Genomic DNA, 115343 nt, shown 5'->3' on the forward strand with positions numbered 1-115343 from the left:
ATCACCTAAGAATGAGTATGAAAGTAAACAAAATTGTAGTCTTGCAATTAATGATGTCAATGGTATTGATGTTAGGCACGGCTAGTTGTAGCAAAAAATCGAGTTCCACTCACGCTTCTCGAGCAACAGGTTGGGACGTGGATAGTCAGAATGGAACTTCTGCCAGAAATGCAGGAAAAAAACAACAGGCTGGTCCTGGTTTAGTTTTTGTTGAAGGAGGTACATTTACTATGGGTAAAGTACAGGATGATGTTATGCACGATTGGAATAACACACCAACTCAACAACACGTTCAATCATTCTATATGGATGAAACCGAAGTTACGAACGGTATGTACTTAGAATACCTGGAGTGGTTGAAGAAAGTTTTTCCTCCAACAGAAGAAAATTACAAGAATATTTACGAAGGAGCATCACCAGATACTTTAGTTTGGAGAAATCGTTTAGGATACAATGAAACGATGACTAACAACTACTTAAGACATCCTTCCTATGCAAACTATCCTGTAGTTGGTGTAAACTGGATTCAGGCAGTTGAATTTAGTAAATGGAGAACAGACCGTGTGAATGAAGCTGTTCTTGAAAAAGACGGATACATTAAAAAAGGTGCAAAAACACAAGATGTTAGCGCTGAAAGTTTGTTTAATACAGAAGCTTATCTTGCATCTCCATCTACAACTTATGGTGGTAATGAAGAAATTGTATTAAAGAAAAATCCATCAGGAAGAAGACCTAAAGCTGGAAAAGACGGAGTAGTACCAGAAGAGAAAAATGTATATGCACAACGTTCTTCAGGAGTTATTTTGCCAGAGTACAGACTTCCAACCGAAGCAGAATGGGAATATGCAGCTGCAGCCGATGTTGGACAAAGAGAATATAACATCTACAAAGGACAAAAGAAATACCCTTGGTCTGGAGATTATACACGTTCATCAAAACGTAAAAACAAAGGGGATCAATTGGCTAACTTTAAACAAGGAAACGGTGATTACGGTGGAATTGCAGGTTGGTCTGATGATGGAGCTGATATTACAAACTCTGTAAAAAGTTATGCTCCAAATGATTTCGGATTGTACGATATGGCTGGTAACGTTGCAGAATGGGTTGCCGATGTTTACAGACCTATTATTGACAATGAGGCAAATGATTTTAACTACTATAGAGGAAATCAATATGCTAAAAACAAAATTGGTAAAGACGGTAAAATTGAAATCGTTTCAACAGCGAGTATTAAATATGATACTTTAAGTAATGGTAAAGTTGTAGCAAGAAATCTTCCTGGAGAAATTGCTCAGGTACCGGTTGATGAACAAGAAACATACTTGAGAACAAATTTCAGTACAAGCGACAATATCAATTATAGAGATGGTGACAAACAATCTTCCAGATATTTTGATTTTGGAGATTCTGAGTCAGGACCAAAAACAGATCAGGCAATGTACAATTCTCCTAAACATAATATCACTACTGATAGTTTAGGTAAGATGATTAGAAAATATGACAACTCTAGTAAACGTACAACTTTAATCGACGATAAAGTAAGAGTTTACAAAGGAGGTTCTTGGAGAGACAGAGCATATTGGTTAGATCCGGCTCAAAGAAGATATTTCCCTCAGGATATGGCAACTGATTACATCGGATTCAGATGTGCAATGTCTAGAGTAGGTTCAAAAGCGGAAAAAAGAAAATCGCCTAGAAACTAAGATTTAAAAATTTAATAACAAAAATTCCAAATTCCAAAAGCTGAACATTTCAGTGTGGAATTTGGAATTTTTTGTATTAATTTTTTTCTACTTTTACGATCTATTAAAAATTTTATAAATGAATATTCAAGAAATTCATAACCTGTTTTTACAATGTAAATCGCTTTCAATTGATACAAGAAAAATTGAAAAAGATTCTATTTTTTTTGCTATTAAAGGTGAAAACTTTGATGCAAATACTTTTGCTAAACAAGCACTGGAGTTAGGAGCTTTATTCGTTATTATTGATAATGAATCTTATCTAATTGATGAAAGAACGATTCTGGTTCAAAATAGTTTAGAAACTTTACAGGAGTTGGCAAAATTTCATCGTGCTTATTTAAAATTACCAATTATTGCCCTGACAGGCAGTAATGGTAAAACAACTACGAAAGAGCTTATTAATGTAGTTTTGTCTAAAAAATATAAAACGAAAGCTACGGTTGGAAATCTGAATAATCATATTGGAGTTCCATTAACATTATTAAGTTTTAATACTGAAACTGAAATTGGAATTGTAGAGATGGGGGCGAATCATAAAAAAGAAATTGCATTTTTATGTGAAATTGCCCAGCCAGATTATGGATATATTACCAATTTTGGAAAAGCTCATTTAGAAGGTTTTGGTGGTGTGGAAGGTGTAATTGAAGGTAAAAGCGAAATGTATCAGTATTTAGCCAGGAAGGATAAATTGGCTTTTGTTAATCTTGAAGATCCAATTCAGATTGAAAAAGCTGCAGGTATAAAATCATTTACTTTTGGTATAAACGATAACAAAGCCGATGTGAAAATTAAAAAAATTACTGCAAATCCTTTTGTAGTAATAGCGTATGAAAACTTCAACGTTGAATCACATTTAATTGGCTTGTATAACTCAAATAATATAAATGCGGCAGTTTCAATTGGTCGTTATTTTAAAGTAGATAATGAAGCTGTAAAAGAGGCAATCGAAAATTATATTCCGGAAAATAACAGGTCTCAATTACTGAAAAAAGGATCAAACCAAATTATTTTGGATGCCTATAATGCGAATCCGAGCAGTATGGCTGTTGCTATTACAAATTTTCTTCAGTTGGATAGCCCAAATAAAGTTATGGTTTTAGGAGATATGTTCGAATTAGGAAAAGAAAGTCAGCAAGAACATAAAATCATCGTTGAGTCTTTATTGAATCAAAATAAATCAATTTGTTATTTGATTGGCAAATCATTTTATGATAATAAAGTTTCAGACGAAAATATTCGATTTTTTGAGACTTTTGAAGATTTTTCAAATCATCTCAAAGCTATACATTTTGAAAATAACAGTATTTTAATAAAAGGATCCAGAGGAATGGCGCTCGAACGTACTTTGGAATATATATCATAATAGAAAGCCATTCGTCGCAACGAATGGCTTTTTAATTTTTAGATACTCATTAGAAAACCTATTAGGTTTTCTTTTTTATTTAAACCTAATTTTTTTCTTAGACGGTATCTTGCCAGCTCAACTCCACCAGTCGAAATGTTCATGATTTCGGCAATTTCTTTGGTAGACATATTCATTAACAGATAAGTCGATAAATCAAGTTCCCTAGGTGATATGGTTGGAAATTTTTCCTTTAAACGCTTTAAAAATTCAAAGTGAACGTTCTTGATGTGTTTTTCAAGGTCCTTCCAGCTTTTATCTGTATTTACCTCTTTTACAATGCTTTTATTCAGTTTGCTGACTTGAAATTTTGTTGAATCATCAAGGGCTTCAACGTCAATTTCTTTTAGTTTGTGAATAATGCCATTTAAGATTTTGTTTTTCTTTACAACCTGTAAAGAGTTATTTACTAATTCTTTGTCTTTTGCTAATATTTTAATTTGAAGTTTATCATTTTTTAATTTTTCAATTTCTTTTTCAAGATCATACTGCTCTTGCCTGATTCTTGATTCTTTTTCAAGATACAGTCTTCTTTGTTCGATTGTTTCGTAATATTTATTTTTTCTAATCTTCATTTTTATCCTATTAGAAATAACATAGATTCCAACTATAATTAGAACAAAATAAAGGATCAATGCTAAAAAGTGCCTGTACCAAGGCGGAGAAACGGTGAATAAAAGTGTAGATGTTTCAGATTGAATTCCGTAACTGTTTCTAACTTTTACATTCATTTTGTAATCTCCTTCACGAAGATTTGTGTATTCTTTGATTGCGATAGTGGACCAATTGCTCCATTTATCGTCAAAAGGTTCTAATTGATAAGAGAATTCAACATTTTCCAGATTTTCATAAGTTGGGGATGAGAAAGTAAAACGAACGTGATTGGAAGAATATGGGATACGAACATTTTCAATTTTATTCTGATTGTTTCCTAAAACAATTGTATCGCCCGGAAACGAAAAGCTTCGGATAAAAGCTTTTGGTTTCGTTACAAAATTGTTGAGTAATTCAGAGTCGTAATGAGCTAATCCATCGGTTAATCCTATAAAAATATTTTTAGAATCAATGGTGTTTACTGATAGATAATTACTAACAAGATTGCCGGTTAAATTTGAAAAAGGAGCAACAATATTAGTATAATACTTATTTCGTTTCATTAATACACCTATAGATTCGTCAAAGGCATACCATAAATTCGATTGGGAATCTTCTGATAAGGCGTTTATAATCGGTATATTTTTGAATAATTTAGATAAATTCTTGTCTTCATAAAACAAATCCTGTTCCTGAGAATATTTATAGAAATGATTATTTGTCTGGAAGTATAATTGGTTGTCAATTTTCTGAATACTTCCAATATTTTTGTATTTAGCATCTAATCGATCAATTTTTTTAATGGATGAAAATCTCGTCAAATCATTGCTAAGAGACATTCTATATATTGATTCATCTTTTTTAAGCCATAAAAAGGATTCGTCAAGCTCAAAACTATTTGATGATTTATCAAAGCCAATCACTTGATTTTTGTAGACTAATCCGCCAGCTGTTTTCTGAAAAATGGCAAATCCATCATAATTAGAGCCAATATAAAAACCTGGTCGGTTGGGAATATTTTTAAAACCAAAATAACCTTTGGAATCTATTGTTTGAATTACTCTTCCACCTTTTATAATTAAAGCCCCTCTGTTGTTCGAACAAATCAATTCGTTATCAACCACCTGAACATTCCACGATTGTGCGGTAGTTCCTTCGACAAGCTTAAAAGTATCCTCCTTAAAACTGTTGTTCCATGCGTGATAAAAAACACCCTGATTTGTTGCTACATATAAATTCCCTTCATGAATCACAGAAGCATAAACGGTACTAATGTCATAACTGAAACCAAAGTAGGTAAAAGGAGACCCTTCATTTACAAAAGCAATACCATTGTCAAGGCCCAGCCAAAGGTTGTTTTTATTGTCAATAAAGGAGGTTAAGACAGTATTGTTCTGTAAGCCTTTTTTTCGATTGAGATGTTGGATTATTTTGCCGTCAAAATCACAAATTGCAATTCCGTCTAATACTGAGTTTAGTACAATAAAATTGTTTTTAATTGTTACTCCGCCTAAAGAGTTGTTTTTTTTGACAAAATTATTGGCTTCCGTATTCCAGGGTTTTACTATGTTATTTTCATATAGGAATAGTCCTTTTTCAAGCGTTATAATTAAGGTTTTATTTTTATCAAGCGCATACATTCCCCAAACCTCTGTATTATTGAGGCTAGTTGTATTGGGTAAGGAATATAGTTTTCCGTTTCTATATTCAAGAATACCTTTTTCTATATCCTGGAAATAAAGTTTATTGTTAACTACGAATGAAAATTGAAATCGTTTGGGGGCTTTTAGAATAGTAAGTTTTCCATTTTTGAAGATGTATGCTCTTGCAAAAGACTGAAAAATGGTTTGATTATTTAGGGTATGAATTTTCCAGATAAAGTCAATTATTTTGATTTTATTTTTGTCAATATTTTTTGCCAGTGATGTGTATTTGAGTTTTCCTTTTGCATTTGGTTGAAAATAGCCAAATTCATTATATCCGCCTACGAAAATTTTACCAGAGTCGTCAATTTTTAGACATCTTACAGAAGTTAGATTAGGTAAAGGATATTTTCTCCATGATGAGCCATCAAATTGTAAAAGGCCATTGTTATTAGCAAAATATAGGTTTCCATTCTTATCCTGTCCGATATTCCAATTTTGCGTTCCTCCCTTATATTCGTTTCGTTTGTAATTTCTTACATCAGGCAAACCAATGCTTTTAACTTGCCCAAAAAATGAAGTTGAGAATAATGTAAAAAAAGTAATAATAAAATATGATTTTATCAATTTCATAAATTTTTTAATTTATTTCTATTTATGTTATGTAAGGTGTTTATTTTCAGTGTTTTGATGTGTTTTTGTAGTTACTACAACGAGGTAGTTGGCTGTTTTATTGATAAAAATAAGCATTCTAATACAACTGTAGTGTTTATTTTTGCAATTAACATTTTGATAACATCTTAATTTTTATTTTTAAATTATTTAAAATCAGTAATTTATAAAAAAAATGATGTGTTTTTGTAATGTATAAAATTTTACTTTGATGTGTTTTTGTAATGAATTTTAATTGTTGATAGTAAAAAAATAACATTATTATTGCATCAAATTACTAATTAATTAACCAAAATTTTTAGAAAAATGAAATTAACAAAATTACTTATTTTTTGTATTTCGTCTTTGTTATTCTCGGTTATAGCTGTGGCTCAGGATGTCACGGTAAGCGGGGTTGTAAATGATGAGAGTGGAATGCCAGTTCCAGGTGCAACAATTGTATTAAAAGGAACAACGAAATCAACGGCATCAGATTTTGATGGAAAATTCCAAATTCAAGTACCGTCAAATGGTGTTTTGACAGTTACTTTTATTGGTTACGCTACAGTTTCTGAAGCTGTAAACGGAAGAACAAAAATTACATTTCAATTAAAACCAGAATCACAGTCATTAAATGAAGTGGTGGTTGTTGGATACGGTACACAAAAGAAAGCAGTAGTAACTGGAGCTATTTCCAGCGTAAAAGCTGCCGATCTTGAAAAAGTACCAAACGGACGTGTTGAACAATCTCTACAAGGTCGTGCAGCAGGTGTTTCTGTAGCGTCTACTTCAGGGCAGCCAGGAGCAGCTTCAAAAGTTCGTATTAGAGGTATAACTACTTTTAGAGAAGGTGGAAATGATCCTTTATGGGTTGTTGATGGTATTGCTGTAGATGCCAATGCAATTGGTTTCATTAATCAAAGTGATATCGAATCTATCGAAGTTCTTAAAGATGCTGCTTCTGCTGCAATTTATGGTACTCGTGCAGCAACTGGGGTTATCTTGGTAACTACTAAAAAAGGAAAATCTGGTAAAATTTCTGTAAACTACAACGGTTTTGCTGGTATCTCTGGTCCGGCTAAGAAATTAGATATGCTTAATGCTACACAGTATGGTGCAATTATGAATGAGAAATCATTAGCAGATGGTGGCGGAGTTAAATACGCAAATCCTTCAGCTTTAGGTCAAGGTACCAATTGGCAAGATGCAATTTTTAACGACTCAGCTTTTAGATATACTCACGAATTGAGTATTAGCGGTGGTGGTGATAAATCTACTTTTTATGCTTCTTTTGGAATACAAGATCAGGAAGGTATTGTTGCAACAGAAATTTCAAACTATACAAAGAAAAATTTCCGTTTAAATTCAACTCATAAAATTTCTGATTATTTTACGTTTGGACAAACTTTTGGATATACACACCAAAAAACTAAAGGTATTGGAAATGTAAACAGTGAATTTGGAGGACCTTTGAGTTCTGCTATTAACTTAGATCCACTTACTCCATTGGTTGTTACAGATCCTGCAGTAATTGGTACTGGTTTTTACGCAAATCCAAATATTGTTAGAGATCCAAACGGAAATCCTTACGGAATTTCTACTTTGGTACAACAAGAAATGTCTAATCCATTAGCTTATACGCAAACAAGATTAGGTGGATATAGCTGGTCAGATGACTTTGTTGGTAACGCTTATTTAGAAGCTAACATAACTCCGCATTTAAAATTCAGAACTACAATTGGTGGTAAATTAGCTTATTGGGGAGAGCAAGGTTTTACTCCGGTTTTCTTCCTAAATCCGAATGTTAAGGCGGATAGAAATAATTACAATCAAAAGAATAATAAATCATTTGCATGGACTCTTGAGAACATCTTGACTTATGCAAATAAATTTGGAGATCATAACTTAAACATTTTAGCAGGACAAGGTGCTTATGTTGAAAACATAGGTGGTAAAATTGAAGTTACTATGTTTGGTTTGCCAATCACAAGTTATAAAGATGCTTCTTTTAATTTTGATATTCCTCAAACTGACAGAGTAAACGTTTCAGAGGATTTCGTAGAGCACAAATTAGCTTCATTGTTCTTGCGTGCTAATTATGATTACAAAGAGAAATATCTTTTTACAGGAATCGTTCGTCGTGATGGATCAACTCGTTTTGGAGAAAATAACAAATGGGGAGTTTTCCCTTCATTCTCTTTAGGATGGGTAATTTCGAAAGAAGGATTCTGGAAAGAAAATAACGTAGTAAATACTTTAAAACTACGTGGAGGATACGGAGTTGTTGGTAATGATAATATCGACGATTTTAAATACAGAGCTTTAGTTGTAGGAGGATATAACTATTCTGTTGGAAATACAGGTGCAATTACAACAGGTTACGGAAACTCTACATTACCAAACGCAAATTTAGGATGGGAAGAAACTTCTCAAACGACTGTAGGTCTTGATGCTAAACTTTTTAATGATTTTACTCTTGCGGTAGATTATTACAAAAAGAGAACTACTGGAATTTTAAGAGATGTTGTTATTCCTGGATATGTTGGAGTTGTTAACGCACCTTCTGCGAATATTGCCGATATGGATAACAGTGGTTTTGAAGTTGAATTAGGTTTCAAGAAAAGACTTGGAGAATTTAATTTAGGTATTAATGGAAACGTTGCTTATCTAAAAAATGAAATTACATATGTTGGATCATCTACAAACTACATCGTTGGTGATGCTACTTTCCAATCTATGGGGCCAGTTACAAGAACAGAAGTTGGTCACTCATTTAATGAATTCTACGGATATAAAACAGCAGGTATTTTTCAAAATGAAGCAGAAGTTGCTGCTTATAAAAATGCTTCAGGAGGTTTAATTCAACCAAATGCTAAACCTGGAGATTTCCGTTGGACAGATACAAATGGAGATGGTGCTATTTCAGATGATGATAAACAATATTTAGGTACTAACATTCCAAAATATACTTTCGGTCTTACTTTAAACTTAGACTATAAAAACTTTGATTTTATGGCATTTACTCAAGGATCAGCAGGAAGTAAAATTTTCCAGGGTCTAAGAAGACTTGATATCTTGAATGCTAACTATCAAACTAAAGCGTTAGATCGTTGGGTTGGAGAAGGAACTTCAAACGATTATCCTAGATTGTCAAATAATGATCCGAATAAAAATTTCACTAATATGTCTGATTTTTATCTTGAAAATGGAAACTACTTACGTTTGAAAATTGTTCAGGTTGGATACACAATGCCAACTAATTTATCATCTAAAATTGGTGCAGACAAAGTTCGTTTCTACGTAACAGGAGAAAATCTAATCACTTTTACTAAATACACTGGATTTGATCCAGAAATTGGAGGTCAAGTATTCGGTGTAGATAAAGGAGTTTATCCACAAGCCAGATCTATTCTGTTTGGAGCTAACGTTCAATTTTAATAAATTAAAGAATTATGAAAACTATAAAATTTAAATACATATATATTGCTGTGGCATTAGCGGCTTTGGGCGGATCGTGCTCGGAAGATTTTGTGACCATAGATCCGAAAGGAAAATTTGATACAAGTACTTACTTTTCTAACGAACAACAATGTTATTCTGCTTTAATTGGGGTTTACGATCCACTTAGAAAGAATACTGGTGGTTTCGAAAATTTGGTTGCCATGCTAAATGCTGGTTCAGATGATTTTTATGCAGGTGGTGGTGGACCAACAGATGGAACAGGAATTCAAAATTTCTCTACGCATTCACTTACTTCGATTATCGTACCGGGAAGTTACTGGGGTGATCATTACCAAGGTGTTTCGAGAGCAAATATCTTATTGGCTAAACTTCCTGCCGCCACTATGGACAATGGAGTAAGAGCTAGATTTGCTGCAGAAAGCAAAGCATTACGTGCATTTTACTATTTTAATTTAGTGCGATTGTTTAAAAACATTCCTTTGATTTTAGAGCCATTAACTACAGGGACTATTTATGATCCTGAACAAGTGGCACCAGAAGTAATTTACGCACAAATTGAGAAGGATTTATTAGAAGCTATTCCTGCTTTGCCTAATACTGTTGTTGCAGATACTGAGGCTGGAAGGTTTAATAAAGGTGCAGCGCAAGCGTTACTGGGAAAAGTATATTTATTTGAAGGTAAAAAAACTGAGGCGGCTACCGTTTTAGCTCAGGTAAATGGTACACCAGGACAAACAAATCAATACGGAAATAAATTGCTAGCTAATTTTAGTGATTTATGGGTAACATCAAATAAATTTAATACAGAGTCATTAATAGAAGTTTCTCATACTAGTGCAGGTAACTCTGACTGGACATTTTGGGGATCTGGTAAAGATGAAGGAAACTCTTTAAATGTAATGGTTGGACCAAGAGGTTATTCAAGACCTACAAATTCTACTGCACCGGATCTTCCTGCAGGATGGAGTTTTAGTGTACCTACTCAAAAATTATATGATGCAATGAAGACCGATCCAAGGTTTGCAGCTACAATTTTAGATGTAAAAGCGTTAAAAGCTGCCGGACAAGCTGATTATATTGGTGGTTACCAAGATACAGGATATTTCCTGAACAAATACTTACCAAGACAATCGGATGTTCGTACAGGTGGAGGTAATGCAGAATTAAACTACAAACAAAATTCTTATGTTATCAGACTTGCTGATACTTATTTAATGGAAGCTGAGGCTTTAGGTTCAGGACCGAGAGCACAAGCTTTGCTTGATGCAGTTAGAGCCAGAGTTGGTTTGGCTTCTGTTCCAGTAACATTAGCAGCTATTAAAAATGAGAGAAGAATGGAGTTAGCTGGTGAAGGTCATAGATTTTTTGATTTAGTAAGATGGGGAGATGCTGCAACAGCATTGGCAGACAGAGGTTTCAATGCAGGTACAGATGAGATTTTCCCAATACCATATACTGAGCTTAATGGTACTAAATTGAAACAAAATCCTAATTATCAGTAATACTAAATAACCAAAAACCAAAAACCAAAAACAATGAATCTAAATATAAATTTAAGAAGAAGTGTATACCTAATGCTATTTATAGCATTAGGCACACTAAATAGTTGTGATGACGAAGTTAACGGAAATGTCTTAGTTGCTTCTAGTGTAGATGCTGCATTTACTCTGGTACCGGTTACTGGCGTTACAAATACGTATCTGGCAACAGCACAACCAAATGGTGTTATTTCATCAAGATGGGATACTGGTGACGGTGCTTATCCTGGTAAAATGAATGAAACAATTGTACTACCAGATGCAGGTACATATACTATTACACATACAGCTATTGGTGCTGGTGGTGCAATGGGAACTGCAAATACACAAGTTGTCGTTGCAACTTCTGATCCTGTAAAAGGGAATCTTGTAAAAGGAGGTTCATTCGCAACAGCTACTGATCAGGCAAACTGGAAAAAAGTAATTTACACTGCTCCTGGAGATTGGACTTATAGTTCTAAAGGAGCTACAATTAGTGGATCAGGTGGACATGCAGGTATTTATCAGGCAATTGATGTTGTAAAAGACAAAGAATACAGCATTGATATGGTTGTTTCAGGAGGTGCTTCAGCAGATATGTGGTTTGAAGTTTATGCTGGAAAAAAAGACCCGGCTACTGTTTCTGGCGATTATAGCGACGGAGGTAAAGTAATGGGACTTAATACTTGGGATGGTTGTGGTAATTCAGTTGTTTCAGGTAAATTATCTGCTATTGGATGTACTAAAAACGAAAGAGTAGGTATGATTAGCAATGTCGTTAAATTTGATATTACGGGTAAAATTTACCTAATGATCAGATGTGGCGGAAAAATCGCTGCAGGTGGTATAACTATCAAAAGTGTAGAATTACGCGGAAAATAAAAAGATTAAGTTAAGTTTAAGTTTGGTTGTAAATAGCCCATAATCATTATGAGTATGGGCTATTTTTTAAATCCTTAAACACTGGAAATTGTCTTGTGATAAGCAACTTCTGTAAAACTTCAATTTGGAATTTAAATAATAAGGAAAGAATGAAAAAAAATAGTTTCAAAGTTCTATGCTTTTTGTTTTCGTTGACTGCTTTTGCTCAACAACCAAAAACAAAAAAAGAGTTTACAACCAATGGAAAAAAGATAACGGTTTATACTACTGCTGAAAATTCAAATCTAAGAATTACTGCTACAGATAATTTAAGTTTTTCAGCATCAAAACAACCTCTTGAAATTGAAACATCCGTTTTTGTAGAACCATCAAAAAAGTTCCAGACTTTCATTGGAATTGGTGGCGCAATAACTGACGCAAGTGCCGAAATTTTTGCTAAACTTTCAAAAGAAAAACAAACAGAATTCTTAAATGCCTACTACGATAAAAATAAAGGAATTGGCTATTCTTTGCTAAGAACAACGATACAAAGTTCTGATTTTAGCAGTGAAAGTTACTCTTATATCAAAGAAGGCGATAAAGATTTAAAAACGTTTTCTATTGATCATGACAGACAATATCGCATTCCGCTAATAAAACAAGCCATTCAGACTGCCGGCGGGAAATTGTTAACTTATGTTGCTCCATGGTCGCCAAATGCTTTTATGAAGAGCAACAAAAATGTATTGAAAGGCGGAACATTATTACCGGAATATTACCAGACCTGGGCAAATTTTTATGCCAAATTTATAAAAGCATATGAGAAAGAAGGAATCCCAATTTGGGGAACTTCAACTCAAAATGAGCCAATGGCGGTACAAACTTGGGAATCTTGTATTTATACTGCTGAAGCAGAAAGAGATTTTATTAAAAATTTCCTTGGACCAACATTAAAAAAAGAAAAATTAGGTGATGTAAAAATTATTGCATGGGATCATAACCGTGATTTAATGAATTACAGAGCTAATGTTATTTACTCTGATCCTGAAGCTTCAAAATATGTTTGGGGAATGGGTTTTCACTGGTATGAAACGTGGTCAGGTGGCTCATCAATGTTTGAAAATGTTGCCAAAGTAAAAGAAGCTTATCCTGATAAAGGTTTAATGTTTACAGAAGGTTGTGTTGAAAAGTTTGATGCTTCTAAATTTCAATTTTGGGGTAATGGAGAACGATATGGTATCTCTATGATTAATGATTTTAATAATGGTACAGCAGGTTGGACAGACTGGAATATTCTTTTAGACCAAAACGGTGGACCTAATCATGTTGGCAATTTTTGTTTTTCGCCAATTCACGCTGACACTACAACAGGACAGTTAATTTATACACCATCTTACTATTATATCGGACATTTTTCAAAATTCATTCATTTAAATGCTGTAAGAGTTAGCTCTGCAGTAAGCAGAAGTGCTTTATTAAGTACTTCATTTCTGAATACTGACGGAACAATGGCAACCATTGTTATGAATCAAACCGACAAAGAGGTTACCTATAATTTAATTATAGCTGCTGAAAAAACAGTAGTTAAAATTCCTGCTCATGCGATACAAACGCTTGTATATTAATATTTTATAGAAGAGTACGAGGGTTGATCTGAATCATCCGTTTTGACCCTCGATTACTTGAATTTGAATTTAATCGTTTTTTGAAAAGTAACAATGAAAGTCATAAATAGAATTTTAATAGCTCCAATACTAGTTCTACAATTAAGTTGTTCTTCATCAAAGGTTGTGGATAATACTACTGTTTCTACATCCAAATCAAACCAAAAAATCCAGGTTTATACTACAGCCGAAAATACTAATTTGAGATTATCATTATCTAATAATTTAATTTCGAATTCAACTTCACAACAAACAAATTCAAGCGTATCTATTGTTATAGATACCAAAAAAACAGATCAGACTTTTTTAGGAATTGGCGGTGCCATTACAGATGCAAGTGCCGAAGTTTTTGCCAAATTATCACCTAAAAAACAACAGGAATTCCTGATTGCTTATTACGACAAAAACAAAGGGATTGGTTATTCTCTGGCCAGAACTAATATTCATAGTTGCGATTTTAGCAGCGACAGTTATACATATGTTGCTGAAGGTGACAAAGAATTAAAAACCTTCAATATTGATCACGATAGAAAATATCGAATTCCACTACTCAAAAGAGCAATTGAAACAGCCGGCGGGAAATTAACTTTATTTGTTAGCCCATGGAGTCCCCCAGCTTTCATGAAAGACAATAATGATATTTTGCACGGCGGCGTTTTATTGCCTGAGTTCGCGCAATCATGGGCAAATTATTATGGCAAATTTATAAAAGCATACGAAAAAGAAGGTATACCAGTTTGGGGGTTGACGATTCAAAACGAACCAATGGCGAAACAAAGATGGGAATCTTGTATTTATACTCCGGAAGCGGAAAGAGATTTTCTGAAAAATTTCCTTGGACCAACTTTAGAAAAAGAAGGATTGGCGTCTAAAAATATTATTATTTGGGATCATAACCGTGGTGATCAGTTAGAAGCAAGAGCCAATCTTGTTTTCTCAGATCCTGAAGTTTCAAAATACGCCTGGGGAATTGGATTTCACTGGTACGAAACCTGGAGAGGCGGACCTCCGCAGTTTCAATCTGTAGCAAATATACACAAGGCCTTTCCAGACAAAAACTTACTTTTTACAGAAGGTTGTATTGAAAAATTTGATGCCACAAAATTTCAATTTTGGGGAAATGCAGAACGTTATGGCCTTAATATGATTAACGATTTTAATAACGGAACTGTTGGCTGGACAGACTGGAACATACTTTTAGATCAAAATGGAGGACCTAACCATGTCGGGAATTTTTGTTTTGCTCCAATCCATGCTGATACCGCAAAAGATGAATTGATTTTTACGCCAATGTATTTCTATATTGGTCATCTTTCAAAATTTATTCAGCCAAATGCTAAAAGAATAACTCAAACCATTAGTGAAGAAACCCTTTTAAGTACGTCTTTCAAAAATCCAGACGGAAAAATTGTCACTATTGTTATGAACCAATCAGATAAGGAAGTTGTGTATAGCCTAACCAGCGACACGTTAAAAAATACTATAACAATTCCGCCGCACGCGATACAAACTCTTGTATACTAGTTGCGCTATTAACTAAAAACTATGAAAATGAAACTGAATTTAAATAATAGCATAAAAGTATTATTTTGTGCACTAGCAATATTTGCTCAGATAAAATGCTCTTCATCAAACGATGCTACTGATCCTGTACTACCGCCAGTAACGCCTCCCGTAACACCTCCCGTTGTAACAAATGATGTTGATTTCTGGTTAACCAAAGGAGATCAAAGTGTTTTATTAGCAAAGCAAACCGTAACCCTGGGATTTAATACAACTTATAATATTAATCAAAATATTGAAGTTAGTGAGTCTCAAAAATTCCAGACTGTAGACGGTTTTGGATATACTTTAACAGGCGGAAGTGCTGATGTAATAAATCAGTTGAATGCTTCAAAAAAGAGCGCTCTATTGCAGGAATTATTTGGTTCTGGCGAAAATTCAATCGGAATTAGTTATTTAAGAATTAGTATTGGGGCGTCAGATTTAAATGCAACTCCTTTTACTTATGATGACCTTTCAACTGGAGAAACGGATTTAGATTTGGCAAAATTTAGTTTAGATAAGGATAAAGCGGGTGTAATTTCGCTTTTAAAAGAAATTCTGGCAATCAATCCAAAGATTTTAATTTTGGCAACACCTTGGTCGGCACCAATTTGGATGAAGGATAATGACAGTTTTAAAGGTGGAAAATTACAGCCAAAATATTATGATGTTTATGCAAAATACTTTGTAAAATACATTCAGCAAATGAAGGCTGAAGGAATTACAATTGATGCTATAACACCTCAAAACGAACCTCTTCATGACGGTAATAATCCTAGTATGTATATGTCTGCTACAGATCAGGCTACTTTTATTAAAAACAACTTAGGACCCGCTTTTAAAACTGCAGGAATTAAAGTGAAAATTATTGCCTACGATCACAATTGCGATAATCCAAATTATCCTAAAGCAATTTTGGCTGACGCCGATGCTTATCCTTTTGTAGATGGATCAGCTTTTCATCTTTATGCAGGAGATATTAGTGCTCTTACTAATGTCTATAATTCTTATCCTGCTAAAAGTGTATATTTTACAGAACAATGGACTTCATCTACGGCAAGTTTTAATGGTGATTTGAAGTGGCATCTCCGTAACGTGATTATAGGTTCAATGAGAAATTACAGCAAAAATGCATTAGAATGGAATTTAGCCAATAATACAGCATTTGGACCACATACAGACGGAGGATGTACGATGTGCAAAGGAGCATTGACAGTTACTGGGAATGATAGTTTTCAACGCAATGTTGCGTATTATATTATTGCTCATGCTTCAAAATTTGTTCCGGCTGGTTCTGTGAGAATTGGAAGTAATACAAGCGGAAATCTTCAAAATGTAGCATTTATTACACCATCAGGATCAAAAGTATTGATTGTTGAAAATGATGGAGATGGATTAGAAGTCTTCAATATCAAGTTCAATGATAAATGGGTTACAACATCTCTGGAAGCTGGAGCAGTTGGTACTTATACATGGAAATAATAATATAATTTATAACGAAAAATAAATCATTTTTCAGATGAAAAAAATAATTATAACAGTACAACTTTTACTTTCGATTACAGCTTTTGGACAAGGTTTTTTGCATAGAGAAGGACAAAATATCGTTGATGGAAAGGGTAAAAATGTAATATTAAGAGGTCTTGGTTTAGGTGGCTGGATGGTTCAGGAAGGCTATATGTTGCAAACGCAGCCTTTTGCGAGTCCACAATATAAAATAAAGGAAAAAATTCAGGAAGTTGCCGGAGAAAAAGGTACAAAGGAATTTTATGCCGCTTATAAAGCAAACGGAATCACAAAACGTGATGTCGATTCGCTAGCAGCCTGGGGTTTCAATTCGATTCGCTTGCCAATGCATTATAACTTGTATACACCATCAATTCAGGAAGAAAAAAATGGTGAAATTACCTGGATTGAAGAAGGTTTTACCATGACAGATAATTTACTGAAATGGTGTGCCGAAAACAAAATGTACCTGATTTTAGATCTACATGCAGCTCCTGGTGGACAAGGAAACGATGCCGCAATTTCTGATTATGATACAACAAAACCATCACTTTGGGATAGTGAGGCCAATCAGAAAAAAATGATTGCTTTATGGAAAAAACTGGCTTCTCGCTACAGAGATAATCCCTGGATTGGAGCTTACGACATAATCAACGAACCAAACTGGAATTTTACAGGAACCAATAAAAATGGTTGTGATGAAAATTCAAACGGTCCTTTAAGAGATTTACTCGTTAAGGTTACAAAAGCAATTCGTGAAGTCGATACCAATCATATGGTTATTATCGAAGGAAATTGCTGGGGAAATAATTACAACGGAGTTTTTCCTTTATGGGATGAAAATATGGCATTGAGTTTCCATAAATATTGGAATTACAATGACAAAGCCTCTATCCAAAAAATGTTGGATTACAGAACGCAATACAATGTTCCGATCTGGTTAGGCGAAAGTGGAGAAAATTCTAATGTTTGGTTCAAAGATGCCCTTACATTAATGGAAACCAACAATATTGGATGGGCATTTTGGCCGATGAAAAAAATCGAAAATATTGCAGGGGTAACTTCGGTAACAAAAATTCCGGAGTATGACATTCTATTGAAATATTGGAAAGACGGCGGAGAAAAACCATCAGAAGAGTTCGCCAAAAAAACGTTGATGAAAATGGCGGATAATTACAAAATGCAAAATGTAACCGTTAAGCCGGATGTTGTTGATGCAATGTTCAGACAAGTTCAGACAAATGACACAAAACCATATAAAAAAAATGTAATTCCGGGAAAAATTATTGCAACGCAATATGATTTGGGAACAAATGGATATGCCTATTCTGATAAAGATTTTGTGAATTACAGAGTAGCGACAGGAAATTTTGATCAATGGAATAAAGGAAATACTATGAGAAATGATGGTGTTGATATTTTGCCTTGTGAAGATTCAGGGTCAAATGGTTATCAGGTTTCTTTTATTGAAGATGGAGAATGGTTGCAATTTACTTCTCAGGTTAAAAAGCAAAATACATACAAAGTAGCGATTCGTTATTCAAGTGAAAGTTCAGAAGGCAAGCTTTATTTAGAAACAGAAAACGGAAATAAATCAGAAACAATTACACTTCTGGCAACTGGAGATAATAAAAAATGGAAAACAGTTATTCTATCGGAGGTAAAACTAAATGCCGGAATAAATAAAATTAAAGTGGTTTTTGAAAAAGGAGGTTTTAGTCTGAATTATTTGGATTTTTCAGAAGCTAAAAAGTAAGTTTAAAGGTTGGGATTTTTTAAATGTAAATCAAAAAAAAGGTCATGATTAATTTGATTTTGATTATAGAAGAATATTTAATTAACATTCTTTTTGGAGTTAATTTTTTTCAGTAAAGTCACGGAAAACCTAGCTTTACGAGATTAAAATTTTTTAAGATGAAAAAGATAAATAAAGTTGTTTTTGTAGTAATGGTGCTTTTGGTGAGTAGTTCATTTTATGGTCAGAACTTAAAAATTATGACCTACAATATTCGTCTGGATGTTGCCTCTGATGGAGAAAATGCATGGCCAAACCGAAAGGATTATTTTACCGCTCAAATACATTTTTACAGTCCGGATATTTTTGGAGTTCAGGAAGCAACTCCAAATCAGGTCATTGATATTGCTTCGGCTTTTCCAAAATACAACAGGTTTGGAATAGGAAGGGAAGAAAAAGGAACAGGAGAAGCCTGTACGATTTATTATAAAAAAGATCGTTTTACAATTCAGGATGCTACTACCTTTTGGTTGTCAGAAATACCAAATGTAGTTTCAAGAGGATGGGATGCTGCTTGTAACAGGGTTTGTACCTATGGGCTTTTTACAGATTTGAAAACCAAAAAAACATTTTGGGTTTTTAATCTGCATTTAGATCATATGGGCGAAGTGGCAAGGATAAAAGGAGTGCAGGTAGTACTTTCTAAAATAAAGGAAGTCAATAGCAAAAAATACCCTGTTTTTTTAATGGGTGATTTTAATTCGGAGCCTGATACCAAACAAATTATGGAGATTAAAAAAGTGATGGATGATACCAGCGATATTTCTAAAGAAAAACCTTTTGGGCCATCAGGAACTTTCAACGGTTTTAAACATGATCAACCGGTAACATTATTAATAGATTACATTTTTGTTTCTAAAAATAGTGGACTAAAAATCGAAAAACACGCAGTGTTAAGTGACTCTAAAGATTTAAAATATCCTTCAGATCATTTACCTGTTTTAATAGAAATAGATTAAATATGAAAAACAGCATCAAAAAACTCCAGATTTTACTTTTACTGCCTCTTATTGCAGTTCAGGTAAAATGTGGGTCTTCAAAAAATGCAGCTTCCAGTTCTGGTAAAGCTGAATCCTGGATCACAACTACAGACGAGTCATCAAAATTGCAAAAACAGAACGATTTGGTTTTTAATTCAGAAACGAATTCAAACCAAACCATTTCAGTTGAAGCTTCTCAGAAATTTCAAACCATTGAAGGTTTTGGATTTTCATTAACCGGAGGAAGTGCACAAACAATTTTAAAATTGGATAAAGCTAAAAAAGAAGCTTTGCTTCAGGAACTTTTTTCGAGAAAAGAGGATGCCATCGGTTTGAGTTATTTAAGAATTAGTATTGGTGCTTCAGATTTGAATGAAAGCGTTTTCTCGTATGATGATATGCCGGAAGGGCAAACCGATTTAAAGCTGGAAAAATTTAATCTGGGACCGGATTTAAAAGATGTTGTACCAGTTTTAAAAGAGATTTTAGCGATAAATCCAAAGATAAAAATTATGGGTTCACCATGGTCGCCACCAGTTTGGATGAAAGACAATGGAAGCTCAAAAGGAGGAAGTTTACAGCCTAAATATTATCAGGTTTATGCAGAGTACTTCGTGAAATATATTCAGGCAATGAAAGCACAGGGAATTATAATTGATGCGATCACACCTCAAAACGAGCCATTACATCCTGGAAACAATCCGAGTTTATTAATGCTTGCAGAACAAGAGGCAGAATTTATTAAAACCAATTTGGGTCCTGCTTTCGCGAAAGCAAATATTAAAACTAAAATTGTGGTTTACGATCACAATTGTAACAAACCGGAATATCCTTTAACCATTTTAAATGATCCAAAAGCATTGCCTTTTGTAGCAGGTTCAGCTTTCCACTTATATGAAGGAGATATCAGCGCTTTAAGCAAAGTTCATGATGCTTACCCAAACAAAGATTTATATTTTACAGAGCAATATACAGGATCAAAAAGCAGTTTTGAATCGGATTTGAAATGGAGTGTAAAAAATGTAGTAATTGGTTCAATGCGTAATTGGAGTGTAAATGCACTTTCATGGGGATTAGCAAATGATGAATTCTATAAACCATTTACACCAGGTGGATGTTCTACTTGTAAAGGCGCGTTAATGATTGATCAGGCCCAGAATATTAAAAGAGAAGTTGGATATTACATTATCGGACACGCGTCAAAATTTGTTCCGGAAGGATCCGTAAGAATCGGAAGTAATATTAGCGGAAATCTTTATAATGTCGCTTTTAAAACGCCAGCAGGAAAAATTGTTCTCATTGTAGAAAACGACGGAACAGCGGTAGAAACATTCAATATCAAATACAATCAAAAACAAATTTCAACTACTTTAAATGCAGGTGCAGTTGCAACTTACGTTTGGTAATCAAAATTAAATTCATGAAGAAAATAACCACTTTTACGTTGTTGATGGTATCCCTTTTTGCGGTCGCTCAGCAACAAACAATTGATCAGAAAGTAAATGATCTCTTGAAAAAAATGACGATTGAGGAAAAAATTGGACAACTTAATCAATACACAGGGGATAATTCTGCAACAGGACCAATAACAATAAATCCAAACAAACAAGCCGAAATTAAGGCAGGTTTAGTAGGTTCGATGTTAAATATAATCGGAACAAAATATACCAGACAATATCAGGAACTGGCAATGCAGTCACGTCTTAAAATTCCATTGTTGTTTGGTCAGGACGTTATTCACGGTTATAAAACAACATTTCCAATTCCGTTAGCCGAAGCAGCAAGTTGGGATTTAGCAGCTATTGAACTGGCAGCCAGAGTTGCGGCTACAGAAGCTTCTGCAAGTGGTATTCACTGGACATTTGCTCCAATGGTAGATATTGGTCGTGACCCAAGATGGGGAAGAGTAATGGAAGGTGCCGGAGAAGATACTTATTTGGGATCTAAAATTGCCTATGCAAGAGTAAAAGGTTTTCAAGGGAATAAATTAGGAGATTTAAACTCCGTTATGGCTTGCGTAAAACACTTTGCTGCTTACGGTGCAGGTGTTGGAGGAAGAGATTATAACTCTGTTGATATGAGTGAAAGAATGTTGTTAGAAACGTATTTACCTCCTTTTAAAGCAGCTTTAGATGCTGGAGCAGCAACATTTATGAATTCATTTAATGATTTAAATGGAATTCCGGCAACTGGAAATGCTCATTTGCAGCGTGATATTTTGAAAGGAAAATGGAACTTTCAGGGATTCGTAGTTTCGGATTGGGGTTCGATTGGAGAAATGGTTGCACACGGTTACTCAAAAGATCTTAAAGAAGCAGCTTATTCAGCAATTACTGCCGGAAGCGATATGGATATGGAAAGTAATGCCTACCGTTATAATCTAGCCGAATTGATTAAAGAAGGCAGAGTTTCTGTTGATCTGGTTGATGATGCCGTAAGGCGTATTCTTCGCAAGAAATTCGAATTAGGTTTATTTGAGGACCCTTACCGATATTCTGATGAAAAGAGAGCTGAAAAAGCGTTGAGCAATCCGGAAAACAGAAAAGCAGCACTTGAAGTAGCGGAAAAAAGTATTGTTTTATTGAAGAATGAAAACCAGATTTTACCACTTTCTAAAAGCGTAAAAACAATTGCATTTATTGGACCAATGGTAAAAGAATACAAAGCCAATATGGGATTTTGGTCAGTTGAATTGCCAGATGTAAATTATGATAAATGGGTAGTTTCGCAATGGGATGGTTTGCAAAATAAAGTAGGTAAAAACACTAAATTATTGTATGCTAAAGGTTGTGAAGTTGACGGAGATAATAAAGATGGTTTTGCTGAAGCGGTTGCAATTGCTCAACAAGCTGATGTTGTTATTTTGAGTATTGGTGAAAGACGTGATATGAGCGGTGAAGCAAAAAGTAGAAGTGATCTTCATTTGCCAGGTGTTCAGGAAGATTTAGTAAAAGCGATTCAGGCAACAGGAAAACCAGTTGTGGTTTTGGTAAATGCAGGAAGACCTCTTATTTTTAACTGGACTGCAGATAATGTTCCTGCAATTGTATATACCTGGTGGTTAGGAACTGAAGCAGGAAATGCAATCGCTAATGTTTTATTTGGAGATTACAATCCTTCAGGAAAATTGCCTATGACTTTTCCAAGAGAAGTAGGGCAGGTGCCCATTTATTACAATCATTTCAGCACAGGAAGACCAGCGAAAGATGAGGATTCAAAAAATTATGTTTCGGCTTATATCGATTTGAAAAACTCGCCTAAATTTCCTTTTGGATATGGTTTGAGTTATACAAAATTTGATTATTCAGGCTTGAAATTATCTGCAACAAAAATTAAAAGTAACGAAACAATTACCGTTTCTTTTCAATTGTCAAATGTTGGAAAAGTGGCTGGAGAAGAAGTGGTGCAGTTGTATTTGAAAGATAAATTCGGATCTGTTGTAAGACCAGTTTTAGAATTGAGAGATTTTCAAAAAGTGAAATTGAATGCAGGAGAATCTAAAACTATCGAGTTTACAATTGATAAAGAGAAGCTTTCTTTCTACAATAATAAATTAGAATGGGTTGCTGAACCAGGAGATTTCGAAGTAATGATTGGAGCTTCGTCAGCAGATAGTAAACTAAGATCTGACTTTGAATTAGTACAATAACGTAAAGTCAATTAAAATTGGCGTTATGGATTTTATAAAGGTTCTGAATTATTTCAAAACTGTATTTATAAAATCCATAGCGCCAATTCCTTTATACGACGCATATAATGCTTTGTCAAAAGCTTCACGTTTTGCTTTTTTATCTTTCGCCTCAGTTTCAACAATCATTTGGTTGAAAATCTTTTCTTGTTGCTGGCTATATTTTATTGATTCTTCTAAAAGATATGTTTTAGAAACAAACCCGAATGACGTCCAGATTTTGGTTCTAATTTTTTGATTTATATTTTTTAACGGATTGGTATTCATTGTCTCTCGCATTGACATTTTTACTTTCATTCTTTAAATAAGTATTACAGAATTAATCAATTATGTAATATTATTCTTTCTTTAATTTACAATAATAATAAATATTATTGCAAATGTGTTATTATGACGCAATGTAATTAATTTTTCAATTCGTTTTTCATTTTAAGTAAAAATTGTGATTTACACACTTTTTACTTTTTACTACTAAGCACTTGATTTTTAAATTTTAATAAAGACTCATTTTTAAGAAAATGTTTGTTATTTCTAAAAATGAATTAAATTGCGTGCTAAATCAGTATCAGAAATCGGGATTTAATAAAACAAAAATGCTAAAGGATATTCTAGAAAATTATGAAAATTATCAGCCTGGTCTTTCAATAGATTGTGTGATTTTTGGTTTTCATGATAATCAGCTTAAGGTTTTATTGATTAAAATTCCACATAGAGAAACATGGTCTTTACCGGGTGGATTTATTCCCGTAAATCAGGATATTGACGTTGCTGCGGTGACCGTTTTAAATGAAAGAACTGGAGTTGATGGTATTTTTTTGAGACAATTTGCCACTTTTGGAAAAGTAAAGAGAAACGATCAACATTTTAGTAAAGAAGCATTAGAATATCTGGAAATATTTGAAGAAAAAGCAAAATGGCTGACGCGTCGTTTTGTAACGATTGGGTATTATGCCTTAGTCGATTTTTTAAAAACTATTCCAAAACCGGCTAATAAAGACGAAATAATTGAATGGATTGATCATAAAGAAGTTCCTGAGCTAATTTTGGATCACAAAGAAATTTTAGGTAAAGCATTGGCTACATTAAGAATGGAATTGAATTTAATGCCAGTTGGATACAATTTGTTGCCAGAGAAATTTACCATTCCGGAACTTCAGAAATTATATGAAACAATCTTAGATAAAAAACTGGATAGAAGAAATTTTCTCCGAAAAATAACCAACATCGGAATCCTGACGAAATTGGACGAAAAGAAAAGCAACGTTGCACACAAAGCGCCAAATTTGTATACTTTTGATAAAGATAAATATAAAGAAGTCTTGAAAAATGGACTGAATCAGGGCTGGTAAAATTAGAATTAATTTTTAAATTTATAGATTATGGTCTCCATTGAAGCATTTAGAAAATTAGCGATGTCATTTCCTAATGCGACAGAAGAGCCCCATTTCGAGAAAACTTCTTTTCGTGTCAATAAGAAAATCTTCGGCACTTTTGATGAGAAAAATAACAGAGCGGTTTTAAAATTAAATGAAATCGATCAATCTGTCTTTTGTGCTTCAAGTGAAAAGATTTTTTATCCAATTCCTAATAAATGGGGGAAACAAGGCTGGACGATAGTCGAACTTTTAGAAGTAAGACCCGAAATGTTTGAAGACGCTTTGATACGATCTTATGAAAATGTAATTTCAAAAAAGAAATAATTTTCTATTTCACAATCGTTCTAAAAGTCAAATTTACTCTTGGTTTTGAAGTCGTTTTGGTTGGTGGTAAACGATGTAACCAATGTGTTTGTGTTTCATCTTTCATTACTAATAAACTTCCGTGTTCCAGAATTAAGGAAACAACTTCTTTGGTTTCTTTATGTTTGAAAGCGAACTTGCGTTCAGCACCAAAACTGACGGAACCAATCGCGCCATTCTTCTTCAAATCTTTTTCAGCGTCGCTGTGCCAGGCCATTCCTTCATCACCGGAATGATATAAATTTAGTAAACAAGAGTTGAATGTTTCACCTGTTTTTTCTTCAATAATGGCTTTTAATTCCAAAAGTTCTTTTGTCCACGGAAGTGCTTTTTTTGTTGTATTGGAGTATGTATATTCAAAACCAGAATCGCCATACCAGGCTACTTTTCGTTTGGTCAAAATTAATTTTCCGAAGATAATCGCTTCATCATTTTTCCATTCGATAGTATCCAAAAGCACTTCTAAATAATGGTTTGAATCTTCACGAGAAAATAATTTTCCGTAATAATTCACCGTTCCCTCTTTCGGGAGTAAATTAGTTGTTTCGTCTGTATGTGGATTAAATAAGTCCATTTTTCCAGTTTTGATATTCGGTTTTCATGCAATGCCCACAAGGTCTGAAACCATTTTGCCTGGCTTCATTTTCAGATAAAAAGAAAACCCGATTCTCGCGTTTCATTCTTTTTCCGGAACTGCATTTTAAGGTTCCGTAGATTTTTAATTTTCGGTTTCCACCGAAGCAAATTTCAGCATTTTTAATTTTATTCCGAAGATCGGAATCGGGAATTTTAGAATGATTGATCATGATGTTTTTTTTATTGCATTTTTTATCGTAGAAGCGCACAGAAGTGCGTGTACGCAAAGAGTGGTTTTTTTACACAGATTAGATTAAATTAATTTTTCACGCAGATTTTGCAGATTTTAATTAAATATAGTTGGAAATAAATCATCTGCGCAAATCTGCTTAAATCCTTTTAAAATCTGCGTGAAATAAAAATTTTACGACTCTGGGACTTTGCGAGACTAAATTTATGACGATAGTGCATCATGAAAAATAATCCCCAAAGTATGCCGTTCACCAGAATGAATCTCGCTCACACCATGTTTCATGTTCACACGATAATATCCTTTTGTACCTTTTACAGGCCTGAAATTGGTTGTAAAAACCAAAACATCACCTTTTTTGGGTTTCAAAACAATTGCTTTCGATTGCGCTCTTGGCGTTTGTTGTGTTAACACAAATTCGCCTCCCGTAAAATCTTCATCGGGTTCGTTTAGGAAAACTACGATTTGAATAGGAAAATAAATATCTCCGTATAAATCCTGATGCAAAGTATTAAAACCACTTTTACCATATTTTAAAATTAAAACAGTTGCTTTTAGTTGATTATTGGCATGACATTGTTCGAGTAATTTTTCGTGTGTTTCCGGGAAAATTGTATTGATGTTTAAGACTTTCATCCATGAGTTTGCAATTGGCACCAGTTTTGGATAAATGGCGGAACGTATGGTTTGAATCAAATCCGGAAGCGGATAATTAAAGTATTTATATTCACCCAAACCAAATCGGTATCGCTCCATGACAACAGTTTTTCGATATAAATTTGGATTATCATAATCGAATTTTAAATCTTCGCATTGTTCGTTATGAAGTAAATTCGGAATGATTGCAAATCCGTTTTTGTGCATAGATTCGCTGATGCTTTCCCAGTTTTGAGAAGCAATTTTTGATTGTATATTTTGCATGGAACTAAGTTTAGAGATCTGAATTTAGTTGTGCGCCTTCCCAGCCAATAATAGCGGTTTTACGCGTGCTTCCCCACATATAACCACCAAATGCTCCAGTGGATTGAATAACGCGATGACATGGAATTAAAAACGCTACAGGATTGCTTCCAATAGCCGTTCCGACAGCTCGAGAAGCATTTGGTTTTTCGATTTGATGCGCAATGGAACCATAAGTAGAAAGTTGTCCCATTGGGATTTTAAGTAACGTTTCCCAAACTTTCAATTGGAAATCGGTGCCTTTTAAATGAAGTTTAATTTCAGATAACTTGCTCCAGTCGTTCTGGAAAATAAATAAGGCATTTTGTTGTACCAAATCCAGTTTTCGGGAAAATGTTGCGTTTGGAAATTTGTTTTTTAAATCGTAAAATCCGATTTCTTCGTTTTCGGCGAAAGCCATAAAACAAACGCCTTTTTGGGTTGAAGAAACTATAATATTCCCAAACGGGCTTTCGGCAAAACTGAAGTTGATTTCTAAATTTTTTCCGCCATTTTTATATTCCGCTGGTGTCATTCCTTCGATATTGACAAACAAATCGTGCAGACGGCTCGTTCCGGAAAGTCCGGTATCAAAAGCGGCATCAAACAAGGTTGCCTGATTGTCTTCTTTCAGAATTTTTTTAGCATGCTCGACACTGATATATTGCAAAAACTTCTTCGGACTTGTGCCGGCCCATTCCGTAAACAAACGCTGAAAATGAAACGGACTCAAATGCACTTTTTCGGCAACCTCATCAAGATTGGGCTGATCTTTAAAATTTGCTTTGATATAATCAATTGCATCTGCAATTCGGTTATAATTAATGTTTTCCTGTGTGTTCATTTCTTTCAATTTTATAATGCAAATATCGACAGGGTTTGGCAGTCATAAAATCCGAAACTTGCTTTGTTTTTTCTTTTGTTTCAAGTTTCAGGTTTCAGGTTTTGTAGTAACATGAAACCTGAAACAAATTTACTCTAGTTCTTTTTCCATTTTATAATTAATCAATTCAACTCCCAATCGCATATTTTTCTGCTTGGCTTTTACAACAAATCCTTTCTTTTCAAAGAATGGCTTTGCAGTTATACTAATGTCGGCTGTTATTGTTTTTGAGTTTTCTTTTATAGCTTCGTGTTCTAATTCAGTAAAAACTTTATCGGCAATTCCCTGACGCTGGAAATCTTTGTGAACGCAAAAGAAATCTATATAATTTCCATTTTTAAGAGTTCCATAACCCACAATTTGATCGTTTATAGTAGCCAGTAAAACATATTGTTCATGAATAAGTTTCAGCCAGCGTTCTGTATTATTGAGCCCTGAAACCCAAGCGTCAATCTGCAAAGGAGTATAATCGTTTTTACAAACCCATTTAATGGTTTCAATGTACATTTCCTGCATTTCCACTAAATCTAAAATAGTCGCTTTTCTAAAATCCATTTTTTTAAGTTTGAGATTAATGTACCGTTGTTTTAGAGAAAACATTGATGACAACCACACCAATCATAATTAAAGCCAATCCAATTATGGCTGGCAAATCTGGAATTTGCTTAAAGAAAACCGCTCCAATAATAGTGATTAAAACGATTCCTACGCCGGACCAAATTGCGTAAGCAATTCCAACCGGAATAGTTCGTATAGCAAAACTTAGAAAGTAAAATGCAGCAAAATAGCCTATAATTGTAATAATGCTGGGGATAAGCTGCGTAAACTGCTCGGATTTTTTTAAGGCTGATGTGGCAATGATTTCAAATAGTATGGCAATTCCTAAAAAGAAGAAGTTTTTCATGTTTCACGTTTTTACAAAGTTAAGATTTGTTTTTGAGAGAGATGTAAAAAGTGAAAATGTAAAACCAAATGGGTTATTTAAGAGTATCTTCTGAGATAGAAACACTTATTAATTTGTAACCATTTTCGGTTCTTAAAAATTCAAAATGATCCTGGCCAAAATCCTCATTGTCTTTTGAAGTGATTACTATGTTTTTAACAGGATATTGCCACTCTTTTGATTCATTACAATTATTAAAATATTCTTCATATTCTTTTGCTTCGAATATAAATTGATTTAAACCATCAGTTGAAATAAAATAGTCCGTTTTTTCAGAATTGAGTTCTTGTAATTTCATTTTTAAAATCTTGTAATTCTGATCGATAAATTTAGCTTTTGGTTCATTGATCCATCCGTTTGGGTTTTTCCAATAGGTAATTTTCTCAAAAGAATTTGTCAATAAATTTTCTTTAGATAGATCTGAAAGCAAAGTGTTTTTGATCCATAATTTAAATTCTTTATCATAATCAATAAAGGAATAATATTGACCGTTAATTCCAGGGAAATTTTCTCTTGTTGGATCTTTGCTTGGATTTTTTGATTTCTGTACAGAATAAAAGTTTAAATCAAAATCGTTTTCATATTCAAAGTTTTCTATTAAGATTTTATTGTTTGTATCAATTAGAAATTCTTTTCCTCCAGTCCAGCCAAAATGTTCGTCGTCAAACTTTTTTTTAATTGCGCCTTTTAATGCGACGACCATTCCGTTTCTGGCTTTTGTTAAATTGCTGTATGCTGCCGGAATCGCAACCTTTCCTTCGCTGTTGAACATGCCCATTTTATACGTCTTTGGATCCCTAAAACGAATGAAACCTTCATTTTCGCAATCTGGTCCGTTGTCAAAAATATACAAACTGTCAAGGCCAACTATTCTTCCGGCTTTGGTTAAGTAATAACTTTTCCAACTCCCCTTTATGTCTTCACTTACAGCAATGATAGCGTCAAATTTATGAGCAGAAGTGATTCTCGTAAATTTTGGCGTTATCTTGATGTTCCCGTTTTGATCTTTAAATCCGATGTGTGTGGTGTCTTTGTCCCAAAATGAAATCCAGGTATCGTTATTTTGAGCAAATACGGAACAGTTTATAGATAAAAACAGGTTGAAGAGAATAAATTGTTTCATAAAAAGTATTTGTAGTAAATATAAGAAGAAGCTTTTGAAAAAAGAATCTCTTGTTTACTGGGCTTTCTTGATTTACGTTTTGCGTGAGGGGATAGGAGCTAACTGCCGAAGCAGTGCGGATAGCCCGACAGCATTTAAGAAAAGGCCTAATGCGCGCAAAGCATATTTAGGCCTTTTTTTAAATGGTGGCACGCCCTTATATTTTAGATTTCTGAGTTTAGATTTTAGATTGAAAAAATTGACTACGGATTGAGTGATAATCCAACGCTAAAAAACAATCGCACTTTATCAATGTTGTTTATCCAGGAAGTGTCAAAATGAATTGGACCCAGAATGGACTGATAAGAAATTGCTGCTCCTCCTGAAAGTAAAAGGCTAGGTTCCATGTTTTCGTCCCACTTTCCTTTTGGACTAAATACATGACCGATATAATCGTCAAAAGTATCAAAACCGACACTGGCAACATTAAAGTGCGGAGTCAGATAAATTTTTCCGATTAAATTTATTTGAGAGCCGAGTTTTAGTCCCATATATTGCGTGACATTGACTTCATCTTCATGCAGGCCAGGAAATGGAAAACGATTACTGCCAGAGCTTGGAATAATGCCTCCTAAAAAATATTTTGCGGCATAACCAAATCCTGAAAACGGAATTTGATCGTCCTTAAGTTTGTCCTGAAAAATAAAATAAGAATCAAATCCTATAAGTCCTGTAATTTTCTTTTTTAAGAGTGCTCTCTTTTCAAAACTAAAACCAAATTTTGTGTAGCCATTTGTTGGGCCGGAAATACCGTTTAAATCAGGATCAGTAAAAGAGGCGTTGATATCGCTAAGAAGTGATCGTGCTACATTTGCTTTTATAATGGTTCCGTTTGTGGCAAAAAAAACTTTATCCATGTCATTATAGGAATAATGCATGTTGAATTCAATATTATTAGAGTCGTAGTTGTTTAGGCTAACAGAGTTTGGATTATATTCCCGGTCGTATTTTGGTTTTAGATTAGAATAGCTATAGTTTAAGCCAAAACCTACATAACTTTTCAGTGAATTTAAATTTTTGTTTACCTCATTATTGAATTCAAAAGTATTATAAAGTATGTTGTCTGATGCTTTGCCATTTATGTAAATTTCTTGTCGCAGAAAGGCTCCATAAGCCTCAGATACCCACCACCATTCCCTGTGTTGTCCGAAATTTTTCTGATAATTGATTCTCGCTTTTGGCTGTTCGGCAATATCTACTGTTACAAGAAGACGGGAGGCAGCAGCAAGAACATTTCGGCCTGTGTAATTAAAAATGATTCCAACACCTCTGTAAGTATCATAATGTATTGAGGTGTTGAGCTGATTTTTGGCGCGTTCAAATCCAAATAATGTAATTCCTAATTTGTCTCCGTCTTTAATGAAATAGCTATACGTAATCTGATCAAAAAGATTAGTACCCATTGCTCTGTTAATTCCGGCTATTAGATCTTTGGTAGTATATTTTACATGTGTTTTAAGATTTGCTCGTCCAACCACCAAAGGCATATTTTCAGGACTTATATTTTTATAAACAATTGTGTCCAGCACAAATTCTTTAGGCATATCTGGCAAAGCGTGCGTGCGTTGCGGAAAAGCTTTTAATTTTTCTGATAAGGCAATTAACGCAGGAAGATTTTGATTTGTTGCTATTTTACCGTCTTTGTAGATTTCATTACTATCTGCAAAATCGGCGGTAGAGAAACGTAAGTTGGGCAAGTGATCAACCAATATTGTACAAAGATCGCGATTTGCAGGATTCTTAATATTACTCGGAAACATACTGGTCTGCATCAAAATGGTCATTAGATTATTCAGCTTATCCATTGGTTCCATTCCTCCACCTACGTCGCTTCCAATAATAATATCGGCACCCATTTGTTTGGCAACATCCGTCGGGAAATTATTTAAAACCCCTCCGTCAACTAATACTGTTTTTTCGTACGGCATTGGCTTAAAAACGGCTGGCAAAGACATGCTGGCTCTCATGGCGTAGGATAAACTTCCCTTACTTAATATAACTTCTTTTCCTTGAACCAAATCGGTAGCCATAGCACGAAAGGGTATTGGGAGACTGTCAAAATCTCTAACGTTATAGACAGGATAGGTTAATTCAGAAAGGTATTCTCTTAGATTTTGATCATTTAAGAGAGAACCAATACTATTAAGTTTTCCATCTTTAACGCCTATACCAATTAAATATCTTTGAAATTCTCGTTTTTCTTCTGCACTTACCGATCGCAATGATTGGCCTCCGCCAAGGAGTTTATCCCAATAAATGTTTTTGGTTAGTTTTTCGATGCTATCTCCGGAATATCCCATGGCATACAAACCTCCAATGACGCTTCCCATACTATTTCCCACAATAAGATCCGGGACAATGTGTAAGGAATCGAGTTTTTGCAAAAGCGGAATATGGGCAATTCCTTTTGCTCCACCACCACTTAATACTACTACGACTTTCGGTTTCTTTTCCTGAGAAAAAATAATTTGTGGGAGACTTAGCAAAAATAAGAAGACGATTAAATAAGTAGTTTTTTTCAAGTTTGTACTGTTTAAGTATTTGAGAAATAGAACCTTATTTTGATTATTAAAAGTAAGTAGATATTTGTAAACGTGCAATCTTTTGAGAGAAATGTTTTTTTAGAAGAGTATAAAAACAGAAAACCCGACAAGTTTTAAGCCTGTCGGGTTTGAATATGTGTTAATTAAGACTCTGAATTAGAATCTAAAATCTAAACTCAGAAATCTAAAATTTACTAGTATCTGTAGTACTCTGGTTTGAATGGACCTTCAACCGGAACACCAATATAAGCAGCCTGATCGTCACGTAAAGTTTCCAATTCAACTCCTAATTTAGCTAAGTGCAAAGCAGCAACTTTTTCATCTAAATGTTTTGGTAACATATAAACGTCATTGTTGTAAGCAGCACTGTTTTTCCATAATTCGATTTGTGCTAAAGTTTGGTTTGTAAATGAGTTACTCATTACAAAACTTGGGTGACCTGTAGCACAACCAAGGTTTACTAAACGACCTTCAGCAAGAATGATGATATCTTTTCCAGCGATTGTATATTTGTCAACCTGAGGTTTGATTTCAATTTTAGATGCACCGTGGTTTTTGTTTAACCAAGCCATATCAATTTCGTTATCAAAGTGTCCGATGTTACAAACAACAGTTTTGTCTTTCATTTGCTCGAAGTGCTCTCCAAGAACGATATCTTTATTTCCCGTAGTTGTAATGATAATATCAGCATTAGCAATTACAGTGTTTAATTTTTTAACTTCATAACCGTCCATTGCAGCTTGTAAAGCACAAATTGGATCGATTTCAGTAACAGTTACAATAGATCCTGCACCTCTGAAAGAAGCAGCAGTTCCTTTTCCAACGTCACCGTATCCACAAACGATAACTCTTTTTCCAGCTAACATTAAGTCAGTTGCACGACGAACTGCATCTACTGCAGATTCTTTACAACCGTATTTGTTATCAAATTTAGATTTAGTAACAGAGTCGTTAATATTGATTGCAGGCATTGGTAATGTTCCCGCTTTTACTCTTTCGTAAAGTCTGTGAACTCCAGTTGTAGTTTCTTCAGATAAACCTTTGATTCCAGGAACCAATTCTGGGAAACGGTCAATAACCATGTTAGTTAAATCTCCACCATCATCCAAGATCATGTTCAATGGTTTTCTGTCTTCACCAAAGAATAAAGTTTGCTCAATACACCAGTCAAATGATTGCTCATCAAGACCTTTCCAGGCGTAAACCTGAATTCCGGCAGCAGCAATAGCAGCAGCAGCCTGATCCTGAGTAGAGAAAATATTACAAGAAGACCAAGTAACTTCAGCACCAAGAGCGATTAAAGTTTCGATCAAAACTGCAGTCTGGATTGTCATGTGTAAACATCCAGCGATACGAGCACCTGCAAGAGGTTGTTCATCTTTATATTCAGCACGAAGCGCCATTAAACCTGGCATTTCAGCTTCAGCTAATTCAATTTCTTTTCTTCCCCAAGCCGCTAGAGAGATGTCTTTTACTTTGAAAGCCACAAAAGGCGTAGTTGTAGTACTCATTTATAGTATATTTGTATATTGTAAAATTTTTGCAAATTTACGGAATACCTTTTGAATTTTTACTATTTCTGTAAGATTTGTGAAATGTTTAATTTCTTAATCTTTAGAAGATTAGTTTGTTAATTGTTTTTTAGAAGCTAATCCTGCTGTCCACTATATCTTTTGTGGTGAACCCCACCACAAAAGGATGCCGTTCCCATCAGGGCTAAAAAGACGAGACATTAAATTACAAGTTTAGTTTTCAAAAGGAAAAATAATTCATAATTAACCATATAATTTACAATTAAATAAGTAATGCCTTTATTTAAAACCATCCAGTGCAACGAAACGACCAAACTTTTAATTTGGGAAATAACCGAATCTTTTGAGGAGTTATTAAGCAAAGTAGTTTTGAAAGAAAAAACACAGTTGAGGTTAAACGGAATGAAATCCCAGTTGCACCAGCGTGCTTTTTTAAGCGTTCGTATGCTGATTCAGGAAATGGGTTTTACTGATAAAGATTTACATTATGATGAATTCGGAAAACCTTATTTCGATTGTCATAATCATATTTCGATTACGCATTCGTATCATTTTGCAGCCATTATTATCAGTCATGAAACGGTTGGAATTGATATGGAATTACAGCGCGAAAAAATCCGCAAAATAGCTGATAAATTTGTTGATACTGAATTTGAATATTTAAATCCGAATGTTTCTGAAGAATACATCAAGAAACTTACGGTTATCTGGGGTGCGAAAGAAGCAATCTTCAAAATCAGAAACGAAAAAGGAATCAGCTTTAAAGATCATATTAGAGTTGGAGATTTCTCTTTGGATAAAAAACAAACCCAGGCCAGTCTACATTTTGATAATCTGATTAAAGATTTTAATGTGTGTTACGAAGAAATCAAATCAGATAATTTTGATGGGAAATTTACTTTGGTTTATGCTTTTGAGAAGTAAGATTTAGTCGCAGTTTACAGTCGCAGTAATCAGAAGAATTAAGTTTCAGTTGAGTTTTCAGCCAATTTTTTACGATGCTCAAACATGCTCACAAACAGAAAAGTTCCCATTTTTCGGGCACGTCGTTTTAGTGTTTCCACATTTTCGCCTTCAAAATGTTCGTCTAAAGTCTGAAACCAATAGTTGAGCCAGATTCCGAATTCGTTTGAAGTAATTTTGCCATCAAAACGAGCGTCAACATCATTGTGCACGGCATTAGGATTGCCTTTGTATTTTTTGACCGCAAATAAATTGGTTTCCCAAAAATCAGTTAGTTTTTCGAGATGTGCATCCCAGTCTTTTATCATTGTATTAAAATAAAAACCAATTTCTTCATCGGCTCTTATTTTAGCATAGAACTGATGTACTAAAAATTCGACATCAGTTCTATTTTCTATTTGCTTTTTCATAGTACAAAACTATTCAGAAATATTAGTAAAACACTTAGTACAGCGCTTAAAATAATAAGGTTAAAAACTACTTTATGTTTCATTTGCGCTAAAATTGAAGTATTAGCAAAAACACAGGCTAATACAATAATGGCCAGTTGAATCATTTGCGTAACAGAGGTTCCGTGTGAAAGAATATACATAGCTGCAGCACCACCTAAGCAGCTTTGACCAATTACAGCCATAGCTGCAGAACCCATGTAGTTTTTATTGAAATTTTCGAATGTTGTTTGATATAGTGTCATGATATTGTGATTTTTATACTACAAAGGTACAAGCACAATCAAACTCCATTTTATGACTTTAATCATAAAACAGCAACTATTTTATCTGTATACTTTTCTGTTTATAATCTTCAAAAGACCTTTTTTCTCCAAAGCTTTTATGGTTCTAATTACCGTTTCGACACGCAAGCCGGTTAAGTCTCCAATTTGTTGTCTGGTAAAATTAATGAGGTAACCGTTGCTGTCTTTTTTAAAATTAAAATAAGCGATTCCGTGATCTATTAATTTCAAAACTCTGTGCTCTGGTTCCTGAGTTGACATTTCAGCCGCCATAACTGATTTATAATACAAGCGCTGTGCTAGATTTTCGATTATTTTAAGGCTTATCACGGGGTTTTCTTCCAGTAATTTCAGGAAATTGTTTTTAGGAAGAAGAAGAATTTCTGAATAATCAACTGCAATAGCATTTGCCGGATACTTTTGATTTAAAAACAGGGGAGGTTCTCCAAAAGATTGTTCTTTATAAAAAATTCCCTGAATAAATTCTCTGCCATCATCATTGTAATTACTCATTTTTACTTCTCCGGAAAGAATCTGATAATAATGAGTAGGCAAATTTCCTTCTTCAAAAATAATTTCATTTTTGTCAAAAGACTTTTTTAAAGCACCATATTTTTCTAATAGTTCAGGAGCAATCATGCCTTCATTTTTTTAGTTATCAAAAGCTATTGCACAAATATAATTCATTCAAAATAGTTCTTCTGCATTAAAAAACTTTTACTTTTACGCCCGTTATGAAACAAAAAATATCCAACATACACCAACAGATTTTAGAAGCTAAAAAGAATGGTCAAAAATTGCTGGCTATACTTTTAGATCCGGATAAGATTGTATGGGAAAATTTAGATCATTTAGTAGTTAAAATAAAGCAATCTCCTGCTACACATATATTTGTCGGAGGCAGTATTGTAAAGGCTACAATTTTAGAAGATTTGTTGGCCGAATTAAAACAAAAAACAAATTTGCCCGTTGTGATATTTCCCGGTGATCCGTCACAGATTTCACCTCAGGCAGATGCTATTTTGTTTTTGTCATTGTTGTCTGGGCGAAATCCGGATTATTTAATTGAATATCAGGTTCAGGCAGCACCAATTTTAAAAAAGACAAATCTTGAGGTTATTTCAACGGGATATATTTTAATAGAAAGTGGTAATGAAACAGCAGTAGCGCGGGTAAGTAAAACAAAACCACTTAATCGTGAAAATCTTGATTTGGTTTTGGCCACAGCTTTGGCTGGAGAAATGTTGGGTAATAAATTGATGTATTTAGAGGCGGGAAGTGGCGCCAAGAATGCAGTGCCACTGGAAATGATACAGTTAATTGCGCAAAATATAGAAATTCCTATAATTGTTGGCGGAGGAATTGTAGATTTGCACGGAATTCAAAAAGCCTATAAAGCTGGCGCTGATTTAGTAGTTATTGGAACTGCTTTTGAAAACGACAGCCACTTTTTTGAATCCTAAATCATAACCATACAACCAAACCAAATGATTGATTTTTTCCTTGAAAGTTACAAAACTGCACCGTTATGGCATATTACGCTAGAGTTTTTAGTTTTTGTTTGTGGAATTTTAAGCGTCTGGTTTGCTAAAAAAGAAAATATCTGGGTTTACCCAACAGGATTAATTGCTACAGTAATTTCAGTATATCTTTTATATATTGCAGGATATATTGGGGATATGATTATCAACGGATATTTCTCGATCATGAGTATTTATGGTTGGTATGTATGGGCAAAAGGAGGAACAACTGAAGATAATTTACCTATTACGCGCACAAGTTTTAATGAAAAAATAATCGGAATCGTATTATTTTTTGTTACTGTTTTTGTAGTTTTCGGCATTTATAAATATTTTGATTACAAAATCAATCCCGACAATTATGTCGATATGATTTCGTCTGGAATATTTTTTGCAGGAATGTGGTACATGGCCAGGAAAAAAATCGAAAACTGGACACTTTGGATTATTGGCGACATTATTGTAGTGCCTCTTTACGCTTATCGTGGCTTGGGGATGTTGTCACTTCAATATTTAATTTTTACAATTTTAGCTATTTCAGCTTATTTAGAATGGAGAAAAATCTTAGACAGCAAAAAACCACTATCATAAAAATAGCTTTATTTGGACCTGAGAGTACAGGAAAAACCACTTTAGCGAAACAACTTGCAGATTATTACGAAACCGAGTGGGTTCCGGAATTTGCACGTGATTATTTACAAGAAAAATGGGAGGAGAATCAGCATATTTGTGTTGCTGATGATATGCTTCCTATCGCTTATGGACAGGTTGCATTAGAAAATGAGAAGCTTTCTTTGGCTAAAAAATATCTTTTTTGTGATACCAACTTAATGGTTACCAAAGTTTTTTCTGAGATGTATTATGATTTTTGTGATCCTTTATTAAATGAAGCAGCACTAAAACATGAATACGATTTATTTTTTCTAACGGATATTGATGTTCCTTGGGAAAAAGATGATATCAGGGATACGCCAGATGGCCGAGAAACAGTATTTTCGGTTTTCAAACAGAGTCTGATTGATACTAATAAACCCTTTATTATTCTTTCAGGGAATAAAAAAAGTCGTCTGGCAAAAGCAACGGCTATTATTGATGATTTAGCTTTTGCTAAAGAGAATGGTTTTTCTTCTGAAGATTTTGTTCAGATCTATAATCATGGAATTTCTTTTAATAAAGTTTTAAAACAATTAGAAATTTTCGAAAACGGAATTACAAAAAGTAATTTAGTTAGTCCGGCAACAATTGATAATGGTATTGTATCATTATCAGAAATTGACTTTGATGAGAAAGCAAATTTCTTTGACAGTCAAAAAGGAAGTCTGAAAATAAAGAAATTCGTTCCGGCTTCTGGTGCAGCTACCAGAATGTTTAAATTTTTGAGGGCTTTTTTGAACGATTTTGATATTGAACAGGAAACTATAAATGCTTACATTAACAGAAAAAAGGACAAGGAATTATCGATTTTTATTGTAGCAATGGATAAGTTTCCTTTCTTTGAAACATTTAACGAAAAACTAAAGTTGGTATACCCCGATTTTGAAACATTAGAGAGAGATTACAAGAATTATTACTTTATAAAACTTCTTCTATCTTCTGACTATTTTGATTTTGCAAACAAGCCAAAAGCAGTTATACCATTTCATAAATATGAAGACCGTATTGCAAATCCTATAGAAGAACATTTAAATGAGTGTTCTCACTATGCTTCATCAAATCAGGTTTCTAATCTTCATTTTACAGTTACCGAGGCACATCAGGAGCTATTTGAAAAAGAAGTTGCAATACTGAAAGAGAAAGTAGAAAAAGTATCTGGAATCCAAATTAATATTGGCTATTCTTATCAGAATAAAAGCACAGATTCTGTAACGGTAGATACAAAAAATAAAATTGTTCGGGATAAAAATGAAAACCTTGTTTTTAGACCAGGCGGACATGGTGCTTTGATTGAAAATTTGAATCAGCTTGATTCTGATATTATTTTTATTAAAAATATTGATAATGTAATTCAGAATCATATTGATAAAATTACATTGTATAAAAAAGCTCTGGCTGGTATTTTAATCGAAATACAACAAAAAGTTTTTGCTTATTTAAGAGCTATTGAAGAACAAAAAATAAATGAGAAGGCTCTAAGTGAAATGACTCTTTTTTTGTCAGAAAAGCTTAATATTAAACTTAATAATGATTTTAATAAATTCACTTTTGAAAATAAAATCGCCAAGCTAAAAGAATTGCTGGATCGGCCAATTCGAGTTTGTGGAATGGTTAAAAATGAAGGAGAACCTGGTGGTGGTCCATTTTGGGTAATGAATAATAAAGGGGCAGTTTCTTTGCAAATTGTAGAAGCTTCTCAGGTTGATAACTCTAATAAAAAACAACAAGGAATTTTAGCTGAAGCTACCCATTTTAATCCGGTAGATTTAGTTTGCGGAATTAAAAATTATAAAAACATTAAGTTTGATTTAATCCAGTTTGTAGATCCGGATGCTGGATTTATTGTAGAGAAAACCCTTGAAGGAAAAACAGTTAAAAGTTATGAATTGCCAGGCTTATGGAATGGTGCGATGGCCAATTGGCTAACCGTTTTTGTAGCAGTTCCTTTAATAACTTTTAATCCGGTAAAAACGGTAAATGATTTATTAAAAGCGCCACATCAGCCACAATAATGGATAGCGAAAAAATCATAGCAGAATTAACTTTTAAAGCAGTCCGCAGCAGTGGAGCTGGCGGACAAAACGTTAATAAAGTATCATCAAAAGTGGTGCTAACTTTTGATTTGAATACATCGCAGGCTTTATCTGAAGAAGAAAAAGCGCTTTTGCTGATTAATACAGCACCACGCTTAACCACTGAAAATATTCTGATTTTAAATTGTGACGAAGATCGAAGTCAACTTAAAAATAAAGATATTGTCGTAAAACGTTTTTTAGAAATCATTAAAAAAGGACTGCATGTTCCAAAAGCTCGAAAAGCAACTAAGATTCCTAAATCTGTAATTAAAAAGCGAATTAAAGACAAAAAGAATATTTCTGAGATAAAGCAATCCAGAAGAAAGCCTAATCTAGAATAAAATCCAATTTATAAAAATTCCAAATTCCAATTGAAAACTAAATAATGAAGTTTTTTGGAATTTGGACTCGAGCGCCAGCGAACAGGCGAAGCAATTTCTTTTTTTTGAATTTGATTTTTGGGTTTTTTAAGTTTACATTTGCACTGTCTCAAAGGGGTGCTCTAAATAACGAGCTGAGATCATACCCAAAGAACCTGAGCGAGTAATGTCGCTAAGGGAAAAAACGACAATTGTTAGCGTGCACACTATATCTTGTCGTAAGAAACACATTTATTAATTTAACAAAAAGAATAATTCCCCCTTTTATTCGTAATTTTTTTACGGATGAAAACTTCTCTTAAAGGTACAAAGTTACAAAGGTTCAAAGGTTCAAAGGTGAACCAAAAGTCTATTCTCTTTACTCTATTTTCTTTACTCTTTACTCTTTACTCTATTGCTCAGGAAAAAGATTCTACCAAAGTAAATTCTCTTGATGAGGTTTTGGTCTCTGCTGTTCGTGTTACTACAAAAACACCGGTTACGTTTAGTAATCTGGATAAAAAAGACATCAAATACAGGAATCTGGGTCAGGACATTCCTATTCTTATGAATTATATGCCTTCTGTAGTTACAACTTCTGATGCTGGAAACGGAATGGGTTATACCGGAATTCGCGTCCGCGGAAGCGATGCTACACGTGTTAATGTTACCATCAACGGAATCCCATATAATGATGCTGAAAGCCAGGGGACTTTTTGGGTAAATATGCCTGATTTTGCTTCTTCTGTAGAGAGTTTACAATTGCAGCGTGGTGTTGGAACATCTACTAATGGTTCCGGAGCTTTTGGTGCCAGTTTAAACATGCTGACAGACAATTATGCTTCAAAAGCAAATGGGGAAATTTCAAGTTCTTATGGAAGTTTTAATTCTCAAAAAAATACAGTAAAATTTAGTACAGGCTTGTTAAATGATCATTTTGAATTGGCCGGACGTTTGTCCAGAATTAAATCTGATGGTTATGTTGACAGAGCAAGTTCTGATTTGAAGTCTTATTTCCTGCAAGGAACTTATGTTGGAAAAACCACTTTAATTAAAGCATTAGTTTTTGGCGGAACAGAAAAAACATACCAGTCCTGGAACGGAATTGATGCTGAAAAGCTAAATGAAAACCGAACTTACAATTCCTCGGGAGAATATACAGATGAAGCCGGGATTACTCGTTATTATGATAATGAAACTGATAACTATCAGCAAGACCACTATCAATTGCATTGGAGTGAATCGTTCTCTGATAAATGGAGCTCAAACCTGGCTGTTCATTATACAAAAGGGAAAGGGTATTACGAAAATTATAAAGAAGATGCTGACATGGCTGACTATGGTTTACTGCCTGTTGATGCTATAAATACAACAGATTTAGTACGTCAAAAATGGTTGGATAATGATTTTTACGGAACCACTTTTTCTGTAAAATACAAAGATGAAAAACTGGATGTTATTTTCGGCGGAGGCTGGAATAAATACGAAGGTGATCATTATGGGAAAGTAATCTGGGCGAGATATGCTTCTCAATCAGAATTGGGAGATCATTATTACGATGATTTCTCTACAAAAACAGACGGGAATATTTTCGCGAAAGCCAATTATCAATTCACGGAAAAATTAAGTTTTTATGGCGATTTACAATATCGAAATGTAAAATACAAAGCCAATAGTGCAGAAACAGGTTTAGTAGATGATAATTTTAATTTTTTTAATCCAAAAGCGGGATTGAACTATGAAATCAATCAAAAAAACACCCTTTACTTTTCATATGCCAGAGCAAATCGTGAACCAAACAGAACAGATTACGAAGGCGGAAATGTAAAGCCTGAAAAACTAAATGATTTTGAATTGGGGTGGAGATTCAATTCTGAGAAATTTCAACTGAATTCGAATTTCTATTATATGGCATACAAAGATCAATTGATCTTAACCGGAACATTAGACGATGTTGGTGCGCCAATTCGTTCCAATACGGATAAAAGTTACCGTTTAGGTTTTGAAGTGGATGCGACAATTAAACTTTCAGATAAATTTTTGATTCGTCCAAACTTCACTTTAAGCAGTAACAAAAATGTAGATTTGGCTGTTGAAGGTCAAAACTACGGAACAACTAAAATTGCCTATTCACCTGAAGTAATCGCAGGAAATATTATTGTTTATAGTCCTCTTCAAAGTTTACACATTTCATTATTACAGAAATATGTAGGGGAGCAATACATGAATAATATCGAATTACCAGCAGCAAAACTGGCCGATTATTTTGTAAATGATTTGAATATATCTTATGAGATTAAACCAAAATCAATTTTCAAATCGATATTGATTACAGGTTTGGTAAATAATGTTTTAGATAAAAAATATGTTTCAAACGGATACATGTATGATGTTTACCCGTACTATTATCCGCAGGCAGGAATTAATTTCTTAGCAGGTCTAACTTTGAAATTCTAAATATCTCATAAAAACAAAAAAGCCTGAATATTTAAACTTTCAGGCTTTTTTGTTTTTAATTATAAACGTGAATCAACGTTCCGTTAACTTCTACTCTATATTGTTTTAGTGGATATTCTTTACCTCCAAGTCCGGTAAATAAACTATAAGAAGTTTTATCACAAGAGCAGACTGCATTAATACCATCAATAGTCATAGCCGCACAGGAATTTACAGCCTGATTTGGGCATGCAGCATCAAAAGCATTATAAGTACCTCCGGCATTAAAAATAATAATTCCTTTTGCTCCAAAATTAGGAACAATAACACCGTTGCTTACAAATTTAAGATTTGAATAGGCAGGCAGGTTCATATCTACAGATAAGTTTACAGAATAATTAGGTATGTTAGGATTATTATTGCTTCGTTCGCTATTGCTACAAGAGAATAGTACAGAAACAAATACGATTAGGAGCCAGAATTTTTTCATTATTTTAATAAGAATTAGAGAAACAAAAATAAATTATTTAGTTTTGAATTTTATATGATTAACATATAATTATGTACTATTAAAAATAATAGTATATTTGTAATACAAAATCCCGTCCCGATGGGATTTTTTGTATTTATATAAACGATGAAGTTATGAGTAAAGTATCTTATTATACAGCAGAAGGATTAAAAAAGTTGAAAGATGAGCTGGAGCATTTAAAAAGTGTAATGCGTCCGAAGGCATCTCAAGATATAGCAGAGGCAAGAGATAAAGGTGATTTGTCTGAAAACGCCGAATATGATGCAGCAAAAGAAGCACAGGGTTTATTAGAAATGAGAATTGCTAAACTGGAAGAAGTGTATTCTAATGCCAGATTAATAGACGAATCACAATTAGATGTTTCGAAAGCATTGGTGCTTTCTAATGTAAAAATTAAGAACCAAGGCAATGGAATGGAAATGAAATATACACTTGTTGCTGAAAGCGAGGCTGACCTGAAAACTGGAAAAATTTCAGTAACTTCTCCTATTGGAAAAGGTTTACTAGGAAAATCCGTTGGAGAAGTAGCTGAAATTACAGTGCCAAATGGAGTTTTGAAATTTGAAATTCTTGAAATCTCAAGAGACTAATTTTTTTAAGTTTAATTGTTTAATCGTGCAATCGGTTAAACGATTAACCAAATAAACGAATAAACGAATAAACGATGTCTATATTCACGAAAATAGTAAACGGAGAAATTCCTTCTTATAAAATTGCTGAAGATGATAATTATTTAGCTTTTTTAGATGTAAATCCAAATGCAAAAGGGCATACACTTTGTATTCCGAAACAAGAAATCGATAAGATTTTTGATATGGAGGATGAATTGTATTTGGGACTAATGAAATTTTCTAAGAAAGTTGCAATTGCTTTAGAAAAAACGGTTCCTTGTAAAAGAGTCGGAATGGCGGTTGTTGGTTTAGAAGTTCCTCACGCACACGTTCATTTGATTCCTTTAAATCATATGGATGAAATGCGTTTTCAAAATAAAGTATCTCTTTCTAAAGAGGAGTTTGAAGCTTTGGCAAAAAGCATTCAGTCGAATTTGTAAAGCAAAATATATCGGACTTCAACTTCGCTTAGTCTGACAAAAAATAAAAAAGAGCAGTAAATAATTTACTGCTCTTTTTTATTTAGTGAAATCTGAAATGTCGTTCCTTTTCCAATTTCAGAATGTAAAACTTTTATTTTCCCCCTGTGATACTCTTCTACAATTCTTTTGGTTAAGGAAAGCCCTAATCCCCAACCGCGTTTTTTAGTAGTGAAACCAGGTTCAAAAATGGTTTTAAATTGTTTTTTTAAAATTCCGGTTCCTGAATCTTGGATGTTTATTTTAACATGATGCGCATCTTGTTCAATATGAAGATCTAAAGTTCCTTTTCCTTTCATGGCATCAATGGCATTTTTAACGAGATTCTCAATTGTCCAGCTATGGAGCGTTGGATTTATCATAGCTAAAACAGGTTCTTTTGGAGCATCGTAAGAAAAAGTGACTTGTTTAGAAAATCGTGATTGCAGGTATTCATAACTATTTAAAGTTTCAGCGACAATATCGTGGACTTCTAAAGCAGGAATAGAACCAATTTTTGAAAAACGGTCTGTAATAGTTTGCAATCGGTCGATATCCTTAACAATTTCCAATGTTATCGATGGATCTATTTCTTCTGTTTTTAAAATTTCAACCCAACCAATTAGCGATGAAAGCGGCGTGCCAATTTGGTGAGCCGTTTCTTTTGCCATACCAGCCCATAATTTATTTTGCGTGGCCATTTTAGTACTTTTGTAAAAATTGTAAATTAGAGCACCAAACAAAAAGATAATTAGCAATAAAGCAATTGGGTAATACTTGAGTTTATTGATTAACTCAGAATTTCCATAATATAATTTCTGAAATTTCCCGGGAGCGTATTCGATAACAATTGGATCATTTTCTCGCTTTAGGTTACTTAAATAGGAAAGTGATTTTTCGTTGTCGGCCATTATTTTCTCCGGCACATTGACAGAACTGATAATCTTATCACCATACATCGTCAGTATTACAGGAACCGAGTGATTGTTGTTTAAAATCTCAAGTGGTAAATCTAAGTCTGTGTTTTCATCTGCATTGACCAAAGCCTTCTGTGCATTGGCTAAAAGGTTCATTTTTAATCTTTCTTCGTTTTTGAAAACCTGAAAAAAGATATAGGTATTCCAAAGAATCAGAGAAATGATTAAGAAGGAAATGGAAATGATAATCCAGCGGGTAGTATTTCTTCTTTCGGAAAAAGACATAGGTATTTTTTTGAGGTATAAATATAACGAAATAAACACATTTTATATTTTGTTATTTGCCAAAGATTTTTGTTTTTATGTCTTAAAGTATTTCTTTGAATTAAACGATTTCTCTACTTTTGCAGATACCGAAATGAGGTTCGGTTAAAAAGAGAAAATATGATTAGCATTAATCCAAAAGAGATTTCAACGGCAAAATTGCACGGTTATCTGCAAAGTGCTGTAGGGCCGAGACCAATTGCTTTTGCCAGTACAATGAGCGAAAAAGGAATTCCGAATTTGTCGCCTTTTAGTTTCTTTAATGTATTTAGTGCCAATCCACCCATTTTGATTTTTTCGCCGGCAAGACGTGTACGCGATAATACAGTTAAGCATACGCTGATTAATGTCGAGGCAACGCGCGAAGTGGTTATTAATGTGGTCAATTATAATTTGGTACAACAAACATCTTTAGCCAGTACAGAATATGCAGAAGGTGTAAACGAATTTATCAAGGCAGGATTGACACAAATTCCGTCAGATTTGGTAAAACCGTATCGTGTAAAAGAGTCTCCGGTTCAGTTTGAGTGCAAAGTCACGCAGATTATTCCTTTAGGAACGGAAGGCGGAGCAGGAAATTTAGTTTTATGCGAAGTAGTGAAAATTCATATTCACGAAGCAGTTTTAGATGAAAATGATGGTATTGATCAGCATAAAATTGATTTGGTTTCACGACTCGGAAATAATTGGTACTCAAGATCAAACCAAGGACTTTTTGAAGTGCCAAAACCGTTAACTACTTTGGGAGTTGGAGTAGATGTAATTCCGAATTTCGTCAAGGAAAGTCCGGTTTTTGATGGAAATGATCTCGGAAAATTAGGTAATATAGAAGCCTTGCCTACAACAGAAGAAGTTAGTATATTTGTGAAAGAAAATTTTTCAGTGAAAGGAGTTTTAAGCTCAGACGATCAGGAAAAAATTCATTTAGAAGCCAAAAAATACCTGAATAATGATGATATTTCATCGGCTTGGAAAGTGCTTTTAGCCAAAAAATAAGAATAGAAACAATAATTAATATAGACGAAGATGGAAGTTACAGGAAAAGTAAAAGTGGTTAATCCAGAGCAACAAGTTAGTGCTGCATTCAAAAAAAGAGAGTTGGTTGTTACAACAGACGAGCAATATCCTCAGCATATTTTGATTGAATTTACTCAGGATAAATGTGATTTATTGAGCAGCTACAAACAAGGTGAGGCGGTAAAAGTTTCTATCAATTTAAGAGGAAGAGAATGGGTTAATCCACAAGGAGAAACTAGATATTTTAATAGTATTCAAGGTTGGAGAATCGAAAGATTAGCTCCAGAAGGTCCTGCTCAGACTGCACCAATGCCTGCTGCAGAAGCTTTTGCTCCGGCAACAAACGTAAGCGAAGACGAACCAGACGATTTGCCTTTCTAAAAGTTTAAATTCCAAAAAATATAAATTCCAAGTTCCAATCATTCTCGTGTTTGGGATTTGGAATTTTTTGTATAAGCAGCAGATTTTGGAATTTGGAATTTTAGTTTTGGAATTTCCCTTTTATAATTATAGGAATTTTTTTATAAGATGTATTATTTATTTGAAGATATAGTTTTCCCTCCCGTTTCAGAAGCCGATGAAGAAGGTATTCTGGCAATTGGTGGTGATTTAAATCCGGAAAGATTAAAGCTGGCTTACAAAAGCGGAATTTTTCCCTGGTTTAATGAGGAAGAACCTATTTTGTGGTGGTCACCAGATCCCAGAATGGTTTTGTTTTTAGATGAATTAATCGTTTCTAAAAGCATGCGTAATATTTTGAACCGAAATCAATTCAAAGTTACCTTTAATCAAAATTTTGAAGATGTAATTTCGAATTGTCAAAAAATAAAGCGCGACGGGCAGGACGGAACCTGGATTTCGAACGAAATGATCGAAGCGTACTGTAAATTGCATGCAGAAGGAATTGCAAAATCAGTTGAGGTTTGGCAGGATGAGGTTTTGGTTGGTGGTTTGTACGGAATTGATTTGGGAGATGTTTTTTGTGGCGAAAGTATGTTTTCAAAAGTTTCTAATGCTTCAAAAGTGGCCTTTATTGCTTTGGTAAATAAGTTAGAAAAGGAAAATTATAGACTATTAGATTGTCAGGTTTATAATCCGCATTTAGAGCGTTTAGGCTGTCGCGAAATTGATCGTGATGCATTTATATCTATTTTAAAAAGTAAGTAAAATGAATACAATTCATGTTGTAAAAGAAATTTATATCTATCCGATTAAAAGTTTGGCGGGAATTAGCTGTCAAAATGCTAAAGCTGAAGAAATGGGCTTTGAAAACGATCGCCGCTGGATGTTGCTAGATGCGGAAAATCAAATGATAACGCAAAGAGAATATCCTATTATGAGTCAGTTTTATCCGCAAATTTCAGACGGAAAAATTAGTATTTCTTTTAAGGATCAAAAACATGAATTTTCCACGACAGAACATTTAGATATTCCTATAAAAGTAAATGTCTGGGATGATCAAAGCGAAGTTGTTGAGGTAAATTTTGCAACTTCAAAATGGTTTAGTGAACAATTGGGTTTTGAATGTAAATTGGTCAAAATCATGAAAAACGGAGATCGCAAACATGAAAGTTCAAGATTAAAAGAAACCTTCAATGTAAGTCTTGCCGATGGTTATCCTTATTTGTTAATTGGTACAGAAAGTCTTGATTTTTTGAATGAGAAACTGGAAGAAAAGATTACCATAAAAAGATTTCGTCCAAATATTGTAATCAGTACCCAAAAAGAACATGAAGAAGACGATTTAGATACTTTCAAAATTGGAGAAGTTCAGTTTAAAAACGTAAAGCCATGCGGAAGATGTATTATGGTAAATAATGATCCGCAAAAAGGCATCGTTAAAAAAGAACCTTTGAAAACCTTAAGCAAGTATCGAAATGTAAATAACTCCGTTTTATTCGGAACTAATATTGTTAGTTTGAATTCAGGAGTTATTAGTATTGGTGACGAAGTTGTTTTTTAATTATTTCGGGTTAAAATTAATGAAGCATTATTAAAGTCATAGATTGCATCAATCATATCTCGATATTCATTGTATTTTTCTTTCTCTAAATAAGTAAAATTGTAAAATTCTTCCACAGCTATTTTGACTGTATTTCCTTCGATTTGCGCAGTTGATTTAAATGAACCAATAATGTCATTATTAGCATTTTTAATTTCTTTGTTAAAAGCTAAATTAGCGACATTTTTAATGCTGTAACCTGATGGAATACTTAAATTAATATAGTTTATATTTTTCTTCGGATAAGAGATTACAATCGGATTCGTTCTAGTCGTTTCCTGATGTAAACTGGTTTGTTTTCCTAAAACCTTTCCAATAGTTATCAAGTTGTTTTTTCCCGCATTTTCAATCCAGGATTCTTTTACTTTTATGCCGCTGTTGATTGTGAAAGGCTTTTCAGGATCATAATTATTTTTGTATTCTTGATTTTCAAAAGAATATTTTTGAACTTCTACATCAATATCATTAAAAGTATTATTTTTAACAAAATCATTGATTTTATCCTGAGCTACACGTTTTAAAGCATATCTAAAATAGGAAGCAAGATAACCTGTATAAGTACTTTTTTTATCTACCAAAACGGTTTCCATATCATCATCAATCGTAATGTTGCTTGTTGCTTTTGTAACATTATCATCCATTAAAACATTTTCAATTTTTTTGAATTCATACGTAACCTGCTCACGATCTTCTTTGTTGAAATAAACAGCATCATTGTTTACAGAAAGAGCATTAGGCTGACCATAAGGCATCCAGAATTGAAACGGAGAAAGGTATTTTTTTGTTTCAGGAATGTAAATCAGAATCTCTGATAAGGCATCGGGAACAACATTTTCTTTGTCAAATTTATCATCAAATTTATCTGTAGAAGCCGCAAATTGATATTTGATTTTAAGATAGTCTAAAACGTCTTTATAAAAATATAAAACCATGGTTGGCATCATTTTTTTGGTCTCCAACGCCTTTTTATAGACATACTGTTTGTCGATTTCAATATTTTCTTTTAAGTAAATATCGATTATTTTTATTTTTTCATCTGTTGTTAAACCTGGATCATTTAATTTGAATTTTTCGATGAAATCTTTAATCATTGATTTAGCACTAACACCATCGGCAAAACTATTAAGAGAATTATAATAGCTTATATAATCATATCCTTTAGAAGTATTAAGAAAATAATAAACTTTGGCAAGATTTGCCAAATTTGTGGCATTTCGTTCAAACTTATAAGCAGGTAAATTTGACGCGGTATAAATTGTAATTTTATCCTTGCTTTGATTAATCATTCCGTTATAGGCAGCTGTATAAGTTTGTGCCTGCGCAATTTTATTGATTTGAAATTTAGCTTCAAGCACAGGAATATCTCTCTGAAAATATTCAGAACCACTAAATTCAGGATAATCTTTTATAACATAATAGTATTCGATTATATCTCCTTTTTCCACACCTTCAAAAACAAATTGCTTTTCTTTCGTTCCTTCTTTTTCAAGAATTTTTTCTTTCGGAAGTTCTTCAATTTTTCCGTCTGGTTTAATTACCCTAACTTTCAAATCTTTGTAATCTCTTACGTAACGATTGTTTATGGAAACTTTGTTGTATTCATTAATTCCGGCTTCAGATAAGATTTTTATTGCCTGATGTTTTACAATAAAGGCTTTATAGGCGTATCCTCCAACCTTGTTTTCATAAAGTCGGTAGTCTTTTAAAACTACGGCAGGATAGGAATTAAATTCAGCTGGAATTTCTTTAAATTTCGGGTTTTCATCCCATTTATAATTTTTTACCTCTTCCTCTTGCGCGAAAGTAATTTGGGTTAAAAATAAAGTGATAAAGATTAATAGTTGTTTCATTTTTTTACTAGAATAATATTTTGATTGTATTGTTTCGTAATGTTTTTAATGGCAGTGTTCCATGTTTCAAAATTTTCTTTTTCTAACAGTAAGACATTCATCTCCATCTTTTGGTCTATCATGATTGTATTATTCACCTTTTTATAGTTGATAGTTGCCTGGAAAAAATCATTTTTAAAAGTGAAATTTTCAGGCAGAAATTCTAAAGAATATCCTGCTGGAATAATGAATTCATATTCAAATTCATAAGATTTTTTAAAGTCATTTTCTAAAGGATTTTTTCTTTTCTCAACATTAATTCGTGCATCCGAATAGGGAAAAAACAGAATTGGTTTAAAAAGCAATTGATTGTCTGTTTTTTTGATCCATTTCTCTAATTCAAAATGATATAAAATTTGAAGTGCATTTTGCGATAAATCATCATTTTTAATGTCAATATCAGATGTTTTAATGTTTTGAATGAAACGCGCTAAGTATTCCTTAAGCATTTCATCTTTATCATCAGTAGATTTGTAAGTGCTAATAAATTGCGTTTTTACAAATCCGTTTAACTTAAAATCTGCTTCACCTACTATAGTATTTTGATCGAATTTAAGTTTTAGTTTACCAGTAGTTTTATTTTTATCAGCTGCAATAACAGGCACCTTGATGATTCTGTATTTCTCATCATTTGTTTTTACTAAAGCTTCTTTTCCCTGAATAAACGGGGTAACGTTTGGGAATGAAGTAAAATGACCGGTAGCATCAAGAAAAATATCTTTATTATCAATTGTTGCAACAGTGATCATATGATTATCGACAATTGGGCTCGGAACATTTTCGTAGGTATAATTGTTTTGACGCGTTCCAATCCAGGCAATGTTCGATTCTATTCCGGCATAGTGTAACATTTCATTAAGCAAGTTGGCCATATCTTTACAATCGCCATATTTTTTCTGTAATACTGAAGCGGCTTCTCTAGGAACAAATCCACCCATACCATCTTCAAAGGCAACATAGTTTATTTTACTCTGAACATAATCAAAAATAGCTTTTGCTTTTGCCGTATTATCAGTCAATCCATTAATAAGTTCAGCAGTTTTTTCTTTTACCTGCGTTTGGTCTTCTTTATTAATATTTTTAATGGTTTCGGCATAAAAATGATAAAGATTATCTACAGAACCAACAACATTTTGTGTACCGGTAGCTGTTTTGTAATTTTTAATGTAAAAAATTAAATGCGGACTATAATAAGAAGGGCTAGGTGAACCGTTTTCTTTTTCTTCTTTAGCAGCATTTAATAATTGCCAGGTATAAACAGTGAAATCACCTTCTTTTTGAGTCGAAAAATCAATTTTTTCATCAAATTTACCTTGTTCCGTATAGCCGATTTCGACATCTTTAGAAACTTTTAAAACAATTTTAGAAGATTTACATTCGAGGTAATCTTTAAAATAATAGCTTTCTAAAAACTGGGGTTTTTTATATTCCTTTTTATAAAAAGAGTAAGTTTGGGAACCTTCTTCCAGATTTAAAAAATTATAATATCTGAATTTCATGTCATGAAAAAAGACATCTCCAATTTCTCGATCTCCAGTTCCAATGTATCCGACTTTTTGTTTTTTGTTACTTGGTGAAATGCTATACGCTTCTATATCATAAACTTTTTCAAATGAATCGATATAGTTTATTCGATTGCCCAAAACAGCATTTTCACTTTTATCACCTACCCATTTTACTTCTTTTGAAGCAAGAATTATAGAAGGAACATTATTTTTTACGACAATCTCATACGAATCTTCTTTTGCAACTATATATGAATCTGGCTTTGTGCTTTGTGCATTAATAGAAAAAATCACAAAAAAAAGTATAAATAAATAGGAGTGCCTATATATAGTCATCTATGAAAAGAATTAAAAGTATGTGCAAATATTATGGCAATATTAACAAATAAAATCAACTAATTTAATAATTCTGATCAAGTTTATTTTTAGCCTTTTTTAGAAAATTACAAGATCAGTTTTTTTGGTTTTTTCAGGTAATTTTAAAATCGTATTTTTTAAAAATTCAGCTTTGTGAAACTCCAGTTCAAAGTATTATAAAGCACCAATTCATTTTTTAGAGTTGGTAGTTCTAAAATTAATTTGAGTGTTTCGTGTGCCATCATAGTGCCAATTATTCCAGGTAAAGTTCCTAAAACCCCATTCAAATTGCAATTTGGAACCTCTTTAGGATCTGGCATTTCAGGGAATAAATCGCGCAGGTTTTTACTTCCGTTATGATTAAAAATAGCTACCTGACCTTCAAATTTTAAAATACTTCCGTAGATCAAAGGTTTCTGAAATTGAACGCAAGTATCGTTTACCAAATAACGAGTTGCAAAATTATCAGACCCATCAACAATAACATCATATTGCTGAATAATAGTTGCGGCATTTTCTCTTGTCAATTTTGCATTAATAGCTTCAACCTCAATTAACGGATTCAGTTTGGAAACAACTTCTTTTGCAACTATTACTTTTTCTTGTCCAATTTCATTTTCGGTATATAAGATCTGTCGGTGTAAGTTGTGAATTTCAATAGTATCAAAATCCATTATTCCAATCAATCCAACTCCGGCCGTTGCAATATATTGTAAAATTGGACACCCTAAACCGCCGGCGCCAATTACTAACACTCTTGCTTTTTTGAGTTTTTCCTGACCTTCATCGCCAATTTCAGGAAGAATGGTTTGTCGGTTGTAACGTAGAAATTCTTGTATGATACTCATTTTTTTAGTCTTAAAGTTTGAAAGTTGTAAAGTCGAAAGTCAAAAATAGAAAGTCAAAAGTTGGTGGACTTTATGACTTTCGACTTTAAGACTTTTGACTAAATGTTCTGTCCCAGTCTTTCCAAACGGGTTCGTATCCCGATTTTTTTATGATTTGTGCTATCTCATTTGCGGATCTTTCGTCACTGATTTCAAATTGCTCCAACGATTGTGGATCAACCACATAACCACCCGGATTGGTTTTGGATCCTGCGCTCATACTGGTTACACCAATCGGAATAATATTGTTTCTGAATTTTTCGTTTTCACGAGTTGAAATGGAAATTTCCAGGTCTTCATTCCATAGACGATAGGCGCAAATGAGTTGCGTCAGATCCTTATCATCCATAATAAAATTGGGTTCGATAATGCCTTCTGCCGGACGAAGCCTTGGAAATGAAACGGAATATTTTGTTTGCCAATATTTTTTCTGCAAATAATGTAAATGCAGGGCGTTGAAAAAACTATCGGTTCGCCAATCTTCTAAACCTAGTAAAACGCCTAATCCTATTTTGTGAATTCCGGCGGTTCCAATTCGGTCAGGAGTTTCCAGTCGATAATCAAAATTTGATTTTTTTCCTTTCGTATGATACTTTTTGTAAACTTCCTGATGATACGTTTCCTGATATACTAAAACGGAATAAACGCCGGCTTCATGCAAACTTTCATAATCTTCGGTAGAAAGTGGCTGAACTTCCACAGAAATAATCGAAAACTGTTCTCTTATCAAAGCAATGGCATTCAGAAAATAATTAATATTTACGGTGTAATTTGCTTCGCCGGTAACTAATAAAACATGATCAAAACCAACATTTTTTAATGCTTCAACTTCGAGTGTAATCTCAGCATCAGTAAGTGTTTTTCGTTTGATTTTATTGTCTAAACTAAAACCACAATACGTACAAATGTTTTGGCATTCATTGCTTAAATATAATGGCGCGTACATTTGAATTGTTTTTCCGAAACGCTTCTTGGTTAATTCATGACATTGCTGTGCCATTTGCTCTAAATAATTTTGAGCAACTGGAGAAATCAAAGCTAAAAAATCATCGAGATTGCGTTTTGTTTTTGCTAACGCTCGTTCGACATCCTGAGAAGTTGTCTGGTATATTTTAGATTGAATGGAATCCCAATCGTAGTTTTCAAAAACGGATTTAAATGTTTTCATGGATTGTGTGTTTTTTTTCACGCAGATTTTGCAGATTTAAGCAGATCAAAGTTGATTTTAATTTGCTATACTCATACCTTATTTGCAATTCGTTTTATATCATCTAATATGTTTAGAGTATTGAAATTAACAAGTAGACCCAATTTCTTATTTGAGAGCCTTAAATATGTCGAAAGTTGTTTATAATGTATTGGAGCTAAATCTTCAACAGATTTTAATTCGATTATTACTTTGTCTTCAACTAAAAGATCAATTCTAAAAGCTGGATCTAATATTATTTCTCCGTAAGGAATTATAATTTCAACTTGTTTCTGAACTTGTAAATCTGTTTTTGTTAATTCATAAAACAAGGCGCTTTCATATACTGATTCAAATAATCCAGGTCCTAAATTATTATAAACTTTAAAAATTGCTCCTCTAACTATATACTATATTTCATTTTCAGTCATTATTCTTTAATTTAAATTTTAGTCAAAATTAAAGAATTTTCCTTCTTTTTTTTAATTGATTTTTCCTATCCAATTTTTATACTGTTCAACATATAAAAATCGTTTTTAATCTGCTTAAATCTGCAGAATCTGCGTGAAATATCCTTACTCAAATAAAAATGAAGTCAAAGGACTAGAAGCAACAGCATAATTTTGTTGATTAGCAATTTTAGCTTCAAAAGCTTTTCGTCCTGCAATAACAGCTTCTTTGAAAGCTTCAGCCATTAATTTTGGGTTTCCGGCTACCGCAATTGCAGTATTCACCAAAACTGCATCAGCACCAATTTCCATTGCTTTTGCAGCGTCAGATGGAGAACCGATTCCGGCGTCTATAATTACCGGAACATTACTTTGTTCGATAATAATTTCAAGGAAATCAATTGTCTTTAAGCCTTTGTTACTTCCAATTGGAGAGCCTAACGGCATCACCGCAGTTGTTCCTGCATTTTCTAAATGTTTGCACAAAACGGGATCTGCATGAATGTAAGGCAATACAAAAAATCCCAGTTTTGCTAATTCCTCCGTTGCTTTTAAAGTTTCAATAGGATCGGGCATCAAATACTTTGGATCCGGATGAATTTCAAGTTTTATCCAATTGGTTTCGAGAGCTTCTCTCGCTAATTGTGCGGCGAAAACAGCTTCTTTGGCATTTCTCGCTCCTGAAGTATTGGGTAATAAATTGATTTTTGGATGTTTTAAATGGTATAAAATGGCATCTGTATCCGTTTCGAGATCAATACGTTTTAGGGCCACTGTCACCAATTCACTTTCTGATGCCAGGATCGCTTCTTCCATTTGGATATTAGAACCAAATTTTCCTGTTCCCAAAAACAAGCGGGATTGAAAGCTTTTATCTCCGATATTAAACACTGACGTTTGCATATAATTTTTCGTTGAGTTGTTGAATTAATTTTTCTTTTTGATCACTTTTAGTAATCATTCCGGAAACGGCAATTCCATGAATTCCGGTCTCCATTAAAGGGCTTATATCATTAATTGTGATTCCGCCAATAGCGTAAACAGGAGTTTGTATATTACTATTTTTCATTTTTTGAAGAATATTAAAATAGCCTGATAAACCTAAAATGGGACTTAATTTTTCTTTAGTAGCGGTAAAACGAAAAGGTCCTAATCCGATATAATCACAGCCATTTTTTACGTGATTTTCAATGTCTTCAAAGGTGTTGGCTGTTCCTCCAATGATTTTGGTGTTTCCGAGAATTGCTCTTGCTTCTGCAATATTCATATCGGTTAAACCCAAATGTACACCGTCGGCAGCGATTTGTTGTGCCAGATACAAATTGTCATTTACAATGAAATTGGCAAGATATTCTTCGCATAAAAACTTTACCGCTTCCGCTAAAGTAAAAGTATCTTTGGCTGTTTGATTTTTGAAACGCAGTTGTATCCAATCACATCCTGAGTCTAAGGCGTGATGAATATTATACAATTGTTCTTCGATTGTTTTTCCTTGCGAAATGTATTGTAGTTTATTGTACATAGTGATATCCGATTAAAGTTGATGTTGAACTCAGGTATTTTTCTATGTAGGTTTTAGCATTTTTACAAGCTTCTTCCAAAGTTTGGTCTAATGCCAGATTTGCGGCTATTGCTGCTGACAAAACACAGCCGGAACCATGTTTTTCAAAACATTTTTTCTGTGATGGGGCTAATTCTATAACTTCATTTTTTAGGAATAGACGGTCCGTACCAATTTCCGATTCGTTATGTCCTCCTTTTAGTAAAATGTTCGTTGGAATTTCATTGTGCAGCCAGAGTTCATTTGGAATAAATCCGGGAAATAGAATTTCAATTTCGTTGTAATTGGGTGTAATCAAATCAATTTTTGAAAGGATTTTATTAAGATCGAGATCTTCTTCGACTTTCAAAAATTCGAATTTTGTTGTCGACTTTAAAACCGGATCCCAGACAATTTTTGTAGTTGGAGACAGCAGTTTTATAGTCGAAAGAATTCGGTTTAAATAATGGAAACTTGGTACAATCCCAATTTTTACTGTTTGGATTTTATAACTTAAAAACAGGGTTTCAATCGAACGAATTACAAAACTCAGATTGATCCATTGAATTTTACAAAATACATTTTCTGTCTGAATTGTATTTGCCGTTACAACAGCAAAACCGGTCACCTGATGTTGTTCGAATGTTTTAACATCTGCCAAAACACCCGCGCCACCACAAGGATCAAATCCTGCTATGCTAAGAACGAATGGGCGAGTTGCTGACATAATTTAAATTGTTTTACAGGGTTTTTACTACTCCAGATGCTTCCTAAAAGTGCGACATCATCAAAACCGTTTTTAAGTGTTTTTTTGATATTTTCAAAATCAATTCCGCCTAAAGCGATAACTTTTGTATTTGTGTTTTTTCTTAATGCTAAAGCCTTAAAAAGATCTTTTTCAGGATAATATTCTTCTTTAGAAATGCTTTTAAAAACTGGACTTAAGAATGCGTATTCAAAATCTTTTCCCAGAGAATTAAAATCTTCTATAGAATGAGTTGACGTTGAATACCTACAGGGTTTTGAAAACCTTGCAGGAAAGTCATGAGAATCTTTTCTGTCTTTTTCAGAAAAATGAAGTCGGTTGATTCCAAAATATTCTGCCAATTGATGATGACTGTGCAACACCAAATTAGATCTGAATTTTACGTTTATCTGATTAATAAATTTCATCATTTCAACTTCAGAAAAATCGGATTTCCGAATATGAAGCAAAGACAATCCTTCCTCAAATAAAGAATCAATAATGCTGATTTCATCAGAAATTGCAAAAGGATTTGTAATGACAATCATATCTTTTCTCTTTACTCTTGATTCTTGACTCTATTTTCTACTAGATATAAATCTCTTTCCCCTGTTCAATAAACTCTTCTGATTTCTCCTGCATTCCTTTTTCTGCGGCAGCAACATCTCTAATTTCCTGAGATATTTTCATAGAACAGAATTTTGGACCACACATAGAGCAAAAATGAGCGACTTTTGCACCATCAGCAGGAAGAGTTTCATCATGGAATTCCCTTGCAGTATCAGGATCAAGAGACAGATTAAATTGATCTTCCCAACGGAATTCAAAACGGGCTTTGCTTAAAGCATTGTCTCGATATTGTGCGCCTGGATGACCTTTTGCCAAATCTGCAGCATGAGCTGAAATTTTATACGTTATAACTCCATCTTTTACATCTTTTTTATTCGGTAAACCAAGATGCTCTTTTGGCGTTACATAACACAACATTGCACAACCGTACCAACCAATCATGGCGGCTCCAATTGCTGAAGTTATATGATCATAACCAGGAGCAATATCAGTCGTTAAAGGTCCAAGGGTGTAAAAAGGGGCTTCATTGCAATGCTCTAATTGTTTGTCCATATTTTCTTTAATCATGTGCATTGGCACGTGGCCTGGACCTTCGATAAAAACCTGAACATCATGTTTCCATGCAATTTTGGTTAATTCTCCAAGTGTTTCCAGTTCTGCAAATTGTGCAGCGTCGTTAGCGTCAGCAATAGAACCCGGACGTAAACCATCTCCAAGGGAAAAAGCAACATCATACTGTTTCATGATTTCGCAGATTTCCTCAAAATGAGTATATAAAAAGTTTTCTTTATGATGAAATAAACACCATTTTGCCATAATTGACCCTCCACGCGAAACGATTCCGGTAACACGATCAGCGGTTAAATGAATGTAACGCAATAAAACTCCGGCGTGAATCGTGAAATAGGAAACGCCTTGCTCGGCCTGTTCAATTAAAGTATCACGGAAAACTTCCCAGGTTAAATCTTCGGCAATTCCTTTTACTTTTTCCAATGCCTGATAAATGGGAACGGTACCAATTGGGACAGGTGAATTACGAATAATCCATTCTCTTGTTTCATGAATGTTTTTTCCAGTAGAAAGATCCATAATCGTGTCAGCTCCCCAACGGCAAGCCCAAACCGCTTTTTCAACTTCTTCTTCAATGCTTGAAGTCACGGCGCTGTTACCAATATTGGCGTTTATTTTGACTAAGAAATTACGACCAACAATCATTGGTTCGCTTTCAGGATGATTTATGTTGTTTGGGATAATGGCTCTGCCGCAAGCAACTTCAGATCGTACAAATTCAGGCGTAATTTTGCTTTTTGGTGTGTTTGCTCCAAAACTATGTCCGGCATGTTGGCATTGCATTGCTTTTGTTTGCTCGTTTAAGAGTTCGATACGTTGGTTTTCACGAATCGCAATATATTCCATTTCAGGAGTTATAATTCCTTGTTTGGCATAATATAACTGCGTTACATTGGCACCTTTTTTAGCACGTTTTGGCTGATGCAAGTATTCAAATCGAAGGTGATTCAGGCTTTCGTCTTTCAAACGGGTTTGTCCGTAATCAGAAGTTATTTGATTTAGGATTTCGACATCATTTCGATCCAGGATCCAGCTTTCGCGTAAGCGTGGTAATCCTTTTCTAATGTCGATTTCAATGTTTGGATCTGTATAAGCACCTGAAGTATCGTAAATAGTTACAGGTGGATTTTTCTCAATTCCGCCATTCGAAAGTTTGGTGTCGCTTAAAATGACCTCGCGCATGGCCACTTTTATGGGATGAATTTCGCCATTGACGTAAACTTTTTTAGAATTCGGAAAAGGGGTTCTGGAAATTTGTTCTTCTGTTGTCATAGTTTTTTTGTTTCAAGTTTCAGGTTTCAGGTTGATCTTGATTGAGTTGAATGTTAGATGTAAAATGAAAGATGTTCCGGTAGAGGCGCATAGCAGTGCGTTTCCATTTGGAATTTGGAATTTATTTTTTGGAATTTATCACGATAGCTATCGGGACTATCCTCCCTGTGTAGCAGAAATAATGAGAATTTCGTCAGTTTCTTGTACGAGATGTTCGTTCCAATTGATCCTTGGAACAACAGAGTTGTTAATGGCAACGGCAATTCCGTTTTGTTTGTTTGGAATTTCGAGATCGAGCAATGATTGAACACTTAGCGATTCAGCATTGAACTTTTTGATTTGTTGGTTGATTTTTAGTTCCATTCCTTCTTGAATTAGTATAGTTATACTTTAGGAATGGCTACAAAAACGCATAAAAATGCGCAGAAGTCATCTTACTTTTCCCTACGCTAGTATGAACTAGATCAGGTTCAGAGGGTAAAATCTCAGCCTGCTTTTATAGCAGACACCCCTAAAGTGTGAAGCAAATATAATATTTTTTTTAAAGTTTTCAGTCTCAGTTTTCAGTTTTCAGTCTTTGACTTAAAAAAATAAGCTCTAAAAAACTGAAAACTGAGACTGTGACTGAGACTATTTTCTCTTTCGGGTAAAGCAATCTTCGGCGTGATCATTAACCATTCCGGTGGCTTGCATGTGTGCGTAGATTACGGTTGAACCGACAAATTTAAAACCTCTTTTTTTTAAATCTTTGCTGATTTCGTCAGAAAGTGGAGTAGTGGCGGGAGCATCTTTTGATGTTTTGACGTTATTTATGATTGGTTTTCCGTTGGTATATTTCCAAATAAAATCAGAGAAACTACCAAATTCTTCCTGCACTTTCATAAAAGCCTGAGCATTAGAAACCGCTGCTTTTATTTTTAGTTTATTGCGAATGATTCCGGTATTTTGCATTAATTCTTCGATTTTATCTTCAGAATAAAAGGCTATTTTTTTATAATCAAAATGGTCAAATGCATTTCTGAAATTCTCCCTTTTGTTTAAAATGGTAATCCAGCTTAAACCGGCCTGAAAAGTTTCTAAAATTAAAAATTCGAATAAGGTGGGATCGTCATAAACTGGAACGCCCCATTCTTCGTCATGATATTTTTTATATAAATCGCTGGAAGTACACCAGCCACATCGAATTAAAACTTCGTTTTCCATTATTTACCAATTTGCCAATGATATCCTTTTACGCTTGGTATATAGGCGGAATGACCAATTATTATTAAATCATTATAAACTTTTCTGTTGTATTTAATCCCGATTGCTTTGCCTGACATGAACATTTTATCAGCCTGAAATCTAACTTTCATTTTACCGTCTTCAAGTTCGGCATCCGATACTTTTTCTACAAGCCAGGTTGAACGCCATTTTACATTTAACTCATCGTGTGCTGTTCTGGTAACACTTTTAACAAGTTTAACGGCTTCTTCAGGAATTTTAAAATTTTGAGTTAAATCTTTCTGACTCATGGTCTGGCCAATTTTAGTCCCTGAAAAAATTTTGCGCAGATTAACAAAATTCAGTAAGTCGTTTTCTTCCTTTTTTATTGGAATCGGAGCTTTTTCTGTTGTGCTTATTTTTGCAACTGGAATTTCGGGTGTTAAAATAGGTTTTGTAACAGTAAAAGCCTCTTTTTTCTTAAGAGGAGAATTATTACGGCTGTCTATTGCAACTACTATTTTAGAAGGAATTGGATCGAGTTGTTTTTGAGGTGCAGGTTTTAAAGAACTAACAGGGTATACTTTATTGTTAGGTTGCTTTTTGTCATCGCTACCACAGCTTAACAGGAAGCTTAGTGAAAATAGTACTATTATATTAGTTTTTTTCATAACAATAATTTTTAGTCCTTATGAGAAATGTCTCCTTCCAAATATTTTTTAATTAAATGATGTCCTGCGTAAATTAATGGTGTCAATAAAATGGCTATAGATAATTTAAATGCATAGCCTATCAATGCTGATGAAATAAACGTATCAAAGTCAATTTTTCCGGGTAGCCAAAAAGCTATTCCAAGTACAATAAACGAATCAAATAATTGCGAAATTACAGTTGATCCCGTAGTTCGTAACCATATTTTTCTTTCTCCTGTTCGTCTTTTAAAAAACCAAAATATCCAGACATCAATTAACTGAGATGCCATAAAGGCAATTAAACTACCAACAATTATCCACATACTTTGTCCAAAAACAGCCTGAAATTGCTCATCATTTACCGGACTTATTCCTTTTGCGGCCGGAATAACAATTGCCATAAATAAAATTAAAAAAGCATATGCAATTAAGCAAGCCGTTATAAAAGAGAGCTTTTTTACTCCTTTCTCTCCAAAATATTCATTTATTAAGTCGGTTGTCAGGAAAACCACTGGCCATGGTAAAATACCAATACTCATTACAAACGGCCCAACCTGAATTAATTTTCCTCCAATAAGTTCTGCGACAACTGCATTTGTGATAAAAATTCCCGCTAGAACTACAAAGACAATTTCTTTTTTGGTTTTGAACATAAATACGTACTATAAAATCTGATACTTCAAAGTTAACTATTTTATGCTGAAAATTGATTTAATATTCTTCACCAAGTGATAGTTCCTCTTCTTCCTTTTCTTTTTCAAAACTTGCTCTCATATGATCGCCATTTAGAGTTTCATTGATGATAAGAGCATATGTTTTTTCGGGATCCTCTTCAATACTAATTGTTTTTATTGGAGCGGTAGTGTAGGCTAAAGGATTTATTTTTTTGTTTTCGTTTAAAAAGGCAATGGTGTATAATTGCTTTTTGACCGCTTTTGTCTCATCATTTTTTCTTTGAATTTGATAAAAGTAAAACGAAATTTCATGATTGTCTTTTGCTACAATTTGCTTTTTTAATAAGGTTATAGAATCTTTTTTAGAGAGATTTTGAAAATTTAAAGCGGCAGCTTTCGCAATCTCATCATCAGTAAAATGTATTAAATCTTTTTTATTTTGATTCAACAACAAATTGATTGTAATGAATTGCGTTTTAGGATCGTTTAAAAAAACATTAATTTCAGCCGTATTTAGTGCGTTATGTATAATTCCTAATCGGGCTAATTCTATGTTTAATTCCGGAATATCCAGATTTTTTATTTTTTTCAACACTTCTTTTACAGCATTGTCATCTGCATAATTATAGATTAAATTGGTGTAATTTATCAAATCAGTTAATGATCTTGAGGACTCAGAATAAAACGTTAAATCGTCTTCTGTCGTTGCAGCATCTTGCGAGGCTTTGTTTTTTTCGTTCCAGCTTGCTACTCTTTTATATTCGAGTTTGGTATTGGTCAATATTATTTTTTTAAATGCTTTTAGTTTTTTAACTGAAAGCAATTTTTTCTCTAATAATGAATTGCAAAAGCTAATAATTGGTTTGTTGTATTCTTTGATGCTGTAATATTGAAAAATTTCAGGAAACAATTCCTTACTGTTTTCCGGATCTCTTTCAAAGGTGTAAAAAAGACTTCCAATCTCATATTGTAAATCGGAAATGGGTAAATCATACTCTAATAATTCATTGATTTTTTGATACGCTTCTTTTGATTTTTGATATGAAATACTTTTTAAGATGCTAATTTGTACATCTGTTTTAGTTGATTCTTTTTTATAATAATTCTCGAGATAAGGAATTACTCTTTCATCTTCTATTTTGCCAATTTTTTCCAATAATGAAGTTATGGCATCAGTTTCACTTTCTTTAAAATTAAAAGTAGTAATGAAATTGGTAATAGCTTCAAAATCATTTTTTGTAATGTCCAGATTATCAATTGTGTTCAAGGCTGAATAACGAATGGTATCTTTTTCACTTTTAGCATCTTCGATAAAAAGTTTTACCTTGTCTTCGTTCGCATCCGTTTTAATATTGTCAGCTAGATCTAATGAATTAAAAGTTTTTTCTATGAATGGATCATCGTTTTTATAGTTTTTGGCCACCAAAGTATTCAGTAAATAATAGGTGTTGTCTTTATAAAGAACTTTGTATTTAATGGCTTGTGTCGCATTTGGCTTAGAAACTAGAGCATTGACGGTGTAACTATTTTGTTCTTTATTAAAAGTAGTGCTTTGTGATAAAAATTCGTAATTGTCTTTTTTGTCGGCAAGAATTTCTTCCCATAAAGACTGTGAGAATCCCTTTTTAAGAAACAATTCAGGACTTAGTAATGATGTTGCAGTTTCGTAACTTTCATCGTCTTCTCCCTCAAAATAATTCTGTTCAGGATCGCTTTCATATTGATTTAGGAATTCTTTTTTAAGCATACGCTGAACAGAATCAATAGATAATGTTCGTTCGTATTTTGGGAATTTATGGTAAGCTAGTTTTATTTTTCTACCCGTTTCGGAGTTAAATGACTGAAACTGATTTACGACCTTGAAGGTATTTTTTGTTTCTCTTTTGTTTTGATCTAATTTTAAAAATAAGTTTTCATTTTCCTTTTCAGGAATTTCTATTTTATAGTTGGCAATTGAGTCTGTTAAAACTTTCGATTTCGATTTGTATGCAAACGGAACGATTGTAAAGGAATTGAAAAAACGATTGGTACTGGTCTCTGATGCATTTACAGCGCCCAATAAGTAATATTTGTTCCCAGAAATAATTGTTTTTAATTTGATATTTCGATCTCCAATTTTAGAGGTTGAAACAAAAGAATTTTCAATTTTGTTGTATTTTGTAGCTGTAGAATCTTGATTTTGTTGCAGATAAAATTGATAATGAATTTGCTTTTGTTCGTATTCAGAATTTTCAAGGAAACTGGTGTCATTTAGTGTTTTTTCTCTTAAAAAATAATATGCTTTTTCCTGATTATCATAGGCCTGAATATCAATATTGGTTCCTTTATCAGCACTGTTTCCAAAGACGAAGTTGAATGAAGGAATTTCTGCCTCAAAACCGCCTTTTAGAGGTTTGATTTTTTCCCATTCATTTTTAAAAGGTTTGATTTTAATATTTTCAAAAACCTCATTTTCATATTGTCGAACATAATTGGCAGGTCCTGTCATCGAAATCGAAATGATTTCTAAAGGAGTGATGTAAAATTTAGAATGTTGGGCGTTTCCTGTTTTCGTAACATTTTTTATATCATAACTGGCATAATTGGGCTGTTCAGCATATTTTTTTTCAATAATATCTCCCGGAATTTTTTCAAAAAATAAACTATCCAATGATTTCGGATTGTATATGATATTTCTGTTTTTTAAGAAATAATTTAGCGGAATTCTTTTTATCGTAATGGCACCACCGTTGGTAAAATCTGGCGAGCCCATACTTTCATTTTCTTCAATAGTAGTTTTGTATAATGGCAATTGCACCATTTTATCTTTAGTGTTCGAAACCGTAAAATTGGGATTAGGAAAATAAGCTTCAATAGTTTTCTTCTGATTTTTCCCGTTTTCGGTAAAAGTGTCAATTATAGGTTTTACCGTATAGCCTTTTTGTCTTAAAAGTTTAATTATACCATCATTGCCTGCAAGATGTGCCGCTCCAACTGCTGAGAATAAACTTCCTGTTTTTGCAATAGAATCAATACTCTTTGTCATTACTTTGTTGCGATTAACAATAAGTGCATCGTGTGCTTTTTTCGAAAACAGCAGTTTATAGATCGAGTCAAGCATTACAATGTCTTTCTCTCTGTAATATTCTTTTAGAACCTCCTGAGGATTTCTGTTTTTTAAGATTTTGACTAAAGCTAGTTTGTTTTCTTCTTTCGGTTTTGCATCTTCGTCAATGATTTGCAAGATAGAAAGCATAGATTCTTTTGCATCTTCAAGACCAACAATTTTCTTCTTGTACTTTTTTCCGGTTTGAAAAATAAACATGTCTAATACAGTATCTTCCTGAAAATCTGCCTGATCTCCTTCGGCTCCTGATAACATATTTCTAAAATACTTGCCATTGTCATTAATAAAAATGGTTTGAATATTCTCTTTTGTTGTGGGGAACAAATAGAATTCGGTATAGAACTTTTTATAAGAATTAAAATCATTACTTTTCATTAAATCATTCAAATCTCCCCAGGTTTCAGGATTGCTTTCATTGGCCACAATATCAGAGCCCAAAAGATTTGTAAAAAAGGAATCAGATAAGTGAAACGAAATTTTATCGTTAACATGCATCGTTCCGTAGATATAGGATTTTTTGGTTAAACCGTTACCGGATATTTCCCAAAATAAACTTTTGTTTTGTGCCTGAAGAACCGAAGTTATTAGTAATGAGATATAAAGTAGTTTTTTCAAGAGGGTTGGTTTAGTGGTTTTGCTAAACAAATATAAAATAGATTACGGTCTTTTCGTTTATGAATTTTACTTTTTCTTCTTTTTTTATAAGGTATTTTCTTAAAAACTAAAAGTGACTTTTCGCAACTGAGATTGTTTATACGATCAAACTTTTTTAAGATTATTCAATTTGCTCTCGATTGGTAATTTTTAGGTACTTTTGGAATAAGAACAAGTTCTATTATTTAAAACAAAATTAATGAGAATGAAAAAATTAATGTCAATTTTTATCATGGGTACAACCTTTTTTGCGGCTACCGCACAAAACAACGCTGACAACCCGTTACTTAAACCATGGACTGGTCCTTACGGAGGAGTTCCTGCTTTTAATGAGTACAAGGTGTCAGACTTTAAACCGGCAATTGAATTTGCTATTCAGGAAAAATTAAATGAAGTAGATGCTATTGCAAATAATCCAAAAGCACCAACTTTTGACAATACTATTGTCGCTTTAGAGCTTTCGGGAAAAACAATTACGAGAATTTCGACAGTTTACGGAATTTACAGATCTAATCTAAGTACTCCTGAATTTAATGCAATCGACAGAGAGATGTCGCCAAAATTCTCTGCATTTACAGATAAAATTAATCAAAACAAGAAATTGTTTGCCAGAATTGAAACACTTTATAATGCAAAAGAAAGTAAAAAACTTACTAGCGAGCAACAGCGTTTAATCTGGTTATACTATACGAATCTTGTTCGTCAGGGAGCTAAATTAAATGATGAAGATAAAGCAAAAGTATCTAAGATTAATCAGGAACTGGCAACACTTTTTACTCGCTTTAGCCAAAATTTATTAGCCGAAGAACACAATCAATACCTTGCTTTAAAAACAGAAAGTGATTTTGACGGTCTGCCACAAGAAGTAAAAAATGCTGCTATTGCTGAAGCAAAAGACAGAAAATTGGATGTTATGGGATGTATTGCCAATACACGCTCTTCTATTGAACCCTTTTTGACTTTTTCAACTCGCAGAGATTTAAGAGAAAAAGCATTCGATATTTTTGTGAAACGTGGAGATAACGGAAATGCGAATGATAACAATTCTACACTTGTAACTATTTTAGAACTGCGTACTCAAAAAGCTAAATTACTCGGATATCCAACTTTTGCTAATTGGAGTTTGTCTAATAAAATGGCAAAAGATCCTCAGAAAACATTAGATTTAATGATGTCAGTTTGGGAGCCAGCTGTAGAAAAAGTACACCAGGATGTAGCGGAGATGCAAAAGATTGTCGATGCAGAAGGTGGAAAGTTCAAAATTCAACCTTGGGATTATCGTTATTATGCTGAAAAAGTTAGAAAAGCAAAATATGATTTAGATCAAAATGAGGTTAAGCCTTACTTACAATTAGAAAACCTGCGTGAGGGAATGTTTTGGGTTGCCGGAGAATTGTTTAACTTAAGTTTCAAACAAATTACAAATGTGCCAGTTTATCATCCTGATGTTCGCGTTTGGGAAGTGAGTAATAAAGTGACCGGAAAAGTGGTAGGTTTATGGTATTTTGATCCTTACGCACGTACAGGAAAACGTTCAGGAGCCTGGATGAATGCTTATCGTGACCAACAAAAGTTAGGCGGTGATGTTTTAACGATCGTGTCTAACAACTGTAATTTCATTAAAGGAACAGCAAACGAACCTGTTTTAATTTCATGGACAGATGCAACAACTTTATTTCATGAATTTGGTCATGCACTTCACGGATTGTGTTCAAATGTTACCTATCCAAGTTTAGCAGGAACTTCTGTAGCAAGAGATTATGTTGAATTTCCTTCTCAATTATTAGAGCACTGGTTGTCTACTCCGGAAGTATTGAACAAATTTGCTTTGCATTATAAAACAAATCAGCCGTTGCCACAGTCTTTAGTAGAAAGAATTAAGAAAGCAGCTAATTTTAATGAAGGATTCTCTACTGTAGAAACAATTTCAAGTTCTTTGATTGATATGAAGCTACATTTGACAACTACACCTATAGATCCTCATAAATTTGAAAAAGAGACCTTAGATGCACTGCATATGCCATCAGAAATTGTAATGCGTCACCGTATTCCGCAATTTGGACATATTTTCTCAAGTGATGGATATGCAGCAGGATATTACAGCTACTTATGGGCTGATGTAATCAATGCAGATGCGTGGGAAGCTTTTACTGAAGGAAAAGGACCGTATGATAAAGCGGTTGCAAAAAGACTTTATGATAATGTTTTCAGCGTTGGAAATACGATTGATCAGGAAAAAGCATATGAGAATTTTAGAGGCAGAGCTCCTAAATCGGATGCTTTAATGCGTGCAAGAGATTTTCCAATTGTAACGAAGAAAAAATAAAAAAATCGGCAATACTATTATAGGCGCACTGCGGTGCGTCTGTACTATTTGAGACATAAAAGAATATAAAAAAAGGCCCGAATAAATTAATATTCGGGCCTTTTATATTGAAATAATAATATATTAACCTAGAGTAACTCTTTTGAAACCTGTAATTTCAACGTTGAATCCTTTAACATAATCACCAACTTTTTTACTATCATCTTTGATGAAGTTTTGATCAAGTAAAGCTTTTTCCTGATCTAAAGTAGTATTGTCAGAGATGAAACGTTGTACTTTTCCTGGAACAATTTTATCCCAAATTTGCTCTGGCTTACCTTCTGCTTTTAATTCAGCTTTAGCATCTTCTTCAGCTTGTTTTAAAACTTCTTCAGTTAATTGAGAGAAAGAGATATATTTAGGAACATTTTTTAAAGTTTTTCCTAAACGTTTTGCTTCTTCATTATCTTTTTCGATTACAGCAATACGAGCAGCAAGTTCAGATTCAACGAAAGCAGGATCAAAATCTTTATAAGATAATGTATCAGCTCCCATAGAAGCAACTTGCATAGAAACATCTTTAGTTAAAACGTCAGCGTTAGGAATTGCAGCAGAAATTGCAGTTAATGCAGCAATTTTGTTAACGTGAACATAAGATCCAACGAAAGCACCTTCTAAAATTTCAAAACCACCGATTTCGATTTTTTCTCCGATAACTCCAGTTTGCTCGATTAATTTTTCAGCAACAGTAATTCCGTTGAAATCTGAAGCTAAAAATTCTTCTTTAGAAGAGAAGTTAATAGCTTTTTCTACTAATTCTTTAGCCAAAGTTACGAAAGCCTCATTTTTACCTACGAAATCAGTTTCGCAGTTTAAAGTGATGATAGCTCCTTTAGTATTGTCAGCATTGATAAAAGAAACAGCAGCTCCTTCAGAAGACTCACGGTCAGAACGGTTAGCAGCAACTTTTTGTCCTTTTTCTCTAAGGACTTGTATAGCTTTATCGAAATCTCCGTCAGCCTCAACTAAAGCTTTTTTACAGTCCATCATTCCGGCACCTGTAGTTTGTCTTAATTTATTTACGTCTGCAGCAGTAATTGTTGCCATAATATTTTGAATTTTAATGTTAAAAGTAAAAATTCCATCTTTTAAATTCTAAACTCCAATTTTATTAAATTATCAACATAACGTTTTTAATTTGTGTTTGGATTTTAGAATTTAAAATTTGGAATTTAAATTTGATTTATTCTTCAGTTGCAGGAGCAGCAGCTTCAACAGCTGGCGCAGCCTCTACAGCAGGAGCAGCTTCAGTAGCTGGAGCTTCTTCTGTGAAAACTTCAGTTTCTTTATCAGAACCTCTGTCAGAAAGACCGTCGATTACAGCAGCAGTAACTAAAGATAAAATTTTGTCAATTGATTTAGAAGCATCATCATTTGCAGGAATAACGTAATCAACCTCTCTTGGGTCAGAATTCGTATCAACCATTGCGAAAACTGGAATGTTTAATTTTTGTGCTTCTTTTATTGCGATATGTTCAGCTTTGATATCTACTACGAACAATGCAGCTGGTAGTCTAGACATGTCAGCGATTGAACCTAAGTTTTTCTCCAATTTAGCACGTAGACGATCAACTTGCAAACGCTCTTTTTTAGATAACGTCATGAAAGTACCATCTTTCTTCATTTTATCAATAGAAGACATTTTTTTCACTGCCTTTCTGATAGTTACAAAGTTAGTTAGCATTCCACCAGGCCATCTTTCAGTGATGTAAGGCATGTTTGCAGCCTTTGCTTTTTCAGCAACGATGTCTTTAGCTTGTTTTTTGGTAGCTACGAATAAGATTTTTCTACCTGATGCAGCGATTTTTTTCAAAGCTTCATTAGCTTCTTCGATTTTTGCTGCAGTTTTATATAGATTGATAATGTGAATACCATTACGCTCCATATAAATGTAAGGGGCCATGTTTGGATCCCATTTTCTAGTCATGTGTCCAAAGTGAACACCTGCTTCTAGTAAGTCTTTTACTTCTATTTTGTTTGCCATTTTTGTACTAGTTTACGTTCTGTTGATTAGCAATGTATAAATGGCGGTTTCCCAGGCTTTATACATTTAGATGCTAAACTATTTCCTACCTCGATAGGAGAGCAACAACAACTGTGTTTTTTAATTTCAATAAATAATTGATCGTGTCTTGTACCAAATATACAAGACAGGTAATATTAACGTTTAGAGAATTGGAATCTCTTACGAGCTTTCTTCTGACCGAATTTCTTACGTTCAACCATTCTTGGATCTCTTGTTAATAAACCTTCTGGTTTAAGGATAGCTCTGTTTTCAGCATTTACTTCACACATAACGCGTGCTAATGCCATTCTTACAGCTTCTGCCTGACCAGTTGAACCACCTCCGTAAACGTTTACTTTTACGTCAAAGTTGTTTACATTTTCTGTCATAGACATTGGTTGTAAAACTTTGTATTGTAAAGTTGCAGTTGGAAAGTAAGTTGCGAATTCTTTTTTGTTTACAGTGATTTTTCCTGTTCCTTCAGAAACATATACACGTGCAACAGCGGTTTTTCTTCTACCGATTTTGTGAATAACTCCCATTACTTAAGATCGTTTAGGTTAACAGTTCTAGGTTTTTGAGCTCCGTGAGTATGCTCAGCACCTACAACAACATTTAGATTTCTAAAAAGTTCAGCTCCTAATTTGTTTTTAGGTAACATTCCTTTTACAGCTTTTTCTACTAATAATGCAGGGTTTTTAGATTGCAATACTTTAGCAGTTAAAGTTCTTTGTCCTCCTGGGTAACCTGTATGACGCATGTAAATTTTGTCATTCATTTTTGTACCTGTAAGGTTAATTTTTTCTGAGTTGATAACAATTACGTTATCTCCACAGTCAACGTGTGGTGTGTAACTTGGTTTGTACTTACCTCTTAAGATCATCGCAACCTTTGAAGCAAGACGACCTAAGTTATGACCTTCAGCGTCAACAACAATCCACTCTTTAGTTACAGTGGCTTTGCTAGCTGAAATTGTCTTGTAGCTTAATGCGTCCATAATATTATTTTAATTAAACATTCCATCCCCAATAAAGGGGATGCAAAAGTACAATTAATTATTTTAAAACCAAATACCTGAAAAGAATATTTTATCTGTTGAAAATCAGGGCTTCAGTTTTTTATTTAAATGAATAAAAAAAAACCACCTTCACAATAACGCGAAGGTGGTTCAATATTTAGAGTTTTTTTGTTAAACAATAAATAAATTTGCAATATCTACAACTTGTTGTGTTGAAAGTGGCTCATCGTAAGCTTCTGATCCTGCGGCGGCTCCAAATAAACTAGCGGTATTATATCCTGCCTGCATTGTAACACCTTCGCCATCATACACGGCTTGTGTTGCTGCTGGCATTCCGGTACCTCTCTCGGCATTCGATATCCAGCCTTTTAATCCGCGTAATCGTCGTACTTCTGAGGCATGTCTTGCCTCAACAGAATGAATTTGCAAAGCAGCAGTTAGTAAATCTGGTGTTGAAATCAAATTAGCAGCCTGACCTTTATAGGCTCTCACACCAGTATCTTCAAAAGCTTGGGCCAATGCCAAAAACGTTGGATAATCTCCAAAAGGATTAAATGCGCCTCCAACAGTAAAGTCGAAAGTGGGTTTTGGAACAAAATTAGCACTCATTGTTCCGCCTAGTCCCGCAATTAAGAATTTTACGTGATCTGATTCGTGTGCGGCAATTTGTTGAAAAACTTTTCTGTCGCGTCCGCCGTTTTCAGATGCCGGGATTACTCCAGAATCTAACGCCATCGCATAAAATTCATTTTCAAGATATTCTAAAGTCAAAGCAAATTGCAGTGCTCCAATTGGAGTGGCTGGTGTTGCAGTGATGTCTTTTGCTAATGCTTTATTGGCTAAAGCTGATAATCCGAATGGGATAGAAGCCATTGCCAGATTTTTTCCAATATTTCCGAACTGATTAAAACTGTCTCTTCTCGAACCAGTGCTTCTCATTAAACTATCATCAGTGAAGGTTTCTATAAATTTTAAGATATTCATAATTTCTAATTTTTAGCTGGTTAGGATTAAGGTAAATATTTAGCAGTAAATTTTGTAGTAATGAAACCTCCTGCAATTGGTAAAATTTTAGAAGGATCGCTGGCAACGTCTAAACCTGTAGAAGTATTTACAATATCATCACCTGCAAAATCATTTGAATTTGGGTTAATCAAACTTCTGATAGCGGAAGCGTGTCTGGCTTCTACCGAAACAATTTTCCCGGCCAACAATAAATAATCAGCACTTTTAATCAGTTTTCCGGCTCCGTTGTACGCAGCCACTCCTGTATCTTCCAAAGCTTTTGCCGTTGCAAGAACTTCAGTACGACTGTTGAAATTTAGAGAGCCATAATTAAATGCCAAAGAAGGAAGTAATTGTGAACTCGGATCAGGAAGGGCTCCTGTCAGCGCCGCTTTGAAAAAATCTCTGTGAATTACTTCATGATGATATAAGTCAGTCAAAACTTGTTTTTCGATAGTATTAAAAGTAGAGTTGAAATTAGAGGCGTTTACAACTTTAGTATAAAAATCAGCTTCTAATTGTTCCAGTGCATAGGCATAAGTCAATACTCCAAAATCTCCAGAGCCTAAATCAAAGACACCATTTTTTATTCCGGGCAGGGTATTGTCCTGCATATCATTATCATTATCATTGTCGCTGCAGCCAGCTAAAACCAAACCTGCGCCAACTAGTGTTAAGCCGCTGAGCTTTAGAAAGCTCCTTCTGTTATTCAAGGAAGGGTCAACTTCATGAATTTTAACTTCGTTTTTCATAATCAAGGTCTTTTAAAAGGTTAATAACATATATTAAGGTATTAACGAGATTTTTGTAAGAGCGGTTTTGAATAATCGACGTTTTTTTAATTTTTTTCTAAAAAGCCTTATAATTTTAAATACTGGTAGGTGTTTTTTGTTTTATTTTAGGTAATTCTACTATATTTGTACTAATTACATAAAATTTTAATAGATGAAAGCTAAAGCAACTCTAAAACAAATTGCGAAAGAACTTGGTGTTTCTGTATCTACGGTGTCTAAGGCACTAAATGATAGCCCGGAAATTAGTGAGCAAACGAAGGTGAAGATTAAAGAGTATGCCAAACTCAAAAATTATAAGCCTAATGTTATTGGTCTGAATCTGAAGAATCGTAAAACCAAAACAATTGGTGTAATTATACCTAATATATTAAATTCCTTTTTTGCAAAGGTTTTTAGTGGTATCGAGAAAGTTGCCGATAAAAAAGGATACAATGTAATTACCTGTATTTCGAATGAATCTTTGGAAAAAGAAATTCATACTCTTGAAATGTTGAGCAACGGAACTATTGACGGATTTATACTTTCGGTTTCTGAAGAAGCTCAAAAATTACAGGATTACAGTCATTTTTCTGCTATTATTAATGATGGAACTCCGATTGTAATGTTTGACCGAATTGCAGATGAAGTAGAATGTGACAAAGTTGTAGTAGATGATTTCGATTCAGCTTTGAATTCAACACAACATTTGATCAATTTAGGCTGTAAAAATATTGCCTTAATTTCTTCAGTAGATAATTTAAGCGTTGGAAAATTAAGAGCTGACGGATATTTGAAAGCTTTGGCAGATAACAATATTCCGGTAAATGAAAAAATTATTCTTCGTACAGATTCTGAAGAGGATATGAAGAATAAAATTGATGCCATTTTTGATAATAAAATTGATGCGATTTTTGCTTTGGATGAAAATGATTCCGTTGCAGCATTAAGAGTGAGTTTGAAAAAAGGATACAAAGTTCCGGAAGATATTTCAATAATTGGTTTTGCAGATGGAATTTTAGCGTCAAGACGTTTGTCGCCAAGTTTAACAACGGTTAGTCAACACGGAATTGAAATTGGAGAAGTTGCCGCCAGACAACTAATCAAACGTTTAGAAGAATCTGATGAGGAAACTTCGGATTACGAAACGATCGTTATTAAGACAAAGTTGAAAGAACGAGAGTCTACTAGAAAAGCTTAATCATAAAATATATCATAAAAAAGGACTGTTCGAAAGAACAGTCCTTTTTTTATGGAGAGATAAAATCTAAAATCTAAAATCTAAAATCTAAAATTGCTTAATGCGCCGCTAACCAATCTGCACCCATACCTAATTCAACATCCAAAGGAACACTCATCATAAAAGCATTTTCCATCTCATGTTTAATCATTGGCTGGATTTTTTCTAATTCGTCATTGTGCACATCAAACACAAGCTCATCATGAACCTGAAGCAACATTTTAGATTTCCAGTTTTCATCTTTTAGCTTTTTGTGAATGTTGATCATCGCAATTTTTATCACATCGGCGGCACTTCCCTGAATGGGCGCATTTACAGCATTTCGCTCAGCGGCACTTCTCACCACAGCATTTGCCGAGTTAATGTCTTTTAAATAACGACGACGTCCTAAAATCGTTTGCACATATCCTTTTTCACGTGCAAATTCTATTTGTTCGCTGATGTACGATTTTAATCTAGGATATGTTTTATAATAAGCTTCAATCAAAGCAGCACTTTCGCTTCTTGATAATGAAGTCTGATTGCTCAATCCGAAAGCAGAAACACCATAAATAATTCCGAAGTTTACCGTTTTAGCATTACTTCTTTGTTCGCGTGAAACTTCTTCTAAAGGCACATCAAAAACTTTAGCGGCAGTTGCTTTGTGGATATCTTCTCCGTTTTTGAAAGCGGCGATCATATTTTCTTCACCACTTAAGGCAGCGATAATTCTTAATTCTATTTGCGAGTAATCGGCAGAGATTAAAGTATGATTCTCATCGCGCGCGACAAAAGCTTTACGAATCTGGCGTCCTCTTTCGGTACGAATCGGGATATTTTGTAAGTTAGGATTGTTAGAGCTCAAACGTCCTGTTGCGGCAACAGTTTGCATATAATCGGTATGAACGCGTAATGTTTTCTTGTCTACTTGTTCCGGCAAAGCCAAAATATAAGTGCTTTGTAATTTTACCATTTGACGCCAATCCAGAATTTCCTTTATAATAGGATTGTCATTAGCTAAATACATCAAAACATCCTCACCAGTCGCATATTGACCGGTTTTGGTTTTCTTTTGTTTGGCACCACCAATTTTCATTTTATCAAATAAAACATCTCCCAATTGTTTTGGAGAAGCCAAATTGAATTTCTCACCAGCAGTTTCATAGATTTTTTGTTCCAAAGATTTAATTTCGACCTCCATTTCGGTCGACATTTGTTTTAGAAAATCAACATCAAGACGAATTCCTTCTGTCTCCATTGCTGCTAAAACGCTTACTAACGGAATTTCGATTTCATCGAATAATTTTTTGGTTTCCGTTTTATCTAATTCGGTTGTAAAAAGTTCTTTTAATTGAAAAGTTACATCAGCATCTTCAGCAGCATATTCCTTAATATCTTCAAGGGCGACATCACGCATTGTAATTTGATTTTTTCCTTTCTTACCAATTAAAGTTTCAATAGATTTTGGAGAATATTTCAAATAGGTTTCAGATAAAATATCCATATTATGACGCATATCCGGATTGATCAGATAATGTGCAATCATGGTATCAAAAAGTTTTCCTTTTACATTAATACCGTAATTAGAAAGAATTTTTAAATCGTATTTTAAATTCTGACCAATTTTTTCAATGTTTTCATTCTCAAAAAACGGTCTGAATTTTTCAATTAAAGTTTGAGCTTCTTCCTGGCTTTCCGGAAACGGAACGTAATAGCCTTTTCCTTTTTCATAAGAAAACGAAATCCCTACCAATTCAGCATGTAAGGCATCTAAGCCAGTAGTTTCAGTATCAAAACAAACTTCAGTCTGTTTTTGCAAGTTTTGCAAAAGCAATTTAATTCCTAAATCACCTTCGATGGCTTGATAGGAATGGGGTGTGTTTTCTAAAGTATTGTAAAATGAAGTTCTTTCTGTTTCAGTATTTTCATCAGAAGTTGCTCCGCCTCCAAACAAATCAAACTGATCTTCATTTTTAGGTTGTGGTTTTTTGTATAATTTAGCATCAGAAGCTGGAGCTGCCGAAGTTGCTAATTCATTTCCGCCACCTACTTTAAATAAATTATCAAACTGTTCCGCCATTCTTCTGAATTCTAGTTCCTGAAAAATAGCATCTGTTTTTTCGATGTCTGGACGCGAAAGTTCGTAGTCGTCTTCATTAAAGACAACGTCACAATCACAAATAATCGTCGCCAGTTTTTTAGATAAAATTCCTTTTTCTTTATTGGCTTCAATGTTTTCTTTCATTTTGCCTTTTAGTAAATGTGTATTATCTAAAAGGTTTTCCATCGTACCAAATTCTTTCAGGAATTTTTTTGCTGTAACTTCACCAACACCTGGTAATCCAGGAATATTATCAACAGCATCTCCCATCATTCCCAAAAAATCGATTACTTGCTCCGGTCTTTCGATTTCAAATTTTGCCAAAACTTCAGGAACGCCCCAAATTTCGATTCCATTCCCCATTCGGGCTGGTTTGTACATGAAAATGTTCTCAGAAACTAATTGGGCAAAATCCTTATCAGGTGTTACCATATAAACTTTGTAGTTTTCTTTTTCTGCTTGCTTTGCAATTGTTCCAATTAAATCATCGGCTTCACAACCTTCTATTTCAATGATCGGAATGTGCATTGCTCTTAAAAGTTCCTGAATATAAGGTACGGCGATTTTTATTGCTTCTGGAGTAGCGTCACGATTGGCTTTATATTCGACAAACATTTCTGTTCTTACATGACTTCCGCCTTTATCAAAAGCCACAGCCAAATGATCCGGTTTTTCACGTTTTATAACATCCAAAAGCGAGTTCATGAAGCCCATGATCGCTGATGTATCCATTCCTTTTGAGTTAATTCGTGGGTTTTTTATAAAGGCATAATAACCACGGAAAATTAGCGCGTAAGCATCGAGAAGAAAAAGACGTTTTTGAGTTGACATAAAAAAAATATTAGTCTGTAAAAATAAACAATTGGGTTCTCAAAAATTAAACTAAAAAGATTTTTTTTGCACCATGTAAGTTATCAAAGTTCATTTTATTAATTCAACGTCCCCTTATATGTGCTGCTATATTGTTAACCAAACTATTGGCGCCCTGTTGAGCGCCACTATTAAATGAACTTATATAGCTTATATGGTCCACCTGCGCAAACCGTTAATGTCAAGTTAAAGTATTTATAGTGATGCATTTCTTCATTTAGCCTTCATTTTACAGGGGTACATTTGATCTGTAAAATAAAAGGTATTAATTTAAATCTTAGAAATCATGAGAAATTTATTGATGTTATTAGTAGCGGTTTTAGGAACAAGTGTAATGGTGCATGCATTTCCTCCTGCTGTAAAAGTTGGCCCTGCAAAAGAAGTAAAAGAACTTCCTGCAAAAGAAGTTAAAGCTACAAAACACCCAAAAAACAAAGCTGATAAAAAAGCAAAATCAGCAAAAACAGAAGCTCCAAAAGCAGAAACAGCGAAAGTGAAAAAATAAGCATTGCTTTTGTTTTGTTTTCGAAGAATTCTAAAGGAGACAAAACAGGAATAATGGTTATGGAATGTGGATGAAAAAGCTGATGAAGAAATTTGTCAGCTTTTTTTGATTCGTTAATTTTTTAATAATGCGTAGCAGGACTTTTTTTAATTGCTTAAATTTAGTTACGCTTAAAAGCTGTTTTTATGAATATTTTAATTGTTGAAGATAATAAAGAACTTGCTGTAGAGGTTTACGATTTTTTGTGTAACGTTGGGTACATATGCAAAATAGCGAATAATTGCAGTGATGCTCTTGAAGAAGTAGCAAGTAACGATTATGATGCAATGCTGCTTGATCTTGGTTTGCCTGACGGAGATGGTTTTGATATTTTGAAAACCATTCGCAAAACTAAATCTAAAATGGCTGTAATTGTCTTAACGGCACGAGGCGAATTAGATGACAGGATAAATGGTCTGCATTTGGGTGCCGATGATTATTTGACGAAACCATTTGCGTTAACCGAATTAAGTGCAAGATTGTTTGCGGTTATCCGTAGAATCCATGGTTTTACTTTGAACAATTTAGAAGTACACGGATTTTTATTACAACTTCAGGATTATAAAGTTAGTTATAATGATATTCCAATTAGCTTAACTAAAAAAGAATTTGATATTTTTCAATATCTGGTTTTGAATAAAAATCGTGTTATAACAAGGTTACAACTAACAGAACATATTTGGGGAGATATTTTAGAAGTCAATTCTGATTCCAATTTTATTGATGTGCATGTTCGAAATCTTCGAAAAAAACTGGATAAACACACTTCTATAGATTGGTTCGAAACGGTTCGAAATGTGGGTTATCGTATAAACGAATAAATAGGTTTCTGTGAAAATAAAACACCAATTAGCCATTTTTAATGCACTAACGCGATTGTTGGTGATTTTGGTTTTGTGGTTAATGCTGCCTATTTTGGTTGAAAATGTGGTATACAGACACATTAATAATGGATTAGTAGAAAAAAAGAAAAAATTTATTGATCATCTAAATAAAAAAGAAATCAATGATTTTATCGAAAATTCAGATGATTCTACCGAAACGTATTCTCAGTTTTCAACTTTGCATAGCGAATTTTTGGTGCTTTCTAAAATTACCGGGAAACCGCATCAGAAAAAAACAACTTTCAGTAACGATTACCGGATAATTGAAGGCGAAGAAAATGAATACCGAATCCTGCAGTATCATTTCACTTATGAAAATCAAGGTTATCAATTGGAAATAGGAAGCAGTTTAAGTGAAGTAAACGATCTAACTTTTATCATTCGGTTGTTTATTATTATCGTATTGGTTGTTATTCTTTTAGTCACTTTTCTGGCAGATACTGTTTATATCGAATATTTGCTCAAACCTTTTTATAAAATTATTGATACTAAAATTAGGCGTGTCAACGAACCTGAAGCTTTTGATCATACTCCTATTAATGCAAAATCACGCGATTTTAGAGAATTAGATTTGGTTTTAAACCAGATGATGGATCGTATTGGGGAGCTTTTCAAAAAAGAAAAACAATTTATCTCTAATGTTTCTCATGAACTTTTGACTCCAATTGCTTTACTTAAAAACAAGTTTGAAAATTTATTGCAAAATGATTCTTTAGATGACAATGCAATTGATAAAATTGCCGGAGCACTAAGAACTTTAGATATGCTGAAAAAAATCATCAATAATTTATTGTTGATTTCCAGAATTGAAAACAATCAATATGAAGCGAATGAAAAAATCAATTTTAAAGAGATTTTAAATGATTTGCAGGAAGACTTACAAGATCGAATCGAGGATAAGGAAATTCAGTTTTCAAACCAGATTAAACATGATTTTATCTTCACAGGAAATAAAACGTTGATTCATATTTTGATTTATAATTTAGTAACCAATGCCATAAAGTATAATAAGCCGGAAGGCAGTATCGTAGTTGAAGATGGTTTTAATAATGGTCAATATTTTATTGCCATTAAAGATTCTGGTATTGGAATGAATGCTTCTCAAATCGAAAAAGTATTTAATAGGTTTACCCGAATAAGTTCTGATCAGGACGGGCAGGGTTTAGGACTTGCCATTGCCGAAAGTATTGCTGTTTTTCACCGAATAGAAATTAAGGTTACTTCTGAAATTAATGAAGGATCGAAGTTTACGCTTTTGTTTCCTGAAGTGCATTTGCATAATTAAAAGTTAAAATTTCAAAAGTATTTCAATCTTCATTTTGTCTTCATTTTCCGATTATATCTTTGAGCTATAAATAATAAGATAATAATCATAAAAACTTAAAATCATGAAAAAATTAGTAATGTTAGCAGTAGCTGTTTTAGGAACAACTGCAATGGTAAGCGCTCAAACAACTCCAGCACAAACAACTCCTGTAAAAGAAGCTAAAGCTCCTAAAAAAGACAAAAAAGCAGACAAAAAAGCTAAAAAAGCAGAAGCTAAGCCAGAAGCAGCAAAAGCTCAAAAATAATACAGCATAAGTTTATTTATAGACTTTATTGTGGATTAAAAGGTTTTAAAAAATTTGGTAGAAAAGAAGCTGGTGGAGAAATTTACCAGCTTTTTGTTGTTATTTGAGTTAAATTTTTGATAATAAAAAGCAATAAAATTTTCATTCTTTGTTACTTTGCTTAAAACTACACCTACATGATCTTTCGTTTTGTAATTCTTTGCGCTCTATTTTTATTTATTGAGTTCTATTCTTATCAGGCTTTTCGAACTTTAATCAAATTAAGATGGGTTTTGATAAGTTATCAGGTTATAAGTTTACTTATTTTAATCTTTATAATTTATTCTTTCTCGCAAGTAGATCGTTCTGTTGGCCAAACCAAACAGTTTATGTTTACTACAGGTTTGATGCTATTGGTATATGTTCCAAAAATTGTAATGACACTTATTTTATTTGGTGAAGACATCTTTAGAGTGGGGGCAAGCATTTTAAATTACTTTATTTACAATGCTCCAAGAAAAGAAATGATGCCGGACAGACGAAAGTTTGTAAGTCAAATCGCATTAGGTTTGGCTGCAATACCTTTTTTATCCTTAATATATGGAATTTTCGAAGGGAAATATAATTTCAAAGTAATTAAACAAACAGTCTTTTTTCCTGATTTGCCAGATGCTTTTGATGGCTTTAGAATTACTCAGATTTCAGATGTTCACAGTGGAAGTTTTGATAATCCGGAAAAGATAAATTATGCGATTGATCTGATCAATCAGCAAGAAGCAGATATGATTTTGTTTACGGGTGATATTGTAAATACTCATGCAAAAGAAATGCATCCTTGGCTGGAAACTTTTAATCGTATTAAAGAGTATAAATACGGTAAGTTTTCTGTTTTAGGGAATCATGATTATGGTGAATATGTTACCTGGCCTTCTGAGAAGCAAAAAAATGAAAATTTTCAGGAGATTAAGAAGCTTTATGGGCAAATAGGATTTAAATTAATGTTGAATGAACATACTTATATTCAAAAAGGTGATGATAAAATTGCACTTATAGGAGTAGAAAATTGGGGTGTTAATTTTAAAAAAGCAGGCGATTTAAATAAAGCATCACAAAATGTTCATCAGGATGATTTTAAAGTCTTAATGAGTCATGATCCAAGTCATTGGGAGGCTGAAATTAAAAACCATCCTAAAAACTTTCATTTAACATTGGCAGGCCATACACACGGTATGCAATTTGGAATAGAAATTCCTGGTTATTTTAAATGGAGTCTTGCGCAATATATTTACAAACAGTGGGCAGGATTATATGAAAACGTTGGCCGCTATGTTTACGTAAATCGTGGATTTGGTTTCCATGCATATCCAGGACGAGTTGGTATCATGCCTGAAATTACAGTCATTGAACTAAAAAAAGGTAACAATGTGGCTTAATTCGTTAAAAATGCTACATTTGTATTAATTATCTCTTTTTAATAGATTAAAAGAATTAAATTTTTGGTTTATGTCAAAATTTGGAGAACTTATAAATGCCCAAGTTCCAGTGTTAATTGATTTTTACACAGATTGGAACGAATCTTCTGTATCAATGCATCCTGTTATTAAGGATGTAGCTGCTGCACTTGGCGATAAAGCCAAAGTAATTAAAATTGATGTAGATAAAAACCAGGAGCTTGCTGAAGCCTTGCGTATAAAGGGACTTCCTACTTTAATGATTTATAAAGAAGGTCAAATGATCTGGAGGCAATCAGGAGAACTTGATGCAAATACTATTATCGGAATTGTTCAGGATCAATTCAATATCTAATTAAAATTCCCTTTTGGTTGGTGTTGTTTTAATGAATAATATCAAACTTATATCCGTTTTCTTTTAAGAAGTGTAAAGTTTTAGGTAACGCGAATTTTAAATTATGCGATGCTTTTATACTGTCATGAAATACAATTACGCTTCCGGATTGTACATTCTTAGTTACGTTTTCAAGACATTTTTCCGGCGTAATGCTCTGATCGAAATCGGCACTTAAAACATCCCACATTACTATCTTGTAGCCTAAATTTCGTAAAATTTTAGATTGTGCTTTTTTTATTTTCCCGTAAGGAGGGCGAAATAATAAGCCGTTCAGCCTCTTTTCATCAGATAAAATAGAAGCACAGTTCTTTACATTCTCAATGTAATCATTTGTTTGACTCTTCCATCCATTGATATGGTTCATGGTGTGATTCCCAATAGAGTGCCCTTCTGCAATTAATCTTTCAAATAAAGAGGAATTTGCATGGATGTTTTTTCCAATACAAAAGAAGGTTGCTTTTGCATCAAATTTCTTTAATTCAGATAAAACCCAATCTGTAACTTCTGGTGTTGGGCCATCATCAAAAGTCAGGTATATTTTCTTTTCTTGATTTGGAATATCCCAACAATACTTAGAGAACACCCTTTTTATAAATGAATTTGTTTTTACCCAATAAAAGCTCATTGTGAGATGATTTAGAGATATGTAAAAATAAAAAATGCAGCGCTATTTAACTAGAAGCGCTGCATTTTTTTAATCAGTATATTTTCCGTATATTATTATTCTTTTTCTCTACCAAAACGTTCGAAAACATTTACATACGTATTGAAGGTAATTTTATGTTTTTCGTAGAATGCCTGGTCTTTGTTGTGCTTCATAACGTGTAAAAGGCTTCTGTAACGCTCAATATCAGTTATAATATCCATTGCTAAGTCAGTTTGGTCGCCTGGAGTCAATGTTGCATAATAATTTAAGTTTTCTTTATATTTCTGAACTAATTTATTTAGCAAGTCATGTGCTTTTGCGGTCTCTCCAACTTTATAATATCCATTTGCAAATGGCTCTACAAGTGAATAGTATCCAAATTTATCCAAAGGTAATTTTGTCATTGCAAGGTTAATCACATTTTTGGCTTTGTCAATTTTGCCTTCTGCAATTAATTCATCACTTAAACGAGATAAATTAGTGCGGTATGTAATACTGTTTCTTCTTGTTTCAGGATCGTGGTAGATTTTATCGCTATCACTATTACCCCAATCCCATTTCATTACAATATTATACATTTTATCTGCATCAATTTGCCCCATATCCATTGGTCCGCCATCTTTTGAAGGAACATTTCTAATTGGAACCAGTTTATAAACCATTCCATCTAATTGAAGGTAGTCTTTTAACCATAAATAATCTTCATCGTCAAAAGCGCCACCACTAAAGTAAATTGGTCTTTTCCAGTTGTTATTTGCTAAAATATCAAGCATCATCAGGCGATTTTTGTAAATCGCACTTCCTTTAATATCGATATCCATATAGGGAACGATAGAATCATTGTATCTTGGATTTACAACTTTATTCCTGATGATAAGATCTTTATCAACGGGAACCCTAATTTTATTAGTTGGATAAAAATGAATCGTTTGTCCGTTTTGTAAACCAACAGTCGATTTTGGATTTTTAATAAAACTAATAAAGTCATTGATGTTCCAACGGGTATCAATTTTTTGAATATATGCCACGTAATCTAATTTATCTCCTACATATTCGCCATGAGTGAATGATATTGGTAATGGATCAGATTCGTATGATTTGGCTTTCATTTGATCAATATACCAATCTGTCATAAACAGACTAGTATTTACGATTTTTACATCTGTTCTAATGCCTTCAATTTCCTGGGCATACCATAATGGGAAGGTGTCATTGTCGCCAATGGTAAATAGAATAGCGTTTTTATCGCAAGAGTTCAAATAAGCTTTTGCCATTGCAACTGCAGTATATCTGTTTGATCTGTCATGATCATCCCAGTTTTGAGAAGCCATTAAAACAGGTGCAGCTAGTAAACTTGCTGCGATAATAACCGGACCTGCGATTTTAGGTGCAATGTATTTCTGGATGCTCTCGTACAAGGAATAGACACCAAAACCTATCCAGATGGCGAAGACATAAAAGGACCCTACAAGTGCATAATCTCTTTCACGAGGTTCAAAAGGTCTTTCGTTCAAATAGATTTTCAGTGCGATACCAGTAAATAAAAACAACGCTAAAAGCACGTAAAAGCTTTTAAGGTCTTTATTGGCATGATACATTATTCCGATAAGGCCTAAGATAAAAGGAAGGAAAAAGTAAACATTTCTTCCTTTGTTGTTTAAAACGTCTGAAGGTAAATTATCCTGAGAACCTAAATGTAATGAATCAAGAGCTTTGATTCCGCTAATCCAGTTTCCGTCAAGATTATCATATTTGCCTTGCTCATCACTTTGGCGTCCTACGAAATTCCACATTAAATATCTCCAGTACATGTATCCAAATTGATATTCAAACATGAAACTGAAGTTGTCCGCAGTTGAAGGTTTTTCTATGATTAAATAAGCTTTGTAACTATTTAGAAACTTAACATAACCTTCATTGTCAATTTGTTTTTGAGCATAAGCTTTTCTGAATTCAGAAACTGTTTTTTCAACTTCGTTTCTTAATTGTGCAGTAGCTTTACTGTACTCTTCTTCACTCAATTGACTGGCGTCAATTCCGTATTTAGCTAAATCATCTTCATAAGGATAATTAGGGTTAATTTTAAATGCAGGAGGATTGGTGAAGCTGATGTAGTTTTGAATGTGCCCAGTTTCAGTACTCCACATTCTTGGCAGAATCGTTTTTTGATTGTCATCACTGTTCTGATCTGCGTTTTTATAATTGTTGGTAATGATGTATTTACCAGTTTTATAATCTCTTTCGTAGTTTGGTTTTTTATCCAGGTAGGGCGTTTTTTCGTCCAATCCAGAGAAAACTTCAGTATATTGAGGGCCATAAAATAAAGGGTTGACACCGTATTGCTCACGATTGTAATACGCTAAAACCTCAGTTGCATCAGAGGGTTTGTTTTCATTTATTACCGTATTGGCATTTGCACGTACAGGTAGCATTATCCAGGTAGAGAAACCAATTAGAATAAATAAAACACAAAGTATAATAGTGTTGTAAAAAATCAATCCTTTTTGCTTTGTATACTTTAATCCAAAATAGAAGAAAGCAATAAAAAGCAACGCTACAAAAATAGTTCCTGAGTTAAAAGGAAGCCCCATGCTGTTTACCATGAAAACTTCAGTTTTACCAAAGAAAGCCATGGTTAGTGGTAAAAGTAATTTGAAAATGAATAATAAAATTGCAATTACTACGGCATTTGCAATAATGAAATTTTTGATTGTAACTTTTTCGTAATGTTTAAAGTAATATAGAAAACCAATTGCAGGGATTGTCAATAAAGCCATAAAGTGAACGCCAAACGAAAGTCCAACAACAAGTGAGATAATTAATAACCATTTGTTGCCTTTAGGTTTGTCCATGTCTTGTTCCCAACGAAGACCAAGCCAGAAAAGCAATGCAATTAACAACGAAGCCATTGCATAAACTTCTGCTTCAACAGCGTTAAACCAGAAACTATCAGAGAAAGTATAGGCAAGTGCTCCAACAAATGAGCTTCCTAAGATGACAATTGAATTGTTTTGATCGATTTCTGCAAAACGAGCTACAATTTTTTTCAAAATCATAGACGACGACCAAAACATAAATAAAATAGTAAAGGCACTAGAAAAGACAGACATCATATTTACCATCACCGCTACATGTTGATTATCTATAGCAAACATGGCGAAAAAAGCGCCCATCATTTGGAATAAAGGTGCTCCCGGAGGGTGGCCAACTTCTAGTTTGGCAGCTGTGGCAATGTATTCGCCACAATCCCAGAAGCTCATGGTAGGTTCGACAGTTAGTGTGTAAGTAGTTAAAGCGATTGCAAATGCAAACCAACCAATAATTGTATTCCATTTATTGAAATTGAATTGTGCCATATTTAGGTGTTAAAATTTTGTATGTTTTCTATTCTACAAAGAAAATGTTTTTTTGTGTAAAGAAACGAGCATTAACATAAAATTCTATAAAACTATTTAATTAAAGTAATGTATTGTTTGTGAAATACTTGTGAAATTATTATGAGTTTTTGCGAAAAAAAAACGAGTAAAAAACATTTTTTTTCGCAAAAAAGTTTGCGTAAACTAAAAAAAGCTTTAAATTTGCACTCGCTTAACAGCATTGCTGGTCTATGGTGTAATGGTAACACAACTGTTTTTGGTGCAGTCTTTCAAGGTTCGAGTCCTTGTAGACCAACATAAAGCCTCTCAATTGAGAGGCTTTTTTTATGCCCTGTTTTTTCGGGTAATTTCAAAATTTATGATCTGAAATAAAGTGGAAAAGATTGGTGGTTGGCTAAAGAAAAAAGTAGTATGAAAACCTGTATGGGTTGCTAGAGAAAAAAAATAAAAGTGAGAAAGAGCTTGAGAGGCAGTGTTTTATTAATGTTTGTTAATGCTTCTGTTTAAAAAGTTTGCATAAACTAAAAAAAGCTTTAAATTTGCACTCGCTTAACAGCATTGCTGGTCTATGGTGTAATGGTAACACAACTGTTTTTGGTGCAGTCTTTCTAGGTTCGAGTCCTAGTAGACCAACGTAAAAAAGCCTCTCATTCGAGAGGCTTTTTTTATGCAAAAAAAAATATTTTTGTAATTTTAAGTGATGAAAATCTAATTTAGATTTTTAACGTTATAACGGGTCTTACGGCGTGGTTTACTAAGCCTTCGCTAATACTGCCGTTGAAAAAGTGTGCGAAGCCAGTTCTTCCATGGGTGCACATTCCAATAATATCTGCGTTTATACTATTGGCAAAATTGATAATTCCTTTTTCAATATTTGTATCGTTGTAAATTTGAGTTGTGTAATTAGTGATGTTGAATTCGGTTACGAAATCTTTCATTGCTTTTTCAATAACATGCGTTGGTTTGAAGCTGTTTGGTGTGCAAATCGTAACAAGATGTATTTTTGATTCAAAGAATTTGGTGAAATTTAGTAGTTTTTCGAATGGTTTTTTTGTTTCTGCAGAAAAATCAGAGGCAAAAACAATGTTGCTTCCATTAAAGTTAGAAATATCTTTTTTAATAACTAAAACCGGGATTTCTGAATTCCGAACGACTTTTTCAGTATTAGAGCCAATTAGTAATTCTTCAACACCAGAAGAGCCATGTGATCCCATGATTATTAAGTCAACATCATAATCTTTACTCACTTGTGTGATTCCGTGAATTGGTTTGTCCATTTTCACAATTTCAGTAATAGGAATTCCGTCCAGATAGGGTCTTGACGAGATTTCGTCGAGCATTTCGTTTGCTTTTTTCATAAAAAGAATGGTTTCCGGAATACTTGCGCCGCCTAAAATGGCATCATTCATTTGGTGGGGTAATTCAAGCATGTGTAGAACGATGATTTCTGAATCGTTTTTTTTGGCAATTTGGGCAGCAACTTTTAGGGCATCTTCTGCATGTTCTGAAAAGTCAGTAGGGACTAAAATTCGTTTCATAATTTTTTGAGGTTAAATTATTTGAATAATCCGTGATTTTAATGCTTCTATAAAGATAAGAAATATTTTTAGAGCAATCAATTTATTTTGATTTATAAAAAAAACACTATATTTGCACCGTTATTTATTAAAATCTAAATAATGAGGGGACTAAGTGTCCCCTCTTTTTATAAAATTATGACATTTAAAGAAAAAGTAAACGGATTAATTGCAGAAGCTCTTCTGGAAAAGCCTTCAGTCTTTTTGATTGATTTATCTATTTCAGATTCTTTCAAAATTAGTGTTGGTTTAGACGGAGATAATGGAGTGGCGCTACAGGATTGCATTGATATCAGTCGTGCAGTCGAGAATAATCTGGATCGTGAAGAACAGGATTTTTCGCTTGAAGTAGCATCGGTTGGAGTAGGATCTCCTCTGAAATTCACAAGACAGTACATCAAAAATATTGGTAGAACATTGATTGTTACTACAAATGCTGAAAAAATTGAAGCAGAATTAGTAGAAGCTAACGATGTTTTTATAATTTTGTCTTGGAAAGCAAGAGAACCGAAAAAAGTAGGAAAAGGAAAAGAAACAGTTCAAAAAGAGCAACAAATACCTTATACAGAAATTAAAGAGGCAATTGTTACAGTAACATTTTAATTAAAGAATTCGCATGGAAAATTTAGCATTAATCGATTCATTCTCAGAGTTTAAAGATAATAAACTTATTGATCGTGTAACGCTTATGGCAATTTTAGAGGACGTGTTTAGAAATGCATTAAAGAAAAAATACGGTTCTGATGACAACTTCGACATTATCATAAATCCTGATAAAGGAGATATGGAGATTTGGAGAAGAAGAGTAATCGTTGCTGACGAAGATCTTGATTTTGAAAATGAAGAAATTACCTTGACTGAAGCAAGAATGATTGAAGCAGATTTTGAAATTGGTGAAGAGGTTTCTGAAGAAGTTAAATTGATCGATTTAGGAAGAAGAGCTATTTTGGCTTTGCGTCAAAACTTAATATCTAAAATTCACGAACACGATAATACAAATCTTTACAAACAATTTAAAGATATTATCGGTGATATTTATACTGCAGAAGTACACCATGTGCGTCCTAGAGTAGTTATCTTGGTTGATGATGAAGGAAACGAAATAGTACTTCCGAAAGAAAAACAAATCCCATCTGATTTTTTCCGTAAAGGAGATAATGTTCGTGGAATTATTGAAAGCGTTGAATTAAAAGGAAACAAACCTCAAATTATCATGTCCAGAACTTCTGAGAAGTTTTTAGAGAAGTTATTTGAACAAGAAATTCCTGAAGTATTTGACGGATTGATTACAGTTAAAAATGTAGTGCGTATTCCTGGCGAAAAAGCAAAAGTTGCGGTAGATTCTTATGATGATAGAATTGATCCTGTTGGAGCTTGCGTAGGTATGAAAGGATCTCGTATTCATGGGATCGTTCGTGAATTAGGAAACGAAAATATTGATGTTATCAATTATACAAGCAATATTCAATTGTTTATTACAAGAGCTTTAAGCCCTGCTAAAGTTTCTTCTATCAAAATTGACGAAGAAAACAAAAGAGCTGAAGTTTTCTTGAAATTAGAAGAAGTTTCTAAAGCAATTGGTAGAGGAGGTCACAATATTAAATTAGCTGGTCAGCTAACGGGTTACGAATTAGATGTTATTCGTGAAGGAGATGTTGCAGGAGCAACGGCTGATGAAGACGATGTTGAATTAACAGAGTTTTCAGACGAAATCGAAGACTGGGTAATTGAAGAATTTGCTAAAATAGGTTTAGATACTGCAAAAAGTATTCTAAAACAAGAAGTAGAAGATTTAGTAAGAAGAACGGATTTAGAAGAGGAAACTATTCTTGACGTTATGAAAATACTAAAAGAAGAGTTTGATAACTAATTATCTACTCTAACAACACAACGAAAAAGGTAATAATAAAAAGGTTATATGTCTGAAGAGAGAGTAATAAGAATAAACAAGGTTTTAAGGGAATTAAATATTTCGTTAGAAAGAGCTGTTGATTATCTAAAAGATAAGGGAATTGCTATTGATGCAAATCCGAATGCGAAAATTTCTGATAGCGAATTTAATATCCTACAAAGCCAATTTGCGGGCGATAAGGGGAATAAGGAAGCTTCTAAAGAGGTAGGAGAAGAGAAGAGAAAAGAAAAAGAAGCTTTACGTGTTGAACGTGAGAAAGAAATTGAGGACAAACGCAGGCAAGACGAAGAGCGCCAAAAGCAGCAAGAGATTATAAAAGCGAGAGCTGTTGTAACTGCACCTGTTCAAGTTGGTAAAATTGATTTAAATCCAAAGAAACCTGCAATTGTTTCTGCTCCTGTTGAGGAACCTGCGAAAGTAGAAGAACCAAAAGCAGTTGTTACTCCAGCTCAACCAGAAAAACCTGTTCAAAAAGAAATTGTACAGCCTGAGCCAGTTGTTGCTCCTGTAGTTTCTGAAGAAAAAAAGGTAGAAAAACCTATTATTACAGAGAAAAAAGAAGTAAAAGTAGAAGCTCCAAAAGTAGTAGCGCAAGAGCCTGTTGTGTCAACAGATCCTGCAACTGCTGAAGAGACCATTACTACTCAATATCAAAAATTATCTGGAACGACTCTTACTGGACAAACAATTGATTTATCTCAATTCAATAAGCCTAAGAAAAAGAAAGAAGATCCGAAGATAGTACCTAATAAACCAGGTGCTCCGGGAGCAGGAAATAACGCTAACAAAAATAAGCGTAAAAGAATAGCTCCGAAGCCAGGTACTCCAGGTGCGCCAAAACCTGCTACAGGTAATGCGCCGGGAACACCAAATCCTAATAAAATTACACCAAACACTGGTGGTGGAGGTTTTAATGCTAACAGAAGTGCAAGACCTGGTTTTGTAAAAGGAAACCGTCCTGCAATTGTGGCTAAAGTTGAGCCTACTGAAGAGGAAGTAAAAAACCAAATTAGAGAGACTCTTGAAAAACTTCAGGGTAAAGGTGGTAAATCTAAAGCTGCTAAATACAGAAGAGATAAAAGAGATACACACCGTCAGAAATCTGATGAGGAGCAAAGAGCGATTGATGAAGGAAGTAAAACTATTAAAGTTACAGAATTCGTTACAGTTGGTGAAATTGCAATCATGATGGATGTGCCGATTACTAAAGTAATTGGGACTTGTATGTCACTTGGAATCATGGTTACCATGAATCAACGTTTGGATGCTGAAACTTTAACTATTGTAGCTGATGAATTTGGTTATGAGGTTGAATTTATTACAGTTGATATTGAAGATGCCATTGAGGTAGTTGAAGATAAAGAAGAAGATTTAGTAGTTAGAGCGCCAATCGTTACTGTAATGGGTCACGTCGATCACGGTAAAACATCTTTACTGGATTATATTCGTAAAGAAAATGTTATCGCTGGAGAGTCTGGAGGAATTACACAACACATTGGAGCTTACGGAGTAACTTTAGATAATGGTCAAAAAATCGCATTCTTAGATACACCGGGGCACGAGGCGTTTACCGCGATGCGTGCACGTGGAGCTCAGGTTACCGATATTGCTATTATCGTAGTAGCGGCAGATGATGATATCATGCCACAAACAAAAGAAGCAATTTCTCACGCACAGGCTGCGGGAGTACCAATTATATTTGCTATCAATAAAATTGATAAACCAAATGCTAATGTTGAAAAAATCAAAGAGCGTTTGGCTGGTATGAATTTACTTGTTGAAGATTGGGGTGGAAAAATTCAGTCACATGATATTTCTGCAAAAGTTGGAACAGGAGTAAAAGAATTACTAGAGAAAGTTTTATTAGAAGCTGAAATTTTAGATTTAAAATCTAATCCAAACAAAGCAGCTCAGGGAACTGTAGTTGAAGCTTTTCTGGATAAAGGAAAAGGATATGTATCAACAATTTTAGTTCAACACGGAACTTTAAAAGTTGGAGATTATATGTTGGCTGGTAAGCATCATGGTAAAATTAAAGCTATGCATGACGAACGTGGGCATATCGTTAAAGAAGCGGGTCCTTCGACTCCGGTATCAGTTTTAGGTTTAGATGGTGCAGCTACTGCAGGGGATAAATTCAATGTATTTGAAGACGAAAAAGAAGCAAAACAAATTGCATCAAAACGTTCTCAATTAATGCGTGAACAATCTGTACGTACACAACGTCATATTACCCTTGATGAGATTGGACGTCGTATCGCTCTTGGTCAGTTTAAAGAATTGAACGTAATCCTTAAAGGAGACGTTGATGGATCTGTTGAAGCATTATCAGATTCATTCTCTAAACTTTCGACTGAAGAAGTTCAAATTAATATTATCCATAAAGGTGTTGGAGCAATTACTGAAACTGACGTTATGTTGGCTTCTGCTTCTGATGCAATCATTATCGGATTTAACGTTCGTCCTGCAGGAAATGCAAGACAACTTGCAGATAAAGAAGAAATCGATATCCGTTACTATTCTATTATCTACGCTGCTATCGATGACTTGAAAGATGCGATGGAAGGAATGTTAGCTCCTGAGATGAAAGAAGAAATTTTAGGAACTGCTGAAATCCGTGAGATTTTCAAAATTTCTAAAGTTGGTTCAATTGCAGGATGTATGGTGATGGATGGTAAAATCATGAGAAGTTCTAAAATTAGAGTTATCAGAGATGGAGTAGTAGTGCATACAGGTGAGCTTGTAGCATTGAAACGTTTCAAAGATGATGTTAAAGAAGTTTCTAAAGGTTATGATTGTGGTATTCAGATTAAAGGTTACAATGACATTGAAGAAAGAGATGTTATTGAAGCATACCATGAAGTTGCTATTAAAAAGAAATTGAAATAATATTCAATGATTATATTTTAAATCCCCAATGAAAATTGGGGATTTTTTGTTTTTAACCGCTTTACTGAAATGTTTTAAGTATTTTCATTTTATTGGTTTAGAAAAACTCATTTAGATTATTTTCTAAAATATAATTTGAAGGAGTTTTGCCTAAATTTTTTTTAAACATAAAAATAAAGGCACTGGTTGTTTCGTATCCTAAATCTAAAGCAATTTCCTTAATTGATTGTTTTTCGCCTAATCTTTTTATGGCTTCTAAAAGTTTTAATCTTATTCGCCAATCACTAAAATTCATGCCTAATTCTTTAATAAATAATCGGGATAGTGTTCTTGTGCTCATAAAGGTTAAATCAGCATAGTGATCTATAGTGTATTTACCAGCTATATCATTCATTAAAAGCGAAATGATGTTTTGAAGTTTTGCATGGTTACTCGTAGGTAAAAAAGTTGAACTTGGTTCAATTAGGGCTAGTTCATCTATAAATACTTCCATAATTCTTTTTTGTGAAGATGTTGGGTTTTCGTCATTTTCAAACGAGATTATTTTAAACATCAGTTGTTTTATGAATACTGAAATATCGAAAGAGAAGCTATTTATTGGGAGAGCATCTGTAAAAGAAGGATCAATAAAAACGCTGAACAGTTTTACATTCTTTTGAAAAGAGACCTGGTGTTCAAGTCCGCTGGGAATCCATAAACCCTGTAATGGATTCACCACCCAAATTTGATTTTTTATTACCACATTCATGACGCCACTTGTTGCATAAAGAAGCTGGGCTCTCGGATGTGAATGTGATGCGCAAACGGCATCGGTGATTTTTTCGGTATAGCCTAAAATTGGCAATGATGGATTTATTTGAAATCCATAGTTCACAACAAGATATGTCTGATAATCGTTATTCATTGTCCAAATGTAGTAATTATGACACTATAATTAATTAGCATCTTTGCTAAAAATAATTTGCTATTATTTATTACCGTTAAAAAAAAATTAAAATAACAACTCATGACAAATGTTAAGGCACAACCGGAAGCGGTTCAAAAAACAATTTATTCCATTCTTTTTATTATTAGTTTTTCTCACTTTATAAATGATTTATTGCAAGCCGTGATACCAGCTGTTTATCCATTATTTAAAGAGAAATTTAATTTGAGTTTTACACAGATTGGTATGATTACATTTACTTATCAGCTTACGGCTTCTATTCTTCAGCCTTTTGTTGGTATGTATACGGATAAAAAATCTAAACCTTACTCATTAGTATTTGGGATGACTTTTACTTTAGTAGGATTATTTTTTGTTTCTATTGCTGATAGCTTTTCCTATTTATTAATTGCTGTTAGTTTAATTGGAATTGGTTCTTCTGTCTTTCATCCTGAATCATCAAGAGTGGCACATTTAGCTTCTGGTGGAAAAAAGGGCTTGGCACAATCCATTTTTCAATTGGGAGGCAATGCGGGAAGTGCAGTTGGACCTTTATTGGCGGCTTTAATTGTAATACCTCATGGACAATCTTACATTATTTGGTTTTGTGTTATAGCCTTGATTGGAATTTTTGCTTTGTACAGAATAGCGATTTGGTATACCGATCATTTGGAGCTAAAGCGCCAGAATAAGGCGGCTGCAAATGAAGTAATTACCCATCAATTATCTAAAAAAAGAGTTTGGTTTTCTTTGGGTATTTTATTGATTTTAATTTTTTCCAAATATTTTTATATGGCTAGTATAACCAGTTATTATACTTTTTTCCTAATAGATAAATTTCATTTGTCTATTCAGCAGTCTCAAATTTATTTATTTGTCTTTTTAGGTTCAGTTGCTGCCGGAACGCTTATGGGTGGCCCGATAGGTGATAAATTTGGGAGAAAATATGTGATATGGATTTCTATTTTAGGAGTGGCGCCATTTACGTTAATGCTGCCCTATGTATCTTTATTTTGGATAGGGATTTTGTCTGTAGTAATAGGGTTGATTCTTTCTTCGGCTTTTTCGGCAATTTTGGTATATGCAACCGAATTACTACCAAGTAAAGTTGGTTTGGTGGCCGGTTTATTCTTTGGATTTGCGTTCGGAATGGGAGGTCTTGGATCTGCAGTTTTAGGTAAACTTGCGGACTTGACAAGTATTGAATACGTGTTTAAGGTTTGTGCGTTTTTGCCGTTGATTGGTGTAATTGCAGGTTTTTTACCAAATCTTGAAAGTAAGAAAGTTTAGTAGGCTATAATGAAAACAAAAAAGCAACTCAATTGAGTTGCTTTTTTGTTTTCATTATTTTGAAAGAGAATTATTTGCTGGGTTTTATTAAAAATACAAGTTTGTATCTTTTTTTAATCTCTGCTAAATTTCGTTCTGCTTCGATTCTGGTTTTAAAATTTCCGACAATTACTTTATAGTTTGGTGTGTTGAAAATAATAGTACCATCGATGTCACTATTTTCTCTTTTAAAATCAGATAGTGTTTTTTTTGCTTCTTCACTTTTGCCGCTAAAAATCTGGATTTTATAAGTATCGTTTGTGCTTATTGACGTGTTAATTTTACGTTTATCATTCAATAATTGGTCAAATTTGGGATCTTGATTTAGTGTTAAATTTTGGTCTTGAGCATTAATGTTATAAGCTAATGTTAACATTGCGAATGTTAAGAAAACTCTTTTTGAAGGGGTTAAAATTCTCATAATGTGATGGTTTTTATGCAAAAATAGTATTTAAAGTTTGTATGGAAAATTTTAATATTATTTAGAATTGATATAAATTGATATTTAAGAGTATTTTAAGGTTTTGAGAATAGTTCATAAGTCGTATTTTTGTGCAAGTTTTAAAAGAAGGTATTCGTTTTTCTCTGATTTACTACAGAAAAAATCATACCAAAAATTAGTAGATAATTATTATACTATATGAAAAAGGTGGGTAACCATAATTCGATCTCAAGAAAATTGCTGCTTAGCTTATCGCTAACGCTGATTTTCTCCCTAACTTCATTTGCTCAAGATCCTGCTGCTGCTCCTGCGGCACCTGCAGCTGCTGCTCCTGCGGCAACGTCAGGCGGTGATCCAGTAAAAGGGAAAGAACTTTTTAATGCAAATTGCGCTGCATGTCACAAATTAGATGCTAAGTCAACAGGTCCTGCTTTAAGAGGGGTTGCTGCTAAGCATGAAATGGCTTGGATTTACAAGTGGGTACACAACAGTTCTGAAGTAATTAAATCAGGCGATCCTGTTGCTGTGAAACTTTTTGAAGAAAACAACAAGTCTGTAATGACTGCTTTTCCTCAGTTAGCAGAAGCTGATATTGATAATATTATCGCTTATACTTCTGAAGTTAAAGCTGAGCCTGCTGCTGGTGCGCCTGGTTCTGCTGCTCCTCCGGGGACAAAAGTTGAAGAAGGTGGAATTTCTAATAATATTATTTTAGGGGCGCTTGCTCTTGTGATGGCAATTTTAGTTATCATGTTGGTAATGGTTAATAAAGTATTGACAAAAGTTGCTAGCAAAAATGGTATTGAAATTCCTTCTAGAGAAGCTAGAACTCCAATCTGGAAAGCTTTTGCTAAAAACCAGTTCTTGGTATTAGTTTCTTCTATATTCTTGCTTTTGGCAAGTGGTTATTTTGTGTATGCTTTCTTAATGCAAGTTGGTGTTGATCAAAATTATGAGCCAATTCAGCCAATTCACTACTCTCACAAAATTCATGCAGGAGATAATGAGATCAATTGTAAATATTGTCACTCTGCTGCTCGTGTAAGTAAAAATGCTGGTATTCCTTCTTTGAATGTTTGTATGAACTGTCATAAAAATATTTCTGAAGTTGCTGAATCTACTGCTACTCCAGAGTACAGCAAAGCTTTTTACGATGCTCAAATTCAAAAATTATATGATGCTGTTGGATGGGATAAGACTAAACAGGCTTATACCGGAAAAACACAGCCTGTAAAATGGGTTCGTATTCATAATTTGCCTGATTTCGTGTATTTCAATCACTCTCAGCACGTAAATGTTGCGGGAGTTGAGTGTCAAACATGTCACGGTCCAGTGCAGGAATTTGAGATCATGAAGCAATATTCTAAATTAACAATGGGATGGTGTATTGATTGCCATAGAAAAACTGATGTTAAGATGGAAGGAAATGCATATTATGATAAAATTCATGCTGAACTTTCTAAAAAATACGGTGTAGAAAAATTGACTGCAGCGCAAATGGGAGGTTTAGAATGCGGTAAATGCCACTATTAATCGAATTATTAAGATTTTAATATTTATATACAATGTCATCAAACAAAAAATACTGGAAAAGTGTTGAAGAACTAGAAAATAGTTCTATTGTTGAGGCGCTTAGAAATAACGAATTTGTTGAAGAGATTCCTACAGAAGAATTCTTAGGGAATGCAGATGCTTTAGCTCAATCTGGAACTTCACGTCGTGACTTTTTAAAGTACGTAGGGTTTAGTACTGCAGCGGTTACACTTGCTGCTTGCGAAGGTCCTGTTCACAAGTCTATCCCTTATGTGTTACAACCGGAACAAATCATTCCTGGTGTTGCAGATTATTATGCAACTACTGTTTTTGATGGTTTTGATTTTGCTAACTTATTAGTGAAAACTCGTGAAGGTCGTCCAATTAAAATTGATAACAATACTATTTCTGGAGCTAAGTTTTCGGCCAATGCTAGAATTCATGCGTCTATTCTATCATTATATGATAGTATGCGTTTGAAAGAGCCTAAATTGGAAGGAAAAAATAGTAGCTGGTCTGCTGTTGATTTGAAAATAAAATCAAGTCTTGCTGATGCAAAAGCAAAAGGCGGGCAAGTGGTATTGTTGACAAATACTTTAGCGAGTCCATCTACTGAGAAATTAATAGGTGAGTTCATTGCTAAAAACCCTAATGCAAAACACGTTGTTTATGACGCGGTTTCTTCTTCTGATGCATTAGATGCATTTGAAACAGTTTACGGAGAAAGAGCTCTTGTTGATTATGATTTTTCAAAAGCTTCTTTAATTGTTTCTGTTGGTGCTGATTTCTTAGGAGATTGGCAAGGTGGTGGATACGATGCTGGATATGCACAAGGACGTATTCCTCAAAACGGAAAAATGTCTCGTCACTTTCAGTTTGAATCAAATATGACATTGTCTGGAGCTGCTGCTGATAAACGTGTCCCAATGACACCAGCTGATCAGAAACAAGCTTTAGTTTTAGTTTATAATATTATTGCAGGTGCTTCTGTTCCGGTTTCTTTAGATGCCAAATTTAAAACAGAAGTTACTAAAGCTGCTCAACAGTTAAAAGCTGCTGGTTCTAAAGGAGTTTTGGTTTCTGGAATTGAAGATAAAAATGCTCAATTATTAGTTTTAGCTATCAATCAGGTATTGGCTAGTGAAGCTTTTAATACAGCTGGTACAAGACAAATTAGAAAAGGTTCTAATGCGATTGTATCTCAATTAATAAAAGATATGAATGCTGGAAGTGTTCATACTTTAATCATGAGTGGTATTAATCCGGTTTATACGTTAGCTGATTCAGCTTCTTTTGTATCAGGATTGAAAAAAGTAAAAACTTCAGTTGCTTTCTCTTTAAAAGAAGATGAAACTGCTTCAGTTAGTACAATTGCTGCTCCAGCTCCTCACTACTTAGAATCTTGGGGTGATGTTGTGATTACTAAAGGAACTTATAGTTTAACTCAACCAACTATTCGTCCTATATTCAATACGAAACAATTTCAAGACGTATTATTATCATTAAACGGGGGTTCCGGAACTTTCTATGATTATCTTAAAGCTAATTCAGCTGGGATTATTGCGGGTTCTTCTTGGAATAAAGTTTTGCATGATGGTGTTTTTGTAATTGGTTCAACTGCTTTATCTGCAGGTTCTGTTGATTATGCTTCTGCTGCAAATGTAGTTTCAAAATCAAAAGCTGCGGGAGAATTTGAATTAGTATTATATACTAAAACAGGTTTAGGAGATGGACAACAAGCAAACAATCCGTGGTTGCAAGAGTTTCCAGATCCAATCACAAGAGTTTCTTGGGATAATTATGTTACAGTTTCTAATGCTGATGCTAAAAAACTTGGCTTAACAAATGAAATTGTTGCTAACGGTGGTTTAAACGGAAGCTATGCTACAATTACTACTGCTGACGGTTTAAAATTAGAGAATGTTCCAGTAATTGTTCAGCCAGGACAAGCTGTTGGAACAGTTGGTTTAGCAGTTGGTTATGGTCGTAAAGCGGCTTTAAAAGAAGAAATGGTTGTAGGTTTAAATGCTTACGCTTTATATAAAAACTTCAATAGTGTTCAGTCTGTTTCTGTTGCGAAAGCAAATGGAGTGCATGAGTTTGCTTGTGTTCAAGGGCAAAAAACATTAATGGGTAGAGGAGATATTATTAAAGAAACTACTCTTGAAATTTTCAATACTAAAGATGCTGAATTTTGGAACGAACAACCAATGGTATCTTTAGATCACGAAGAAGTAAAAGCTACAACAGTTGATTTATGGGAATCATTTGATCGTTCTACTGGACATCACTTTAACCTTTCAATTGATTTAAATGCTTGTACTGGATGTGGTGCTTGTGTTATTGCTTGTCATGCAGAGAACAATGTTCCTGTTGTAGGTAAAGCAGAAGTTAGAAGAAGTCGTGATATGCACTGGTTGCGTATTGACAGATATTATTCTTCTGAAAGCACATTTGCAGGTGATAACGAAAGAAAAGAGAATATTGCAGGTTTATCTAGTTCATTATCTACATTTAATGAAATGGAAAAACCTGGAGATAACCCACAAGTTTCATTTCAACCAGTTATGTGTCAGCACTGTAATCATGCGCCGTGTGAAACAGTTTGTCCTGTAGCTGCTACATCTCACGGTCGTGAAGGTCAAAACCATATGGCATACAACAGATGTGTTGGTACTCGTTACTGTGCGAACAACTGTCCATATAAAGTACGTCGTTTTAACTGGTTCTTGTATAACAAAAACAGTGAATTCGATTATCACATGAATGACGATTTAGGGCGTATGGTATTGAATCCAGACGTAAACGTTCGTTCTCGTGGAGTTATGGAAAAATGTTCAATGTGTATTCAAATGACACAAGCTACTAAATTAAAAGCTAAAAACGAAGGTCGCCCAGTTGCTGATGGCGAATTCCAAACAGCTTGTTCTAACGCTTGTTCTTCTGGAGCAATGATATTTGGTGATGTTAATGATAAAGAAAGTAAAGTTGCTAAATTAGCGGCTGATGAAAGATCATATCACTTATTGGAGCATGTAGGAACAAAACCTAATGTGGTTTACCATGTTAAAGTTAGAAATACTTAGAATAATTATTAATTAAGAAACATATAAAGGATTATGTCGTCTCACTACGAAGCACCCATTAGAAAACCTTTAGTTATTGGTGATAAATCATATCACGATGTAACTGTAGATGTAGCTGCACCTGTTGAGGGGCCTGCAAACAAACAATGGTGGATTGTATTTTCAATCGCATTAATAGCCTTCCTTTGGGGGTTAGGTTGTATAATTTACACCGTATCTACCGGTATCGGAACATGGGGATTAAATAAAACAGTTGGTTGGGCCTGGGATATCACGAACTTCGTTTGGTGGGTTGGTATTGGTCACGCTGGAACATTAATTTCTGCGGTATTATTACTTTTCCGTCAACGTTGGAGAATGGCTATTAACCGTTCTGCAGAAGCGATGACTATCTTCTCTGTAGTTCAGGCAGGTTTATTTCCAATTATTCACATGGGGCGTCCATGGTTAGCATACTGGGTTTTACCTATTCCAAATCAATTTGGGTCTTTATGGGTAAACTTTAACTCACCATTGCTTTGGGACGTATTTGCAATTTCAACATATCTTTCGGTTTCATTAGTTTTCTGGTGGACTGGTTTATTGCCTGATTTTGCAATGCTACGTGATAGAGCGGTTACTCCTTTTACAAAAAGAGTTTATTCTATCCTAAGTTTTGGATGGAGTGGTAGAGCTAAAGATTGGCAACGTTTTGAAGAAGTATCTTTAGTATTAGCTGGTTTAGCTACTCCTCTTGTACTTTCTGTACACACGATTGTATCGATGGACTTTGCTACTTCTGTAATTCCTGGATGGCATACAACAATTTTCCCTCCGTACTTCGTTGCTGGAGCGGTATTCTCTGGATTTGCAATGGTAAACACATTGTTGATCGTTATGAGAAAAGTATCTAATCTTGAAGCTTATATTACAGTACAACATATAGAGTTAATGAACATTGTAATCATGATTACGGGTTCTATAGTTGGTGTAGCATATATTACTGAGTTATTTGTAGCTTGGTATTCAGGGGTAGAATATGAACAATATGCATTCTTGAACAGAGCTACCGGACCTTACTGGTGGGCATATTGGTCGATGATGACTTGTAACGTTTTCTCTCCACAATTTATGTGGTTCAAGAAATTAAGAACAAGTATCATGTTCTCATTTATTATTTCGATTGTAGTAAACATCGGAATGTGGTTTGAAAGATTCGTAATTATTGTTACTTCTTTACATAGAGATTACCTTCCATCTTCTTGGACAATGTTCTCACCAACATTTGTTGATATTGGTATTTTCATCGGAACAATTGGTTTCTTCTTCGTATTGTTTTTATTATACTCTAGAACATTCCCTGTAATTGCTCAGGCAGAGGTTAAAACAATTTTGAAAGGAACAGGAGATAATTACATTAGAGAAAGAGCAAATAAAGATTCACATCATGAGTAATAAAGTAATATACGCCATTTATAATGACGATGATATTTTGATGGATGCAGTAAAGAAAACCAGAGCTGCTCATCATCATATTGAAGAGGTTTTTACTCCATTCCCAGTTCACGGATTGGATAAAGCTATGGGTTTAGCACCAACAAGATTAGCAATTTGTGCATTTTTATATGGATGTGTTGGTATTTCTGTTGCAACAACCATGATGAGTTATATCATGATTCATGATTGGCCGCAAGATATTGGAGGAAAACCAAGTTTTAGCTTCATTCAAAATATGCCTGCATTTGTGCCTATTATGTTTGAAATGACAGTATTTTTTGCTGCCCACTTAATGGTTATCACTTTTTATATGAGAAGTAGGTTATGGCCATTTAAAGAAGCTGAGAATCCTGATGTAAGAACAACAGATGACCATTTTTTAATGGAAGTTGCTGTAAATAATAACGAAGCAGAACTAGTTTCTTTTTTCGAAGGTACAGGAGCTGTTGAAGTTAAAGTAATTGAAAAGAATTAATTGTAGCTATGAAAAGGATATATAAAATAACACTTTTAGTTGGTATAACTATTTTAGTTTCATCTTGCCACAATAATTCGGCACCAAACTATCAGTACTTCCCTAATATGTATGAGTCTGTAGGTTATGAAACTTACTCAGAGGCAAACATATTTAAAGGTGGAAAAGAAGGACAGCTTCCTGTTGTAGGAACTATCAATAGAGGTTTTGAGCCTTATGAATATGAAAATTCAACTGCTGGTTACGAATTAGCGAAAGCTAATTTAAAATCACCTTTAACTGAAGAAGATAGAAATTCTGGAAAAGGGAAAGAACTTTTCGAAATTTACTGTATTAGTTGTCATGGTGCAGCTGGAAACGGTAAAGGTAAATTGGTTGAAAGAGAGAAATTTCTTGGAGTGCCTAGCTATAAAGACAGAGTAATTACTGAAGGAAGTATCTTTCACGTTGAAACTTATGGTTTAAATGCAATGGGTTCACATGCAAATCAATTAAGTGCCCACGAACGTTGGTTAGTTGCTGACTATGTTCTAAAACTAAAAAGCCAATTATAATTGTTGAACAAACTGATCGTAATAGATATGTATACATTTTCAAGTAAATTAAAAACTTTTTCTATCATCCTAATGGCCCTTGGTATATTAGGAATTGGATATGGTTTTTTAACTGCTCCTAAAGATATTCAAGAAGTTGAGAAAATTCTAGCTGCAGATGCGCATGGATCTCATGGTGCTGCACATGAAGCAACAACAGAAGCTTCACACCAGGAAGCTGGACATCACGAAGCTGCAGAAGCTTCACATGAATCTCACAATGGTGGCGAACACGCAAAAGTTGATGCTGCCGATGAGCATAAAGAGCATTTAACGCATGTATTGCACCAATTGCAAAATAAGCCTTGGTCAGCATTATATGTTGCATGTATTTTCTTCTTGCTGCTTTCTATGGGAACTTTAGCATTTTATGCTATTCAACAAGTTGCTCAGGCAGGTTGGTCTCCGGTTTTGTTTAGAGTAATGCAGGGAATCACGGCTTATTTGCCTGTTGGTTCTATCATTTTCTTTATCATTTTAATTCTTTGTGGATTACACTTTAATCATTTATTTGTATGGTTAGGTGAAGGTGTAACGGATCCTAGTAGTGCAAACTACGATAAAATCATCGCTGGTAAAGATGGTTACTTAAACTTTCCTTTTTGGATTGCCAGAGCTGCTGTATTCTTATTAGGATGGAACTTATACCGTTATTATTCAAGAAAAAATTGTTTAGCTCAAGATGATGCTAATGATGATCTATACTACAAAAAGAACTTTAAGCAAACTGCTGGTTTCTTAGTATTCTTTATTGTTTCTGAATCTATTATGTCTTGGGATTGGATTATGTCAATTGATCCACACTGGTTCAGTACTTTATTTGGATGGTATGTATTTGCTTCTTTCTTTGTAAGTGGTATTACTGCAATCGCATTAGTTACGGTATATTTAAAATCAAAAGGATATTTAGAGTATGTAAATACAAGCCACATTCACGATTTAGCTAAATTTATGTTTGGTATCAGTGTTTTCTGGACTTATTTATGGTTCTCTCAGTTCATGTTAATCTGGTACGCAAATATTCCTGAAGAGGTAACTTATTTCATAACAAGAATTCAATTATATAACTTGCCATTCTTTGGTGCTGTAGTTATGAACTTCGTATTCCCGTTATTAATATTAATCAATACAGACTTCAAACGTCTTAGCTGGGTTATTGTAATGGCTGGTGTTGTTATCTTACTAGGTCACTATGTAGATTTCTTTAATATGATTATGCCTGGTACAGTTGGAGATAAATGGTTTATTGGAGTTCCTGAAATTGCATCTATTCTTTTCTTCTTAGGTTTGTTTATTTTTGTTGTATTTACTGCATTAACTAAAGCTCCTTTGTTAGCAAAAAGAAATCCTTTCATTGAAGAAAGTAAACATTTTCATTATTAATATTTAAAGAAGTAAACAGATGACAAGTTTGTTGGTAATTATAGTTTTAGTTTTATTAGCAATTGCATTGTGGCAATTGACCAAGATATTTGATCTTACTCAAGTAGGATCTTCTTCGGACGATTCTCAGGTTGCATCAGATAATGATAATAATGTTCAGGGATATGTTATGTTTGGCTTTTTAGCTTTCATTTATATATTTACGATTTACGGTTTACTAAAATGGGGGCACTTAGCTCTTCATACTCCTGCTTCAGAGCACGGTCTTTTAGTAGATAATTTGATGAATATTACTTGGGTTTTAATTTTTGTAGTTCAATTTATTACTCAAGGTTTGCTTTACTGGTTTTCTTTTAAGAATAGAGGACATAAAGACAGAAAAGCATTATTCTTTGCTGATAGTAATAAATTGGAAGCAATTTGGAGTATTATTCCATCTGTAGTTTTGGCTTGTTTAATTCTTTACGGATTGTATGCCTGGAACAACATCATGTTTGTTGATAAAGATGAAGATGTAATTGAAATTGAATTATATGCTCAACAATTTAAGTGGACTGCAAGATATGCTGGACATGATAATGTTTTAGGAAAAGCAAACGTACGTTTAATTGAAGGTGTAAATACTTTAGGGGTTGATATGTCGGATCCTAATGCTCAGGATGATATTGTAGTTTCAGAATTACATATTCCAAAAGGTAAAAAAATACATTTCAAAATGCGTTCTCAAGACGTTTTACACTCAGCTTATATGCCTCACTTTAGAGCGCAAATGAACTGTGTTCCTGGAATGGTTACTGAATTTGCTTTTATTCCAACTTATACAAGTGCTGAGTATAGAGAGTTACCATTTATGATAGAAAAAGTTGCCAATATCAATAAACTTAGAGCTGAAAAAAGCGTTGAGTTAGTTGCAAAAGGCGGTACAGCTTTAGATCCTTATACATTTGATTATTTATTATTATGTAATAAAATTTGTGGAGCTTCTCACTACAACATGCAAATGAAAGTAGTAGTTGATACTCCGGAAGATTATAAAAAATGGTTAAGCGAAAAAACTACTTTAGCTCAGGATATTAAAGCTGCTGAGGCTGCTAAAAAACCAGCTGAAGGAGAAGGAGCAGAAGCTACTACAGATAGTACTGCTAAAGATACTGTAAAAGCAGTTATTGATACTGTAAAAGCGGTTGTAGCTAAAGTTACTATGAAATAATATTTATTAAGAAAATTTAAAGTACACATATATGTCAGCAGAAGCGCACGATCACGATCACGGACACGATCACGAGCACGAACATCATCATAAAGACACGTTCATTACTAAGTATATATTTAGTATTGATCACAAAATGATTGCTAAGCAATACTTAATTACCGGTATTATCATGGGAATTATTGGTATTGCAATGTCTTTGCTTTTCAGAATGCAATTAGCATGGCCAGAAGAGTCTTTCAAAATCTTTAATGTTTTATTAGGAGATAAATTCGCACCTGATGGTGTAATGGCTAATGATATTTATTTGGCCTTAGTTACAATTCACGGTACCATCATGGTATTCTTTGTACTGACGGCTGGTTTAAGTGGTACTTTTAGTAACTTACTTATTCCACTTCAAATTGGAGCAAGAGATATGGCTTCTGGATTCATGAACATGATTTCATACTGGTTATTTTTCTTATCTGCTGTAATTATGTTATCTTCTTTATTTGTTGAAGCTGGACCAGCTTCTGCAGGTTGGACAATTTATCCTCCATTAAGTGCTTTACCACAAGCGATTCCAGGTTCTGGAACAGGTATGACTTTATGGTTAGTTTCGATGGCTATCTTTATCGCGTCTTCTTTGATGGGATCTTTAAATTACATTGTTACTGTTATCAACTTAAGAACTAAAGGAATGTCTATGACCAGACTTCCACTTACAATCTGGACTTTTTTCGTAACAGCTATCATTGGTGTGATCTCTTTCCCAGTATTGTTATCAGCTGCTTTATTATTAATTTTTGATAGAAGTTTTGGTACTTCATTCTTCTTATCAGATATTTATATTGCAGGAGAGGTTTTACATTATCAAGGTGGTTCTCCAGTATTATTTGAACACTTGTTCTGGTTTTTAGGACACCCTGAAGTTTATATTGTAATTTTACCAGCAATGGGACTTGTTTCTGAAATTATGGCTACGAACTCTCGTAAACCAATTTTTGGATACAGAGCGATGATTATGTCAGTTCTTGCAATTGCATTCTTATCTACAATTGTTTGGGGTCACCATATGTTTATTTCAGGTATGAATCCTTTCTTGGGATCAGTATTTACTTTTACAACCTTATTGATTGCAATTCCATCTGCTGTAAAAGCTTTTAACTGGATTACAACTTTATGGAAAGGTAATTTACAATTTAACCCTGCAATGTTGTTTTCTATTGGAATGGTTTCTACTTTCATTACTGGAGGTTTAACTGGAATCATTTTAGGAGATAGTACTTTGGATATTAATGTTCATGATACATACTTTGTAATTGCTCACTTTCACTTAGTAATGGGTATCTCTGCACTTTATGGAATGTTTGCTGGTATCTACCACTGGTTTCCTAAAATGTATGGAAGAATGTTAAATAAAAATTTAGGTTATATACACTTTTGGGTAACTGCAGTTTGTGCTTATGGAGTATTCTTTCCAATGCACTTTATTGGATTAGCTGGTTTACCAAGACGTTATTATACAAATACAAACTTCCCATTATTTGATGATTTGCAAAATGTGAATGTTTTAATTACAACATTTGCTCTTGTAGGAGGTGCGTTCCAATTAGTATTCTTGTACAACTTCTTTAGTAGTATTTTCTATGGTAAGAAAGCAGTTCAGAATCCATGGAGATCTACAACATTAGAGTGGACTACTCCAGTAGAACATATCCACGGCAACTGGCCAGGTGAAATTCCTCATGTATACCGTTGGCCGTATGACTACAGTAACCCAAATCACGATGTAGATTTTGTACCGCAAAATGTACCGATGAAAGAAGGTGAAGAAGTTTTACACCACTAAAAATATTTAAAAGAGACCATCTGAAAAGATGGTCTCTTTTTGTTTTATTATAGTTAGGGTTTGGCCGTAAATTATAGTTACAGAAATGTAATAATATTAAATATTGGGAATTTAAGATATTAAAATTTAATCCCGTTATTCCGGAATATTATTTGGAATTTAAGTATTTTACAAACTGATTACTTTGTCTATCTTTGTAAAATGAATGAGAACCTAGATCCCACTACAAATGGGTATAACCCAGAAGAATTAGATCTTGAAAAAAGATTACGTCCGTTATCATTTGATGATTTTGCCGGACAAGATCAAGTTTTAGAGAACTTAAAAGTTTTTGTTGCAGCTGCCAATCAACGTGGTGAAGCTCTTGATCATACACTTTTTCATGGGCCTCCCGGATTAGGGAAAACTACCCTGGCCAATATCTTAGCGAATGAACTTGAAGTTGGAATTAAAATTACCTCTGGTCCTGTATTAGACAAACCTGGTGATTTAGCTGGTTTACTAACAAATCTTGATGAGAGAGATGTTTTATTCATTGATGAAATTCATCGTTTGAGTCCAATTGTTGAAGAGTATTTATATTCGGCAATGGAGGATTTTAAAATTGATATCATGATCGAATCAGGGCCAAATGCCAGAACGGTACAGATCAATTTGAATCCTTTTACTTTAATTGGAGCAACAACACGTTCAGGATTATTAACGGCGCCTATGCGTGCACGTTTTGGAATCTCATCACGATTACAATATTATACTACGGAACTTTTGACAACTATTGTCGAGAGAAGTTCTTCTATACTTAAAATGCCAATCTCATTAGATGCTGCTATCGAAATTGCTGGTCGAAGCCGTGGAACACCTCGTATCGCTAATGCATTGTTACGACGCGTACGAGATTTTGCACAAATAAAAGGAAACGGAACTATCGATCTGGAAATTGCTCGTTATGCATTAAAGGCACTTAATGTTGATGCACATGGTCTTGACGAAATGGATAATAAAATTTTGTTGACTATCATTAATAAATTTAAGGGCGGACCTGTTGGGCTGTCAACTTTGGCTACAGCTGTATCTGAAAGTAGCGAAACTATAGAAGAAGTTTATGAACCTTTCTTGATTCAGGAAGGATTTATTATGCGAACTCCAAGAGGAAGGGAAGTTACAGATAAAGCTTATAAACATCTGGGAAAAATTAATACCAATATTCAAGGTGGATTATTTTAAAAACATGCCATGAGGAATTTCGTTTTATTTTTACTGTTTAGTTGTTTAATCTCTTTTGGTCAAACCAGGAATTTTCCACATCTCGCGTATGGAAAAGCTCCTCAACAGACTGTAGATTTATATATTCCTAGCGGAAATTTAAAAGATTTGCCTGTTGTTATACTTCTCCATGGAGGAGCCTGGTCCATGGGGGGACTTGAGTATACTAGCAAACATGCTCAGGATATCTGTAATAGAGGGTTTGTTGTTGCCAATGTGGATTATCGTTATGTTGGTGATACTATTTCTGCCAAGGATTTATTAGCAGATATCGAATCAGCAGTCAATTATGTTTCTGATGTTGCTAATAAATACGGTTATGCTAAAAAAGGATACCATATTGTTGGAATTAGTGCAGGAGCGCATTTAGCTTTATTGTATGGTTATACCAAGAAAAACATGAAGTCAATAACGGCACTTTGCGCACCGTCAAGATTAGATTCTCCTGAAACATTGGAATTTATTATAAAAAATGGTAATTTGAGTATTATCGAAAAATTAGCTGGTGCCAAGTTAAACTTGAATGCAAAAAATCCTGCATTTATTGCAATAAGCCCTTTCGATACTATTTCAAATGTACCAACATTATTAATACACGGTGATGCTGATGCTTTGGTAAATGTGAGTCAATCTAAAAATCTTTATTCAGAATTAAAAAGCAAAGATGTGGAAACAAAACTACTAATTAGAGAAGGTAAAGGTCATGATGTAGGAATGAATACTCCTGATACGGAAGCGCAGAATATAACCGATATTACAAACTGGATCACAAATCATAATAAGTAATTTTCGTAAACTTAGAAAATAGTAGTAATATTGAGTACGGGTTATTTTTAATTCTATCAAAATGTCTGAAAACAGAAAATATAATTATCCACGCAGACTCTCAATATTGAGATTTTTTCTGGATGCGGAAGGAGTACGCAAGAATCCGATTCCGTTTCATAAAAGGTATTTTGATAAATTCGGAGATTCTTTTTCTCTTAAAATTGGTCCTTCTAAGTATATAATTTTGTCCCGAGATAATGAGATTGCTCAATATATTTTACAAAAGAAGCAAAAGAATTATCATAAATCTAAATTTCAATCCGTATATCTTTCTAAATATTTAGGGAAAGGACTTCTAACTGTTGATGGAGATTTTTGGCTGAAGCAAAGAAGATTAATTCAGCCTGCGTTTCATAAGCAAAAAATGAATCAGCTGGTTGAAAATATGAATCAAACTATTGCTTTGGAACTTGAAGGTATAGTAGAAGAAAAATCGATTGCTCTTTTTCCTGTAATGAGTCAGTTGGCCTTTAATGTTGTGGCTAAATCTCTATTTCAGCTTTCAATATCAGAAGAGAAACTGAATCGGATAAAATTTATTATCGAAGAAGTTCAGAATTTTTTAATTAAAGAGATTCGGCTTCCGCATAAAGCCTGGTGGTTTTCCTTAAGCGGACAAGTGAAAAAACATTTGGAATTAGCCGAAGAAAATAATAGAATTATTAAAGAGATTATTGATAAAAGGGTAGCTTCCAAAGAAGAAATTAATGATTTGCTCAATATGCTTTTAGAAACCCGGTATGATGATACTGGAGAAGGAATGTCAGTTAGTCAATTAGTTGATGAAATAAAAATTCTGTTTATAGCCGGTCATGAAACGACTGCAAATGCATTGACTTTTACACTTTATCTTTTAGGAAAAAATCCTGAAGTGCAGGAAAAAATATTTAAAGAAGTTACAGAGGTTGAGCTGCAAACAAATGATATCGCAGAACAACTTCAAAAGATGCCCTATACAAATGCGGTTTTAAATGAATCCATGCGTTTATATCCTCCAGCTTGGATTACCGATAGGCAAAATGTTGAAGACGATATAATTGGGGATTATAATATAAAAAAAGGAACACTTATTGGGGTTTCCTTTTATGAACTTCACCGAAATCCTAAGTATTGGGAAAATCCTGAAGAATTTAATCCTGAGCGATTTCTTGGAGAGCAAAAAAAGCAATCCATTCAATACTTTTATCCATTTGGCGCTGGACCAAGAATGTGTATTGGAGCTGGATTTGCTATTTATGAAATGTGTTTGACCATTTCTCATATTGTAAAAAAATACACTATTGAATCTGTTACTTCGGATATAAAATTTAATCCGCTAATAACGTTGAAACCTGTGGGAGTAGAAGTTATATTCTCTAAAAGATGACGATCAATTCAAAAGAGACATATTCGAAATTTATAAAAGCTGAAGCAAAACGACTTGGTTTTCTTTCTTGTGGTATATCTAAAGCAGGATTTCTTGAGCAAGAAGCACCTCGACTTGAAAATTGGTTGAAAAACAATCAAAATGGACAAATGGCGTATATGGAAAACCATTTTGATAAACGATTAAATCCAACATTACTAGTTGATGATGCAAAAAGCGTAGTTTCATTTTTACTTAATTATTATCCTGAACAATCTCAGAATCATGAAAGTTTCAAGATTTCTAAATATGCTTATGGACAAGATTACCATTTCGTCATCAAGGAAAAATTAAAAGAATTTCTTTATTCGATTCAGGAAAATATTGGAGATGTTTCGGGTCGGGCTTTTGTTGATTCGGCTCCTGTATTAGATAAAGCTTGGGCTGCTAAAAGTGGATTGGGCTGGATTGGTAAAAATAGCAACCTATTAACTCAAAAAGTAGGTTCGTTTTATTTTATTGCAGAACTTATCCTTGATTTAGATTTAGAATATGATCATGCTACTACAGATCATTGCGGTTCTTGTACTGCGTGTATCGATGCTTGTCCAACCCAGGCAATTGTTGCTCCGTATGTTGTTGATGGGAGCAAATGTATTTCCTATTATACCATTGAGCTAAAAGAGAATATCCCTTACGAGATGAAAGGAAAATTTGATGAGTGGATGTTTGGTTGTGATACTTGTCAAGATGTTTGTCCCTGGAATCGTTTTTCAAAACCACATTCCGAGCCATTATTTAATCCTAATCCTGAATTGCTTTCTTTTTCAAAGAAGGATTGGATTGAAATAACGGATGAAACTTTCAAAAAAGTTTTTAAAAATTCTCCAATTAAACGAACCAAATTTGATGGTTTGAAACGAAATATTAATTTTTTAAAATAGAAAACAGGTTCAATGTTAAATCTGGACTTTTTTCTTTTTATGAACTAATAATTTACTTCCAAAATTTAGATCTGGATATTTTATCTGGACTTTGAAAGAAAGACACATTTTTTGTAAGAAGCTCTTTTGCAATTTAATAGATGTGTCTTTTTTGTGATGTAAGAAATGAAATACAGCATGTGTACTTTGTCGATATTTTTTATCGACGAACGGTAAATTTGCTCATGGTTTGTTTTATTGACAAGCAGTAATTTTGTTTTAAATAGCTGCTAATTAAGGTATTATTTCTCTTACTTATAGAAATGTATATGCTGTTTGTGAATTTTGAAAGTAAAACTATTTTTAGTTTTATTTTAAATGAAAAGTATTTTTTAAGTCGAGTTTAAGTATTTGATAATCAGTAATTTTTTCCTGTAGTATGATGCTGTATTTTTTAAATAACGAAATGGAGATGATAAAAACATCTTCTAGTGATATTTTTCTTATTTGTAAAAAACGAATTTAATACCTAACCAAAAAAAATTACTTGAGGCAAGAATATGATTTAATATATCGTGAAGAAAAAGTAAACAAATGTTAAAAAGAAATCTTGTTTTTTTAGAATTCAATTTTGTAAGATTTTTTGCGATTTTGTCAGGTAATTTGATACAAAAGCGATTGATTGATATAAAATTAAGAAATTTTAATGTTTTTGTTGATGAATATATAAGTTTTTGAATATTCGCAGTTGCATTTAACTGAAAATAAGTGTAATTCACCGGTTTTATATGTAGTTTGTCGACTAATATAGCTAGTTATTAATGGTTTATCTATTTTCGCCGCACCAAAACTACTATAAATTATGAGACTATTTTTAGGTCTTGAACCAATTGTTCAAATGGTTCAATCATTTTTTGAATTGAAAATAAAATCGTACTTCAGATTTTCTTTTAATTTAAAATCCACTCCTCATAGTTTTTCGTATCTCTCCTATATCCTGAAAACCAATATTGGTTCTTTAGTTGACACTATTTGTACTCCTCAAATCTCATTTGCGTATGCGTAACTTTACTTTTAGAAAACTTAATTCAGTTAAGTTATTTTTTATTGTTTCAGCACTTTTATTAATAAACTCATCTTTGTTTGCTCAAATTTGCGGTACGCCAGGAGTTGATGGACCGGCAGCGGTATCAAATTCTGTAAATACTTACTATCCTGCAGGAGCTAACATAACACTGAATGCAGGAACCACATCGGTTGTACTATCAGGTGTGCCTGCAACTGATCAATACGGAAACAATTTTGGAACAATTCCAATCTCGGCAGGAGATTTGATTTTGATTATCCAAATGCAGGATGCTACAATCGACTATACAAATACGACAAATTACGGTTCGGGAACTCCAAATAGTGGCCCTGATAATTCAGGAGGTACGGGATTTTCCCTTTTAGGAAATACCGGTATTTTTGAATATGTAATTGCTACGAACAATGTTCCACTAACAGGTGGAAATTTGACCTTTAAGGGTACTGGAACAAATAATGGTGTGCGAAATAGTTTTTACAATGCCGATGCATCTAATAATAGAGGAAAAAGAACATTTCAAATTATCAGAGTACCTCAATATTCTAATTTAACGCTTACATCTAATATCACCACGCCACCTTTTAATGGTATAGCAGGTGGTGTTATTGCTTTTAACGTTTCGGGTACATTCAACTTTGCAGGATACACTATTGATGGAAGTGCTAGGGGATTTCGAGGAGGATATAGCCCCAGAGCAGGCTCGGGCGTTAATAATTCGACGACTTATGTTGGGGAATCAAGTTTAACAAATATTTCTGGAAAAGGAGAAGGAATAGCTGGAACACCTAAATATATGTGGGATGGTTTTAATCAGGTAGTTAATCTGGTTGAGGGACTGCCGGGAGGATCTTCAGGAAGAGGAGCCCCTGCTAATGCCGGAGGTGGAGGTAATGACCACAACACCGGTGGTGGTGGTGGTGGAAATGGCGGATTTGGTGGTGTTGGTGGTGCCGGATGGCAAGGTGGCGGTGGAGATTTGTTCTCCAATAATCTTACTGGAGGAGGAAGACCTGGTTTTCGATCTTATCTTACTAGTACTCCATTTCCCCGACTTATAATGGGAGGCGGTGGAGGTGCCGGTGATGCCAATGATGCTTCTACTGGTGTAAAAGGTGGTGTTGGAGGAGCAATTATTCTTATAAATGCTGGAAATGTTTTAGGAAATGGTACTATTTATGCAAATGGAGGAAAAGGAGCTCCGGGAACTTATTCAGGTTCGCCAGATGGAGCTGGAGGAGGAGGAGCCGGAGGAACGGTTTTATTAAATGTTTCGAATAATAGTACTGCAAACATTCGAATAGAGGCCAACGGAGGAGCAGGAGGAAATACAGAGAATGACAACAATAATGAACACGGACCTGGTGGTGGTGGTGGTGGTGGAATTATTAGCCATAATCTTTCGGCATCAGTAACTATAACTTCTAGTGTTCTTGGTGGTTTAGCTGGTAAATCGAACGCGGGTAACGGAAATAACCATGGAGCTCAAGACGGAAAAGTAGGATATGTGTCTAGTTTTACAGTAAATGATATACCACCAAATTTACAAGTTAATGCAAATTGTTTTCCTAGTTTGGAAACTAAAGTAAAAACGTTAACAACAACTTCAGTTTGTAATTCAATAAATGAAAAAGTCTCATATGAGATTAAAATAAATAATACAGGTGCAGGAAATGCTGCCGGAGTTGTTTTAGATTTTAAATTTCCAATAGGTATGGAATTTGATTCAGCTTCTGCTACATACTCTGCTGATGCCTCAGGGCCGTCAGGAGCTTTAGCTAATTCTGCTGCAGGTACAGCTAATAATCCAGTATTCGGAGGTTTTAATATTGCGAAAAATGGAGTTGTTACAATAACCTTAGTTGGAAAAGTAGCAGCGTCTATGACAGCTGGTCCCCATAGTTCAAATGCTCAGGCTTTGTATCTTGATCCGACACGTACAGCTACACATGCATCCAGAACAATTACGGCATATTTGGATGGCTATGGAAGTGCAAATAAAACTTATGAAGGTGCTAGTCAATCAAATGTTCCTGGAGCTAATTTTAATGGGACTAGTACAACAGCAGATGATATAACTATTTTAGCTTTGCCGTCAATACCGACAACTACTACTACACAATCAAGTTGTTCTACGCCAACAGGAACTATTACAGTAAATACTCCTGCTAATGGAACTGGTATATCTTATACAATAAGAGGATCAAATCCAGTAACAACACCAGTTACAAATTCAACAGGTGTTTTTTCAGGATTAGTACCAAATAGTTATGTGGTAACAACTAATGCACAAGGATGTACTTCACTTCCTACCTCTAGTATTACTATTAATTCAGTGACAGGAGCACCGACAGCAAATGGAGTTTCTATTTGTCAGGGTGGAACCGGTACATTAACAGTTACTTCTACATGTGCAGGAACAATAGAGTGGTTTACAGCTTCTTCCGGTGGGTCGGCAATTTATACAGGGGCTAATTTTAATCCAGTATTAGTTGCTAATTCAGGATTATCTAATACAAACACAGCTGGAACAAAGACTTACTATGTTGCATGTTCCGGTTCTAGTTGTAGAGCGGCTGTTGATTTCGTAATTAAAGAAATACCTGCAATCACAGGAAGTACACCAGCATCAAGATGTGGAGAAGGAACGGTAACTTTAGGTGCCACAGCATCAGGAGGAACAATTAATTGGTACGCTGCTTCATCTGGTGGACCATCATTAGGAACAGGAACTACTTTTATTACACCAAGTTTATCAGCATCAACTTCTTATTATGTAGAAGCAACTAATAATGGTTGTACTACGTTAAGCAGAACTGAAGTTCGTGCAACAATAAATATTGTGCCAACAATTTCAGCAATAGAAAGTTCGAGATGTGGAGCTGGGACTTTAACATTAAATGCCGTAGCTTCAACTGGAGCAACTGTTTATTGGTATGCCGATTCAACAACAACTACATCATTAGCATCAGGAGAGAGTTTCACTACGCCAAATTTATCAACTACTACGACTTATTATGTAGGAGCAACTATAACTTCTACGGGTTGTTCGACAGCATCTAGAGTTGCCGTTGCAGCAGTTATTAATAATGCTTCTACAATTGTTTTTACTAGCGGCACACAAAACCCTTCAGTTTGTGGAGGAGCAGCAATTCCAAATGCCGTTTATACTTTTGGAGGAAGCGCAAACAATGCTACAGCATCAAATTTACCAAATGGATTAGTAGCAAATGTTGATCTTAATGCAAAAACTGTTACTATTTCAGGAACGCCAACGGCAAGTGGGACTTATACTATTGCAACTGTTGGGCATACATCTCCTTGTTCTGAAGCTTCGATTACGGGAAGTGTGACAGTGACTCCATTTCCAGGAACGGCAAATAATACAACAAGTACAGCAACAATCTGCGAAGCGACAACCAAAACCCTTTCGGCTACACCGGCAGGCGGAACTTGGAGTGTTGAATCTGGAGGNNNNATCCTTTTGCGGGAACGGCGAGCAATACAACTACTA

The 115343-nt window shown here is 33.9% G+C and carries 95 protein-coding genes, 2 tRNA genes and 1 riboswitch (1 of these 98 only partly in view); of the genes, 54 read left to right on the plus strand and 43 right to left on the minus strand.

The features are described 5' to 3' along the window. Positions 1-17: 17 nt before the first annotated feature. Positions 18-1703: a gliding motility lipoprotein GldJ gene (gene gldJ, locus B0A65_RS08520; protein ID WP_074660478.1), complete on the plus strand. Its 1686-nt coding sequence runs from the start codon at positions 18-20 to the stop codon at positions 1701-1703. Between the two features lie 118 nt (positions 1704-1821). Further along, positions 1822-3108, plus strand: coding sequence for a UDP-N-acetylmuramoyl-tripeptide--D-alanyl-D-alanine ligase (locus B0A65_RS08525; RefSeq protein ID WP_074660479.1), 1287 nt, complete (start codon positions 1822-1824; stop codon positions 3106-3108). 38 nt (positions 3109-3146) lie between these two features. On the opposite strand, the gene B0A65_RS08530 is transcribed toward B0A65_RS08525, so the two are convergent. After that, positions 3147-6017 (minus strand): helix-turn-helix and ligand-binding sensor domain-containing protein, encoded by a 2871-nt coding sequence (locus tag B0A65_RS08530; protein ID WP_074660480.1) that lies wholly within the window; start codon positions 6015-6017, stop codon positions 3147-3149. A 345-nt stretch (positions 6018-6362) separates the two neighbouring features. Here B0A65_RS08530 and B0A65_RS08535 point away from each other — a divergent pair, with 345 nt between their 5' ends. The 10 genes from B0A65_RS08535 to B0A65_RS08580 all read left to right on the plus strand — a co-directional run bounded on the left by B0A65_RS08535 (position 6363) and on the right by B0A65_RS08580 (position 23014). Beyond that, complete coding sequence (locus tag B0A65_RS08535) at positions 6363-9473, plus strand: SusC/RagA family TonB-linked outer membrane protein (protein ID WP_074660481.1); 3111 nt, start codon at positions 6363-6365, stop codon at positions 9471-9473. 14 nt (positions 9474-9487) lie between these two features. Next, complete coding sequence (locus B0A65_RS08540; protein WP_074660482.1) at positions 9488-10999, plus strand: RagB/SusD family nutrient uptake outer membrane protein; 1512 nt, start codon at positions 9488-9490, stop codon at positions 10997-10999. A 33-nt stretch (positions 11000-11032) separates the two neighbouring features. Further along, the gene (locus tag B0A65_RS08545) at positions 11033-11896 is read left to right on the plus strand and encodes a hypothetical protein (protein ID WP_123890302.1); all 864 of its coding nucleotides are present in this window, start codon (positions 11033-11035) and stop codon (positions 11894-11896) included. Positions 11897-12045: 149 nt separating this feature from the next. Continuing rightward, entirely contained in the window at positions 12046-13500 is a 1455-nt protein-coding gene (locus B0A65_RS08550; protein WP_074660484.1) for a glycoside hydrolase family 30 protein, read from the plus strand. A 93-nt stretch (positions 13501-13593) separates the two neighbouring features. Further along, positions 13594-15063, plus strand: coding sequence for a glycoside hydrolase family 30 protein (locus B0A65_RS08555; protein WP_074660485.1), 1470 nt, complete (start codon positions 13594-13596; stop codon positions 15061-15063). Between the two features lie 27 nt (positions 15064-15090). Beyond that, complete coding sequence (locus B0A65_RS08560) at positions 15091-16566, plus strand: glycoside hydrolase family 30 protein (RefSeq protein ID WP_074660600.1); 1476 nt, start codon at positions 15091-15093, stop codon at positions 16564-16566. Between the two features lie 37 nt (positions 16567-16603). Further along, the gene (locus B0A65_RS08565) at positions 16604-18346 is read left to right on the plus strand and encodes a cellulase family glycosylhydrolase (protein WP_074660486.1); all 1743 of its coding nucleotides are present in this window, start codon (positions 16604-16606) and stop codon (positions 18344-18346) included. 158 nt (positions 18347-18504) lie between these two features. Continuing rightward, positions 18505-19344 carry an endonuclease/exonuclease/phosphatase family protein gene (locus B0A65_RS08570; protein WP_074660487.1) on the plus strand — a complete coding sequence of 280 codons (840 nt, stop codon included), beginning with the start codon at positions 18505-18507 and terminating at the stop codon, positions 19342-19344. A 2-nt stretch (positions 19345-19346) separates the two neighbouring features. Beyond that, complete coding sequence (locus B0A65_RS08575; RefSeq protein ID WP_074660488.1) at positions 19347-20771, plus strand: glycoside hydrolase family 30 protein; 1425 nt, start codon at positions 19347-19349, stop codon at positions 20769-20771. Between the two features lie 14 nt (positions 20772-20785). Then, positions 20786-23014, plus strand: a complete 2229-nt coding sequence (locus B0A65_RS08580; protein ID WP_074660489.1) for a glycoside hydrolase family 3 N-terminal domain-containing protein — start codon at positions 20786-20788, stop codon at positions 23012-23014. A gap of 48 nt (positions 23015-23062) precedes the next feature. On the opposite strand, the gene B0A65_RS08585 is transcribed toward B0A65_RS08580, so the two are convergent. Continuing rightward, entirely contained in the window at positions 23063-23350 is a 288-nt protein-coding gene (locus tag B0A65_RS08585; RefSeq protein WP_242670253.1) for a hypothetical protein, read from the minus strand. Between the two features lie 296 nt (positions 23351-23646). On the opposite strand from B0A65_RS08585, the gene B0A65_RS08590 reads away from it, so the two are divergent. Both B0A65_RS08590 and B0A65_RS08595 read left to right on the plus strand, forming a co-directional pair. Further along, on the plus strand, positions 23647-24402 hold the full coding sequence (locus B0A65_RS08590; protein WP_074660604.1) for an NUDIX hydrolase: 756 nt from the start codon (positions 23647-23649) through the stop codon (positions 24400-24402). A gap of 30 nt (positions 24403-24432) precedes the next feature. After that, the gene (locus B0A65_RS08595; protein ID WP_074660490.1) at positions 24433-24753 is read left to right on the plus strand and encodes an MmcQ/YjbR family DNA-binding protein; all 321 of its coding nucleotides are present in this window, start codon (positions 24433-24435) and stop codon (positions 24751-24753) included. Between the two features lie 4 nt (positions 24754-24757). On the opposite strand, the gene B0A65_RS08600 is transcribed toward B0A65_RS08595, so the two are convergent. From B0A65_RS08600 to ahcY, 9 genes are all read right to left on the minus strand, one after another. Beyond that, positions 24758-25366, minus strand: a complete 609-nt coding sequence (locus B0A65_RS08600; protein WP_074660491.1) for an alpha-ketoglutarate-dependent dioxygenase AlkB family protein — start codon at positions 25364-25366, stop codon at positions 24758-24760. Then, complete coding sequence (locus B0A65_RS08605) at positions 25353-25598, minus strand: Ada metal-binding domain-containing protein (RefSeq protein WP_074660606.1); 246 nt, start codon at positions 25596-25598, stop codon at positions 25353-25355. The genes B0A65_RS08600 and B0A65_RS08605 overlap by 14 nt, the downstream gene beginning before the upstream one ends. 224 nt (positions 25599-25822) lie before the next feature. Beyond that, the gene (locus B0A65_RS08610) at positions 25823-26539 is read right to left on the minus strand and encodes a 2OG-Fe(II) oxygenase (RefSeq protein ID WP_074660492.1); all 717 of its coding nucleotides are present in this window, start codon (positions 26537-26539) and stop codon (positions 25823-25825) included. Between the two features lie 10 nt (positions 26540-26549). Next, positions 26550-27401: a methylated-DNA--[protein]-cysteine S-methyltransferase gene (locus B0A65_RS08615; protein ID WP_074660493.1), complete on the minus strand. Its 852-nt coding sequence runs from the start codon at positions 27399-27401 to the stop codon at positions 26550-26552. Between the two features lie 129 nt (positions 27402-27530). Beyond that, positions 27531-27995 (minus strand): GNAT family N-acetyltransferase, encoded by a 465-nt coding sequence (locus tag B0A65_RS08620; protein WP_074660494.1) that lies wholly within the window; start codon positions 27993-27995, stop codon positions 27531-27533. Positions 27996-28011: 16 nt separating this feature from the next. Next, complete coding sequence (locus B0A65_RS08625) at positions 28012-28344, minus strand: DMT family transporter (protein WP_074660495.1); 333 nt, start codon at positions 28342-28344, stop codon at positions 28012-28014. A 73-nt stretch (positions 28345-28417) separates the two neighbouring features. Continuing rightward, entirely contained in the window at positions 28418-29506 is a 1089-nt protein-coding gene (locus B0A65_RS08630; protein WP_207556414.1) for a WG repeat-containing protein, read from the minus strand. Between the two features lie 242 nt (positions 29507-29748). After that, a complete protein-coding gene (locus tag B0A65_RS08640; protein WP_074660497.1) occupies positions 29749-32067 on the minus strand; it encodes a patatin-like phospholipase family protein in 2319 nt (772 codons plus the stop codon). A gap of 215 nt (positions 32068-32282) precedes the next feature. Then, a complete protein-coding gene (gene ahcY / locus B0A65_RS08645; protein WP_056245149.1) occupies positions 32283-33599 on the minus strand; it encodes an adenosylhomocysteinase in 1317 nt (438 codons plus the stop codon). Positions 33600-33893: 294 nt separating this feature from the next. On the opposite strand from ahcY, the gene B0A65_RS08650 reads away from it, so the two are divergent. Then, positions 33894-34544 (plus strand): 4'-phosphopantetheinyl transferase family protein, encoded by a 651-nt coding sequence (locus tag B0A65_RS08650; protein WP_074660498.1) that lies wholly within the window; start codon positions 33894-33896, stop codon positions 34542-34544. 38 nt (positions 34545-34582) lie between these two features. On the opposite strand, the gene B0A65_RS08655 is transcribed toward B0A65_RS08650, so the two are convergent. The 3 genes from B0A65_RS08655 to B0A65_RS08665 all read right to left on the minus strand — a co-directional run bounded on the left by B0A65_RS08655 (position 34583) and on the right by B0A65_RS08665 (position 35955). After that, positions 34583-34993: a group III truncated hemoglobin gene (locus B0A65_RS08655; RefSeq protein ID WP_074660499.1), complete on the minus strand. Its 411-nt coding sequence runs from the start codon at positions 34991-34993 to the stop codon at positions 34583-34585. Beyond that, complete coding sequence (locus B0A65_RS08660; RefSeq protein ID WP_074660500.1) at positions 34990-35277, minus strand: hypothetical protein; 288 nt, start codon at positions 35275-35277, stop codon at positions 34990-34992. The genes B0A65_RS08655 and B0A65_RS08660 overlap by 4 nt, the downstream gene beginning before the upstream one ends. 81 nt (positions 35278-35358) lie before the next feature. Beyond that, entirely contained in the window at positions 35359-35955 is a 597-nt protein-coding gene (locus B0A65_RS08665; RefSeq protein ID WP_074660501.1) for a Crp/Fnr family transcriptional regulator, read from the minus strand. A 95-nt stretch (positions 35956-36050) separates the two neighbouring features. Here B0A65_RS08665 and B0A65_RS08670 point away from each other — a divergent pair, with 95 nt between their 5' ends. The 5 genes from B0A65_RS08670 to B0A65_RS08690 all read left to right on the plus strand — a co-directional run bounded on the left by B0A65_RS08670 (position 36051) and on the right by B0A65_RS08690 (position 42381). After that, positions 36051-36779, plus strand: a complete 729-nt coding sequence (locus tag B0A65_RS08670) for a geranylgeranylglyceryl/heptaprenylglyceryl phosphate synthase (protein WP_074660502.1) — start codon at positions 36051-36053, stop codon at positions 36777-36779. 24 nt (positions 36780-36803) lie between these two features. Next, on the plus strand, positions 36804-37427 hold the full coding sequence (pnuC, locus tag B0A65_RS08675; RefSeq protein ID WP_074660503.1) for a nicotinamide riboside transporter PnuC: 624 nt from the start codon (positions 36804-36806) through the stop codon (positions 37425-37427). Beyond that, positions 37388-39502, plus strand: a complete 2115-nt coding sequence (locus B0A65_RS08680; protein WP_074660504.1) for a DUF4301 family protein — start codon at positions 37388-37390, stop codon at positions 39500-39502. Before pnuC ends, B0A65_RS08680 begins: the two co-directional genes overlap by 40 nt. Continuing rightward, positions 39502-39906 (plus strand): alternative ribosome rescue aminoacyl-tRNA hydrolase ArfB, encoded by a 405-nt coding sequence (arfB, locus tag B0A65_RS08685; protein WP_074660505.1) that lies wholly within the window; start codon positions 39502-39504, stop codon positions 39904-39906. The genes B0A65_RS08680 and arfB overlap by 1 nt, the downstream gene beginning before the upstream one ends. A gap of 324 nt (positions 39907-40230) precedes the next feature. Beyond that, on the plus strand, positions 40231-42381 hold the full coding sequence (locus B0A65_RS08690) for a TonB-dependent receptor (protein ID WP_074660506.1): 2151 nt from the start codon (positions 40231-40233) through the stop codon (positions 42379-42381). A gap of 55 nt (positions 42382-42436) precedes the next feature. Here the strand turns inward: B0A65_RS08690 and B0A65_RS08695 are convergent, their stop codons facing one another. Further along, positions 42437-42850 carry a Rieske (2Fe-2S) protein gene (locus B0A65_RS08695; RefSeq protein WP_074660507.1) on the minus strand — a complete coding sequence of 138 codons (414 nt, stop codon included), beginning with the start codon at positions 42848-42850 and terminating at the stop codon, positions 42437-42439. A 155-nt stretch (positions 42851-43005) separates the two neighbouring features. On the opposite strand from B0A65_RS08695, the gene greA reads away from it, so the two are divergent. Then, positions 43006-43482: a transcription elongation factor GreA gene (greA, locus tag B0A65_RS08700; protein WP_026983761.1), complete on the plus strand. Its 477-nt coding sequence runs from the start codon at positions 43006-43008 to the stop codon at positions 43480-43482. A gap of 74 nt (positions 43483-43556) precedes the next feature. Beyond that, on the plus strand, positions 43557-43943 hold the full coding sequence (locus B0A65_RS08705; RefSeq protein ID WP_074660508.1) for an HIT family protein: 387 nt from the start codon (positions 43557-43559) through the stop codon (positions 43941-43943). 65 nt (positions 43944-44008) lie between these two features. Here the strand turns inward: B0A65_RS08705 and B0A65_RS08710 are convergent, their stop codons facing one another. Then, positions 44009-45163 carry a sensor histidine kinase gene (locus B0A65_RS08710; protein WP_074660509.1) on the minus strand — a complete coding sequence of 385 codons (1155 nt, stop codon included), beginning with the start codon at positions 45161-45163 and terminating at the stop codon, positions 44009-44011. A gap of 159 nt (positions 45164-45322) precedes the next feature. On the opposite strand from B0A65_RS08710, the gene B0A65_RS08715 reads away from it, so the two are divergent. The 4 genes from B0A65_RS08715 to B0A65_RS08730 all read left to right on the plus strand — a co-directional run bounded on the left by B0A65_RS08715 (position 45323) and on the right by B0A65_RS08730 (position 48182). Next, a complete protein-coding gene (locus B0A65_RS08715; RefSeq protein ID WP_074660510.1) occupies positions 45323-46198 on the plus strand; it encodes a flavin reductase family protein in 876 nt (291 codons plus the stop codon). A gap of 30 nt (positions 46199-46228) precedes the next feature. Further along, a complete protein-coding gene (locus B0A65_RS08720) occupies positions 46229-46600 on the plus strand; it encodes a DUF3127 domain-containing protein (RefSeq protein WP_074660511.1) in 372 nt (123 codons plus the stop codon). Positions 46601-46747: 147 nt separating this feature from the next. Next, entirely contained in the window at positions 46748-47386 is a 639-nt protein-coding gene (gene aat, locus B0A65_RS08725; protein ID WP_074660512.1) for a leucyl/phenylalanyl-tRNA--protein transferase, read from the plus strand. Position 47387: 1 nt separating this feature from the next. Further along, positions 47388-48182 carry an MOSC domain-containing protein gene (locus B0A65_RS08730; RefSeq protein WP_074660513.1) on the plus strand — a complete coding sequence of 265 codons (795 nt, stop codon included), beginning with the start codon at positions 47388-47390 and terminating at the stop codon, positions 48180-48182. Here B0A65_RS08730 and B0A65_RS08735 read toward each other — a convergent pair. From B0A65_RS08735 to B0A65_RS08805, 15 genes are all read right to left on the minus strand, one after another. Then, positions 48179-50071 (minus strand): DUF3857 domain-containing protein, encoded by a 1893-nt coding sequence (locus B0A65_RS08735; RefSeq protein ID WP_074660514.1) that lies wholly within the window; start codon positions 50069-50071, stop codon positions 48179-48181. The genes B0A65_RS08730 and B0A65_RS08735 overlap by 4 nt on opposite strands. Then, complete coding sequence (locus B0A65_RS08740) at positions 50068-51909, minus strand: transglutaminase-like domain-containing protein (RefSeq protein ID WP_207556415.1); 1842 nt, start codon at positions 51907-51909, stop codon at positions 50068-50070. Before B0A65_RS08740 ends, B0A65_RS08735 begins: the two co-directional genes overlap by 4 nt. Positions 51910-52109: 200 nt before the next feature. Beyond that, positions 52110-52820, minus strand: a complete 711-nt coding sequence (locus B0A65_RS08745) for a HesA/MoeB/ThiF family protein (protein WP_074660516.1) — start codon at positions 52818-52820, stop codon at positions 52110-52112. A gap of 85 nt (positions 52821-52905) precedes the next feature. Then, on the minus strand, positions 52906-54027 hold the full coding sequence (thiH, locus tag B0A65_RS08750; RefSeq protein WP_074660517.1) for a 2-iminoacetate synthase ThiH: 1122 nt from the start codon (positions 54025-54027) through the stop codon (positions 52906-52908). A gap of 71 nt (positions 54028-54098) precedes the next feature. Beyond that, positions 54099-54452, minus strand: coding sequence for a GxxExxY protein (locus B0A65_RS08755; protein WP_242670255.1), 354 nt, complete (start codon positions 54450-54452; stop codon positions 54099-54101). A gap of 168 nt (positions 54453-54620) precedes the next feature. After that, positions 54621-55397 carry a thiazole synthase gene (locus B0A65_RS08760; protein WP_074660518.1) on the minus strand — a complete coding sequence of 259 codons (777 nt, stop codon included), beginning with the start codon at positions 55395-55397 and terminating at the stop codon, positions 54621-54623. Next, entirely contained in the window at positions 55378-56016 is a 639-nt protein-coding gene (locus B0A65_RS08765) for a thiamine phosphate synthase (RefSeq protein WP_074660519.1), read from the minus strand. Before B0A65_RS08765 ends, B0A65_RS08760 begins: the two co-directional genes overlap by 20 nt. Further along, positions 56006-56761, minus strand: a complete 756-nt coding sequence (locus tag B0A65_RS08770) for a hydroxymethylpyrimidine/phosphomethylpyrimidine kinase (RefSeq protein WP_074660520.1) — start codon at positions 56759-56761, stop codon at positions 56006-56008. Before B0A65_RS08770 ends, B0A65_RS08765 begins: the two co-directional genes overlap by 11 nt. After that, the gene (locus B0A65_RS08775; RefSeq protein WP_074660521.1) at positions 56728-57327 is read right to left on the minus strand and encodes a thiamine phosphate synthase; all 600 of its coding nucleotides are present in this window, start codon (positions 57325-57327) and stop codon (positions 56728-56730) included. The genes B0A65_RS08770 and B0A65_RS08775 overlap by 34 nt, the downstream gene beginning before the upstream one ends. 40 nt (positions 57328-57367) lie before the next feature. Further along, the gene (gene thiC, locus B0A65_RS08780) at positions 57368-59191 is read right to left on the minus strand and encodes a phosphomethylpyrimidine synthase ThiC (RefSeq protein ID WP_074660522.1); all 1824 of its coding nucleotides are present in this window, start codon (positions 59189-59191) and stop codon (positions 57368-57370) included. Positions 59192-59347: 156 nt separating this feature from the next. Then, on the minus strand, positions 59348-59554 hold the full coding sequence (gene thiS / locus B0A65_RS08785; protein WP_074660523.1) for a sulfur carrier protein ThiS: 207 nt from the start codon (positions 59552-59554) through the stop codon (positions 59348-59350). A gap of 61 nt (positions 59555-59615) precedes the next feature. Then, positions 59616-59714, minus strand: a riboswitch (TPP riboswitch). A gap of 107 nt (positions 59715-59821) precedes the next feature. Next, positions 59822-60394, minus strand: a complete 573-nt coding sequence (locus tag B0A65_RS08790) for a DNA-3-methyladenine glycosylase I (RefSeq protein WP_074660524.1) — start codon at positions 60392-60394, stop codon at positions 59822-59824. After that, the gene (locus B0A65_RS08795; RefSeq protein ID WP_074660525.1) at positions 60394-61065 is read right to left on the minus strand and encodes a hypothetical protein; all 672 of its coding nucleotides are present in this window, start codon (positions 61063-61065) and stop codon (positions 60394-60396) included. Before B0A65_RS08795 ends, B0A65_RS08790 begins: the two co-directional genes overlap by 1 nt. A gap of 11 nt (positions 61066-61076) precedes the next feature. Then, positions 61077-61739 carry a queuosine precursor transporter gene (locus tag B0A65_RS08800; RefSeq protein ID WP_074660526.1) on the minus strand — a complete coding sequence of 221 codons (663 nt, stop codon included), beginning with the start codon at positions 61737-61739 and terminating at the stop codon, positions 61077-61079. Between the two features lie 58 nt (positions 61740-61797). Next, positions 61798-65481 (minus strand): TraB/GumN family protein, encoded by a 3684-nt coding sequence (locus B0A65_RS08805; RefSeq protein WP_074660527.1) that lies wholly within the window; start codon positions 65479-65481, stop codon positions 61798-61800. 244 nt (positions 65482-65725) lie between these two features. Between B0A65_RS08805 and B0A65_RS08810 the strand changes: the two genes are divergently transcribed. Further along, a complete protein-coding gene (locus B0A65_RS08810; RefSeq protein WP_074660610.1) occupies positions 65726-67846 on the plus strand; it encodes a M3 family metallopeptidase in 2121 nt (706 codons plus the stop codon). 123 nt (positions 67847-67969) lie between these two features. Here the strand turns inward: B0A65_RS08810 and tsf are convergent, their stop codons facing one another. The 6 genes from tsf to B0A65_RS08840 all read right to left on the minus strand — a co-directional run bounded on the left by tsf (position 67970) and on the right by B0A65_RS08840 (position 72665). After that, positions 67970-68932, minus strand: coding sequence for a translation elongation factor Ts (gene tsf, locus B0A65_RS08815; RefSeq protein WP_074660528.1), 963 nt, complete (start codon positions 68930-68932; stop codon positions 67970-67972). A gap of 136 nt (positions 68933-69068) precedes the next feature. After that, positions 69069-69869, minus strand: a complete 801-nt coding sequence (gene rpsB, locus B0A65_RS08820) for a 30S ribosomal protein S2 (protein ID WP_074660529.1) — start codon at positions 69867-69869, stop codon at positions 69069-69071. Positions 69870-70045: 176 nt separating this feature from the next. Next, positions 70046-70432 (minus strand): 30S ribosomal protein S9, encoded by a 387-nt coding sequence (gene rpsI, locus B0A65_RS08825; RefSeq protein ID WP_007808909.1) that lies wholly within the window; start codon positions 70430-70432, stop codon positions 70046-70048. Next, entirely contained in the window at positions 70432-70887 is a 456-nt protein-coding gene (rplM, locus tag B0A65_RS08830; protein ID WP_026983738.1) for a 50S ribosomal protein L13, read from the minus strand. Before rplM ends, rpsI begins: the two co-directional genes overlap by 1 nt. A gap of 192 nt (positions 70888-71079) precedes the next feature. Then, positions 71080-71892 carry a ferritin-like domain-containing protein gene (locus tag B0A65_RS08835; protein WP_074660530.1) on the minus strand — a complete coding sequence of 271 codons (813 nt, stop codon included), beginning with the start codon at positions 71890-71892 and terminating at the stop codon, positions 71080-71082. 26 nt (positions 71893-71918) lie between these two features. Then, positions 71919-72665 (minus strand): ferritin-like domain-containing protein, encoded by a 747-nt coding sequence (locus tag B0A65_RS08840; protein ID WP_074660531.1) that lies wholly within the window; start codon positions 72663-72665, stop codon positions 71919-71921. Between the two features lie 193 nt (positions 72666-72858). Between B0A65_RS08840 and B0A65_RS08845 the strand changes: the two genes are divergently transcribed. After that, on the plus strand, positions 72859-73884 hold the full coding sequence (locus B0A65_RS08845; protein WP_074660532.1) for a LacI family DNA-binding transcriptional regulator: 1026 nt from the start codon (positions 72859-72861) through the stop codon (positions 73882-73884). 97 nt (positions 73885-73981) lie between these two features. On the opposite strand, the gene polA is transcribed toward B0A65_RS08845, so the two are convergent. Next, positions 73982-76834 carry a DNA polymerase I gene (polA, locus tag B0A65_RS08850; protein ID WP_074660533.1) on the minus strand — a complete coding sequence of 951 codons (2853 nt, stop codon included), beginning with the start codon at positions 76832-76834 and terminating at the stop codon, positions 73982-73984. A 325-nt stretch (positions 76835-77159) separates the two neighbouring features. On the opposite strand from polA, the gene B0A65_RS08855 reads away from it, so the two are divergent. The 6 genes from B0A65_RS08855 to B0A65_RS08880 all read left to right on the plus strand — a co-directional run bounded on the left by B0A65_RS08855 (position 77160) and on the right by B0A65_RS08880 (position 81657). Next, complete coding sequence (locus tag B0A65_RS08855; RefSeq protein WP_074660534.1) at positions 77160-77378, plus strand: hypothetical protein; 219 nt, start codon at positions 77160-77162, stop codon at positions 77376-77378. Between the two features lie 185 nt (positions 77379-77563). Further along, positions 77564-78238, plus strand: a complete 675-nt coding sequence (locus B0A65_RS08860) for a response regulator transcription factor (RefSeq protein WP_074660535.1) — start codon at positions 77564-77566, stop codon at positions 78236-78238. 10 nt (positions 78239-78248) lie between these two features. Then, positions 78249-79586 carry a sensor histidine kinase gene (locus tag B0A65_RS08865; RefSeq protein WP_242670254.1) on the plus strand — a complete coding sequence of 446 codons (1338 nt, stop codon included), beginning with the start codon at positions 78249-78251 and terminating at the stop codon, positions 79584-79586. A gap of 103 nt (positions 79587-79689) precedes the next feature. Further along, entirely contained in the window at positions 79690-79872 is a 183-nt protein-coding gene (locus tag B0A65_RS08870; RefSeq protein ID WP_074660537.1) for a hypothetical protein, read from the plus strand. Between the two features lie 176 nt (positions 79873-80048). Further along, entirely contained in the window at positions 80049-81284 is a 1236-nt protein-coding gene (locus B0A65_RS08875) for a metallophosphoesterase (protein WP_074660538.1), read from the plus strand. A 70-nt stretch (positions 81285-81354) separates the two neighbouring features. Beyond that, on the plus strand, positions 81355-81657 hold the full coding sequence (locus B0A65_RS08880; RefSeq protein ID WP_026983729.1) for a thioredoxin family protein: 303 nt from the start codon (positions 81355-81357) through the stop codon (positions 81655-81657). 28 nt (positions 81658-81685) lie between these two features. Here the strand turns inward: B0A65_RS08880 and B0A65_RS08885 are convergent, their stop codons facing one another. Beyond that, positions 81686-82324, minus strand: a complete 639-nt coding sequence (locus B0A65_RS08885; protein ID WP_074660539.1) for a polysaccharide deacetylase family protein — start codon at positions 82322-82324, stop codon at positions 81686-81688. Positions 82325-82419: 95 nt separating this feature from the next. Further along, complete coding sequence (locus tag B0A65_RS08890) at positions 82420-85701, minus strand: glycosyltransferase family 117 protein (RefSeq protein ID WP_074660542.1); 3282 nt, start codon at positions 85699-85701, stop codon at positions 82420-82422. Positions 85702-85946: 245 nt separating this feature from the next. Between B0A65_RS08890 and B0A65_RS08895 the strand changes: the two genes are divergently transcribed. Continuing rightward, positions 85947-86017: transfer RNA gene (locus B0A65_RS08895), tRNA-Gln, on the plus strand. Between the two features lie 267 nt (positions 86018-86284). Beyond that, a tRNA-Gln gene (locus B0A65_RS08900) sits at positions 86285-86355 on the plus strand. An 80-nt stretch (positions 86356-86435) separates the two neighbouring features. On the opposite strand, the gene B0A65_RS08905 is transcribed toward B0A65_RS08900, so the two are convergent. Beyond that, positions 86436-87260, minus strand: a complete 825-nt coding sequence (locus tag B0A65_RS08905; protein WP_074660545.1) for a universal stress protein — start codon at positions 87258-87260, stop codon at positions 86436-86438. A gap of 177 nt (positions 87261-87437) precedes the next feature. On the opposite strand from B0A65_RS08905, the gene rimP reads away from it, so the two are divergent. Genes rimP through infB form a run of 3 tightly spaced genes read left to right on the plus strand, consistent with a single transcriptional unit; the run spans position 87438 to position 92100 of the window. Continuing rightward, positions 87438-87902, plus strand: a complete 465-nt coding sequence (rimP, locus tag B0A65_RS08910) for a ribosome assembly cofactor RimP (protein ID WP_074660612.1) — start codon at positions 87438-87440, stop codon at positions 87900-87902. Between the two features lie 13 nt (positions 87903-87915). Beyond that, a complete protein-coding gene (gene nusA / locus B0A65_RS08915) occupies positions 87916-89169 on the plus strand; it encodes a transcription termination factor NusA (RefSeq protein WP_056190461.1) in 1254 nt (417 codons plus the stop codon). Positions 89170-89217: 48 nt separating this feature from the next. After that, positions 89218-92100: a translation initiation factor IF-2 gene (gene infB, locus B0A65_RS08920; protein ID WP_074660546.1), complete on the plus strand. Its 2883-nt coding sequence runs from the start codon at positions 89218-89220 to the stop codon at positions 92098-92100. Between the two features lie 97 nt (positions 92101-92197). Here the strand turns inward: infB and B0A65_RS08925 are convergent, their stop codons facing one another. Further along, a complete protein-coding gene (locus tag B0A65_RS08925; protein WP_074660548.1) occupies positions 92198-93004 on the minus strand; it encodes an AraC family transcriptional regulator in 807 nt (268 codons plus the stop codon). Between the two features lie 102 nt (positions 93005-93106). Between B0A65_RS08925 and B0A65_RS08930 the strand changes: the two genes are divergently transcribed. Next, positions 93107-94315 carry an MFS transporter gene (locus B0A65_RS08930; RefSeq protein WP_074660550.1) on the plus strand — a complete coding sequence of 403 codons (1209 nt, stop codon included), beginning with the start codon at positions 93107-93109 and terminating at the stop codon, positions 94313-94315. 70 nt (positions 94316-94385) lie between these two features. On the opposite strand, the gene B0A65_RS08935 is transcribed toward B0A65_RS08930, so the two are convergent. Then, positions 94386-94775: an SPOR domain-containing protein gene (locus tag B0A65_RS08935; RefSeq protein WP_074660552.1), complete on the minus strand. Its 390-nt coding sequence runs from the start codon at positions 94773-94775 to the stop codon at positions 94386-94388. A gap of 219 nt (positions 94776-94994) precedes the next feature. On the opposite strand from B0A65_RS08935, the gene B0A65_RS08940 reads away from it, so the two are divergent. The 14 genes from B0A65_RS08940 to B0A65_RS23715 form a co-directional block, all read left to right on the plus strand. Continuing rightward, positions 94995-96329: a c-type cytochrome gene (locus tag B0A65_RS08940; RefSeq protein ID WP_074660555.1), complete on the plus strand. Its 1335-nt coding sequence runs from the start codon at positions 94995-94997 to the stop codon at positions 96327-96329. A gap of 32 nt (positions 96330-96361) precedes the next feature. Continuing rightward, positions 96362-99415 carry a TAT-variant-translocated molybdopterin oxidoreductase gene (locus B0A65_RS08945; protein WP_074660557.1) on the plus strand — a complete coding sequence of 1018 codons (3054 nt, stop codon included), beginning with the start codon at positions 96362-96364 and terminating at the stop codon, positions 99413-99415. A gap of 33 nt (positions 99416-99448) precedes the next feature. Then, positions 99449-100849 carry an NrfD/PsrC family molybdoenzyme membrane anchor subunit gene (nrfD, locus tag B0A65_RS08950; RefSeq protein ID WP_074660558.1) on the plus strand — a complete coding sequence of 467 codons (1401 nt, stop codon included), beginning with the start codon at positions 99449-99451 and terminating at the stop codon, positions 100847-100849. Further along, positions 100842-101366: a DUF3341 domain-containing protein gene (locus B0A65_RS08955; protein WP_074660560.1), complete on the plus strand. Its 525-nt coding sequence runs from the start codon at positions 100842-100844 to the stop codon at positions 101364-101366. Before nrfD ends, B0A65_RS08955 begins: the two co-directional genes overlap by 8 nt. An 8-nt stretch (positions 101367-101374) precedes the next feature. Next, on the plus strand, positions 101375-101920 hold the full coding sequence (locus B0A65_RS08960; RefSeq protein ID WP_074660562.1) for a c-type cytochrome: 546 nt from the start codon (positions 101375-101377) through the stop codon (positions 101918-101920). Between the two features lie 27 nt (positions 101921-101947). Continuing rightward, entirely contained in the window at positions 101948-103342 is a 1395-nt protein-coding gene (locus tag B0A65_RS08965; protein WP_074660563.1) for a cation-translocating P-type ATPase, read from the plus strand. 19 nt (positions 103343-103361) lie between these two features. Continuing rightward, on the plus strand, positions 103362-104552 hold the full coding sequence (locus B0A65_RS08970) for a cytochrome c oxidase subunit II (RefSeq protein WP_074660565.1): 1191 nt from the start codon (positions 103362-103364) through the stop codon (positions 104550-104552). 31 nt (positions 104553-104583) lie between these two features. Further along, complete coding sequence (locus tag B0A65_RS08975) at positions 104584-106386, plus strand: cytochrome c oxidase subunit I (RefSeq protein ID WP_074660567.1); 1803 nt, start codon at positions 104584-104586, stop codon at positions 106384-106386. Positions 106387-106587: 201 nt separating this feature from the next. Continuing rightward, positions 106588-107610 (plus strand): Holliday junction branch migration DNA helicase RuvB, encoded by a 1023-nt coding sequence (ruvB, locus tag B0A65_RS08980; protein WP_055096839.1) that lies wholly within the window; start codon positions 106588-106590, stop codon positions 107608-107610. A 9-nt stretch (positions 107611-107619) separates the two neighbouring features. Beyond that, positions 107620-108435, plus strand: coding sequence for an alpha/beta hydrolase (locus B0A65_RS08985; protein WP_074660568.1), 816 nt, complete (start codon positions 107620-107622; stop codon positions 108433-108435). 61 nt (positions 108436-108496) lie between these two features. Beyond that, a complete protein-coding gene (locus B0A65_RS08990; RefSeq protein WP_074660570.1) occupies positions 108497-109843 on the plus strand; it encodes a cytochrome P450 in 1347 nt (448 codons plus the stop codon). Further along, on the plus strand, positions 109840-110766 hold the full coding sequence (gene queG, locus B0A65_RS08995; protein ID WP_074660571.1) for a tRNA epoxyqueuosine(34) reductase QueG: 927 nt from the start codon (positions 109840-109842) through the stop codon (positions 110764-110766). Before B0A65_RS08990 ends, queG begins: the two co-directional genes overlap by 4 nt. 841 nt (positions 110767-111607) lie before the next feature. Beyond that, on the plus strand, positions 111608-111811 hold the full coding sequence (locus B0A65_RS23120; protein WP_123890305.1) for a hypothetical protein: 204 nt from the start codon (positions 111608-111610) through the stop codon (positions 111809-111811). A gap of 1900 nt (positions 111812-113711) precedes the next feature. Beyond that, positions 113712-115343, plus strand: the 5' portion of a protein-coding gene (locus tag B0A65_RS23715) for an immunoglobulin domain-containing protein (RefSeq protein WP_242670256.1). The gene runs 120 nt beyond the window's last position; only the first 1632 of its 1752 coding nucleotides appear in the window; the start codon lies at positions 113712-113714; its stop codon lies beyond the right edge, outside the window.

The organism is Flavobacterium frigidimaris (assembly GCF_002217275.1).
GTDB classification, from domain to species: Bacteria; Bacteroidota; Bacteroidia; order Flavobacteriales; family Flavobacteriaceae; genus Flavobacterium; species Flavobacterium aquidurense.

Coding starts and splice junctions, on each gene's coding strand:
- gldJ (WP_074660478.1), top strand. CDS start 18: ATGAAAGTAAACAAAATTGTAGTCTTGCAATTAATGATGTCAATGGTA.
- B0A65_RS08525 (WP_074660479.1), top strand. CDS start 1,822: ATGAATATTCAAGAAATTCATAACCTGTTTTTACAATGTAAATCGCTT.
- B0A65_RS08530 (WP_074660480.1), bottom strand. CDS start 6,017: ATGAAATTGATAAAATCATATTTTATTATTACTTTTTTTACATTATTC.
- B0A65_RS08535 (WP_074660481.1), top strand. CDS start 6,363: ATGAAATTAACAAAATTACTTATTTTTTGTATTTCGTCTTTGTTATTC.
- B0A65_RS08540 (WP_074660482.1), top strand. CDS start 9,488: ATGAAAACTATAAAATTTAAATACATATATATTGCTGTGGCATTAGCG.
- B0A65_RS08545 (WP_123890302.1), top strand. CDS start 11,033: ATGAATCTAAATATAAATTTAAGAAGAAGTGTATACCTAATGCTATTT.
- B0A65_RS08550 (WP_074660484.1), top strand. CDS start 12,046: ATGAAAAAAAATAGTTTCAAAGTTCTATGCTTTTTGTTTTCGTTGACT.
- B0A65_RS08555 (WP_074660485.1), top strand. CDS start 13,594: ATGAAAGTCATAAATAGAATTTTAATAGCTCCAATACTAGTTCTACAA.
- B0A65_RS08560 (WP_074660600.1), top strand. CDS start 15,091: ATGAAACTGAATTTAAATAATAGCATAAAAGTATTATTTTGTGCACTA.
- B0A65_RS08565 (WP_074660486.1), top strand. CDS start 16,604: ATGAAAAAAATAATTATAACAGTACAACTTTTACTTTCGATTACAGCT.
- B0A65_RS08570 (WP_074660487.1), top strand. CDS start 18,505: ATGAAAAAGATAAATAAAGTTGTTTTTGTAGTAATGGTGCTTTTGGTG.
- B0A65_RS08575 (WP_074660488.1), top strand. CDS start 19,347: ATGAAAAACAGCATCAAAAAACTCCAGATTTTACTTTTACTGCCTCTT.
- B0A65_RS08580 (WP_074660489.1), top strand. CDS start 20,786: ATGAAGAAAATAACCACTTTTACGTTGTTGATGGTATCCCTTTTTGCG.
- B0A65_RS08585 (WP_242670253.1), bottom strand. CDS start 23,350: ATGAAAGTAAAAATGTCAATGCGAGAGACAATGAATACCAATCCGTTA.
- B0A65_RS08590 (WP_074660604.1), top strand. CDS start 23,647: ATGCTAAAGGATATTCTAGAAAATTATGAAAATTATCAGCCTGGTCTT.
- B0A65_RS08595 (WP_074660490.1), top strand. CDS start 24,433: ATGGTCTCCATTGAAGCATTTAGAAAATTAGCGATGTCATTTCCTAAT.
- B0A65_RS08600 (WP_074660491.1), bottom strand. CDS start 25,366: ATGGACTTATTTAATCCACATACAGACGAAACAACTAATTTACTCCCG.
- B0A65_RS08605 (WP_074660606.1), bottom strand. CDS start 25,598: ATGATCAATCATTCTAAAATTCCCGATTCCGATCTTCGGAATAAAATT.
- B0A65_RS08610 (WP_074660492.1), bottom strand. CDS start 26,539: ATGCAAAATATACAATCAAAAATTGCTTCTCAAAACTGGGAAAGCATC.
- B0A65_RS08615 (WP_074660493.1), bottom strand. CDS start 27,401: ATGAACACACAGGAAAACATTAATTATAACCGAATTGCAGATGCAATT.
- B0A65_RS08620 (WP_074660494.1), bottom strand. CDS start 27,995: ATGGATTTTAGAAAAGCGACTATTTTAGATTTAGTGGAAATGCAGGAA.
- B0A65_RS08625 (WP_074660495.1), bottom strand. CDS start 28,344: ATGAAAAACTTCTTCTTTTTAGGAATTGCCATACTATTTGAAATCATT.
- B0A65_RS08630 (WP_207556414.1), bottom strand. CDS start 29,506: ATGAAACAATTTATTCTCTTCAACCTGTTTTTATCTATAAACTGTTCC.
- ahcY (WP_056245149.1), bottom strand. CDS start 33,599: ATGAGTACTACAACTACGCCTTTTGTGGCTTTCAAAGTAAAAGACATC.
- B0A65_RS08650 (WP_074660498.1), top strand. CDS start 33,894: ATGCCTTTATTTAAAACCATCCAGTGCAACGAAACGACCAAACTTTTA.
- B0A65_RS08655 (WP_074660499.1), bottom strand. CDS start 34,993: ATGAAAAAGCAAATAGAAAATAGAACTGATGTCGAATTTTTAGTACAT.
- B0A65_RS08660 (WP_074660500.1), bottom strand. CDS start 35,277: ATGACACTATATCAAACAACATTCGAAAATTTCAATAAAAACTACATG.
- B0A65_RS08665 (WP_074660501.1), bottom strand. CDS start 35,955: ATGATTGCTCCTGAACTATTAGAAAAATATGGTGCTTTAAAAAAGTCT.
- B0A65_RS08670 (WP_074660502.1), top strand. CDS start 36,051: ATGAAACAAAAAATATCCAACATACACCAACAGATTTTAGAAGCTAAA.
- pnuC (WP_074660503.1), top strand. CDS start 36,804: ATGATTGATTTTTTCCTTGAAAGTTACAAAACTGCACCGTTATGGCAT.
- B0A65_RS08680 (WP_074660504.1), top strand. CDS start 37,388: ATGGAGAAAAATCTTAGACAGCAAAAAACCACTATCATAAAAATAGCT.
- arfB (WP_074660505.1), top strand. CDS start 39,502: ATGGATAGCGAAAAAATCATAGCAGAATTAACTTTTAAAGCAGTCCGC.
- B0A65_RS08690 (WP_074660506.1), top strand. CDS start 40,231: ATGAAAACTTCTCTTAAAGGTACAAAGTTACAAAGGTTCAAAGGTTCA.
- B0A65_RS08695 (WP_074660507.1), bottom strand. CDS start 42,850: ATGAAAAAATTCTGGCTCCTAATCGTATTTGTTTCTGTACTATTCTCT.
- greA (WP_026983761.1), top strand. CDS start 43,006: ATGAGTAAAGTATCTTATTATACAGCAGAAGGATTAAAAAAGTTGAAA.
- B0A65_RS08705 (WP_074660508.1), top strand. CDS start 43,557: ATGTCTATATTCACGAAAATAGTAAACGGAGAAATTCCTTCTTATAAA.
- B0A65_RS08710 (WP_074660509.1), bottom strand. CDS start 45,163: ATGTCTTTTTCCGAAAGAAGAAATACTACCCGCTGGATTATCATTTCC.
- B0A65_RS08715 (WP_074660510.1), top strand. CDS start 45,323: ATGATTAGCATTAATCCAAAAGAGATTTCAACGGCAAAATTGCACGGT.
- B0A65_RS08720 (WP_074660511.1), top strand. CDS start 46,229: ATGGAAGTTACAGGAAAAGTAAAAGTGGTTAATCCAGAGCAACAAGTT.
- aat (WP_074660512.1), top strand. CDS start 46,748: ATGTATTATTTATTTGAAGATATAGTTTTCCCTCCCGTTTCAGAAGCC.
- B0A65_RS08730 (WP_074660513.1), top strand. CDS start 47,388: ATGAATACAATTCATGTTGTAAAAGAAATTTATATCTATCCGATTAAA.
- B0A65_RS08735 (WP_074660514.1), bottom strand. CDS start 50,071: ATGAAACAACTATTAATCTTTATCACTTTATTTTTAACCCAAATTACT.
- B0A65_RS08745 (WP_074660516.1), bottom strand. CDS start 52,820: ATGAGTATCATACAAGAATTTCTACGTTACAACCGACAAACCATTCTT.
- thiH (WP_074660517.1), bottom strand. CDS start 54,027: ATGAAAACATTTAAATCCGTTTTTGAAAACTACGATTGGGATTCCATT.
- B0A65_RS08760 (WP_074660518.1), bottom strand. CDS start 55,397: ATGCAAACGTCAGTGTTTAATATCGGAGATAAAAGCTTTCAATCCCGC.
- B0A65_RS08765 (WP_074660519.1), bottom strand. CDS start 56,016: ATGTACAATAAACTACAATACATTTCGCAAGGAAAAACAATCGAAGAA.
- B0A65_RS08770 (WP_074660520.1), bottom strand. CDS start 56,761: ATGTCAGCAACTCGCCCATTCGTTCTTAGCATAGCAGGATTTGATCCT.
- B0A65_RS08775 (WP_074660521.1), bottom strand. CDS start 57,327: ATGATTGTCATTACAAATCCTTTTGCAATTTCTGATGAAATCAGCATT.
- thiC (WP_074660522.1), bottom strand. CDS start 59,191: ATGACAACAGAAGAACAAATTTCCAGAACCCCTTTTCCGAATTCTAAA.
- thiS (WP_074660523.1), bottom strand. CDS start 59,554: ATGGAACTAAAAATCAACCAACAAATCAAAAAGTTCAATGCTGAATCG.
- B0A65_RS08790 (WP_074660524.1), bottom strand. CDS start 60,394: ATGGAAAACGAAGTTTTAATTCGATGTGGCTGGTGTACTTCCAGCGAT.
- B0A65_RS08795 (WP_074660525.1), bottom strand. CDS start 61,065: ATGAAAAAAACTAATATAATAGTACTATTTTCACTAAGCTTCCTGTTA.
- B0A65_RS08800 (WP_074660526.1), bottom strand. CDS start 61,739: ATGTTCAAAACCAAAAAAGAAATTGTCTTTGTAGTTCTAGCGGGAATT.
- B0A65_RS08810 (WP_074660610.1), top strand. CDS start 65,726: ATGAAAAAATTAATGTCAATTTTTATCATGGGTACAACCTTTTTTGCG.
- tsf (WP_074660528.1), bottom strand. CDS start 68,932: ATGGCAACAATTACTGCTGCAGACGTAAATAAATTAAGACAAACTACA.
- rpsB (WP_074660529.1), bottom strand. CDS start 69,869: ATGGCAAACAAAATAGAAGTAAAAGACTTACTAGAAGCAGGTGTTCAC.
- rpsI (WP_007808909.1), bottom strand. CDS start 70,432: ATGGGAGTTATTCACAAAATCGGTAGAAGAAAAACCGCTGTTGCACGT.
- rplM (WP_026983738.1), bottom strand. CDS start 70,887: ATGGACGCATTAAGCTACAAGACAATTTCAGCTAGCAAAGCCACTGTA.
- B0A65_RS08835 (WP_074660530.1), bottom strand. CDS start 71,892: ATGAATATCTTAAAATTTATAGAAACCTTCACTGATGATAGTTTAATG.
- B0A65_RS08840 (WP_074660531.1), bottom strand. CDS start 72,665: ATGAAAAACGAAGTTAAAATTCATGAAGTTGACCCTTCCTTGAATAAC.
- B0A65_RS08845 (WP_074660532.1), top strand. CDS start 72,859: ATGAAAGCTAAAGCAACTCTAAAACAAATTGCGAAAGAACTTGGTGTT.
- polA (WP_074660533.1), bottom strand. CDS start 76,834: ATGTCAACTCAAAAACGTCTTTTTCTTCTCGATGCTTACGCGCTAATT.
- B0A65_RS08855 (WP_074660534.1), top strand. CDS start 77,160: ATGAGAAATTTATTGATGTTATTAGTAGCGGTTTTAGGAACAAGTGTA.
- B0A65_RS08860 (WP_074660535.1), top strand. CDS start 77,564: ATGAATATTTTAATTGTTGAAGATAATAAAGAACTTGCTGTAGAGGTT.
- B0A65_RS08870 (WP_074660537.1), top strand. CDS start 79,690: ATGAAAAAATTAGTAATGTTAGCAGTAGCTGTTTTAGGAACAACTGCA.
- B0A65_RS08875 (WP_074660538.1), top strand. CDS start 80,049: ATGATCTTTCGTTTTGTAATTCTTTGCGCTCTATTTTTATTTATTGAG.
- B0A65_RS08880 (WP_026983729.1), top strand. CDS start 81,355: ATGTCAAAATTTGGAGAACTTATAAATGCCCAAGTTCCAGTGTTAATT.
- B0A65_RS08885 (WP_074660539.1), bottom strand. CDS start 82,324: ATGAGCTTTTATTGGGTAAAAACAAATTCATTTATAAAAAGGGTGTTC.
- B0A65_RS08890 (WP_074660542.1), bottom strand. CDS start 85,701: ATGGCACAATTCAATTTCAATAAATGGAATACAATTATTGGTTGGTTT.
- B0A65_RS08905 (WP_074660545.1), bottom strand. CDS start 87,260: ATGAAACGAATTTTAGTCCCTACTGACTTTTCAGAACATGCAGAAGAT.
- rimP (WP_074660612.1), top strand. CDS start 87,438: ATGACATTTAAAGAAAAAGTAAACGGATTAATTGCAGAAGCTCTTCTG.
- nusA (WP_056190461.1), top strand. CDS start 87,916: ATGGAAAATTTAGCATTAATCGATTCATTCTCAGAGTTTAAAGATAAT.
- infB (WP_074660546.1), top strand. CDS start 89,218: ATGTCTGAAGAGAGAGTAATAAGAATAAACAAGGTTTTAAGGGAATTA.
- B0A65_RS08925 (WP_074660548.1), bottom strand. CDS start 93,004: ATGAATAACGATTATCAGACATATCTTGTTGTGAACTATGGATTTCAA.
- B0A65_RS08930 (WP_074660550.1), top strand. CDS start 93,107: ATGACAAATGTTAAGGCACAACCGGAAGCGGTTCAAAAAACAATTTAT.
- B0A65_RS08935 (WP_074660552.1), bottom strand. CDS start 94,775: ATGAGAATTTTAACCCCTTCAAAAAGAGTTTTCTTAACATTCGCAATG.
- B0A65_RS08940 (WP_074660555.1), top strand. CDS start 94,995: ATGAAAAAGGTGGGTAACCATAATTCGATCTCAAGAAAATTGCTGCTT.
- B0A65_RS08945 (WP_074660557.1), top strand. CDS start 96,362: ATGTCATCAAACAAAAAATACTGGAAAAGTGTTGAAGAACTAGAAAAT.
- nrfD (WP_074660558.1), top strand. CDS start 99,449: ATGTCGTCTCACTACGAAGCACCCATTAGAAAACCTTTAGTTATTGGT.
- B0A65_RS08955 (WP_074660560.1), top strand. CDS start 100,842: ATGAGTAATAAAGTAATATACGCCATTTATAATGACGATGATATTTTG.
- B0A65_RS08960 (WP_074660562.1), top strand. CDS start 101,375: ATGAAAAGGATATATAAAATAACACTTTTAGTTGGTATAACTATTTTA.
- B0A65_RS08965 (WP_074660563.1), top strand. CDS start 101,948: ATGTATACATTTTCAAGTAAATTAAAAACTTTTTCTATCATCCTAATG.
- B0A65_RS08970 (WP_074660565.1), top strand. CDS start 103,362: ATGACAAGTTTGTTGGTAATTATAGTTTTAGTTTTATTAGCAATTGCA.
- B0A65_RS08975 (WP_074660567.1), top strand. CDS start 104,584: ATGTCAGCAGAAGCGCACGATCACGATCACGGACACGATCACGAGCAC.
- ruvB (WP_055096839.1), top strand. CDS start 106,588: ATGAATGAGAACCTAGATCCCACTACAAATGGGTATAACCCAGAAGAA.
- B0A65_RS08985 (WP_074660568.1), top strand. CDS start 107,620: ATGAGGAATTTCGTTTTATTTTTACTGTTTAGTTGTTTAATCTCTTTT.
- B0A65_RS08990 (WP_074660570.1), top strand. CDS start 108,497: ATGTCTGAAAACAGAAAATATAATTATCCACGCAGACTCTCAATATTG.
- queG (WP_074660571.1), top strand. CDS start 109,840: ATGACGATCAATTCAAAAGAGACATATTCGAAATTTATAAAAGCTGAA.
- B0A65_RS23120 (WP_123890305.1), top strand. CDS start 111,608: ATGAGACTATTTTTAGGTCTTGAACCAATTGTTCAAATGGTTCAATCA.